Origin of the sequence: Rhodococcus spelaei, assembly GCF_006704125.1 — a bacterium.
In the GTDB taxonomy this organism is placed as follows: Bacteria; Actinomycetota; Actinomycetes; order Mycobacteriales; family Mycobacteriaceae; genus Rhodococcus_G; species Rhodococcus_G spelaei.
In genome coordinates this window covers 1-113,385 of sequence record NZ_VIGH01000011.1, presented here as the reverse complement: position 1 = coordinate 113,385, position 113,385 = coordinate 1, and the positions used below count along the sequence as shown (strand labels likewise).

Sequence of the window (113,385 nt, the reverse complement as noted above, 5' to 3'; positions counted from 1 at the left end):
ACGCGGGCAGCGTCAACTCCTTGGAGGTGGCACCCGCGTCGACCATGCTCGCGGCCCGCCAGGTCAGCAGCCGCGCGGACTCGATGGCGACCGCGGAATCGGCGAGCAGTTCCTGCACCAACTGCTTGCCCGCGATCGGACCGCGGAACTGGGTGCGCTGGGTGGAGTACTCGACCGCGGCATTCAAAGCGGCCTGCGCGACCCCGACGCTGCCCGCCGCCACGGAGATCCGGCCCTTGGCGAGCGCGGACATCGCGATGCCGAAGCCCTTGCCGACCTCGCCGAGCCGCGCCGCATCCGGGATCCGCACGTCCTGGAACGACAGCGCCGCGGTGGACTGGCCGCGGAGGCCGAGCTTGCCGTGGATGAGCTTGGCGTCGAAGCCGTCGCTCTCCGTCGGGACGAGGAACGCGGTGATGCCGCGCGCACCCTCGTCGGAGGTGCGGGCGAAGACCAGTGCCACGTCCGCCCAGGTGCCGTTCGTGATGAACATCTTCTCGCCGGAGAGCACCCAGTCGTCGCCGTCCCGGCTGGCCCGAGTCCGCAGCGAGCCGGCGTCGGAGCCGCTGTCCGGTTCCGTGAGCGCGAAGCAGCCCAGGGAGTGGCCGCTGGTCAGTCGCGGCAGCCACTGCTCCTTCTGCTCCTCCGTGCCGTACGCAGCGATGGTCTTGGTGACGAGCCCGAGGGAGACGGACACGATGCCGCGCACCGAGGAGTCGCCGCGGCCGAGTTCCTCGGTGACCAGCACGTAGGACAGCATGTCCACCTCCGTGCCGCCGTAGTGCTCGTCGATGGTCAGCCCGAGGAAGCCGAGCTCACCGAGCCTGGCCACGATGTCGAGGTCGACGGATTCGCGTCGGTCCCATTCCTGGATGTGCGGGACGATCTCGCGGTCGACGAACTCCGCGGCGAGCGCCCGGATGCTCTGCTGGGTCTCGGTCAACGTGAAATCCATGACTGCCTTCCTATCGTCCGTCGAACAGGTCAGCGGGTCGGGTTCCCCGGTCGCGCAACGACATTCCGAGCTCGGCCCGGGCCCGCAACCAGGTGCTGGCCCGGTAGCGCGGGTCGCCGGTGTAGTCGAGCAGGCCGTCGAGGATCCTCACCACCAGCGCTGCGCCGTGCAGGTCGCCGAGTTCGAGCGGACCCCGCGGATAGCCGAGCCCGAGCCGTGCGCCGAGGTCGATGTCCGCGGCGTCGCCGAGTCCCGTCTCGGCGATCGCGCTGCCCACGTTGACGATCGACGCGATCAGTCGCTGCGCGACCGGCGCCGGGCCGTCCGCGGTGACGGTGACCCGTCGGCCGGTGGCCGCCAGCACCCGCATCGCCGCCGCCCCGACCGTCGGGTCGAGCATCGCGGGCACCACCACAGTCAGTCGCGGGCCCGGGACCGACAGCGGGTCGACACCGATGGTGTGTGCCGGGTTCACGCCGGCCGCCAGTGCGGCCCGATAGGTCGGGGTGCCGACCGGCGAGACGATCGAGACCGCGTGATCGGTGGGCTCGGTGAGCACCCGAACACCGCTCGACCGCAACAGGTCCGCGAGGCGGGCGTCCTCCTGGACGTACACCACGATCGCGGCGGGATCGGCATCGATCGCGGTCTCGCCCGGGACCTGTTGGGTGCCGCCGTCGTACCGGTAGAAGCCCGCACCGGTCTTGCGGCCCAACATCTTCCCACTGAGCCTCGTGGCGGTGATCGGGGACGGGCGCAGCCGCGGGTCGCCGTAGAAGCCCGCGTAGACGGTCTCGAGGACCGGGTGCGAGACGTCGAGTCCGGTGAGATCCATCAGTTCGAACGGACCCATCTTCAGACCCACCGTGTCGCGGGCAATGCGATCGATGTCGACCGGCTCGGCGACCGTCTCGGAGAGCAGCTGCAGCGCCTCGGTCGGCAGCCCGCGGCCGAGGTGGTTGACCAGGAACCCCGGGGTGTCCTTCGCCAACACGCCGGTGTAGCCGAACCGGTCCACCAATTGCCGTGCGGCGGATACCGTCTCCGCGCCCGTACGCAGGCCCGGCACGATCTCGACGAGCTTCATCAGCGGCACCGGGTTGAAGAAGTGCAGGCCGACCAGACGCTCCGGGCGGTCCAGCACCGACGCGATCGCGGTGATCGAGAGCGAGCTGGTGTTGCTGGCCAACAACGCATTCGGCACCGTGGCCTCGAGGTCAGCGAAGATCGAGCGTTTGACCTCGAGGTTCTCCACCACAGCCTCGATCACCAGGTCGAGGTCGTCGCCCGGCGCAGTGGGGGCGCGGCCCGCGTGCAGTCGCGCGATCGCCGCCTCTGCCTCGGCCACGGTCCGCTGGCCCTTGTCCGAGGACCGGCGGATCATCGCGCAGACGAAGTCGATTCCCGCGCCGACCGCGGAGTCGACAGCGTCGGTGAGCTCCACCTCGATGCCGGCAGTCACTGCGACCTGGGCGATACCGCGCCCCATCGCCCCGGCGCCGATCACCCGCAGCCGGTTCACGGTGACACCGGCGCGCTTCTGGTTCATCCCCCCACGTTTGCACGACCCACGCGGCCCGTCCACCGAACTCAGATTCCGAACCGACGCGCCAGTTCCTCGCCGCCGACCGCCCGGATCAGCGCTGGGTCGCCGCAGACGACCAGTTGGTCCCGCGCCCGGGACAGTCCTACGTACAGCCGCTCGCGCGACCGTTCCTGCGCGGCCTGCTCGTTGAGCGCCAACACCACCGCGCGGCGTTCGAGTCCCTTGAAGCCGAGCACGTGCCCGTAGAACACCTGCTCGGTGTCCCAGAAGGTGTCCCAGTAGGCCTCGTTGCCCGCGAGTTGACGTTCGACCTGCTCCGGGTGGCGACTGCCGGTGGCCAGCAGTGCCACGTCCTCGGGCCGCCAGCCCTCGTCGAGGAGCGCGTCCACCTGGTCGTCGGCCACTGCCAGCGCGTCCGTCGCCGCGCACGGCACGAAGCGCACCTCCGGCCCCTCACCGCCGAGCAGGCGCATCCGCTGCCCGACCAACGGGGTGAACGAGCCCGCGATCTGCCGGGTGTTGCGCAGATTGTGGTCGAGGACCAACGGCACCAATGGAACCGGCGGCACGCCCTGGCGGTCGAACACCCGCTGGCCCTCGTCGCTGAAAACGTAGATGCCACTGGACTCCTCGTCGGTCAGCGCAGCGAGCACCGGCTCCCACCAGGCGTCGGCGAAGTCCTGGGCCTCGTCGATGACAACGGCGTCGAACCGCTGTCCGGGTGGCAGGGCGGCCGCCAGTAGGGACATCTGCCGGGGCAACTCGTGCTCCCAGAAGTCCTGGGTGCGTGGGGTGCGCAGGGTCTCGTCCGGGCCGTCGCCCGCCGCCCACCGGCGACCGAGAGTGTGGAACTCCCCCACGTACGCGGGTTTGTCCCGACGGGCCCAGTTCGCCGTCACCCGCCGCAGGTAGGAGGCGAGACCGTGCGAGTAACACAGGAGGGCAACCCGTTGTCCCGAGCGAGCCAGGCGACGCGCCTGCTCCACGGCGAGGAACGTCTTGCCACTGCCCGCCCCGCCCCGCACCTCGACCCGGTTGAGCAACCGGATCGCGCCGAGGATGGACAACTGCTGCGCCGACAGGGCATCGGCCGCGTCCTCGTTGGCCAGCGCCCTGGCGACCACGTCGCGTTGCGGCAGCCCGCGGCCGGCGAGCGCGGTCTCGAGCTGCTCGACTCCCTCGGCGGTCAGTCCCGGCCGCTCCATTTCCTGGCCGACGAGCACCTTCCAGATCCGCCCCGCGAGCTCGTCGAGTTCGCTGCGGTCGATCACCTTCCACCGCGGGCACTCCGGCAACGCATAGTCGTCGTCGATCTCGCAGTTCGGGAAGACCACCAGGTGATCCCACTTGAGCCGACCCTGCGTCCAGCGCGGGTCCGCCTCGACGTAGCTGCGCAGCGCGTAGCACCCTTCGCGGGCCTGGCGCACCGGGTCGATGGGGGTCGGCCCCTTTCGCCGGTCCTGCATCCAGGAGGCGCCGTCGTGCCAGATCAACCCACCCTTGACCTCGACGGTAACGATGCCCTGCCCCTCGACGGCGACCACGAAGTCGATCTCGTGGTCCTTGCGATGGTCGGTGACCCGCACATTGGCCGCCACCAGGTCGCCGTCACCGAGTTGACCGACCAGCGCTGTCCACACGGACTCCTCGGCGGCGTTGACCAGTCGCGGATGCTCGGGAATGCGGATAGCCATTGCGACAGCTTGGCACGGAACCGGACACCGTCCCACGGAAGGCGGCCGGCCGGTGCGGGAGTCACGGCGCAGTACCCACGAACTCGAGCCCGGCGGTGCTAACGTCCGGCGACTATGACCTACCTTGCGCTGGTCCGACACGGCGAGACCGAGTGGAACGCCGAGCGCCGACTGCAGGGCTCCTCGGACATCCCACTCAACGACACCGGGCGCTCGCAGGCACTTGCCGCCGCGCGCCGACTCGGCACCCGAACCTGGGACGTCCTGGTCAGCTCGCCGCTCTCGCGAGCGGGTGAGACCGCCGACATCATCGGCGCCCACCTCGGGATCGATCGGTCCGCGACCTACCCGGAACTGTCCGAACGCCATTTCGGGGAGGCCGAGGGCGCGACCGACTACGAGGTCTACGACCGGTGGCCGTACGGGGTGTATCCCGGCATGGAAGAGCACGCCTCGGTGACCGAGCGTGGGCTGCGGATTCTCGACGAGCTCGCCGTACGCCATCGCGGCTCGTCCATCGTCGCCGTCACGCACGGTGGGTTGATCCGGTCGGTCGTCGGCGCCCTCCACATCCACCGCGCACCACGCATTCCGAACGCTGCGATCAGCACCCTGCGCCACGACGGACACGGCTGGACCGTCCTCACCATCAACGGGTTCGACGTGTCGGATCGTGCGACACTCGGAAGGTGAACGACACCATTCGTGTAGTTTCGCACCCCAGCCGATCGCGACTGCTGCGCATCGGCACCCTCCTCGCCGCGGGCCTGCTGTGGCCCGCTCCCCTCGCCGCCGCAGCACCCGCGACCAGTCAGCCCGCCGGGTGCGTGCCGTTCGGGACCGCGCAGCTACCGCCAGGCGCGCCGTCCGCTGGGGGCCGAGCCGGACTGACCACCCTGCCACCGTTCACCGGCGCGGCCGCCCCAGCATCCGTCGAGATTCGCACACCGACCACGCAGTTCAACCGGTTCTGGGACTTCACGCTCGTCGGCCACGACCTCCTGACCCGGCCGCGGAATACCGGTGTCCCGACGACCGAACCGTGGCGCTACGTGCCGATGCCCGAGTGCCTGCGCGGACGTCTGGTCGGGATCTCGCTCGACGACGACGAACTCGTCGCGGTCGACGACAACGGCTGGATCTACACGATGGACAACGCCTCCCAGCATCCGCTGCTGTGGAACTGGACCTCCGCCTGGGGCGCTCCGCTGTGGATCGGCCCCGGTCGGCAACTGCCCGGGGACCGTCCGAACGGTTGGGCGTTGAGCGTGTCGTCGCCGTGGGACAACCAGACCTACACCGACATTGCGGGACGGATCCACTTCATCGGCTTCGGCAAGATGACGATGCTGCCCGCGTTGACCGGGGACGGCAGCCGCATCACCTACGCGGACCCGTGGCTGCCCAACGACGACAGCTACGAGATCGGCGGTCCGCTCGGCGGGAGGTTCCGCGCGGACTCGCTGTCGGCGGCGGGGTCGACCACCTTCGTGATGAACAATTACGGCGACATGTACACGCGCACCTTCGATTTCGACTCGTCCGGATCGGACTCGATCTTCTTCCGCTACAGCTGGGACGACCAGGCCGGTAAACCGACCGCACCCAACCTCGTCGTCGAGACGCTCGACCGGAGCACCGCCGCGATCCAGCTGCCCGCGCCGGACTGGGTGCACCAACCCAAGGTCCCCGGCGAGATCACCTCTGCCATCAGTGTGCACTCCCTCGGCCCCGGACCGAATCGGCGCGAGCTGCGCGTGGAGGGCCGGCGCGACGGCGAATCCGGTTTCTGGCACAAGGATCTCGTCGGTGGCACGTGGGAGTTCACCCCTACCGCTGCGGCCACCCTCGGGACACCGATCGACAATTCGCCGGCGGACCGCTCGAGCGACACCCTGGCCCCGCCGGCCCCCTGGCACCTGTCCACGACGCTGCCCGCCCGCGACGGGGCCGTCGACGGGCAGACCCTGATCGACATCGGGTTCCCGTACACCGTGGTGGACCCGCGACTGCTGGACGCGGTGGGCCAGCACGCGCAGCCGTCCGGCTACCGGCTGCAGGTGGACCACTTCGACCCGGCCGCCACCAGTCGCCCCGCGACCGTCCGCGCACCGGACGGCACGGACATTCCGGTGGTCCTGCACACCGCGGACGGGCTGCGGATGACGCCACGCGGGCCCGAACTCGACGACAACCCGCGTCACCTCGTCGGAGCGATCGAGATCCCCGCGGACATTCTTGCCTCGCGGGAGTCGACTCCCGCCCTGGACGCGTTCGTCCGGGACTGGATGCGCGGCAAGCACATTGCGGCAATCACGCTCAGCGCCACCGACCACGACCTGGTGGTGCGCTGATGAACACCACGGCATTGCGACTGGCCGCCGCGACGTTGGCCGCCCTCGCGCTCGCGGGGGCGGCGGCCTGTTCCGACCCGTCCGACGAGGACCTGGACCTGCCCACCAACGACGACATCGCGGCACTGTTCACCGAATGGAACGACGCCCTGGCCACCGGGAACCCCGAGACGGTCGCCGCGCTCTACGCCCCCGACGCGGTGCTCATCCCGACGGTCAGCAACGTCGTGCGCACCGATCACGCCGGAATCGTCGACTACTTCACCGGGTTCCTGCCGAGCAGGCCGAGCGCGGTGATCGAGCAGTCGACGATCAACGTCCTCGACGCCGACAACGCGATCGACACCGGCACATACCGATTCACCCTGCACCAGGCCCAGGGGCCGGAGACCGTCGATGCCCGCTTCACCTTCGTGTACCAGCGGCGAGACGACCAGTGGCTGATCGTGAACCACCACTCCTCGGAGATGCCCGAACCCTGACGGGACCGGTCGGTCGTCGACGCACGCGGCGCCGACGACCGACCGGAGCGGAGCCCGCGGAGCGACCCAGGCCCCGACCCCTCCGATCAGACCCCGGCGATCGCCTCGAGCGGCTTGGTCCGCGCGGCCCGGACCGCCGGCCACAGCGCGGCCAGCACCCCGACCACTCCGGAGCCCAGCAGCATTGCCACGACCTGGCCCCACGGCACCGCCACCATGTCCAGACCCTGGTCGGCGAGCGTGCTGACGAATCCCCATCCGAACGCGAGGCCGAGCAGCACCCCGACGGTCGCGCCGAACACCGCGATCAGGACCGACTCCAGATAGATGGTGCGGCGGACCTGCGGTCGCTGCATGCCGACGGCCCGCAGCATTCCGATCTCGCGGCGCCGCTCGACCACCGACAGTGCGAGGGTGTTGACGATGCCGAGAATCGCGATGACGACCGCCAGCGCGAGCAGTCCGTACAGCACCGCGAGCAGGGTGTCGATCTGCTGACTCTGCGTCCCCTTGAACTGCTCCCGGTCCTTGACCTGTACCACCAGGAAGCGGTCCGTGCCCTGCTCGAGGCTCGAGCGCAACGCGGCCACGTCGGTGCCGGGTGTCGCCTTCACCAGGACCGCCCAGTCCGCGCGCATCGCGGCGGGTGTCATCTGGTCGTACACCTGCTCGGGCACCAACCAGTCGCCGAGCAGTTGACTGTCGGCGAAGATCCCGGTCACCGTCGTGGTCACCGCGACGCCGTCCTTGTTCGTCATCACCACGGGTGTGCCGAGCTTCCAGTCCCGCTTGGCGGCATAGCTTTCCGACGCCAGCAGGTTGGTCCCGGACAGGTCCGCGCTGCCCTGCTCGAGGGTGTAGTCGAGGACGCCGTCGAGCTGGCCGCCGATGGCGGTCCCGGTCACCTTGTCGTCGCCGATCTTCGCCGTGACGCCGTGCATCGGGACCGCCGCGGCGACCCCGGGCACGTCCCGGATCGCGGCGGACGCGCCGACCGGAACGCCGATCTGGGGCGGACCGGTCAGGATGTAGTCGGCCTTGACCCCGATGTCCACCAACGAGTTCACGCTCGCCTTCGCCGACGAACCGAACACCCCGATGACCGTCACCAACATCAGCCCGAGCGTCAACGCGAACGCGGTCGCGGCGGTGCGGCGCGGGTTACGGACCGCGTTGGTCCGGGCCAGGCGGCCGATCGCGCCGAACGGTCGGGCGAGCACGACACCGAGCGCCCCGACCACCGGTCGGGAGAGTGCGGGGGCCGCGAGCAGCACCGCGATCACCAGCGCACCGGCGCCGCTCCCGACGGTCGCGGCCGCGCCTCCCCCGGTGCCACGCGAGCCGGCCACCAGCGCGGCGACTCCCACCACCGCGAAGACGCCACCGACGATGGTTCGCACCCGCAGCGAGTCGCCAGCGGACGAGAACTCCTCACGCATCGCGGCCACCGGCGGGATCTTCGCCGCGCGGCGGGCCGGGGCGTACGCACTGACGACGGTGACGAGGACCCCGACGACCAGCGCCACGATCACCGTCCGCGGCTCGAGCTGCAGCGAACCGCTCGGCAGCCCCACGTCGAAGGTGTTGAGCAGTGAGCGCAGTCCGTAAGCGAGCGCGACACCGGCGGCGATGCCGAGCACGCTCCCGAGTACCCCGACCACCAGCGCCTCGAGCACCACCGACCGGCCGACCTGCTTGCGGCTGGCCCCGATCGCGCGCAGCAGCGCCAGCTCGCGCAGGCGCTGCGCGACGATCATCGCGAAGGTGTTGTAGATGATGAACGTGCCGACCAGCAGCGCGATCGCGCCGAACGCGAGCAGGAAGTAGTTGATGAAGCTCAGCGCCGAGGTCACGTTCGTCTTGACCTCGTCGCGGACCTGGTCGCCGGTCTGCACCTTGAGGTCGGGCAGCGCGGCCGCGACCCGCTCACGCATCTGCTCCTGCGACGTACCGTCCCCCGCGACGTCGACGTAGTTGGCGTGCGCGCCGTCGGTGAACAGCTCCTTGGCCTGGGTGGCGTCGAAGAGCGCGCCGACGAATCCGCCGGTGTCGGTGGCGGGTTGGTAGATGCCGGACACCGTCACGTCGAGTACGCCGTGCGCGGGCACCAGCACCTGGGTGCTGTCCCCGACTGCGAGTCCGGCCTTGCCCGCGCCGCCCACGTTGAGCGCGATCTGCCCGGGCCCGCTGGGCGGGGCGCCCGCGACGAAGGGGCCCGGGTCGCCGAGGTGCTCGCTGTTCGGGGCGTAGGACTCGCCGATGCTGGGCGCTCCGCCGGTCTGCACCGGTTTCTTGTCGGCACCGAGCAGCACGATCTGCCCGTTGACGGCGGGCACCACGGCCCGGACTCCGTCCACCGCCTGAAGTGTCGGGAGAGTGGTGAGCGGGACGCCACTCGATCCGTCCTCGGGGCTGCTGACCCGGACGTCGACACCCTTCGCCGCGTCCTCGAACAGTCCGTTGAACGTCTTCTGCAGGGTGTCGGTGAAGACGAACGAGCCGGTCACGAACGCCGTGCCGAGCACCACCGACAGCACGGTGAGCGCGAGCCGCACCTTGTGCGCCGCGAGGTTGCGCAGCGACACCTTGCGCATGGGATTCCGATTGAGAGTGGCCACGGGTCAGCTCCGCACGCTCGACCGTGCGTCGAGCCCCTTCATCCGGTCCAACACCGTGTCGGCGGTCGGCTCCCGGAGCTCGTCGACGATCTGACCGTCCGCGAGGAACACCACCCGGTCCGCGTAGGCCGCGGCGCGGGGGTCGTGCGTGACGATAACCACGGTCTGCCCGAACTCGTCGACGGACGCCCGCAGGATCGACAGCACCTCGCCGGAGGAGTGCGAGTCCAGGTTGCCGGTCGGCTCGTCACCGAAGATGATCTCCGGCTGCCCCGCGAGGGCCCGTGCGCACGCCACACGCTGCTGCTGGCCGCCGGACAGCTCGCTCGGCCGGTGCTCCAACCGGTCGGTCAGTCCCAGCCGGGTCAGCACCGAGTTCAGCCACAGCTGGTCGGCCGCACGGCCCGCGATGTCGAGAGGCAAGGTGATGTTCTCGAGCGCGGTGAGAGTCGGAACCAGGTTGAACGCCTGGAACACGAACCCGATCCGGTCACGACGCAGGGCCGTCATCTGCTTGTCGGACAGCCCGGTCAGGTCGGTGTCACCGATCAGCACAGAGCCGGAGGTCGCCGTGTCCAGGCCGGCGAGGCAGTGCATGAGCGTGGACTTGCCCGAGCCGGACGGTCCCATGATCGCGGTGAACTCACCACGGGCGAGGTCCACGCTCACGCCGCCGAGCGCAGTGACCGCGGTCTCGCCGGAGCCGTACATCTTGGTCAGGTTCACCGCCCTGGCTGCGACGGCCTCGCTCGGGGATGTCGGGTCGGGTGCGGCGTGCGCGCTCATGACGGCCTTTCCTGCGGATCCGAATAGCCGGACCGGGCGGTCCGACCCGTCCATGATTACCGGCAGTGCCGCGGGCCGCTATCAGGGACCACCCTGATCTTGGGCCTCAGGAGCCGACCGACCCGATGTTCGACCCGCCGACAGTAGGCTGGCCCCCATGCGCATCGGAGCTCACGTACGCCAGGACGACGACCCGATCGGCGCCGGGGAGGCACTCGGCGCCGAGGTCGTGCAGCTGTTCCTCACCGACCCGCAGAAGTGGAACAAGCTGACCCCGCACCCCAAGGCCGAGCAGATCCGCGACAGCCCGATCGACGTGGTGGTGCACTCCTCGTACGTCATCAACGTGGCGTCGTTGAACAACCGGATCCGGATCCCGTCCCGCAAGTCCGTGACCGAGCAGGCCAAGGCCGCCGCGGACATCGGGGCGATCGGTCTGGTCGTGCACGGCGGTCACGTCCGCGACGGCGAGGACCAGGCCGAGGGATTCGCCAACTGGCGCAAGCTGTTCGAGCGCGAGGCCGACAAGGGCGGCTTCGCGGTGCCGATCCTGATCGAGAACACCGCGGGCGGGGACGCGGCGATGGCCCGACGCTTCGACGACATCGCCCGTCTCTGGGACGAGGTCGGCGACTTCGGCGCCGGGTTCTGCCTGGACACCTGCCACGCGTGGGCCGGCGGCGAGGACCTGGTCGGCGTCGTCGAGCGGGTCAAGGCGATCACCGGCCGGATCGACCTGGTGCACCTGAACAACTCCAGGGACGAGTTCAACTCGGCGCGGGACCGGCACGCGAACCTGGCCGACGGCACCATCGACGCGGCCGTGCTCGCCGAGGTGGTGCGGACGGCGCAGGCCCCCGTGATCCTCGAGACTCCCCCCGAGGGCCTCGCCGACGACCTCGCGTACCTGCGCGAGGCGCTGTAGGCAGCTCCGCGCCTGTGAGTCCTTCTGGTCCCCAGCCGGACCAGAAGGACTCACAGGCAGCGGAGCTGCCTACAAGTTCTCGGCGATGTGCTTGATCCGGTCGAGTCGGGCGTCCCACTGCGCGCCGATGGCCTCGAGCCGGCGACCGACGGCGCTGAGTGTCGAGCCGAGCGCCCGGAACCGGACCTCGCGGCCGACCCGGATCCGTTCGACCAGGCCGGCCGCTTCGAGGGCGGCGAGGTGCTTGGCGATCGCCTGCCTGCTCACCGGCAGTCGATCGGCCAGCGCCGATGCGGACAGGTCCTCGCTGCCGAGCAGTTCCAGGATGCCCCATCGGGTGTCATCGGCAAGCATCGCGAACACCGCTGTCGGTGACACGGACGGCGGCGCGGTCATGCCGATACCGCCTCCAGGTAGTCGACGAGCTCGTCGAGTTCGCCGTTCCAGCCGCCCCGGTTGCTCTCGAGCTGACCACGCCGGGCCTCCTCGTCGTCGCTGATCCGGTCGAAGCCGGTCTCGACGACGGTGAGCACCGTCGCGTCGCCCTCCTCCACGAGGGTGAACCGGACCTCGGTGGCACGGTCGAAGTCGAATTCGCCGCCCTGGGTGTTCCATCGGTAGGCGAAGTGCGTCGGCTCGTCGACCTCGGTGATCTCCATCGTGAACTCGTCGTGGCCGGGCCAGCCGAGGCCTCCGCGCGCCCCGACCTCGAGCGCGTCGATACGGGCGGTCTGGCCGAACCACTTCGCGATGTGTTCGGGGTCGGTGAGCGCGCGCCAGACGGCTGCGCGCGACGCGTTCACAACGACGGTGCGGCTGACGGTGTACCGGTCGGTGTTGATGACTGCTGCCTGAGTGTTCGTCATTCCGAAGGCTCCTGCCGGGAGGTGGTCGTCCATTTACTGCAACCCAATGGTTGCATCAATCTCCCCAACCTGCAACCAGCACATTGCATATGTGCCGCGCAAACATGTCGCTACCCGAAACCATGTTGATCAATTGCTAAGGTCGGCAAGTGGATTCGCTGGTTGATGCCCTCAGCACGCAGGCCGCGCCATGGTGGGCGGTGCCGCTGTCGATGATCGTCGGCGTGCTGCTCGGCGTCTTCGCGGTACGACGTGGCCGCGTCGCACCGGCCGCCGCCGGCGCAGCCCCCGCCGACCCGCAGGTGCGCTCGATCTACGTCCGCTTCCTCGCCGCGACGGACACCGCACACAACAGCATCGTCGCGGTCGACAGCCAGGTCCTCGCTGACGCCGACCTCGAGCAGGCACTCGAATCGGCGGACCCGAACCTGCGCTCGCTCGCGCGGGCCATCGTCGACCTGGACGGCATGGTCAACGAACTGCGCATCCTCGCCCCGGCCCCCGTGGTGGACTCGGCGGTCGAGTTCTTCGGATTCGTCACCGACTCGACGATGGACGGTGTGCACGACTGCGACGACTTCCGCGCCCGCTACACCGCCCGCAAGTCCGCTTTCGTCGATGCCGTACGAGACGCACACGGAGAACGCCGGCTCAGCTCCCGCTGAACCGGCGCCCCGTGTTCCTCCGCAGCCGTCACGCCTTCGGTCCCGTCACCGCCTTCGGCTCATCCGACGTGGTGGGGACAACCTCATCGGCATGCATCTCCGACACCTCGGACTTGAGGATTCGCATCGACCGACCCAGACCACGCGCCGCGTCCGGCAGCTTCTTCGAACCGAACAGCACCAGCAGCACCACCGCCACGATCGCCCAGTGCGCCGGACTCATCGCCCCCATCAGCCCGCCACCTTGTCGGCCGGGTACACCGCGTCGACCTCCACCTCGACGAGCCACCCGGCCACCGGCAGGCTGCCTACCTCGAGGGCGAACCGGGTGGGCCGAGCCTCGTTGCGTTCGAGCGGCGCCGCAGGTTCGGCGCTGCCGAGCGGCACCAGTTCGGTGTCACCGGTGTCGAGATTGGTGTTCGCGAAGAACTGGCGGTAGGCACGGTTCCAGCCTGCGTAGTCCGCGCGGTCGGTGCCGGGCGCGTTGTCGAGAAACACCCGCATCGTCGTGACATCCGCAAGGGTCAGTCCCCGCGCCCCGAGGTTCGTGCGAATGTTCTTCAGGACGTTGAGGCCCTGCGCTTCGGTAACCGTGACACCGGGAGGCAGGACTCCCCCGGTGAACTGGCCGTCGATGTAGGACTCCGGGCTTCCTTGCGGCGCAGCCTTGTTCGACGCGGTCGGGCCGAGTCCGCTGGACTTGTACACGGTGGCGCCGGAACTGATGGTGACGCCCTGCGCGATCATCGGGTTCGCCTGTCCTGTCTCGAGGACGGGGGTGGCGACCGCGGCGGGTTCGCCCGGAGCGGCCGTGTCGTCACTGTCGGAGGAGCATGCCGTGAGCACGATCGCGGTGGCGGCGAGCGCGGCGACGGTCGTGACGGAGCGGGAGGTGAGCTTCATGAGTTGTCCTTGGGTGAGGTGATCGACGGATCAGGCTGCGGAGACCCGCTGATGCAGTGCGGTGACGACATCGCGGGCAGAGGTGAACGCACCGTGTTGCCAGGCAATCGCGTTCGACAGGTGATCGCCCGCGAAGTAGATCCGCTCGACCGGCTTCAACAGCAATTCGTACTCCGGGGTCGCAGCGCCGCCGTGCGAATCGCCTGCACCCTGCCAGCTCATCCACGCGCCCTCGGAGTACTTCATCCGCCGCCAACTGCCCGAGAACGACGACGCGATGTCCCGCCCATACTTGTCGCCGTGCACCGCAATGCCTTCGGCCACCGCCTTCGCCAGACGTTGTTTGTGCGTGAGGGATTCGAACCCGAGGTGCCGCTTTCCGGTGCTGTAGTAGCCGACGACGACGCCACGGTCGGACCCGTAGTGGTCGTACGGGAACATGATCTGCGAGATGTCCTTGTCGGTGTTCGACGCGCCGCCGTAGATGTGATCCTCGGTCTCCCACCAGCGGCGTGTGTATTCGATGCCGAGCTTGCCGGACGACACCGGGATCGCCGCTGTCAGAGCGGTCCGCACGTCGCTCGGCAGGTTGTTCTCGAAGCGGCCCACCAGGTTCGGCGGGACGGTGCAGATGCAGTAGTCGGCCGTGATCGACTTCTTCGACCCGTCCTGGGTGTAGGCGACGGTGACGCCGTCGGAGACGTTCGTCATCGACGTCACCTCGGCACCGAACTTGATCTTGTCGGTTCCGATCTTGTCCCGGAAGGCGTAGTAGATCCGGTCCATTCCGCCGACCGGGGTCATCATCATCATCGCCTGGTCGTACCCGAACTCGAAGCTGAAGTTGCGCCCGAGCCCGCTGCGGATCACGTCCGACATCGCGAACGGCTGGGTCTCGGTGCCGAAGTTCAGGCCCGCACCGGGTTCCGCGGAGTACCCGCGACGGGAGGACCCGACGTAACGACCGTCGCTGGACAGGTCACCGAAGTCGCTCAGGAACGACGACAACGCCTCCTTGTCGTCCGAGGACAACACCGTGTCGAGGGCACCCATCGACGTGGCTTTCTGCAGCAACTCCGACATGTAGCCGAAGGTGTCGGCCTTCGCGGCCCGGTACTGGACCGACTGGCCCGAGACAAGCGTGTTGCTGTTGTAGTTGACGAGTGTATTCGCGTTCTGGTTGCCGAAGGCCTGGATCTCCACACCGAGCTCGCGGCAGTAGTCGAGGGTGATGTGGCTCTGCGGAATTCGGGTCGCGCCGAGGTTGTAGAAGTGCCCCTGCGCGAACGTGCACGTCTGGGTCTCCCCGCCGATCTCCGTCTCGGAGGTGCCGCCGCGAACCGAGTACACCCGCCCGCCCGGGCGGGCGCGGGCCTCGAGCACCGTGACCTTGTACCCGGCCTTGCCGAGCTCGTAGGCCGCGCACAGGCCGGCAGGCCCGCCGCCGAGCACGACCACCGAGCGGTTGCCGGGCGCCTTGCCGATCAAGTCACCCATCGCCGGAGCCTGGAATCGGGCCGCGGAGGTCGAAGCACCGGCCGCGGGAGCCAGCCCGAGCGTGGACATCGCGCCGTAGGCCAGGCCGACTCCACCGGTCGCACCCAAACCACGCATGAAAGATCTTCTGGTGACATTCATTTCAGGACTCCCATCGCACTCGCGCCTCGTCGGCGTCGTCGTTCGGTGGTAATCCTGGAACCGGGGTGCTTCGCGACGGATACGGCGTGGAAACGGTTCTGCAGCGCCGAGTGAGAACCGCACGACGGCGCTCTCTCATTCGCCGCGACTGTCGCCGACCCATATCCGAAACGCCCTCGAAACACGTCCTGGATACGGTCGGCGCGGTCGGCCTCCTGGTCTCGACCGCCTTCTGGCCCCGATCGCTGTGGGAGGTGCCGTGACCGCGATGGAGTCGTCCGCGCTGGCGGATGCGATTACGCGTTCGTTCGAGCAGAACGAGCCCGACCGGCCTGCAATGTCGCCATTGAGAGCGCTCGGGCGACGACAGCTTTCCGGGTTCGAGGTTCTCGCACAGTCGGTCGCGACAACGGCGCCGGCCGCGTCGATGGTGCTGCTGCCGGTAACCCTGCTCGCGCACGGCATGCCACTCGCCGGGCTGGTGACGATCGTGGCCGCCACCGTATTCGTCACGCTGATCGCCTGGTGCACAGCACAGTTCACCCGGCGCATGGTTGCCTCCGGCGGCCTGTACGCGTTCGTCTTCCAGGGGCTCGGGGCACGCGCAGCTCTGACCACCGGCGTCGCGATGGCAGCGAAGTACGTGGGCAGCGGAGCGTTGACGCTCTACCACGGCGGGCAGGCGGTCATCGCGATCGCCGCGGAGTGCGGCCTCGACATCCGCGGCCCCGCCGCGGCGCTGGTGTACCTGGCGATCGCGGCGGCGATCCTGACGACGCTGCTGCGCGGCGTGCGCTTCGCGGCACTCGCGATCCTGGTGGTCGAGGTGTGTTCGCTCGTGTTCATCGTGGGTCTGATGCTGGTGCCCGGGTCGTCGGCTCAGCTCGCACCGGTCCCGCCCGCGTCCGGGTCCGCGCTGCTCCCCGTGATGCTCTCCGTCCTGTTCGCGCTCGCCGGCTTCGAGAGCGCCACGTTCATCGGGCCCGAAGCGCGCAGGCCGATGGTGACCGTCACCCGGACCGTGCTCGCCACCCCCGTGATCTGCGGCGTCCTGTTCGTCTTCGCCGGCTGGGCGGCGTGGACCGGGCACGCCGACACCCTCGTCGGCGCCTATCTGCACGGCGCATCGACCGGGGTGAGTCCCCTGATCGTGGCGCTGGTACACCTCGGCATGTGCTGCTCGTGGCTGGCATCGGCGATGGCATCGTCAAATGCGGCGTCCCGGCTGCTGTATTCGATGGGCGTCGAGGGGGTACTGCCGAGGGCCTTCGCCAGGACGCACCGTGGACTGCGCACACCCTGGGTGGCGTTGACCGCAGCGGCGGCAGCCGTCGGCGCCGGTGCACTGGCGTTCTCGATGGCCGGCAGCGTGCCCGGCGAGGCCCGAGTGGGCTTGCGGATCGCGTTGCTGATCGCCTACGTCCTCGTGGCCGCGGGCGCCATCGCGTTCCTCCACCGTATCCACGAGGTCACCGGGCCGCTCGCCTGGACGGGCCGTCTCGCCGTGGCAATCGGCCTCGTCGCGATCGGATACGTCGCCTTCGGGCACGCACTCGACGGCGAGTTCGGCGGGTTGCTGACCGTTGCTGCGGTGCCGTCGGTCGCGGCCGTCTGGTATCGGTACCTGCGGCGCACGAGACCCGACAGCCTCGCGGCCGTCGGGGTCTTCGACAGTCCCGAGTCTGCAGACGTCCTGCCCGGCGCGGGCGCGTTCGCGGTCAACTCCCGCGGCAGCATGGCGTTGGTCGGCGCCGACCACCCGGACGCGGTGCGGCAATGAGCGGCGGTGAACCCGGCGGCCACGAACCGCGCGCCGTACAGCGAGCACTCGCCCTGCTCGAGGCGGTCGCGACTCTCGGCTCGGGAGCCTCGGCGCGCGACATCGCCGCCCTGACCAGGGTTCCGCCCGCCACGGCATACCGGCTGCTCAACATCTTGGTCGCGGACGGCTACCTGGTGCGAGTGGAGGACCTGTCCGGATTCGCGCTCGGGCTGCGGACCCGCGAATTGGCCGGGGCGACACCAGCACCCGAGCCGGCCGTCGATCCGGCGCCTGTGCTCGAGAAGTTGCGCGGCCAACTGCGGCACGGCATCTACCTCGCCTCCTACAGCGGCGGCCGGGTCCGACTGGTCGACCGCGACCCGGACCACGAACTGTCCGGCGAATCGACCTGGACCACGCACCTGCACGCCTCCGCGATCGGCAAGCTCCTGCTGGTGCAACGCCCCGACCTGATCACGCCCGGACCGCTCCGTCAGATCACCACCCGCACCAAGACCGAACCGGCCGAGATCGCAGCCGAACTGCGTCAGGTCCGCGACATCGATGCCGCCTGCGAGATCGACGAGAGCCGCATCGGACGCACCGCGCTTGCGGTCCCGGTGCGCTCCCCCGATGGGCAGCTCACCGGCGCCCTCACCGCCATCGGGCGAACCGGACGGCTCCGTGAAAGCGACGTCGACGTATGGGATCTGCTGAGGTCGTACGCCGCGCTGCTGACGGGGCCGCCGCCGACAGTGCGCTCCGCGCACTGTGCGCGCCGTTCACCCCAGCCGGGGTGAACGGCGCGCACGGGCGGCGCAGCCGCGCGATCGATGTCACGCTGGAGTCCATGACCACCACCGACGAACGCGACCTCCTCCTCGGCGTGCTGGCACGCCAACGCGCGGCCCTGCGCGGCGCCCTCTCGGGGCTCACCGAGGAGCAGGCCCGGAGTGTGCCCAGTGCCAGCTCGATGAGCCTGGCCGCATTGCTCAAACACGTTGTCCGCGGCGAGGAACAGGCCCTCGCACTGCTCACCGGCGATCCCGGCGACGCCGACCCGGACCCGGTCGCGGGCTGGTTGTCCGGCTGGCAGGTGTCCGGGGACGAAACCGTCGCGACCCTGCTCGCCCGCCAACACGCGGTGGCCGAGCGGATGGCGGCGCAGATCCGCGTCGAGAGCGACCTGACCCGGCAGCCGGTCATCCCGGCCGCGGTCGCGCAGTGGTTCGACGAGGGCGTCCACGACGTGCGCTGGGTGCTGCTGCACCAGATCGAGGAGCAGGCCCGACATGCCGGGCACGCGGACGTGATTCGCGAGTCGATCGACGGCGCGCAGGCGGCACAGCTCACGGGAAGCTAAGTCTCGCCGAGCATGCCGCCATCCGGTACGTTCTTGCCCGGAACGCACCGACACACCGAGGAGCATGAGTGAACGCCACCACCCTGGCACGCCGGACCGCTGCAGCAGTCGCAATCGGAGCGGTGGCCTGTCTGACGTTCACCGGCACCGCGGCCGCGGATCCGCTGTCCGACGGGATCGCGCACCTGCGCGAGGTCGCCGGCGCCAACAAGTCGGAGAAGGCCGCGGTGAACCTGCTGTCGCGCTCACCGCTCGTCGTCAAGCCCATCGCGGACGGCGTCGACGTCGCCACCGGCTTCGGCACGTTCGCCTACGCCTCGCCGACCATCGGCTGCGGCCCCAACCTGCCGATCACCCTCACCGCCGCGTCCACCAGCAGCGGACCCGCGGTCGCCCTGGCCGACGGCGAACTCCGGTTCCAGGCCTCACCGCGCTACTCGGGTGTCGCCGTCGGGTCCGGCCTGACCGCGGTGTGGCTCAACACGACCACCGGGGCGAGCGGCATCGCCCCGATCGACGGCGTCACCGAGTTCGGTACCCCGTCGCTGTCGAAGGTCGTCGCAACGGGCCCCGGCCAGGTCGCGGCAACCCTGTTCGGCACCGTGAACTACCCCGACGCCACCTGCATCGTGCTGCCGACGGTCGGGCTGTTCACGGTGCAGCCGCCCGCGGCGCCCGCACCGCAGCAGTAACCCTCACGAACGCACGAACGCCCGGCCACCTGGTGGCCGGGCGTTCGTGCGTTCAACGGGTGTGGAGTCAGTAGCGGTCGCGCTTGGGCTTGCGGTCGAACTTGCCCTTGCCGAACTGGCCGTCGTCGCGGGACGCCCGCTGCTGTCCGGGCGGGCCCTGGTCGGGGGTCAGCTGGATCAGCACACCGGAGATCCGGGTGCTGCGCAACGCCTCGAGCGTCTCGCGGCTCAGCTCGGCGGGCAGCTCGACCAGGCTGTGGTCGGGCCGGATACTGATGTGCCCGAAGTCGCTTCGGCGCAGGCCGCCCTCGTTCGCGATGGCGCCGACGATGGCACCGGGTGCGACCTTGTGCCGCTTGCCCACCGCGATCCGGTACGTCGCCAGCTCCTGCCCGCCCTTGCCGACCTTCGGCCCGTCGTCGAAACGTCGTGCCGGACGCTCGGCGCGCGGCGCGCGCTCACGCGGCGGCGGCGGGGGCGGCTCGGGCGACATCAGGAACGCCTCGCCGTCCCGGGACTGCACGGCCAGCGCGGCGGCGATGTCCGCCAGCGGGACGTCGTGCTCACGCTCGTAGTCCTCGATCAGCCGCCGGAACAGCGCGAGGCTGTCCGAGTTCAGGCTCTCGGTGATCGAGTCGCCGAACTTCGCGACGCGCTGGGCGTTGACGTCCTCGACAGTCGGCAGCTGCATCTCCGTCAGCGGCTGCCGGGTCGCCTTCTCGATGGCCTTGAGCAGATGACGCTCGCGCGGCGCGACGAACAGCAGCGCGTCGCCGGAGCGGCCGGCCCGGCCGGTGCGGCCGATGCGGTGCACGTACGACTCGGTGTCGTGCGGAATGTCGTAGTTGACGACGTGCGAGATCCGGTCCACGTCGAGACCGCGGGCGGCGACGTCGGTGGCCACCAGGATGTCGAGGTTGCCGTTCTTGAGCTGGCCGATGGTCCGCTCGCGCTGCGCCTGCACGATGTCGCCGTTGATCGCGGCGGCCGAGAAGCCGCGCGCGCGAAGGCGTTCGGCCAGATCCTCGGTGGCCTGCTTGGTGCGAACGAAGATGATCATCGCCTCGAAGTCCTCGACCTCGAGGACCCGGGTGAGCGCGTCGAGCTTGCGCTGGTGCGCCACCTGCACCCAACGCTGGGTGATGTTCGTGGCGGTCGACGTCTTGCCCTTGACCGTGATCTCGACCGGATCGTGCAGGTACTGCTTGGAGATCTTGCGGATCGCCGGGGGCATGGTCGCCGAGAACAGCGCGACCTGCTTGTACTCGGGCGTCTCCGCCAGGATCTTCTCGACGTCCTCCTGGAAGCCCATCTTGAGCATCTCGTCGGCCTCGTCGAGCACCAGGTAGTCCAGGTGGGAGAGGTCGAGCGTGCCCTTCTCCAGATGGTCGATCACGCGACCCGGGGTGCCGACGATGACCTGCGCGCCGCGCCGCAGCCCGGACAGCTGCACGCCGTAGGCCTGACCGCCGTAGATCGGCAGCACGCTCAGGCCCGGGATGTGCGCGGAGTACTTGCCGAACGCCTCGGCGACCTGCAGCGCCAGCTCACGGGTCGGTGCCAGCACCAGCGCCTGCGGCCGCTTCTGGTCGGTGTCGATCCGCGACAGGATCGGGACCGCGAACGCGGCGGTCTTTCCGGTGCCCGTCTGCGCGAGGCCGACCACGTCGCTGCCCGCCATCAACGGCGGAATGGTCGCGGCCTGGATCGGCGACGGGGACTCGTATCCGACGTCGGAGAGTGCCCGCAGCACCCGCTCCTCGATGCCGAGATCGGCAAAGGTCGTGGTGTCGGTTTCCGGCTCGGGGTGCTGCTCGGTGTCACTCATTTCACCAGGAGTTTAGTCGATGCGGGCACCTCCGGCCGACCCGCACGCCGCAAGTCGCCGTCGGACGAGCACACCCGCGGTCGGCGCGAATCGTCGGTAAGGCGACAATTCGGTACCCGAACTCACGACAGGAGCGCCCGTGCCCGAGCAGACGCCCATCCCCACCCACTGGTACAACATCGCCGCAGACCTGCCGGTGCCCCCGCCGCCGCACCTGCATCCCGGCACCCGGGAGCCGGTCACGCCCGCCGACCTGGAGGCGCTGTTCGCGTCCGGCCTGATCGAGCAGGAGGCCTCCACCGAGCAGTACATCGAGATCCCCGAAGCGGTCCGTGAGGTCTACAAGACCTGGCGACCCGCGCCGCTGATCCGGGCCCGCGAGTTCGAGAAGGCCCTGGGCACCCCCGCCCGCATCTACGTCAAGTACGAGGGCGTCAGCCCGGTCGGCAGCCACAAGACCAATACCGCGGTCGCGCAGGCCTACTACAACGCACAGGACGGCGTCACCAAGATCACCACCGAGACCGGCGCCGGCCAGTGGGGCAGCGCGCTGTCGTTCGCGTGCGCGAAGTTCGGCATCGACCTCGAGGTGTGGCAGGTGCGGGCGTCGTACGAGTCGAAGCCGTACCGCCGCTTCCTGATGGAGACCTACGGCGGCACCGTGCATCCGAGCCCGTCGACGCTGACCGAGTCCGGCCGCAAGATGCTCGCCGACGACCCCGAAACCCCGGGCAGCCTCGGCATGGCCGTCAGCGAGGCCGTCGAGGTCGCCGCGAGCGACCCGAACGCGCGGTACGCACTCGGCAGCGTCCTCAACCACGTGGTGCTGCACCAGACGGTCATCGGCCTCGAGGCCGTCGAGCAGCTGCGCGCGGCAGGTGAGGAGAACGCCGACGTCGTGTTCGGTTGCGCCGGAGGCGGTTCCAACCTCGCCGGCCTGGCGTTCCCGTTCATCCGCGAGGTCCTGCACGGCCGGGCGAACACCCGGGTCATGGCCGTCGAGCCGGCGGCCTGCCCGTCGATCACCAAGGGCGAGTACCGCTACGACCACGGCGACGTCGCCGGACTGACGCCGTTGCTGAAGATGCACACCCTCGGGCAGGACTTCGTGCCGGACCCGATCCACGCCGGCGGGCTGCGCTACCACGGCATGGCGCCGCTGCTCAGCCACACCGTCGACCTCGGCTACGTCACCGGCCAGGCGGTCGACCAGACCGAGTCGTTCGCCGCGGGCGTGCTCTTCGCGCGCGCCGAGGGCATCGTCCCGGCGCCCGAGTCGTCTCACGCGATCGCCGCGTGTGCCGAGTACGCGCGCGGCCTGACCGAGCCGGAGGTGCTGGTCATCGGCCTGTCCGGGCACGGCATGCTCGACCTGCCCGCGTACCACGAGTTCATGCAGGGCAACCTGGTCTCGACTCTCTAGTCAGCCTCGCGGGCGGCGGGCGCGTACGAGCGACCGCGGCCCGCGGGTCGGCCACACCCTGGACGCGACGGTGCCGGTGGAGAACAGTCGCGCACTGCATGCCGCCGTCCCGGACAGCGTGTATGCCGAGATCGACGGCGGCCACGTCGCGTTCTTCGAGCGGCCCGACGAATTCGTCACGCTGGTCCGCGACTTCGTGCTCGCGAAGTGACGGTCGCCCTCGGTGGGGCTGCTGCGGAATACTCGGCGTCATGGTCGAGATCGCCGTAGCCCAGTTTTCCGCCGGTCAGGACAAGCGGGAGAACCACCTGACACTGCGCAACCTGGTCGGCGAGGCCGCCGCCAGGGGCGCGCGGGTGGTCGTCGCGCCGGAGTACGCGATGTTCGCCGCGCCGCGCATCGACGAACGGCTCGTCGAGTCCGCCGAGCCGCTCGACGGCCCGTTCGTCTCCGGACTGCTCGAGATCGCGGCCGAGTTCGGCGTGCACCTGGTCGCGGGCGTCAACGAGGCGCTGGCCGACGACGATCGGGTCTCGAACACCCTGGTCGCGGCGTCACCCGACGCGGCGATCGCCGCCGTCTACCGCAAGCTGCACCTCTACGACGCGTTCGGCTACAAGGAGTCCGACGTGATCCGGCCCGGCGCCATCGAGGCCCCCGCCACGTTCGCCGTCGACGGGCTGACGTTCGGCATGCAGACCTGTTACGACCTGCGCTTCCCGGAAGTCACGCGGCGAATCGTCGACGCCGGCGCGGACGTGCTGGCGCTGCCCGCGCAGTGGGTGCCCGGACCGCTCAAGGAGGACCACTGGACCACCCTGGTGCGGGCGCGGGCCATCGAGAACACCGTCTACATCGCGGCCGCGGACCAGAGTGCCCGCACCGGGTCCGGCAACTCGATGATCGTCGACCCGATGGGCGTCGTGCTCGCCTCGCTCGGCGACCAGGTCGGCACGGCCCGCGCGACTGCCGGCGCCGAGCGGATCGCGGAGGTCCGAGAGAAGAACCCGGCACTGGCGCTGCGGCGGTTCACCGTCACCGAGCGGTAGCCCGCGCAGCGGGCTCAGAGCACTCGATTCGGCGTAGGTTCGAATCAGGATGCTGTACGCCACTCGCGCCATCGCCGGTCGCGCGCTGGCCACGTCGCTCGAGCACCTGCGCGACACGAAACCCCTGGTGCTCGGGCTTCCGCGCGGCGGGGTCCCGGTCGCGGCGGAGGTCGCGGCCGCGCTCGGTGGCGACCTCGACGTGATCGTCGTCCGCAAACTCGGCGTCCCGTGGCAGCAGGAGTTGGCGATGGGTGCGCTCGGCGAGGACAACGTGCGGGTCCTCAACGACGACGTGATCGCCCAGGCGGGCATCACTCCCCTCGCGCTGGCGGCCGTGGAGTCGAAGGAACACCGGGAACTGAACCGGCGGGTGCGACTGCTGCGCGGCGAGCGCCCCCGGACCCCGGTGACCGGTCGGGTGGTCGTGATCGTCGACGACGGGATGGCCACCGGTGCGACCGCCGCGGTCGCGTGCCGGGTGGCGCGGGCATCGGGCGCGGCGAAGGTGGTGGTGGCGGTCCCGGTGTCCTCGGAGGAGGCGGTCGAGCGGGTACGGGACGAGGCTGACGAGGTGGTCTGCCCCCTGGTCCCGCACTGGCTCGGGGGTGTCGGCGGGGCGTACCGCGACTTCCACCAGCTCTCCGACCAGGAGGTGACGACGCTGCTCGAAACGTGACGTTCGCCTCATCCCGCCCCTGCGGCGACAGCGAACACGCAGTTCACGAGACTCGGAGTTACAGACAATTCGGCCGCGCCTGCAGCAATTCGGTCATTGCGGACATCCAGAGGGAGTGCATCCGGGCGTCGGATGTGATCCAATGCACACTCGTAATGTCAGCAGTTCCTGGAGGGATCCAAGTGCGAGAGTTCGAAGTTCCGGCATCGTTTTCCATCCCGGAAGACGTCTCGATGGCCGACACGGTATTCCGCTTCGAGAAGGAATGCCCGCAGCACGTGCCGTTCAAGAAGCTGGTCGACGGCTCGTGGGTCAACGTGACCGCTGCCGAGTTCGCAAACCAGGTCAAGGCCGTCGCGAAGGGCCTGATGGCCTCCGGCATCGAACTCGGCGACCGCGTCGCGATCCTCTCCGCCACCCGGTTCGAGTGGGTCGTGCTCGACTACGCCATCTGGACCGCCGGCGGCTGCACCGTGGCGATCTACGAAACCTCGTCCGCGGACCAGGCGAAGTGGATCCTCGAGGACTCCGCCACCTCCGTACTGGTGGTCGAGACCGCCAAGCACGCCGCGACCGTCAAGGACGTCGCCGAGGCCGCCCCCGCCCTGCGGGAGATGCTGCAGATCGAGGCCGGCGCGCTCGACGAACTCACCGCCCGCGGCGCCGCGATCACCGACGAGCAGCTGCACGAGCGTCGCGGCCAGGTGGGCGCAGCGTCGCCGGCCACCCTCATCTACACGTCCGGTACCACCGGTCGCCCGAAGGGCGTCCAGCTGACCCACTCCAACTTCAACGCGGAGTCACAGGCCGTCAAGATCGCCCTGGCCGACGCGATGCACGAGGGCCGCAGCACCCTGATGTTCCTGCCGCTGGCGCACGTGTTCGCCCGCGCGATCTCCTTCGGCGCCTTCGACAACAAGGTCACCGTCGGGCACACGTCGGACATCAGTACGCTGGTCGATCAGTTCGCGGTGTTCAAGCCGAACTTCATCCTGTCGGTCCCCCGCGTGTTCGAGAAGGTCTACAACTCGGCCAAGCAGAAGGCCGAGGACGGCGGCAAGGGCAAGATCTTCGGCAAGGCCACCGAGACCGCGATCGCGTACAGCGAGGCCCTGGAGGCCGGCGGTCCGGGCCTGGGACTCAAACTCAAGCACGCCCTCTTCGACAAGCTCGTGTACGGCAAGCTGCGCGCCGCGCTCGGCGGCGAGTGCGACCGCGCGGTGTCCGGCGGGGCCGCGCTCGGCGCCCGCCTCGGCCACTTCTTCCGCGGCATCGGCGTGCCGGTGTACGAGGGCTACGGGCTCACCGAGACCAGCGCCGCGATTACCGTCAACACCACCGACGCGCAGAAGGTCGGGACCGTCGGCAAGCCGATCAACGGCCATGCCGCCAAGATCGCAGACGACGGCGAGCTGCTGGTCAAGGGCCCGGTCGTGTTCTCCGGCTACTGGCACAACGACGCGGCGACCGCGGACTCGATCCGCGACGGCTGGTTCCACACCGGCGACCTCGGCTCCATCGACTCCGAGGGCTTCGTCTCGATCACCGGCCGCAAGAAGGAAATCATCGTCACCGCCGGCGGCAAGAACGTCGCCCCCGCGGTGCTCGAGGACGCCCTGCGCGCGCACGCCCTGATCAGCCAGTGCCTGGTGGTCGGCGACGCGAAGCCGTTCATCGGCGCCCTGATCACCATCGACCCGGAAGCGCTGCCCGGCTGGAAGGAGCGCAACGGGGTCGCGGCCGACGTGCCGGTGTCCGAGGTGGTCAAGCACCCGGACCTGGTCGCCGAGATCGACGCCGCGGTCGCCGACGGCAACAAGAAGGTCTCGAACCCGGAGCAGATCAAGAAGTACCGGATCCTGGACGTGGACTTCACCGTGGAGACCGGCGAGCTGACCCCGACGCTCAAGCTCAAGCGCAACGTCATCCACGAGTCGTTCGGCACCGCGATCGAGGCGATCTACTCCTGAGCGGGCCACCGATGTGAGTGAATGGGGGCGTTCTCCCGACCTGGTCGGGGGAACGCCCCCATTCATTTTCGCAGTGCGAGAAGGAGACCCGATGTCGGTGTACGACCCGACCGTCACGTTCGGCGAACCAGGTCGCGATCGTGCTCGGCTCGAGTGACCTGGTGGTCCAGATCTAGTCAGGCGGGCTCGGCCAGCTCCGCGCGCAGTTCCGACGCGAAGTCGGCGACCGACAGCGGACGAATCTCGACCGCGGACTCGGTCCGCACGAGATACCTGCCGTCGCCCTCGACGTCGATCCAGCCGAAACTCCGCGACGACGACTCGGGACGGTCGAGTCCGGCGCAGACGGTGACCTCACCGGTTCCCGTGCGGGGCAATGCCAACAGGCTCCGGGCACGGGCGATCGCGGTCGCCGAACGCACCGGCACCATCAGCGCAGACCGGCTCTCGCCCCGCACCTCGGCGAGCGGGGCCGCCACCGCCTCCCGAGTCCCGGCCTCAGACGCGGGGAACATGTCGACGATCCGATGTGCGAACGTGTCCACCCCGGCCAGGCACATCGCCAGGTCGCCGCCCACGTCCGAACTGGGTCCCGGACGCTGCGCCACCACGACGGCGGTGCGGCCGCTCGCGCATCCGAGCACCCGAATCTGCGCGGCGTGGCGACCCTCGATGCCGAAGACCTCCACCCGGACAGCCGGTTTCGCGAGAACAGCCAGTGCCGCGGCGAGCTCGTCGTCCCGGTAGCACGCGTACCAGTCCGACAGCGCGCGCACCTGCGCGACGCGCTCGTCGACGGTCCGAGCGGTGGGGCGCACCCGCAGCGGGTACGGGTACCGGTCGAGCCCGGTCTCGCGCCAGGCATGGTCGAACTCGTCCGGGGTCAACGTCCACCGCACCGCGCTCACGCCCCCAGCACGGGCGGCGCGACCCTCGGCAGGTCGCCGATCAGCTCGTTGCCGTTGTCGACGTTGACCAGGTAGCCGGGTGTGCGATGTTCCTCGTCGTCCTCCCCCGCCGCGCGGGTGCCTGCGTGGCCCATCCCGCCCATACCCGCGGCCCCCGGTCCGGCTCCCCGGGCCCCGGTGCCGGCAACCGGACTCGTCCCGGGCGTCACTGGGGGTCCACCGACCACGGGTCGCTGTCCCTCCGTACCTGCGCCTGCGTCCGAGCCTGTACCGGCGGTCCCGCCGAGGCCACGCGCCCCCGAGCTCGCACTACGGTCTGCGCCGCTCCGGGAGCCCGATCCCGTTGCGGCACTGCCGGTTCCCCCGATTCCGGCCGGTGCGGTGCCGAGCCCGGCGGGGCCGGCGCCGCTGCCCGTTCCCGTGGCCGACGTACCCGCGCCCGATCCCGGTCCGGCACCGGTGCCCGTGTCGTTCTGGACGACCGGACGCGATCGGTCGGCACCCGACGGCCCCGTCTCTGCGGCCGCGGACTCGGTGCGTGTCGCATCGCTCGTGTCGCCGTCGAGTGCGGGGTCGGCGGCAAGTCCGCGCTCGCGTCCCGAGTCGGTTTCCCCACCGCCGCCGGAGTCCGTGCCCCTGCCCGCGTCGCCGTCACCGAGGCCGCCGCTGGTCGGGTCGTGCGCCGCAGCGAAGGCAGGGACCCCTTCTCCCGCAGTTTGATACGTCGGAACGTAGGCGCCGTTCATCACCCGCACGGCCTCGAGCCTGGCCTCCTCGCGGGCCGCCTCGGCTGCCTTGCCCGCGCCGGGCACGAACAGGTCCACCCCCGGGACGGCCGGCACCGGAGGTGGCATCCGGGACACCACCTCGGCAGAGCCGAACTCGACCGCGCGCAGCCGCAGGTGGACGGCGTTCATCACCTGGCCGACATTGCTCGCCGAGGACAGGAAGGTGCCGACCCCTGCGGTCGCGTTGTCCGCCGCGGCGCCGCGCCAACCGCCGCCGATGGCGTTGCCGAGCGAGGCGTTGAACTTGGCGAACGCCATGCTGACCGCGTTCGTTTCGTTGCCCCAACTTGCCGCGAGCTGTCCGATGTCGGCAGGCCTGATCGTGTTGGCCTTCGCGTACATCTCCTCGTGGGTCATCGAGTCGAAGAACTCCATCGAGGTGATGTACGAAGGATCGGCGCCCTCCCCGACGCCGCTCTCGCGGGCGGACTGCGTGTCCTGGATTCGCTGCCGATTCTCCTGCTGGACCCGGACGTCACCACTCTGGCCGATGCCCGGGTACAGCGCGCCGATGTCGTCGCTCACGGTTCAGTTCTCCTCGGGGATGAGTGGTTCGACCTTCTGGGAGAGTTCGAGCAGTCCGTCGCACTTGTCCATGCCACGCTTGCGGGCCTCGGAGCGGAGCGAACTCTTGGTCCAGACCACGCCCTCGCGTGTGTGCATGACGATGTCGCACGTTTCCACTTCATCACGCAGCATGATCGCTTCCCGCCCATTCACATTGATCGGCTCGGCGACCGCGCCGAACCGGTCGCGGTACTCCTGCAGCGTGATGTTCGAGGACGAGATCCGCACGATATTCAGATCCGACTGGAACGTGCAGGACAGAAACGCGTAAGTCGAAAAGACGGAGTCGTCCCGCTTACGGGTTGTCGGATCGACCCCCAACCCACGAATCGTGTCATCGCCCAGATCCAGACACGGATCGAACGTGACATCCGGGCGGCCGGTGTCGTTGATCTGCGTCGGTGCCACAAGTTTCGACGGAACTGTACTGACCGAGACGCCGTCGGGACCTGATGACACCGCGTCCCCAGGCACGCTCGTCGCACAGCCGCTGACTACCCCCACTGCCGCCACTGCCGCCCAGACCGGCCGCCTCATTCCACCGCTCCTGCATTCCTCAGCTGCTGCGTATGTGCGTCCGAGGCGGCGGCGTAGGACCTGTCCGCGGCCAGGAACATTTCCCGCATCCGCTCTGCCACGACCCGGTACCCGACCAGTTGCTCGCGCGCCTCCACAGCTTTCCTGGCAAACCCGGATTCGAGTTGCTGCGCCGACAGAAAGTCCCCGAACCCGCCCTTCGTGCCAAGCGCACTCATCGCCTCCGCCCGGACATCCAGCTCGTCGATCAGCTCCTGGCAGTGTGCCGCGCACGCCTGCCCGACCCCGTCGTCCAACCACAGCTCACCGGCAACCGCGGCCTCGTACATCGCCGCGACATCCGCCCCGCTCGGCTCATCCATGCGCGCTCCTCCCCGAGTACGACCCGACGCGCACACAGCGCGTGCTACCCATTGGACGCGACCGCGGCCACACTGGTTCCACCGGTCCGGCCGCCCGCCGGACCCTCGGCATCGGGCGGGCACGCATGGGCTCCAGCATCGAAGCACCTCCCGGCACCGGGCGCCACCCGGCCGCCCGCGCGCTGGCCGGACTGCTCGCGGCCGCCGTCGTACTCGCGGTCGGGGAACTGGTGTCGGTGCCGATCGCCGCGGAGTCCTCACCGTTCTACGCGGTCGGCTCGGCGGTCGTGGACGTCACTCCGCAGGGCATCCGGGAGTGGGCGATCTCGACCTTCTCCACCTCGGACAAGACCGCACTGTTCGCGGGTATCGCCGTGGTGATCGCACTGGTCGCCGCGGCCGCGGGGATCGTCGAGAGCCGAAGCAGGCCCGCCGGCAGCGTTCTGCTGGTCGCGCTCGGGATCGTCGGGGCGGCTGCCGCGCTCACCCGGCCCGGCTCCGACTGGACGTGGGCGCTGCCCACTGTCGTCGGCGTCGCCGCGGGGGTGTTCACCCTGCGTCGCCTCACCAGCGCACTGGACCCGATCGAGGCCGGCGCCGCCGCCGGTATCCCCCGGCGCCGCTTCCTCGCCCTGGCGCTGACTGCCGCCGCGGTGGCAGCCGTGGCCGGGGTCGTCGGCCGGATGCTCGCGGAAGGTCGCCGCGTCGTCGCGGAGAACCGCGCCGCGGTCCGGGTACCGACCCCGACCTCGCCGGCTCCGCCACTGCCCGCCGGCGCCGACCTGCCGGTCCCGGGGATCACGTCGCTGGTGACCCCGAACCACTCGTTCTACCGCGTCGACACCGCGCTCCGGGTGCCCTCGCTGACCACCGACGACTGGCGGCTGCGCATCCACGGGATGGTGGATCGCGAGGTCACCCTCGACTACGCCGCGCTGACCGCCCGCGCGCCGATCGAGCGCATGGTGACCCTGACCTGCGTGTCGAATCCGGTCGGCGGAGACCTGGCCGGGAACGCGATGTGGATCGGCTATCGACTCGCGGACCTGCTCACCGAGGCCGGGGTACACCCGGACGCCGACATGCTGCTGTCCACCAGCGTGGACGGATTCACCGCGGGCAGCCCGACCGCCGCGCTGACCGACGGCCGCGACGCAATGCTCGCGGTCGCGATGAACGGCGAACCGCTACCGCTCGAACACGGCTATCCGGCGCGACTGGTGGTCCCGGGCCTCTACGGCTACGTCTCGGCGACCAAATGGGTGGTCGACCTCGAACTGACCCGATTCGACCGCGCCGAGGCCTACTGGACCCGGCGCGGCTGGTCGGCGCACGGTCCGATCAAGACCGCCTCCCGCATCGACGTCCCCCGGGACCGGGCGAGCGTGCCTGCCGGACGAACGACGGTGGCGGGTGTCGCGTGGGCCCAGCATCGCGGCATCTCGGAGGTGCAAGTGCAGGTCGACGACGGCGGCTGGTCGTCGGCTGCGTTGTCCAGCGAGTACACGAACGACTGTTGGCGGCAATGGGTCTGGGACTGGGAGGCGCCCACTGGCGAGCACACGCTGCGCGTGCGCGCGGTCGACGGTAGCGGGACGGTGCAAACCGGTGAGGTCGCCGACCCGGTCCCGGACGGGGCGACCGGATGGGACAGCGTCCGGGTCAGCGTCGGCTAGTCAGATTCGGGCGGCGTCGACGAGGTGCTGCGCGACCGACACGTCACCGAACATCTCGAGGGCGGCCAACGGCCTGCGGCGCCACATCGTCAGGAGCAACTCCTCCGCGGTGCCTCGCACCGCGACGTCCCCCTTCGCGTGCCCGGCCTCGACCTGCACACCCTCCGGCGTGCACCGCAACAACCACTCGGCGTCCGGGGTGTCGGTGCCGTGGAGGTGAACGGTCCTGCCGTGCAATACCTCGGGCACCGACGGCAGCGCGCGGGCGAGCATCAGCCTGGCCCACTCGTCGACGCCGTCGGCGGCACCCGCGGGGTCGACCGGCTCCGGCGCGACCCCACCGGCCGCGTGCACGGCGTCGGCAGCGTCCACCCGGTGCACGGCCACCTCGTGCGCCTGCCGACGCATCCAGAACCGAATCGTGCCGGGCCCGGCGAAGGTCGGCGCCGCGCGGTCGACGTCGTGGGCGACCAACTCGGCGAGCAACGCGTCCAGTGCGTCCCGGTATGCAGGTAGGCAGTCGCGACCGTGCGGCAGGGACTCGAGCCCGGCGGCCCCGTCGAGCTGTGCGTCAGGGCCCGCTGCCAGGGTGGCGCGCACCCACCGGTGAACCTTGCCGGTGTGCCGGACCACCCGCTCGAGCGTCCAGCCGGGCACGGTCGGCACCGGTGCGCCGAGAGCATCCGCGGGCATCGCGGCGAGCCGCAGCCCCTCTGTCCGCAACAGGTCCAGGTGCTGGTCCGGAGTCATCCCGCAACGCTAGTACGAACGACGAACTCGGCGACGTCGTCGACGACCCTCCGCTGGACCGGTTCGTGCAGCAAATCGTGTCCGGCGTCGGGATACTCGTGCAGCTGCGCGCCGGAGACACGGTCAACGAACTCGCGCGCGCCGTCCACCGGAGCCCGCCTGTCGTCGACGCCGTGCACCGCGAGAATCGGCACCCGCACCTCGTCGAGCGCACCCGGGTCGTCCGCAGTCTGGCGCGGGATCCCGCACAGCACGGCTGCCACGAACCTGTTCGGGTCCGCGGTCAGCGCGGCAACGGTCGCCGCCGCGCCGAGCGAGTGGCCCATCACCACCAGGTCGAGTCCGGGACTGTCCGCGGCCGCGATGTCAGCAAGGCGGAGCGCGTTCTCGCCGAGGTCACCGAGCGGTCCGTACTCGCCGAGCTCACCCTCGCTGAGTCCGTGCCCCACATGGTCGAGCGCCCACAGCTCGACACGTCGCTCGGCGAGCATCCGCGCGAACCGGTGATAGTGGCCGCTGTGCTGGCCCAGTCCGTGCAGGAACACCATGCCGACCACGGGGTCGGAGCACGGCCAGTGACGGTAGTGGACCTGTCCGGAGGCCCCTTCGAAGAACGGCACCGGCAGAGTATGGACCAATGTCCAGGTCGAGCCGACCGAAATCGATCATTCGCCGATCGGAACCTGTCAGGCGCATGGCGTAGCCGCCGCCGGCACCGGCAGCGCGTGCGCCGCGGTGGCCCGCCGGGAATGGGTCACCGCGGCCGTCAGTTCGGTCCGCTCCGGGTTGATCGCGACGATCGTCGGCGACCCATCACCCGCTGTGCGGAACGGGCGGCGCCCCACAGCACGGGGTCGGGTTCAATGGTGGTCATGCCGATGACTGTGCCCGCGTACGGCGACATGTTCCCCAAGCTGCTGCTGGTCGATCCCTCGCGGACCGCCGAGCCGCGACTGCTGCGCGCGCTGCACCTGGCTGGGATCGCGACGGCCCCCGTCGGCGGAGACATCACGGGTCTGAAGCTGTTCGGCGCCTGTGTCGTCGCCGATCCGGCCGAGGAGTGGGACCAGCTGCGGCCGTGGGTGCGGGCGGTCCTCGCGTTCGGCGCCGATGCGTGGAACTCGACACTGGCCGTTCTGTCCGTCGACGGACCCCGTTTCGCACCCGGTGCATCCGTGACGAGTACCGGGGACCGCACGATCACTGTGCTCGGGTGCACCGACCTTCGCGACGATGCGCCGACCGACTCGATGCTCGCCGACGCACTGTCGTCGGCGCAGGATGCGGCCGGGCTGTCCTGGGGTTGTGGCGGCAGCTCCGCTGCGCGTTTCCGGTAGTCCCCACCACAAGAAGCGCGCCCAGGCGCCTTCCGTCAGATCCGCGCCGCGTCCGGCATCGGCCGCGCCCACTCGTCGACCCGCCGGCCGTCGGGTGTCATGGCCGCACGCTGCCGAGGATGAAGGCCGCGACGTCGGACGTGACCCGGCGGTGCACCGGTTCGTGCAGCAGATCGTGCCCCGCGTCCTCGTACTCACGGAGGTCGGCGGCCGGCACCCCGGCCGTCCAGGACCGGGCACCGTCGATCGGGGCGAGGCGGTCGTCGACGCCGTGGACGACGAGGATCGGCGCCCGAACGCCTTCGACAGCACCGGGATTCGCGGCAGCGGCACGCGGCAGCCCGCACAGGACGACGGCGGCGAAGCGATCCGGTTGCATCGCGAGGGCCGCGATCGTCGTGGCCGCACCCAGCGAGTGGCCCATGATCGCCAGTGGCAGGCCGGGACGCTCGCTTTCGGCGATGGCGGCGAGCTGCAGGGCGTTGGCGGCAAGATCGGCGACGGGCCCTGGATCCCCGGGCCCGCCCTCGCTGAGTCCGTGCCCGACGTGGTCGAGCGCCCACATCTCGATGCCCCCGGCGCCGAGAGCCCGAGCGAACCGGTGATAGTGCCCGGCGTGCTGCCCCATGCCGTGCAGGAACACCAGTCCCGCAACGGGATCGGGACACGACCAGTGCCGGTAGTGCACCTGCCCGGATGCGCCGGCGAAGAACCCCGTCACCGGCCGACCGACTTCCGGCTGCGTCCCTCGAGGCTCACGTCGCCACGTCGTTCACCACGTCGTGCTCTCCTCTTGTCCCGTCCGTGTCACCAGTCACCGTAACTGTCGGGGGCGTCTGTCATAGTCGCTGCGTGTTCCTCCTCGACGACGTACTGATCTACAGCGCCAGCGATCTGTCCCAGGCCGCGGAGTGCGAGTACGCGCTGCTGCGCAGGCTCGACGCGAAGCTCGGCCTGGTCGAGTCGGCAGGGGACGACGAGCCGGACCCGATGCTCGACCGGACGTCCGCGCTCGGCGACGACCACGAGCGCCTGCACCTGCAGCGTTTCCGGGATCGGTTCGGTGACGGTGTCGTGCAGATCGAGCGGCCGCGGCACGACTGGGAGGAACTCACCCGGGCGAACCGCGCGACCGTGGCCGCCGCCCGGTCCGGAGCCGACGCCATCTTCCAGGGCACCTTCTTCGACGGCCGGTTCCTCGGCTTCTGCGACTTCCTGGTCCGCGAGGACGGCCGCTACTCGGTGTACGACACCAAGCTCTCCCGCCACGCCAAGGTCACTGCACTGCTGCAACTGGCCGCCTACGCCGACGCCTTGACCGCCGACGGGATCGCGGCCGCACCGCTTGCGCATCTGATCCTCGGCGACCACAGCGAGGTCTCGTACCCGCTCGAGGACATCGCGCCGGTGTACCGCCAGCGCCGCACCGAGTTGCTGCGGGTACTCGACGAACACCGGGACGAGGCGATCCCCGCGCAGTGGGGCGATCCCCGCTACCGAGCCTGCGGCCGGTGCGGGCACTGCGGCCCGGAGGTCGAGCGCACCCGCGACCTGCTGCTGGTCGCCGGGATGCGAACTTCGCAGCGGGAGAAGCTGATCCGCGGCGGGATCGCGGACCTGGATGCCCTCGCCGACTCGCAGGCACCGGTCGACGGGATGAGCAAGGCCACCTTCGCGGGGCTGCGGGCCCAGGCCGCGGCCCAGGTCCGGCAGGAGCGCGGCGGCACACCGGTATTCGAGGTGATCGACGACGCCGGGGCGCTCGCCGCGATCCCCACGCCCGACGCGGGCGACATCTTCTTCGACTTCGAGGGCGATCCCTTGTGGGCGGAGGACGGCTCCTCCGACTGGGGCCTCGAGTACCTCTTCGGCGTCGTCGAGGCGGACACCGGAGAGTTCCGGCCGTTCTGGGCGCACGACCGCGCGCAGGAGCGCCGGGCCCTGATCGACTTCCTCGACTACGTCGCCGAGCGCCGGAAGTTGTTCCCCGGCATGCACGTCTACCACTACGCGGCCTACGAGAAGACCGCGCTGCTCCGCTTGGCCGGCCGATACGGGGTCGGCGAGGACGCGGTCGACACGCTGCTGCGCGAGAGCGTACTCGTCGACCTCTACCCGGTCGTCCGCGCGGCCATCCGGGTCGGGGCCCGGTCGTACTCGATCAAGAAGCTCGAACCGCTGTACATGGGCGAGCAATTACGCGGCGGCGACGTCACCGACGCCGCGGCGTCGATCGTCGCGTACGCGGACTACTGCGGGCTGCGCGACGCGGGCAAGGTCGAACAGGCGCAGGAGTTGCTGGACGGCATCGCCGACTACAACGAGTACGACTGTGTGTCCACGCATCGGCTGCGGGACTGGCTGCTGGGCCTCGCCGGCGAGCGCGGGGTGAGCCCGCACCCGGTCCAGCCGGTGCTGGTGTCGGTCACCGAGGACCCCGACCCGGCCGAGCTGGCGTTGCGGGGCTACGTAGGCGACACGCTGCCCGTGGATCGGTCCGCCGACCGGCAGGCCGCAGCCCTGATGGCTGCCGCGGTCGGCTACCACCGGCGGGAGCGGAAGCCGTTCTGGTGGGCGCACTTCGACCGCCTCGTGCAACCCGAGGACGAATGGGCTGATGCCGCCGACGTGCTGGTGGCCGAGAGGGTCGAGGTGATCGAGGACTGGCACCGCAAGACCGCGCGCCAGAACCTGCGGCGTCGACTGCGGATCAGCGGCCGTTGGGGCACCGGGTCCACTCCTCGCGAGGGCGACGTCCACATCCTGTACGACAAGGGAGCCGGGGTCGGCACCGAGGATCCGGCGACCCGAGGTGCGGTGGGCGCCAAGGTGATCGAGCTCGCGGAGGAGGTCGCACCCGGGGGCGAGATGCGCGACGTGGTGATCGTCGAGGAGGTGCTGCGCCGCGGCGCCGAGGAGCACGTGTGCCTGCCGATGGCCGTGGCACCCGGCCCGCCGATCCGCACCAACCGGATCGAAGCTGCGATCGCAGCACAGGCCGCCGAGATGGCTGCCACCCTGCCCGCGATGCCCTCGACCGCCGCCGTCGACATCCTGCGCCGGGTGCCGCCCCGAACCCGGTCCGGCAGCCCGCTTCCGATCGCCGATCCGGAGAACCGGGCCGCCGCGATCACCGCCGCACTGCTCGACCTCGACAACTCGTACCTCGCGGTGCAGGGACCGCCCGGGACCGGCAAGACGCACACCGGTGCCGCCGTGGTCGCGGATCTGGTGGTCCGGCACGGCTGGCGGGTCGGCGTTGTCGCCCAGTCGCATTCGGTGGTCGAGAACATGCTCGACGGGATCGTGCGGGCCGGGGTCCCCGGCGAACGGGTCGCGAAGAAACCCGGCTCGGGTCTGGCCGAGCACCCGGCCTGGACGAAGATCGAGGCGGACGGCCTCGCCGGATTCCTCGCCGACCACGAGCAGTCGGGCTGCGTGATCGGCGGCACCGCATGGGATCTCGCACACACCGACCGGGTACCAGCGGCCAGTCTGGACCTGCTCGTGGTCGACGAGGCCGGCCAGTTCGCGCTCGCGAACACCGTGGCGGTCGGGATCTCGGCTCGAAACCTGCTGCTGCTGGGCGATCCCCAGCAGCTACCCCAGGTCAGCCAGGGCACCCACCCGGAGCCTGTGGACACCTCGGCGCTCGGCTGGCTCGCCGAAGGGCACGGCGCGTTGCCCGCCGAACTCGGGTACTTCCTCGACCGGACCTGGCGAATGCATCCGGCGGTGTGCGAAGCGGTCTCGACGCTCTCCTACGACGGACAGCTCAAGTCCCAGGAGTCCGTCACGACGGCGCGCGCCCTGACGGGTGTCGAACCGGGCGTCACGGCGTTGTACGTCGAGCACGACGGCAACTCCACCGAATCCGCGCAGGAGGCGAGCGCGATCCTCGCCGAGGTGCAGGCGCTACTCGGCCGCGACTGGACCGACCCGCAGGCCTTCGACGGCACCCGGCCGCTCGGGCAGCCGGACATCCTGGTCGTGGCGCCGTACAACGCACAGGTGGGCCTGCTGCGCCGGACCCTCGCCGACGCGGGCCTCGGCGAGGTCCTCGTCGGCACGGTCGACAAGTTCCAGGGGCGCGAGGCCGCGGTGGTACTGATGTCGATGACGGCATCCTCGATCGACGACGTGCCGCGCGGGATGGGTTTCCTGCTGTCCCGGAACCGACTGAATGTCGCCGTCTCCCGCGGGAAGTGGCGGGCGGTGATCGTGCGCGCCCCGATGCTGACGCACTACCTCCCCAGCACACCCGCCGGGCTGGCCGAACTCGGCGCCTTCATGCGCATGCACGGCTAGCTGTACTCAGTGGGGTGTTGGTGTGGGTCATCGGGTCACCGGGCCCGCACTGGGTGCGATGACTCGCAGCAGCGGCAGGGCGGCCACCAGCGCGACCGCGACCAGGAGGCTGCTGGCCCACACGGGACCTAGGTCACCAGCAACGGCACCGAGAGTCGCTGCGGCAACAACAGGTCCGCCTGCCGCCCCGATGTTGAGCGCAGCGGTTGCGTACGACCCACCCATGGTGGGGGCGCCCTCGGCCTCATAGAGCACCCTCGCAATCAGGGTGCTGCCCAGCGCAAAGGACAGTGCACCCTGCGTGAACACCAGGAACAGAAGCGCCGCCGGGTGCGCAGCCAGGGTCGCCAATGCGACCCAGCCAAGCAACAGCAGCGGGCCGCAGACCGCGATCGTGATGGCGGGACGCCGATCCGAGAACCGTCCCGCGACAGTGACGCCGACGAAAGACCCAACACCGAAAAGCGTCAGCACAACAGGAACCCAGAGCTCTTCCAGGCCGGCGGTATCGGTCACGATCGGCGCCAGGAAGGTGAATGTAGCGAAAGTGGCGGCGTTGACCAGGGCGCTGAGCAGAACGACCCCGATCAGTCCGGGCCTCGCTAGTTGGGCGATCTCGTTCCGAAGAGGCAGCGACGCCGAAGCACCCGCGGTGGTCGCTCCGGCGTCAGCCGGGATGCCCTTGGCGATACCGAACGCAGCGGGAACGCAGAGTAGCGCGATCGCCCAAAAGGTTGCCCGATAGCCGAGCAGTGTGCCGAGCAACGCGCCGCCTGGAGCTCCGGCGATGGTTGCCATCGTCGTGCCTGAGAGCAGGACTGCCAGCGCGCGTCCCTTCTGATCGGCTGCGACGAGGGTGGCCGCGGTACTCAATGCGACGGCAAGGAATCCTGCGTTGGCCAGTGCGGCGATCACCCGGGTGACCAGCAGCACCGCGAAACTTGTCGTGAGGGCGCCCACGACGTGCGTCAGTGCGAAGGCCAGCACGAAGAGCAGCAGAGTTGTCCGGGCGGGCCATCGGCGTGCCAGCGCCGCCATCAGAGGCGCCCCGGCGATCATGCCGACCGCGAATGCCGAGGTGAGCAGGCCGGCTGCCCCGATCGACACATCAAGACTATCGGCAATGTCCGGCACCAGGCCGGCAAGCATGAACTCAGAGGTACCCATGGCGAAGACCGCCACGGCGAGCATGTAGAGAGGGAGGAACATCGAAACTCCGAAGTGAGAGAACGAACAAGGAACGTCTCGTCACCGCGGCCAGCGCCCGGAAGGTACACACAATTGCCCGCGCAGCCAGGCTGCTGGGATGCGAACTGAGAACTCAGGGATTCAGGGGGCTGACGGCGTGACCGAAAGCCCCCATCCGGTCTGACTCAGGGCTCGACATAGTCGCCACAGTAGCTCAACGACACCATTGGCGATGAACTGCACCAACAGTGACGCAACCACGCGTCGTCGTTTCCCGCCCCGCAACAGCCAGCCGGTTGCGGGATCTCCCAGCAGTGGGGGTGCCGTACCCGGGCGACGTCACTCAGCCGAAGCACTGCCCTTCACCGCGATAGGTGGGCACGGTGGTGCGGGTGCCGTCGGCGTCGACGAGGTGCAGTTCGGTGAACCGCTCGCACAGCTCGCCCGCCTTCGCGTGTCGGAACCAGACGCGGTCGCCGATCCGCAGCGCGCCCGCCGCCAGTCCGGCGACCGGCGTCTGCACCTCGCCCGCACCCTCGTTGCGCAGCAACTTCAGACCCGCGGGCCAGACCGGGGTCGGCACCCGGGAGGCACCCGTGGGTCCGGATGCGATGTAGCCGCCGGAGAACAGGGTCGCGATCTTCGGGGTCGGCCTGCGCACGGCCGGCAGCGCGAAGAACATCGCCGGACGCGGTGTGAACGCACGGTACTTGTCGAAGAGGGTCGGCACGAACAGCCCTGAGCCCGCGGTGACCTCGGTGACGGCACTGTCGGCCGAGCTGACCTCCAGCGACCCGGTGCCCCCGCTGTTGACGATCTCGAGTGTGCCCGCGACCGCGGTCACCGCGTCGACCACCAGTCCACGGCGCGTGGACAATTCGGCCGCGGAGGCTCGTTTGACGAGCCGGATCGCGGCGCTGCTGTCGGGCAGGCCGGCGATCTGCGCCTCGTAGAACATGACGCCGACAACCGCGAAGCCGCGGCGCTTCGCAGCGCGGGCGACCGCGGCGGCGGCCTCGGGGGTGCGCAGCGGAGAGCGCCGCACACCGAGGTGGACGGGACCGATCCGAAGCGAGGCGTCGACGTCGAGGCAGACGCGGGCGGGCACCGCCGAACTGCCCGCCGCGGAGTGCACCACGTCCAGATGGTCGGGACTGTCGATCATCAGGGTGATCGACTCGAGCAGCAGCGGGTCGGCGGCCAACTCGGCGAGGGCGCCACGGTCGGTGGTCGGGTAACCCATCAACACGTCGCGGGCGCCGGCTCGGACCAGCCAGATCGCCTCGCGCAGCGAGAACGACATGATGCCGCGGAATCCGCCGTGGGCGGTCAGTCCGGCACCGAGCGCTTCCTCGAGCACTGCGCGACTGCGCACCGACTTGCTGGCGACGCGAATCGGGGTACCACCCGCACGGCGGGCGAGGTCGGCGATGTTCGCACGCAGCGAGGGCAGGTCGACCGCGGCCAGCGGCGGGTCGAGCGGGCGCGTCGCCGCGTCGAGACGCTCGTGGGTCGTTGAGTCGCTGGGCACGGCATCCAGTCGCTGCGAGGTGGCGGTCACGGAAGACGAGTCAACCACCGGACTGGACGACTGTCCATGATCAGGAGGCGACGGGCTTCGCCTCGACCGCCTTCATCGCGATCATCTGCACCGCGTCGTCGAGCTGCGCGATCACCGCTTCGCCGTTGCGATCGACGAGCCAGCGCAGCACGATGCCGTCGATGACGGCGAGGCAGAAACGGGCGATGTCCGCCACCGGCTCGGTCCAGGTGGTTCCCGTGTAGCGCGCGGTCTCCGCGAGGAACGCCGTGGCTTCGTCGTCCATCGTGTGATACTGCTTCGCTGCGATGGCGCCGGCCAGCTCCGCCCCCGCAGCCTGCTGACGCAGTCCGTACGCGGTGATCTCGTAGGTCAGCAGCTGGCGGTCCGGGGTGGCCTCGATGATCGGCCACATGTTGGACAGGCCGCTGTGCAGCACCTCCCGCAGGCCGCGAAGTCCACTCTGGTCGCCTTCCCCCTGGGCCGAGCCGAATGCGTACCGGAGCGCGGCGCTGAGCTGGAGCACGATCGCCTCGCCCATCGCGGCGACCAGTGCCTCCTTACTGTCGAAGCAGTAATGGACCACCCCGAGGGAGACCCCCGCATCCTCGGCGACGGCACGGATGGTGACGGAGCTGATGCCGCCCCGTTCCGCGATACCCATCGCCGACTCCACGAGTTGCGCGCGACGTTCGTCCGCCGGAAGCCGATTCAGCATTCGACGATCCTAGAACGCCGGAGCCGGACTTGCGCACAGGTGTTGACCTGGACGGTCGTCCATGTGAATAGTGGGCGCATGGATTCGAAGACCTGGCACAACTGGGCGCGCAGCGCCAGCGCCAGCCCCCGTCGCTTCGCTACGCCCGCGACCGTTGCCGAGCTCAGTGCCGAGATCGCCCGTGCCGCCGCGGATGGCCTGCACGTCAAGTGCGTCGGCGCCGGACATTCGTTCACGCCGGCCGCCGCCACCGACGGGGTGATGATCAGCCTCGACAACCTGACGGGCATCGAATCCGTGGTTCCGCGCGAGCCGTCCGGCGCGCTCGTCACCGTCTTCGCGGGTACCCGACTGCACGAACTCAATCCCAAGCTGTGGGATCTGGGTCTCGCGATGACCAACCTCGGCGACATCGACGCCCAGTCGCTCGCCGGCGCGATCTCCACCGGCACGCACGGCACCGGCGCGAAGTTCGGCGGGCTGGCGACTCAGCTGCGCGCGCTCGAGGTGGTCCTCGCCGACGGCACCGTGACGAACTGCTCCGCCGACGAGAACCCCGAACTCTTCAATGCAGCCCGCCTCGGACTCGGCGCGATCGGCGTCATCTCCAAGCTCACCCTGCACTGCGAGTCCGCCTACAACCTGCGGGCAGCCGAGGCCCCAGCGCTGCTCGGCGAGACCATGGCGGCGATCGAGGAGAACGCCCACGGCGTAGACCACTTCGAGTTCTACTGGTTCCCGCACACCGACCGCGTGCTGACCAAGCGCAACACCCGACTGCCTGCCGACACCCCGGTCGAGCCGGTCGGCAAGGTCCGCGGCTACGTCGACGACGAACTGCTCTCCAACACCATGTTCGAGGGCATCAACCGCGTCGCGACCCGCTTCCCCGGTGCCATTCCGCAGATCAACAACTTCTCCTCGCGGGTGCTCTCGGCCCGCGACTTCACCGACCGCAGCTACCGGGTGTTCGCATCGTCGCGCCGGGTGAAGTTCCGCGAGATGGAGTACGCGGTCCCCGCCGAGACCCTGCCTGACGTGCTGCGCGAGCTCGAATCCTGGTTCACACGTTCGGAAGTCCGGGTCGCCTTCCCCGTCGAGGTCCGTTTCGCCGCCGCCGATGACGTGTGGCTGTCGACGGCGAACGGTCGCGACACCGCGTACGTCGCCGTGCACCAGTACCACCGGCGCGACCACCGCCAGTACTTCGACGCGGTCGAGGCCATCGCGCGTGCGGTCGACGGCCGGCCGCACTGGGGCAAGATGCACTCGCGCACCGCCGCGGACCTGCGGCCCACGTACACACATTTCGACGAGTTCTGTGCGGTCCGGGACAAGTACGACCCGCAGCGGGTGTTCGACAACGATTACCTGCGCCAGGTGCTGGGATAGGCCGGCGCGTGCGGCGAGTCACCGGCATCGTCCACGCCGCGCCACCTAGCCTGGCGTGATGGTCGATCTGAGTCGTCGAGGCTTCCTCGCGGTAGGCGCGGCGGGCGCCGCCCTGCTCGCTGGGTGTGGCGACGTGTCCGACCCCGGCGTCCCGCCACTGCCAGGCGGCGGGACCACCGCGACCGCCTCCCCCGTGCGCCGGGCGACGTGGCGCGTGCAGGGCGAGCCACTGGTTCCCGCGACGGGTTCCGGCGCCCTGGACGGCACGACGGTGGCCGTGACCGATCTGTTCGCGGTCGCGGGCCAGAAAATCGGGGCGGGCAATCCACAGTGGCTGGCCGAGGCCGCAACGGAGCCGAACAACGCCGAGGCGGTGGCCCGACTGCTCGGCGCCGGCGCGTCCGTCGCCGGGCTCGCGCAGACCGACGACCTCGGGTACGGCCACTCCGGGGTCAACGACCACTACGGGACGCCGCCGAACAACGCTGCCGCACAGCGGATCCCCGGCGGTTCGACGTCCGGGGCCGCGAGCGCGGTCGCCGGCGGTGAGGCATCGATCGGACTGGGCGCCGACACCGGCGGATCGGTCCGGATTCCCGCCGCCTACCAGGGACTGTTCGGCTTCGTCGCGACCAGGGGCGCCGTCCCCACCGCGGGACTGCTGCCGTTGAGCCCGACGCTCGACACCGTCGGCTGGCTCGCCGCGGACGTCGCCGCGCTCGAGAAGGCGGTGACCGCCTCGGTCGCCCGGGCGCCGACACGGCAACTGGCGCGCGCCGTCACCGCCCCCGGCATCAACGCGATCGCGACCGGCGCGGTGCTCGCCGCCACCACCACCGCCTTGACCGCGTGGCGCAAGTCCGACCTGCCGCCGCTGACCGACCGCGACTTCGACATCGCGGCGATGCCGGACTGGTACGACGCCGTCTCCACCGTCGTCGCGTTCGAGGCGTGGAAACAGCACAGCCCCTTCGTGTCCGGCGCAATGTCCGCCCTCGGCGGCGAGGCAAGGGAGAACCTCGCCACCGCGAGCCGCACCTCGGAGGAGGCGTACCGGCGGGCGCTCACCCAGCTCGACATCGCGACCGCTGCGATCCGCGGCTACCTCGGCGACACCGTGCTGGTGCTGCCGACCACCGCCTCGCCTGCCCCCGAGAGGTCGGGCGGCGACATCAGCGGCGAGACCTACGCGAACACCATGCGCAGTACCGGAATGCTGCTCTCGATCGCGACGATCGCCGGGCTGCCGGCCGCCACGGTGCCACTGAAGTCGGCAGACAAGGTTCCGGTCGGACTGTGTCTGGTCGGCCCCGCCGGGCGCGACCTCGACCTGCTCGCCCTCGCCCGCCGGGTGCAGGGCAGCGGGTTCGTACGCTGACCCGGCCGACTACCCGCCGAGCAGTTCGGCCTTGCGCTCGGCGCTCGCGAACGACGCGCGGATCGAGTTGCGCGCCAGCGTCTCCCGCTCCGCGTCGGTCAGACCGAGCTCGGCCTGCAGGCGCGCGAAGTTGTCGTCGACATAGCCGCCGAAGTACGCAGGGTCGTCCGAGTTGACGGTCACCAGCAGTCCCGCCTCGAGCATGCGGCGCAACGGATGCTCGGCGAGGGTGTCGACCACCCGCAGCCGGACGTTGGACAGCGGGCACACCGTCAACGGCACCTGCTCCTCGACCAGTCGGGCGACCAGCGCTTCGTCCTCGAGGCAGCGCACCCCGTGGTCGATGCGCTCGACCCGCAGCAGGTCGAGGGCCTGCCGGATGTAGTCCGGCGGACCCTCCTCCCCCGCGTGCGCCACCGTCCGCAATCCGTTGGAGCGGGCCCGGTCGAACACGTCCACGAACAACGACGGCGGGTAGCCCACCTCCGCGGAGTCCAGTCCCAACCCGAGCACCGGGACATCCAGGCGCAGCACCTCGTCGAGCATCGCCTCCGCCTCGGGAACCGGGCGGTCCCGCAGTACCGCGGCGATCAGGTCGCTGGACACTCCGAACTCGGCTTCACTCGACCCGACGGCGTCCGCGAGTCCCTCGAGCACCGCGGGCAGCGGCACCCCGCGAGCGGTGTGTGCCTGGGGGTTGAAGAAAATCTCGGCGTGCCGGACCCCGCCCGCGGCGGCCCGGGCGAGGTACGCGCGGGCCAGGTCCGCGAAGTCCTGCGCGGTCCGCAGCACCGTCATGTTCGCGAAGTACAGGTCCAGGAACGACTGCAGGTCGGTGAACTCGTAGCGCGAGCGCAGGTCGTCGAGGTCGCGGTACGGCAGGTCCACCTTGTTGCGTTGCGCGAGTTCGAAGATCAGCTCGGGTTCGAGGGAGCCCTCGATGTGCATGTGCAGCTCGGCCAGCGGGGTCGACATGGACTAACGACCCTTCCAGACCGGGGCGCGCTTCTCCGCGAAGGCCCGCGAGCCCTCCTGCGCGTCCTCGGAGGCGAACACCGGGCCCATCAGCTCGAGCTGTCTGGTGAAGGCCTCCTCGTCGGACCAGCCCGCGGACCTGACGATGACCTCCTTGGTGGCGGCGACCGCGAGCGGTCCGTTGGCGGTGATCCGCTCCGCGAGTTCGAGGGCGCCGTCGAGTGCCTTGCCCGGCTCGGTCAGCCGGTTGACGAAGCCGTAGCCGTGCGCCTCCTCGGCGGTGAAGGCGTCGCCGGTCAGCGCGAGCTCGAGCGCCTTCTGGTACGGGATCCGCTTGGGCAGTCGGAGCAGCCCGCCGCCGGCGGCGATCAGTCCGCGTTTGACCTCCGGGATGCCGAACTTGGCATCGGACGCGGCGACCACCAGGTCGGTGGCGAGCACCAGTTCGGTGCCGCCGGCCAGCGCGTAGCCCTCGACGGCGGAGATGATCGGCTTGCGCGGCGGCGCCTCGGTGAAGCCGAGCCCCTTGCCCGGCACCACCACGTTCTCGCCCGCCACGAAGGCCTTGAGATCCATGCCCGCGCAGAAGTTGCCGCCGGCGCCGGTCAGGACGGCCAGCGACAGGTCCGCGTCGGCGTCGAGTTCGTCGACCGCGGCGGCGAGCGCGTGGCTGACCGCGGAGTTGATCGCATTGCGCGCGTCGGGGCGGTTGATGGTGATGACCAGGATGCGGCCACGTCGTTCGAGCAGCACTTCGTCAGACATGACGCCTACCCTAAACCTCCGGGTCGTTCCGCAGACTCCACTCCTGCGCCGTCAGTGGCCCGTGTAGGTGGCCTTCCCCGGTCCGACCTCGAGGAAGCTGCGCACCGCGCCACGGAGGTCGTCGGTCCCGAACAGGGCGCCCGACACCTCGGGAGTGATCGAATCCGCGTGCGCGACACCGCCGGAGCGCCAGGCCTCGATGATCCGCTTGGTGGCGTGGTGTGCGCGGGTGGGACCGTCGGCCAGTCGCTGTGTGAGCGCGCGGGCGGCGGTGTCGACGTCCGCGTGGACGGCGTTGACGACGCCCCAGTCGGCCATCGTGGTGGCGTCGTAGAGGTCACCGGTCATGACGAGCTCACGGGCCCGGCCGGACCCGGCCCGCTCGGCGAGGCGCTGCGGCCCACCCATCGACGGGGTCAGCCCGACCACCGTCTCGACCAGCCCGAACTTCGCCTTCGGCGCGGCGAGGATGATGTCGCAGGCCAGCGCGATCTCGAAGGCGGCGGTCAAGGTCAGCCCGTGCGCGGCGTACACGACCGGGCAGGGCAGCGCCTCGATCTGGTGGACAAATTCCGCGAACAGGGTGCGCCAGAGTTCCGCGCCCTGGTCGACGGACAGCCCGTCGAACACGTGGACGTCCACCCCACCCGAGACCACCTTGCCCTCGGCGCGCAGCAGCACCGCGCGCGGCGGGTCGGCCGTGAGGGCGTCCACGTCGGCGGCGATCGCGTCGAACATGGCCTGGTCGAACAGGTTCAGCGGTCCGTGCGCGAAGGTGAGGACGGCAATCTGCGCGCCCGCCTCGGTGGTGCTGCGTTCGAGCCTGGTCGGCCTCCCGGGTTCGGTCATGGCGTCAGCCTGCCACAACCGAACCCGTGCGAGCCTCAGGCCTCGACCGACTCCGGCGTCGCGTCGGCCCGGGACGGCTCACCGGCCCGCACCGGCCGCGAGAAGCACAGCGAGGCAACGAAACCGACCAGCAGGACGCCCGCGGGCAGCAGCACGGCCTGGGCCATGGAGGTGCTGAATCCGTCGACGATGAAGCTGGGCAGCGCACCGCCCTCGTCGGGTCCACCGCCGGAGGGGACGCCGTTGGCGGCCAGCCGCGAGGTGATCAGGGCACCGACGCCTGCGCTACCGAGGACCGCGCCGACCTGGCGGGTGGTGTTGTACACGCCGGATCCCGCGCCCGCCGCGTTCATCGGCAGGTTGCGGGTGGCGGTCGCCGCCAGCGGCGACCAGATGAAGGCGTTCGCGACGCCCATCAGACCGATCGGCAGCAGTAGCTCCCAGATCGCGACGTCCGGCTTCATCACCAGCGCGAGCCAGCCGAGCGAGACCGAGAGCATCAGGAAGCCGGGCGCCGCGATGTAGCGGGGGTGCACCCGGTCCACCAGCTTGCCGACATTCGGCGCGAGCACGCCGGTGAGCACGGCCATCGGCACCATCAGCAACGCCGAGCCAGTCGGCGAGAGCCCGCGGACCGCCTGTGCGTAGAACATCAGCGGCAGCACCATCGCGGTGATCGCGAAGCCCATCGAGGTGATCGCGATGTTGGCCAGCGAGAAGTTGCGGTCCTTGAACAACCCCAGCGGCAGCAGGGGCTCGTTCTTGTTCCACGACTGGTACCAGACGAAGACGATCAGCATCACCACGCCGGCCGCGATGAACAGCCACACCCGCGCCGACCAGTTGTAGGTGTTGCCTTCCTGCAGTCCGAACACGAGGAAGAACATGCCGAGCGCGCTGAGGACGACGCCGGGGATGTCGAAGCGGTGCGAATGCGTCTCGAGCGTCGGGACGTACCGCATCGCGGCGAGGAAGGCGATCACGCCGACCGGGACGTTGACGATGAAGATCCACTGCCAGCCGAGCCCGTCGACGAGGACGCCACCCGCCAGCGGGCCGACCAGGGTGGCGACACCGGCGACCGCACCCCACAGGCCCATCGCGGTTCCGCGCTTGTCCGGCGGGAAGATTCGGGTGATCACGGCCATCGTCTGCGGGGTCATCAACGCCGCACCGAAGCCCTGGAACACCCGCGCGACGATGAGCATCTCGACGTTGCCCGACAGGCCGCACCACAGCGAGGCCAGGGTGAACAGCGTCAGGCCGATCAGGTACAGCTTCTTGGGGCCGAACCGGTCACCGAGCCGGCCGGTGACCAGCAGCGGCACCGCGTAGGCGAGCAGATACGCACTGGTCACCCAGACGACGCTGTTGATGTCGGTGTGCAGCGACTCCATGATCGCCGGGTTCGCCACCGCGACGATGGTGGAGTCGACGAGGATCATGAAGAACCCCAGACACAGCGCCCACAGCGCTGGCCATTGTTTGATGTCGGCGTTCTGGTTTGTCTCGGTCACGTTCAGCCCTTCGCCGTTTCGGGGTGGTGCTCTTTGCTCAGCGCGGGTGCGTGCCAGGGCAGCGCCCCGCTCTCGATCTCGTCGATCAGCCCGCGCAGCCATTCGGCCTCGGTGACCGCGAGCGCTCGCAGGTACTCGAAACCGAACCAGAACACTCGCGGGCTCTCTCGGGCCTCGGCGGCCTCACGCAACGCGTCGAGGTCGTCGATGTCCTTCTGCACCAGGTCGATCCGCTCGGCCAGTGACGTGCACACGGTGTCCGGGTGGAGGTTGTGCGCCTCGGCGAGCGCCAGCGGAAACGCCGGGTACTCGCGAATCGGGGTGGAGAGGGCGGACCCGATCCACTCGGTCAGCGCCGCGCGCCCGGCTGCGGTCGCGCGGTAGGTGGTGCGCTCCGGGCGGTTGCCCGCTCGCTCCGTACCGACGACCGCGACGAGTTCCTGGCGTTCCAGCCGCTCCACGGTGTGGTAGAGCGAACCCGGCCGGATCTTGACGAGCCGTTCGTCGCGACGCTGGACGTGCAGTTGGTACATCTCGTACGGGTGCATGTCGCGCTCGTTGAGCAGTGCCAGCACCGTGATTGCAAGGGGGGTCAACCGAGCCGCCATGCACTCACCCCCGATATAGCCCGAGCCAATTAGTCCAGACGGAATATACGATACGGAGCAGGGTGCGACAAGTGCCGTGCGCGACCGATACCGTCGCACTGTGGACTCGCACCAACTCGACATCGTCGCCCTCGCCTGGTCCCGGGAACTCGGCCTGCCGGACGACGCACTTCGCCGCACCGGTACCCGGACGCTAGCGCCGGCCACCGACACGGTCCGATTCGTCCGGCTCGGTGGGGCCAGCGCGCTGGTCGGCCCCGACTGGCTACTCGAGAACGCCGCCGACGTCGACGACGACGCACTCTCGACGCGCACGACGCTCGTCGAGATGACCAAGGAGCAGGGTGGCCGGTGCACCGGTCCGCGACTGCTGGCGTACGCGGCCGAGGTGGGTGACGACATCGGCGCGGAGAACCCGCTGATCTCCCACGTCCTGCCGCACGTGCTGGCACTGCAGTCGCTGTGCCCGCCCGACGACGTCGCCGAGGCCGACCTGACCGGCCGGCGCAACTGGTTCACCGTGCTCGACGAGGACGAGACTCCCCTCGCCGGTGCCGGGTACACGGAATGGCAGGGCATCGTCGCCCGCGTCGGCGTGCTGACCGCCCCGGGTGTACGGCGCCAAGGGCATGGCTCCGCCGTCGGGCGCCTGTGCACGAACGACGCCATCGACGAGGGCCTGATCCCGCAGTGGAGCCCGCACCCCGACAACACCGCGGCGCGTCGGCTCGCGGCGCGACTCGGCTACGAGGAACTCGGTTCCGTCATCGAGGTGGCACTGCGCGCGTGAGAGCGCGCGAGAAGGGTGCGCGGCACTACCGTGAACCCGTGACCGAAGAGAACAGCACCACGGGCGCGTATGTCGAGGCGGGCAAGGAGTTCACCCGCGACACCCACTACATCGAGACCCGGATCACCGCGGACGGCCGGGACGGCTACCCGGTCGAGCCGGGCCGGTACCGACTGATCGTCGCCCGGGCCTGCCCGTGGGCCAACCGCGCGATCATCGTCCGCCGGCTGCTCGGCCTCGAAGACGTTCTGTCCATGGGGATGTGCGGCCCGACCCATGACAAGCGGAGCTGGACCTTCGACCTCGACCCCGACGGCCTCGACCCGGTGCTGAAGATCCCGCGTCTGCAGGACGCGTACTTCGCCCGCTTCCCGGAGTATCCGCGCGGCATCACGGTGCCCGCCATCGTCGACGTCCCGACCGGACAGGTGGTGACCAACAACTACCCGCAGATCACCCTCGACCTGTCGACGCAATGGTCGCAGTACCACCGCGAGGGCGCCCCCCAGCTGTACCCGGAGCACCTGCGCACGGAGATCGACGAGGTGGCCGACCTGATCTTCCGCGACGTGAACAACGGGGTGTACCGCTGCGGTTTCGCAGGCTCGCAGGAGGCCTACGATGCCGCGTACGAGCGCCTGTTCGCGCGGCTGGACTGGCTGACCGACCGGCTGTCGGGGCAGCGATACCTGGTGGGCGACACCATCACCGAGGCCGACGTGCGATTGTTCACCACCCTCGTCCGTTTCGATCCGGTCTACCACGGGCATTTCAAGTGCAACCGCAGCAAGCTCAGCGAGATGCCGGTGCTGTGGGCGTACGCCCGCGACCTGTTCCAGACTCCCGGATTCGGCGACACCGTCGACTTCGCGCAGATCAAGCGCCACTACTACGTGGTGCACACCGACATCAACCCGACGCAGATCGTGCCCGCCGGCCCGGACCTCGCGAACTGGCTGACCCCGCACGGCCGGGAATCATTGGGCGGCAGGCCGTTCGGCGACGGCACCCCGCCGCTACCACCGAAGCCCGGCGAGGTGGTGCCGGCCCGGGACTGGGTGCCCGTTCACTCCCCGGCGTAGGTGCCGAAGCTCCAGTACACGCCCTGCGGGTCGCGAACCGTGAATCCCCGCGAGCCGTAGTCCTCGTCGGTGAGGCCCTTGACGACGACGGCCCCCGCCGCGACCGACCGCCGGTACAGCTCGTCGGGGTCGTCGACGACGATGTACACCGAGCCGGTGCCCACGGGGTGATCGGCGAGCACCGAGTCGGCGCGATGACTGCCGAGCATGACGCCACCGCCTGCCGGCCAGTCGAGCTGCGCGTTGTCGACCCGGTCTCCCTCGCCGTAGACGGCGACCTCGACGAACCCGAAGGCCTCGACGAGGAACGCGATCGCGGCTCGGGCGTCGGAGTAGATCAGGGTTGGCCAGATGACGGTCTTCGCGGGTGTGGTCATGACCTCGACAATGCTCCTTGCGGCAGTGATCCGCATCGCATCCGGCGAACATGGTCGTGGCGGCCGGAACAAAGCGCGGACACTCGGCCGTTGGTAGGGAGTTCGGCCGCAGTCGGTGCCGGTCGCGACGAAGGAGAGGGTCGATGGCAGACAAGCTGGGACGCGTCGAGCAGGTCATCGTGTCGTTGCTCGACAACGGCGCCAAACTGCAGGGACCGGCGGTGCACAAGTACGTCGAGCGGGTCCGTCGGGCGCACCCGGACAAGAGCCCGCAGCAGATCGTCGAGCGGATGGAACGCATGTTCCTGACCGCAGTGACGGGCAGCGGCGGCGCGGTCGGGGCGGCAGCCGCCGTTCCGGGCATCGGCACGGTCGGCTCGATCGCGGCGGTCGGCGCCGAATCCGTGTTCTTCCTGGAGGCCTCCGCACTGTTGACCTTGGCGATCGCCTCGGTGCACGGCATCCCGGTCGACCAGCACGAGCAGCGCCGCGCCCTGGTACTCGCGGTCGCGCTCGGCGCCTCGGGCATGGAGATCGTCGAGAAGGCGGTGGGCGCGACCACCAAGAACTGGGGCTCACTCATCACCAACCGGATCCCGGCGTCGACGATGACGGGGATGAACCAGACCCTGCTGCGCAAGTTCGTCACCAAGTACGCCGCCCGGCGCAGCGCGCTCGTTCTCGGCAAGCTCGTGCCCGCCGGGATCGGCGCGGCCATCGGTGGGGTCGGCAACCGAACGATCGGCAAGGGTGTGGTGGCCAACGCCCGGGACGCCTTCGGTCCCGCGCCCGCGCACTGGCAGCGCACCCTCACCTCCTGACCCCCCGGGGGTATGGTTGGGGACATGCACCGCCGCCCGACCACCGCCCGATCCGGACTGTCCCGCGCAGTCCTGACGGTCGCGCTGGTTCTCGGGGTACTGGCGATGCACCACGTCGCGACCTCCGCGATGCGGGTCGCGTCCGCGACGACGGCGGCGCACGCAGCCGACATGGCGCCCGCTGCGGACATGGCGCCCGCTGCGGACATGTCCGCCGGCACCGCCGTCCTCCCGTCGAGTGACCATCCGCCGGCGGGTCACGCCGGCGAGCACCACATGCTCAACGCATGCCTCGCGATCCTGCTCGCCGGAACGCTTCTGCTGCTCGTACTGGTGCTCCTCGGCCTCGCGCCCGGCGCCGCGTCGAGCGCGGGTCGCCGACGGGCGGGCGGGACGGGCTCCGGCCGCGGGCCACCGTTCGTCGCGGCCACCTCGAACCGCCTTGCGCTCCTGTGCATTCTGCGGGTGTGACGGGTCCACTGCGTGTCCACGCAGTCCGACCGACCACTCAGACGCAGCGAAAGAGCAAGGAACGACAATGAACACACGAACCAAGACCGCCGGACTGATTGCCGCGGCGGCGGCCGCGGCCGCGCTCGTCGCGGGCTGCTCGACCGACGACTCGGGCACGGGCCACTCGATGGACTCCATGTCCATGCCCATGTCTGCGAGCGCACCGGCCGCCTCCGCCAGCCACAACGCGGCAGATACCGCGTGGGTGCAGATGATGATCCCGCACCACCAGCAGGCGGTGCAGATGGCGGCGCTCGCGGACGGTCGCACGCAGAACGCGCAACTGCTCGCGCTGGCCGGCCAGATCAAGGCCGCCCAGGATCCGGAGATCGAGCAGATGTCCGGTTGGCTGACCGAGTGGGGTGTGCCGCCGATGGCGGCCGGCATGGATCACTCGTCCCACGGCATGAGCGGCGACATGGGCGGGATGATGTCCGCCGACCAGATGTCGCAGCTGGAGAAGGCGACCGGGGCGGACTTCGACCGCGCCTGGCTGGAGATGATGATCGAGCACCACCAGGGCGCGATCGACTCGTCGAAGCAGATCCAGGCCGACGGCCAGAGCGAGCAGGTTCGCGAGCTCGCCGGGAAGATCATCGCCGGTCAGCAGGCCGAGATCGAGCAGATGAACGCGATGCTCGGCAAGTAGTCCGAGGGCCACGGCCGCCGAACGGAGAGTTCGGCGGCCGCGGCCACCCGACCCGGGTCAGGCCGAAGTCCGCACCGGTTGTGGACTCGACCGCAGCAGCGGAATCATGAACACAACCCCGAGCGCGAGCACCCCCGCCCCCACTGCCAGCGCCGACGTGTAACCCCGACCCAGTAGCGGCGCGACCGTCAAGGGCCCGACCACCTGTCCGAGTCCGTACACCGCCGTGCCGATCGCCGCCGCCCGCGGCCCCACGAGCACCGCCCCCTCGCCGAGCGCCAGCATCACGATCCCCATGAACGTCCCGCCGAAGCACAGCGCGCCGATCAATTGCACGGCCGCGGAGTCCGACACCGCCGAGACGGCCACCGCGACCGCCTGCACCGCCAGCGCGACCGTCATCATCGCCACCCGGGAGTGCCTGCGCGAGAGCCTGATCCACACCACGCACGACGGCAGCGCCGCCACTCCGACCGCGATCCACACCGCGCCGCCGAGCCACCGCTCGGTGCCGATCGAGGCGACCGCCGCAACCAGGAACGTCGCAGACACGATGTACCCGACGCCCTCGCAGAAGTATGCGGCCATCAGCCAACCGAACCTCCGTCTGGCCCCGGGTGTGGGCGTGGGTGTGGGTGCGGGAGTCGACGAGTCACCCGCCGCCGCGGGCGCACTCGCCCGGCCGGCGGGCAGCGTCCAGGCCGCCACCGTCAACACCGCGGCCAGTCCCGCCGCGACCAGCCAGCCCACCCGCCAGTCCGCCGAGGGGCCGAGCGCGAGAATCGCCAACCCCGACAGTGCGATTCCGCCTCCGACACCGCCGAAGACCCAGCCGACGCCGTCGCCGCCGGACCCGACCTCCTGGTGCGCGACCCGCGCGGTGAACACGAAGACCGCTGCACTGGCGACGCCCGCGACGAACCTGAGCACCATCCAGCAGGCGACCGACTCCGTCGCCGGCATCAGCGCGAGCGTGGCGACGAGAACCACCAGCGACAGTCGCAGTGACAGGCGGCTGCCCGTCAAGCGGTGGCCGAAGATCGCGGCGACCGCCCCGGCCAGGTACCCGAGGTAGTTCGCGGTCGCCAGTGTGGCCGCGGACGCCGAACTCAAGTCCGCCTGGGACTCCATCAGCGGGAGGATCGGCGTGTAGGCGAAACGGCCGAGCCCCATCGCGACGGCGAGTGCGAGGCTGGCCCGCAGCACCAGGAATCGACGACTGTCCACGGGCGGCACCATGATCGGCAGGCTACGGCCGCACCGAAAGGGGCAGAACAGCTGCCGGAATGAATCCCGGTGGGCGACGGTTGCCTGGGTCACACCGACGCGATGTCACCCCGACCCGAGGAGCGCCCATGACCGTCATCGAACAGACCCCCGAACTCGGACGAATCGGTGTGTGGCGGCACGCATACGGACTGACCCCCGACTACCTGCGCGCGGTGGAGCGCCTCGGCTACGGCACCCTCTGGCTCGGCGGCTCCCCGCCGGCGGACCTGCGCATCGCCGAGGAGGCGCTCGACGCGACCAGCACGCTCACCATCGCCACCGGCATCACCAACATCTGGTCGGCTCCGGCCGCCGAGGTCGCCGAGTCCTTCCACCGGATCGAGGCCGGGCATCCGGGGCGGTTCCTGCTCGGCGTCGGCGCCGGTCATCGGGAGGCGAACGGTTCGGTGTACGCGAAGCCCTACGAGGCCGTGGTGTCGTATCTCGACGAGCTCGACACCGCGGGTGTCCCCGCGAGCCGACGCGTCCTCGCGGCGTTGGGCCCGAAGATGCTGCGACTGGCCGCCGAACGGTCCGCCGGAGCACACCCGTACCTGACCCCACCCGAACACACCCGCGAGGCGCGTGAACTGCTCGGTACCGGAACACTTCTCGCACCCGAGCACAAGGTCGTGGTGAGTTCGGACGCCGCGGCCGCCCGGACGGTCGGCCGCGCGGCCGTGGAGAATCCCTACCTGCACCTGAGCAACTACGTCGCCAATCTGGTCCGCCTCGGCTTCACCGACGAGGAACTCGCCGACGGCGGCAGCGACCGCGTGATCGACGCGCTGGTCGCGCACGGTGACGCCGGATCCGTCGCCGCTCGGCTGACCGAGCACCTCGACGCCGGCGCCGATCACGTGGCGGTCCAGGTGCTTCCCGCCGACGGCGACGCGCTCCCCGCCCTGACCGCGCTGGCCGCGGCACTGGGACTGTCGTCGTAGCCGCCCCGGCCGGACCTGCCCGATAGGGTGATCGCACCGCAGGTCCGGCAGGGAGGCACACCGATGAGCGCAGGCACGTCGTGAACACCACGAGTGCGGGTCCGGCCATCGAGGCGATCGGCCTGAGCAAGCAGTTCAACACCGTTCACGCGGTCTCGGATCTGAGTTTCACCGTGCCGACCGGCTCGATCACCGGATTCATCGGCCCGAACGGCTCCGGCAAGACCACCACCCTGCGCATGCTGCTCGGGTTGATCGCTCCGACGTCCGGGAGTTCGACCGTCGCCGGGGTCCCGTTCGCCGCGCTGCCCCAGCCCGCGCGGACCGTCGGCGCGGTGCTCGACTCCCTGAGCCTGCACCCGAACCGGACCGCACTCGGCCACCTGCTGGTGTACTCGGCCGCGATCGGCGTCACCGACGAGCGGGCCCGACACGTCCTCGCACTGGTCGGCCTCGAACAGGCCGCCCGGCAACGGGCGGGCACCTTCTCCCTCGGCATGCGGCAACGCCTCGCGCTCGCCACCGCACTACTCGGCGACCCGCGGATCCTGGTCCTCGACGAACCCGCGAACGGCCTCGACCCCGAGGGCATCGCCTGGCTGCGAGACTTCCTGCGCGCCTTCGCCGAGTCCGGTCGCACGGTGCTCGTGTCGAGTCACATCCTGCGCGAGGTCGAACAGATCGTGGACCGGCTGGTCATCGTCAACCGCGGCAGCCTCGTCTACCAGGGCGGCATCGAAGACCTGCGGCGCTCGCACAGTGCCCGGGTCCTGGTCGCGGCGTCCGACCCCGCCCGGCTCGCCCTGGCCCTCGGCGCCGAGGGCCTCACGGATGCGCAGGTGCTGCCAGACGGCAGGCTCGCGGTCCGCGGCGCCGCCGAACAGACGGTCGCCGGGATCGCCGCAGCCGCGGACGTGAAGATCTTCGGATCCACCATCGAGCAGGTCGATCTCGAGCAGGTGTTCCTGTCCATGACGGCCGGTCAGTACGCGGCCCAGCACTACGGTCCCCCGCTCTCCCAGCAGTACGGGACCGATCCATTCGGAGGTCCGCGATGACAGCGCTCCTGACCAGTGAACTGCGCAAGGTCACCACCCTCCGGTTCTGGTGGGCGCTCGCGCTGGCCCCACTCGCCGTCGCGCTGTTCGCCGGATCCATCTATGCCGCGATGGCGGACGGGATCGGCTCGCTCGGGTCCGACCTGTCCAGTGGTGCCGCGTCGGTCGGGCTGTTCGTGTCGATCGCCGCGGTGCTGCTGTTCGCCGGACTGTTCGGTGCGCTCAACGCCGGCACCGAGTTTCGGCACAGCACACTGACACCCACCTTCCTCACCGCCGCCGGCCGCGACGGCGTCATCGCCGCGAAGCTGATCGTGACGGCGGGTTTCGGAGCGGGGTACACACTGCTGGTCGAGATCGTCGCCCTCGCCTGCATGACGGTGTTCGGCGGCGACGGGTTCACGCTGACCGCAAGTGTGTTCGCGATGCTGGCCGCGGGCCTGCTCGCCGGTGTGGCCTGGTCGCTGATCGGTGCCGGTGTGGGCCTGGCGCTGCGCTCCTCGATCGGCGGTGCCGTCGCCCTCGTCGTGTGGTACCCGATGGGCGAGCTGATCGTGACGGCAATCCTCTACGGGCTCGGCGCACAGTCGCTGCCGCAGTGGCTGCCCGGCGCGGTCACCTGGTCCACGATCGCCGCGACGTCGACCCGCGGGATCGACGGCTTCGCGCCGTGGCCGTGGGCCGCGACGGTGCTGGTCGGCTGGACCGCCCTGGCTGTCGGTCTCGGTTGGTGGAGCGCCCGCAGCCGCGACGTCACCTAGTCCCCCGCCACCGACCCGACCCGCCGCAGTCGGCGGGTCGGGTTAACGTGGATTGCGATGCCCACCACCACGAGTCACCCCGGCTGGATCCGGCGCCTGGCCGCCGAGTGCATGACTCACCGGTCCGTCGCCGTCGGCGCGCTCGCGGTGACCGTGATCGCCGCGATCATCGACATCACCTTCCCGTTGCTGACCCGCATCGCGGTCGACGACGCGAGCACCGGCGCCACCGAGGTGATCGCGATCGTCGCGGCCGCCATTGCGGCGCTGGCGGTGGTGCGGTTCGGATGTCAGTTCGGCCGCCGGATGCTCGCCGGGCGACTGTCCCTCGACGTCCAGCACGACCTGCGGCTCGGCCTGCTCGGCTCGCTGCAACGCCTCGACGGCGTCGGCCAGGACCAGATCCGTACCGGACAGGTGGTCTCGCGGTCGATCACCGACCTGCAGCTCGTCCAGGGCCTGCTCGCGATGGTGCCCCTGTCGGCGGGCGCGCTGATCCAGTTCCTGCTCGCCATCGTGGTGATGGCCTGGCTCTCCCCCCTCCTCACGGTGGTCGCGCTGCTCGTCGTCCCCGCGGTGACGCTGGTGGTGTGGCGGATCCGCCCGACCCTGTTCGCCGCCACCTGGTCCGCGCAGCAGTGCGCCGCCGACCTCGCCCAGCACGTCGAGGAGACCGTCACCGGGGTTCGGGTGGTCAAGGGGTTCGGTCAGGAGGCCAGGGCCGTCGAGCGTCTCGAGGACCTGGGCCGGACCCTGTACGCGCAGCGGTTGCGGGCGGCCCGCATCAACGCCCGGTTCGCCCCGACGATGGCCGCGCTGCCGCAACTCGGCCTGGTCGCGGTGATCGCGCTCGGCGGTGTCCTCACGCTGAACGGCGCCATCACCGTCGGCACCTTCCTGGCCTTCGCCACCTACGTCGCGACCATGTCGAACGTGGCCCGGCTGCTGTCCTCGGTGGTCATCATGGCGCAGCTGTCGCGGGCAGCAGTCGAGCGCGTCTACGAGGTCATCGACACCGAGCCCAGCGTCGCCGACCCTCCGCACCCGGTCGCGCTGCCCGCCGGTCCGGTCGGGGTGCGGCTGCGCGGGGTCACGTTCGGGTTCGAGCCGGGCCGCGACGTGCTGCGCGGACTGGACCTCGACCTCGCGCCCGGCGAGACGGTGGCCGTGGTGGGCCGCGCCGGCTCCGGCAAGACAGCCCTGTCGTTGCTGCTCCCCCGCTTCTACACGCCCAGTGCCGGCACCATCCACCTCACCGTGGACGGTGCCGCGTTCGACGTCGCCGCTCTGCGCGGCGACCAGCTGCGCGAGGCGGTCGGCCTCGCCTTCGACGAGCCGTTCCTGTTCTCCGACACCGTCTCCGCGAACATCGCCCTCGGCCGACCCGACGCCAGTGCCGAGGAGATTCGGGCCGCGGCGCAGGTGGCGCAGGCCGACGAGTTCATCGAGGGGCTGTCCGAGGGGTACGACACCGTCGTCGGTGAACGCGGGCTCACGCTGTCCGGCGGTCAACGCCAGCGGGTCGCGCTCGCCCGCGCGCTGCTGGTGGACCCGCGGCTGCTCATCCTCGACGACGCGACCTCCGCAGTGGACGCCGCCACCGAGGCCGCGATCTTCGACACCCTGCGGTGCCGACGCGACCGGACCACGCTGATCCTCGCGCACCGCCGCTCGACGCTGACCCTCGCCGACCGGGTCGCCGTCCTCGACGACGGCAAGGTCATCGACACCGGGACCGTCGCCGAACTCGACGAGCGCTGCCCACTCTTCCGCGAGTTGCTCGCCGATCCCGACCCGGACAGCGACGATATCGACCCCGGCGAGGCGATGCCGCCGCCCGACCGACCCGAGCCGCCCGAGACCCGACTGTGGCCGGACACCGTGCCGGGTTCCGCGTTCGAGGCCACGGTCTCCGATGCCGTGCCGACGGGCAGCTCCGCCCGCGCCGGCGGGGCACCCGGCGGTGGACACGGGGGCGGCGGTCCGGTGGCAGGTGCGCTCGGAGACGTCGCCGCCACCCCGGAACTGCGGGCCGCGGTCGACGCGCTGCCGCCCGCCACCGACCAGCCCAGCATGGACGACGCGGACCTGATCAGGCCCGATCCGGGCTTCCGGCTCGCGACCCTGCTGCGGCCGGTCCGGTGGATCCTGGCCGCGGTGGTGGCGTGCCTGGCCCTGGATTCGCTGGCCGGCGTGCTGTTCCCGTCGATCGTGCGGTTCGCGCTCGACCACGGCGTCGCGCCCGACCAACCGTCCATGCTGTGGTGGGCGACCGCGGTGGGGGTGCTGCTGGTCGCGGCCGACTGGCTGGTGGTCGCGGTGATGACGGTGATCACGGCGCGGGCCGGCGAGAAGGTCCTGTACGGGCTGCGGGTGCGTAGCTACGCGCACCTGCAGCGACTCGGCCTCGACTACTACGAACGCGAATTGTCCGGCCGGATCATGACGCGGATGACGACCGACGTCGACGCGCTGTCCTCGTTCCTGCAGACCGGACTGTCCACCGCGGTGGTCAGTGTGCTGACGGTGATCGGCATCTCGGTCGCACTGCTGCTCACCGACACGGTGCTCGCGCTGGTCGCGCTGGCCGCGGTGCCACCGCTGCTGGTGGCCACTTTGATCTTCCGCAAGGTGTCGTCGGTCGCGTACTCGGTCTCGCGCGAACGGATCTCGATAGTCAACGCCGACTTCCAGGAGAACATCGCCGGACTGCGGGCGGCGCAGGCCTACCGGCGCGAGGGCTTCGCCGCCGAACGCTTCGCCGAACGCGCGGACAGCTACCGGCGCAGCCGGATGCGGTCACAGCGCGCCATCTCCATCTTCTTCCCGTTCATCACGCTGCTCTCGGACCTGGCACTGGCCGCGGTGGTCCTCGTCGGCGCCACCCGCGTGGCCCACGGCGAGACGACCTCCGGCGTCCTGGTCGCGTTCGTCCTCTACCTCGGCCTGCTGTTCGGCCCGATCCAGCAGCTCTCGCAGGTCTTCGACGGCTACCAGCAGGCCAACGTCGGCCTGCGGCGTATCGGCGACCTCCTGCGCACACCGAGCTCGATCGAGACGGCGACGCAGTCCGACACCGTGCCCGTGACCGGCCACCTGCGCGGCGACGTCGCGTTCGACACCGTGACTTTCCGCTACCGCGGCGCCGACTCGGATGCGCTGCGCGGGGTCGACCTGCGCATCCCAGCGGGCACGACGGTCGCGCTCGTCGGCCGGACCGGCGCCGGCAAGTCCACGGTCGTCAAACTGCTCGCCCGGTTCTACGACCCGACCGACGGCTCGGTCCGGGTGGACGGGGTCGACCTCCGTGGCTACCCGCTGCACCAGTACCGGGCCCGGCTCGGCGTCGTGCCCCAGGAGGCGCATCTGTTCTCCGGTGACGTGGCGAGCAACATCGCGTACGGCAGGCCCGACGCGACCCGGGCCGAGATCGTCGCGGCGGCGCGGGCGGTGGGCGCGCTCGACATGATCGCCGATCTCCGCGGCGGCATGTTCGCGCCGATCGGTGAGCGCGGGCAGGGCCTGTCGGCCGGGCAGCGACAACTCATCGCGTTGGCCCGGGCCGAGTTGGTCGACCCGGACCTGCTGCTGCTCGACGAGGCAACGGCCACGCTGGACCCGGCGACGGAGCGAACCGTGCTCGAGGCGAGCCGACTGCTCGCCCGCACCCGCACCGCGGTGGTGGTGGCGCATCGCCTCGCCACCGCGGCACGATCCGACCTCGTCGTGGTGGTCGACGAGGGGCGTGTCGTCGAGTGCGGCGCGCATGCCGAACTGCGCCACGCGGGCGGCCCCTACGAGCGGTTATGGGACGCCGCGAGGAGCCAGTCGGGGAATAAATTGGCCTCACAGACCGTCTTGGACGGAGTGAAGCCGACGACCCGGGGTGACGCACCTCACTCGTCGGGCGGCCGGTGCGCGTCCGTCACGTGGGGGGACTAGCCTCGGGTGTACAAGCGCCGATCGGGGACCAAGAGAGAAACGAGGCGAACACCTGCCGTGAGCAGCAGTTCTACGTCACAATTCGGACAGAACCAGTGGCTTGTCGACGAGATGTACCAGCGCTTCCAGGATGATCCCTCATCCGTGGATGCGAGCTGGCACGAGTTCCTCACCGATTACAAGCCGGACGCGCCGGGCACGAACGGGCAGATCCCCGTGACCGCTCCCGCGACTGCCCCCACGAACGGCACCGCCGTCGTGAACACCACGCCCACCGCCGCTCCGGCGGCACCGCCTCGTCCCGCCCCGGCACCGCCGGTCGCACCGGCGCCGAGCACGCCGCCGGCCGCAGCCGCGACGCCCGCTCCCGCCGCACCGGCACCGGCCAGCGCCCCCGCGGCCAAGCCTGCGGCAGCCGCGAAGCCGGCACCGGCCGCGACCGAGACCGAGTCCAAGGTGCTCCGCGGCGCGTCCGCGGCGGTCGCCAGGAACATGTCCGCCTCGCTCGCGATCCCGACCGCGACCAGCGTCCGGGCGATCCCCGCGAAGTTGATGTTCGACAACAGGATCGTCGTCAACAACCATCTCGCGCGGACCCGCGGCGGCAAGGTCTCCTTCACCCACCTGCTCGGCTACGCCATCGTGCAGGCGGTCAATGCCTTCCCGAACATGAACCGGCACTTCGCCGAGATCGACGGCAAGCCGAACGTGGTCACGCCCGCGCAGACCAACCTCGGTCTGGCGATCGACCTGCCCGGCAAGGACGGCAGCCGATCGCTGGTCGTCGCTGCCATCAAGGGCACCGAGTCGATGAACTTCGTGCAGTTCTACTCGGCCTACGAGGACATCGTCCGCCGCGCCCGCGACGGCAAGCTCACCGGCGAGGACATGACCGGTGTCACCATCTCGCTGACCAACCCGGGCGGCATCGGCACCGTGCACTCGGTGCCGCGGCTGATGCAGGGCCAGGGCGCGATCATCGGTGCGGGCGCGATGGAGTACCCGGCCGAGTTCCAGGGCTCGAGCGACGAGAAGATCGCCGAGATGGGCGTCGGCAAGCTGATGACCCTGACCTCCACCTACGATCACCGGATCATCCAGGGCGCCGAGTCCGGCGACTTCCTGCGCACGATCCACAACCTGCTGATCAGCGACGAGTTCTACGACGAGATCTTCCACGCGCTGCACATCCCCTACGAGCCGGTCCGCTGGCGCAAGGACGTGCCGGAGGGCGCGGTCGACAAGAGCACCCGGGTGCTCGAGCTGATCGCCGCCTACCGCAACCGCGGCCACCTGATGGCGGACACCGATCCATTGCAGTTCGTCAAGGACAAGTTCCGCAGCCACCCGGACCTCGACGTCACCACGCACGACCTGACGCTGTGGGACCTCGACCGCGAGTTCAACGTCGGCGGGTTCAACGGCAAGGCGCGGATGAAGCTGCGCGACGTGCTGTCGATCCTGCGCGACGCGTACTGCCGGCACGTCGGCGTCGAGTACACCCACATCCTCGATCCCGAGCAGATGCGGTGGCTCCAGGACCGGGTCGAGGCCAAGCACGTCAAGCCCACGGTCGCGCAGCAGAAGTACATCCTGAGCAAGCTCAACGCCGCGGAGGCCTTCGAGACCTTCCTGCAGACCAAGTACGTCGGCCAGAAGCGGTTCTCGCTCGAGGGCGCCGAGTCGGTCATCCCGATGATGGACGCGGTCATCGACCAGTCCGCCGAGCACGGCCTCGACGAGGTCGTCATCGGCATGCCGCACCGCGGCCGGCTCAACGTGCTCGCGAACATCGTCGGCAAGCCGTACTCGAAGATCTTCACCGAGTTCGAGGGCAACATGAACCCGGCGGCCGCGCACGGCTCCGGCGACGTGAAGTACCACCTCGGCGCCGAGGGCAACTACATCCAGATGTTCGGCGACAACGACATCAAGGTCTCGCTCACCGCGAACCCCTCGCACCTCGAGGCGGTCGACCCGGTGCTCGAGGGCCTGGTCCGCGCCAAGCAGGACATCCTCGACAAGGGCCAGGACGGCTTCACCGTGCTCCCCCTGATGCTGCACGGCGACGCGGCCTTCGCGGGCCAGGGCGTAGTGGCGGAGACGCTCAACCTGTCGCTGCTGCGCGGCTACCGCACCGGCGGCACCGTGCACATCGTGGTCAACAACCAGGTCGGCTTCACCACCGCCCCGGAGCACTCGCGTTCGTCCGAGTACTGCACCGACGTCGCGAAGATGATTGCCGCGCCGGTCTTCCACGTCAACGGTGACGACCCCGAGGCGTGTGTCTGGGTCGCGCAGCTGGCCGTGGACTACCGCGAGAAGTTCGGCAAGGACGTCGTCATCGACATGATCTGCTACCGCCGTCGCGGTCACAACGAGGGCGACGACCCGTCGATGACGCAGCCGGCGATGTACGACCTGATCGACACCAAGCGCAGCGTCCGCAAGAGCTACACCGAGGCCCTGATCGGCCGCGGCGACATCTCGCTCAAGGAAGCCGAAGACGCCCTGCGTGACTACCAGGGTCAGCTGGAGCGGGTGTTCAACGAGGTCCGCGAGCTCGAGAAGTTCAAGCCGGAGCCGTCCGAGTCGGTCGAGTTGGACCAGACCCCGCCGGCCCGTCTGCAGACCTCGGTCGACAAGGAGACGCTCGCCCGCATCGGCGACGCCTTCCTCAACGTGCCCGAGGGATTCACGGTGCACCCGCGCGTCAAGCCGGTCATCGAGAAGCGCCACGAGATGTCTCGCGACGGCAAGATCGACTGGGCGTACGCGGAGCTGCTTGCCTTCGGTTCGCTGGTCGAGCAGGGTGCCCTGGTGCGCCTCGCCGGGCAGGACTCGCGCCGCGGCACGTTCACCCAGCGGCACTCGGTGCTGATCGACCGCAAGACGGGCGACGAGTACAACCCGATCGCCAAGATCGCCGCGGACGCGGACAACGGCGGCAAGTACATGGTCTACGACTCCGCCCTGACCGAGTACGCGGGCCTCGGCTTCGAGTACGGCTACTCGGTGGGCAACCCCGACGCGCTGGTGCTGTGGGAGGCGCAGTTCGGTGACTTCGTCAACGGTGCGCAGACCATCATCGACGAGTTCATCTCGTCCGGTGAGGCCAAGTGGGGCCAGCTCTCCGACGTCGTGCTGCTGCTGCCGCACGGTCACGAGGGTCAGGGGCCGGACCACACCTCCGGCCGCATCGAGCGGTTCCTGCAGCTGTGTGCGGAGGGCTCGATGACGGTGGCGGTTCCGTCCACCCCGGCGTCGTACTTCCACCTGCTGCGTCGCCATCACCTCGACGGCATCCGGCGTCCGCTGGTCGTCTTCACCCCGAAGTCGATGCTGCGCAACAAGGCCGCGGTCAGCGAGCTCGAGGACTTCACCACCGGCAAGTTCCGCTCGGTGTTCGAGGAGCCGACGTACGAGACCGGTGACGGCGTGCGTGACACGGTCAAGCGCGTCCTGCTGGTCAGCGGCAAGCTGTACTGGGAGCTGTTGGCCCGCAAGCAGAAGGAGGGCCGCGACGACGTCGCGATCGTGCGGATCGAGCAGCTGTACCCGCTGCCGAGCCGGCGGCTGCGCGAGACCCTCGACCGCTACCCGAACGCCACCGAGTTCCGCTGGGTCCAGGAGGAGCCGGCGAACCAGGGTGCATGGCCGCTGTTCGGTCTGGCACTGCCGGAACTGATCCCGGACAAGCTGTCGGGCATCAAGCGGATCTCGCGTCGCGCGATGTCGGCCCCGTCCTCGGGTTCGAGCAAGGTGCACGCGGTCGAGCAGCAGGAGATCATCGACGAGGCGTTCAAGTGATCGGCTAGGTCACTGAACCACCCTCTCGCCCTGAGCCGGGTCGAGTTCACTCCACGGAGTGGATTCGACCCGGCTTCGTGGTATCTCCAGGTCCCGGTGATCGCCGAACTGTGCCGGGACGGGATCGACTTCACCAACCCCGTGACGGTGATCGTCGGCGAGAACGGGGTCGGCAAGTCCACCCTCGTCGAGGCGATCGCCGGCGCCTGGCAGTCCGGTTTCCGCGGCGCCCAGGACCGACTGTGGTCGGCGGGCGGCAGCACCGAGGACACCGACCTGCCTCGGCATCTGAGTTGCGTTGGCGCGCAGCCGAAGCCGTACGGCGGCTGCTTCCTGCGGGCCGAGTCGATGCACTCGCTGTTCGACAGGGCCGACACCGACCGCGTCCGCGACGCCGACCAGGGCCTCAACGAACTCTCGCACGGTCAGTCGTTCCTGCGCTACGTCGCGGACCGACCTGTCGGAGTGGGCCTGTGGATCCTGGACGAGCCCGAGGCCGCGCTCTCGTTCCAGTCCTGTCTGGCGCTGCTCGGCGTGATCAAAGACCTTGCGGCCGAAGGCTCACAGGTGGTCATGGCCACCCACTCCCCCGTGCTCGCGGCCTGCCCCGGTGCCGAGATCTGGGAACTCACGGAGGACGGCACCGAGTACCCGGACTGGTCGGAGCTCGAACTGGTCCGCAGTTGGCGGTCGTTCCTCGACGGCCCGGAGCGGTTCCTGCGGCACCTGTGACGCGCCGCACCGGAATCGATGCGGCGCGCCCGTCCCGCTAACGACGTCGCCAGTGCGGAGGAGCGGAAACACCGGCGGGCAGACGGGTGTCGGCGTTCCCCTTGGCAGCGTTGACCTGAGGCTGGGTGAGGTACAACGCGGCCGAGAGATCGGCGCCCGCCAACCTGGCATCACGCAGATCCGCCCCGAGCAGGTCCACCGCGGTCAAGTCGCTTCCCCGCAGATCCGCGGCGATCAGACAGGAGCCGCGCAGATCGGCCCCGCACAGACTGCGCGCCCGCAGATGCGCCCCGGCGAGGTCCGCCCCGGCGCCGAGGCTCGGGTCGAGATGGCCGACTTCGGCGAAGTACGACGCCCGAACCTCCTCGCTGACCTCGATGAGAATTGCTCTGACCGCGGTGTGCAGGGCGTCGACGTCTACCGAGAACAGTTCGGCCAGGCTGTCGCGAGTCAGCGCGGTAATGACGGATGCGAGTTCGCGGGCGTCCTGTGCAGCGTCCGGGTCATAGGTACGGACCTGCGCTTCGGACAGATACCACAGCATCTCGTGCAGCTGCTTCATGATCTTGAAAGCCGAGAACATGGGCTGCTGCGTATCAGGACGCTCGCGCCAGCTGTGGCCGGAGAACAGTCGCTGCGATACAACCTGTCCGGCGCCGAAGCAGTCGAAGACCGTACAGCCACGGAAACCCCGGGAGCGGAGTCCCTCGTGCACAGTGCAGGAGAACTCCGACCCGAGGTGTCGGCATGGCGAGCCGGCCGGTTTGTCCTCGGCGAAATCGACTGATCGCGAGAATCCGAAGGCGGTACAGCACAGGGCGAAACAACTTCCGCAGTCGGCGCGCAAGTCCTGGCGTCGCAGGGGCGCCGACTCGGCGGTCGGGCGTGACATGGACGGGTATGACGATGACATGATCAGCTGAGCTCCCAGTAGAGATTCCGGTGCAGGGCGGGAGGCGGGAACCCGACATCGGGTTCCCTCTCGGGGCACACGGAATCACCACCGCGCGAAGGCGCGGAGCACGATCATCGCGAAGGGTCTGGGTCACAGACGAATTGTGTTGAGCACTGCGCACAAAGTACCAGCTCGGCACGACGACCCCGTAGCGGTCGAGACCTGACGCTCGGCCGACTCACGGGCGTGAGCATCGCCGCCGAGGCGCAACTAGTGCGCTGCTCGAGTTTCGACAGGAAGCGCACCGGGCCGGCCGTCGGCGACCCGCGCGCGCGAGCGGACGGCGACGACGCCGAGCACTGTGGCCGCCGTCAGCCCGACCGCGGCGACCACGGTGAGCGGATCCGGGTCGGTCAGCGGCTGTCCACGCAGCGCCTGCCAGGTCAGCAGCGCCAGCAGACCCGCGTAGCCGGCCGCGAGCACGCCCATCACCGCTGCCCGTGTGGACTCGTCGCGAAGCCAGGTGACGCGCGGAGCGAGCCCCGCCAGGACCACCGCCGCCAGCAGCAGGACCTGCAGCGCGTGCAGTCCGACGAAGTGCGGGATGCGCAGATCCCCACCCTCGGTGCTCCAGTGGGTGATCGGCATGCCGGGACGATCATCGGTTGCGCCGACGGTGTGCCGGGCGCCGAGCTCGACCATGTGTCCGTCGGCGTCGCGCGCCGACTGACCGCCCTGGAACCCGACCAGGTAGGCGATCGCCATCCCCGCCAGCGCCAGCCAGAGCCCGGACTTGACGGCCAGCGAGATCGGCCGATCGATCAACCGCTGGCGCAGCAGGATGACGGCAATCAGCAGATTGGCCGCGAACAGGCCCAGCACGCCGTACATGAAGATCGTCTGCCCGACCGAGTTGACCATGTCGTCGGACTTGTTGAAATGGCTGAAGGTGCCGCGCGCCGCCTGAATCGCGATGAAGGCGACGTCGGTGAGTCCGAAGACGGCGAAGGCGGCAGCCAGTACCCGCGTCCATCGACTTCCCTTGTGCGGCAAGCTCAGCATCCACGCCAAGGTCGCACCGTAGAGAGCGAAGGCGATCGCGAACTTGAACGGTTTGACCCAGACCGACACCCCCAGCAAGGTGCGGTCGTCGACGATCATGCCGACCCCGGAGGCGAGCGCCAGCAGCACCATCGCGGCGACCATCACCATGAGCGGCCGTTGGCGGGCCAGGACGGGGCGGACCTGTGACCGGAGGATGTCCATGCGATCGACGCTAGGGACACCCGCCCTTGCCGCGTCCCTCCGCAGAGCCAGATCGGCTCTGATACCTGGGTATGACCCGGGCGCCTCCGCGGCTACTTCGCGGTGCCCAGCAGTGCGGCGGCCGAGGCTGCGCTCATCGCGACCGCGGGCAGCGCCGTGACGATGAGGTCGATCAGCTCCTCACGGGTGATGTGCGGGTCCCGCAGCCAACTGATGGTGGCCTCCTCGACGAACGCGATCCAGCCGCGGACCGCGAGCTCGATCCGGTGATCGGGTTCGATGCCGATGCTGGGCAGCCGCGTCACGATGCGGGACGCCATGGTCGCGCGGGTCCGCTCGAACTCCTCGCGCATCTCGGGGTCGCCACTGGCGGTCCCGCGCAGCAGCGAGACGTAGCTGTCCCGGTTCTCCGAGACGTAATCGACGTAGGACTCGATCGCGGTATGCAGGATCTCGAGGGGTTCGCGGGACGGGTCCGGCTCGGTACGCTCGAGCATCTCGGCGCTCACGTGCCGAACGATCGCGAGGTGGAAGTCGCGCTTGGAAGCGAAGTAGTGGAACAGCAGCCCACGGGACACCCCGGCCTGGTCGGCGATCTCCTCGACCGAGATCTGCTCGAGCGGGCGATCGGCGAGCATCCGGGCGCCCAGGTCGATCAGCTGGGCGCGACGCTCCTCCGGGCTCAACCGGGTGCGCTTGACTACCACCATGGATCGACAGCTTACTGAACGCGAGTCAATTGGCTATTGACTGGGACTCAGTAAGGCCATACTCTTCGATACATGAGTCTTCCAGTTACAGATACTGCCGCGAAGCCCGGAGCCGCTCCGCGCGAGGTCGACACTCTGATCATCGGCAGCGGTTTCGCCGGGCTCGGCGCCGCTATCAAGCTGGTCCAGGAGGGCAAGACGAACTTCGTCGTCCTCGAGCGCGGATCCGACGTCGGCGGAACCTGGCGCGACAACACCTACCCCGGTGCCGCCTGCGACGTCCCTTCGCACCTGTACTCGTACTCGTTCGCGCTGAACCCGGACTGGACGCGCTCGTTCTCCACCCAGCCGGAGATCCAGCGCTACATCTCCTCGGTCTCGCGCAAGTACAACGTGCTCGACAAGCACGTCTTCAACTGCGACGTCCAGTACGCGCAGTGGAACAACGCGACCGCTCGTTGGGAGGTGCAGACCTCGCAGGGCGCATTCGTCGCCAAGATCGTCGTCTCCGCCGTCGGCGCGCTGTGCGAGCCGTCGCTGCCGGCCATCAAGGGCATCGAGGGATTCAAGGGCGAGATCTTCCACTCCGCCCGGTGGAACCACGACGCTGATCTCACCGGCAAGCGCGTCGCCGTGATCGGCACCGGCGCCTCAGCAATCCAGATCGTCCCTCAGCTCGCCGCGAAGGTGTCCCAGCTCGACGTCTACCAGCGCACCGCACCGTGGATCCTGCCCCGCGCGGACCGCGAGTACACCAAGGCCGAGCACCTCGCGTTCAAGTACATCCCCGGCTTCCAGAAGCTCTCCCGCCTCGGCATCTACCTCATGCGCGAGACCCAGGTCGTCGGCCTGGCCAAGGCCCCGGTCTTCATGAAGCCGCTGCAGGCAGCCGCCCAGGTCCACCTGCGCCGCCAGATCAAGGACAAGGGCCTGCGCAAGAAGGTCACACCGAACTTCCAGATCGGCTGCAAGCGAATGCTGATCTCGAACAACTACTACCCGGCTCTCGCGCAGCCGAACACCGAGCTGGTCACCGACGGCATCGCCGAGGTCACCGCCAATGCCGTCGTCGACAAGTCCGGCAAGGCCCGCGAGGTCGACGCCATCGTGGTCGCCACCGGCTTCCACGTCACCGACTCCCCCACCTTCGCCGGCATCATCGGCAAGGACGGGCGCAGCGCCGCACAGGTTTTCGACGACAGCGGCCAGCAGGGCTACAAGGGGTCGGCGATCGCGAACTTCCCCAACATGTTCTTCCTCGTCGGCCCGAACACGGGCCTCGGTCACACCTCGATGGTGTTCATGATCGAGTCCCAGCTCAACTACGTGGTCGACGCGATCAACACCGTCGAACGCCACGACATCGGGACCATCGAGGTCCGCCAGGACGCGCAGGACCGGTACAACAGGGAGCTGCAGGACAAGCTGTCGCACAGCGTCTGGAACAACGGCGGCTGCGCCAGCTGGTACCTCGACAAGCACGGCAACAACACCACCCTGTGGCCGGGATTCACCTTCGAATTCCGGAGCATAACCCGCAAGTTCGATCTCGCGGCGTACGACAGCGTGGCCACCACAGACCTGCCCACCGTCACCGGCGACCGGATCGTCGCGACTGAAATCATGGTCGGCACAGCCGACGCCGAACAGAACATCGACGACGAGAAGGTTGCAGCCGAATGAGCGAGTTCACCGGCAAGGTAGTGGTCATCACGGGCGCGGGATCGGGCATCGGTCGTGCCCTCGCCCTCAATCTCGCCGGACAGGGCGCAAAGCTGGCCCTGTCCGACCTGGACACTGTCGGGCTCGCCGAGGCCGTCCGACAGGTGAAGGCACTGGGCGCCGAGGTCAAGTCCGACCACCTCGACGTCACCCAGCGTGAAGCCGTGTTCGAGTACGCCGCCGCGGTGGTCGAATACTTCGGCAAGGTCAACCAGGTCTACAACAACGCGGGCATCGCGTACCACGGCGAGTTCGAGAAGTCCGAGTTCAAGGACTTCGAGCGGGTCATGGATGTCGACTTCTGGGGAGTCGTCAACGGCACCAAGGCATTCCTGCCGCACCTGATCGCGTCCGGCGACGGCCATCTGATCAACATCTCGAGCCTGTTCGGCCTGCTGTCGATGCCGGGCCAGTCCGCCTACAACTCGGCGAAGTTCGCGGTCCGCGGCTTCACCGAGTCGGTGCGCCAGGAGATGCTGATCGCCAAGCACCCGGTCAAGGTGACCTGTGTGCATCCCGGCGGCATCAAGACCGCGATCGCCCGCAATGCGACGGCGGGACCCGGCGAGGACCTCGACACCTTCGCGGAGTTCTTCGACAAGAAGCTTGCCCGGACCACCCCCGAGGACGCGGCCAAGACCATCGTGGGCGGCGTCCGCAAGAGCAAGCCCCGCGTGCTGATCGGCCTCGACGCCAAGTTCCTCGACGCCTGGGTGCGCCTGGTCGGCTCCAGCTACCAGCGCGTGGTCGCCGAGATCGCCGGCCGGGTCCTGCCGAAGCCGAAAGCGAAGTAGCCCGGTGCCGTACCTGCCGCGGCCGCTGGTGGCCGCCGCGCTCGGACCGTTCTACCGGCTCGCGCTGCACGCCTCGCTCCCGGCGCCGGTGGCACGGCGCGTCATCGATGCCGGCTCGGCGCTGCAGACGCTGCCTGCGGGCACGGTCGTTCGTCCGACGACGCTGGCCGGCCGCCGGGTCGAGCGCGTGACGGTGGGTGCCACCGAGCGCCCGACCGCCGTGCTGTACCTGCACGGCGGCGGGTACACGCTCGGGTCGCCCGCGACCCACCGGTCGCTGGCCGCGCACCTGGCCCGCGCGAGCGAGGCCGCGGTGTACGTGCTCGACTACCGCTTGGCGCCGGAGAATCCGTACCCCGCGGCGCTCGACGACGCCATCGACGCCTACCTGGAACTACTCGTCGAGCGTGGGTACAGCGCCGATCAGGTTGCCATCGCGGGTGATTCGGCGGGCGGCGGACTGTCCCTGGCCGCGGCGCGGGCCCTGATCGATCGGCACGGAGTGCGACCGGCTGCCCTCGGGCTGATCGCGCCGTGGGTGAATCCCGGTTCCCGGGACGCCCCGTTCGAGCGCGATCTGGTGATCAACACCAGGTGGTCGTTCGATGCGGCGGACGCGTACCTCGGCGGCGGCGACCGCACCGACCCGGGATACGCGCCGCTGCTGGGCGACATGGCGGGACTGCCGCCGACCATCGTGCACATCGGCACGAGCGAGGTGCTCTACCCGCAGGTGGTCGAACTGGTCGACAAGCTGCGCGCGGCAGCGGTTCCGGTGGAGTACACCGAGTACCCCGAACTGTGGCACGTGGCGCACCTGCAGGCGTCGCTGCTCCGCGAGGCCGACGCGGCCGTGCGCGAGCTCGGCGGGTTCCTGCGCGGCGCGCTGGCGTCGACCCCGGTCTGACGGCGCACGGGCGGCTGTCGAGCGAACGTCGGGAGACGGTCACGACAACCGCCCGTGCGGGCGTCTACCGCGCGCCGAGCCAGTCCGCGGCGGCCTGGTCCGCTGTGCGGTCACCGCGGCGCACCGCCTCACCCATCTGGGCGAGTTCGGCCGAAGTCAGTTCGCCGGCAACGACATTGAGCGCCTTGACCTGCGCCTCCGTCAGCACCCCGGTACGCATGAGCGGCACCACGTTCTGCGCCGGCTCACCGCTGCCGTCCGTGCCTGCCTCGCCGCTACCCGGTTCCTCGGCCATTCCGTAGTCGGAGACCGACAGCCCGGTCGGCAGCGACCGGTTCAGTTCCTCGAAGACCGCGTCCGGTTTCGTCTCGGTGGCACCGGGATGCAGGCGCTCGAGCAGGCGCCCCGTGTACTCGGGCACCAGGGTCACCGCGCCCGAGTCCAGTTCCGTGAGGTCCTCCCCCTGAGCCAGACCGAGCCGCGTGTCGACGGGGGACCCCGTGCCGCGCAGCACCTTCGCGTAGATCTCCGCCAACACCTGACTCTCCGCGGACTGCCCCGACCCGACGGTGATCGCGGGCAGCGCGGGCGCACCGGCCAGGCTCGAGTCATCCGACGAACAGCCCGACAGCAGCAAGGCGACCACGGCCACCCCGCAGGCCCACAGCCGTGATTTCATCGCGCGCCACGCTCCCTCGCTCACCGTGCAAATGTCGTACCCATCGTTACACTGAGCGCCAGCACCATCTCGAGCGGCCGAGAGATCCGGCTTGACGACGCCGCAGCAACCAGCCCCCAGCGCGGGCGGGTGCTAACGCCGGAACCGATGGAAGGATGCGCATGACGTTCTCGCCCCGCCTCTCGATCGCCACTGCCGTGGCAGCCCTGGCACTGACCGCCGTGGCGGGCTGCGGAAACTCCGACCCGCTGAGCAGTGGCGGCACCGCCAGCTCCGACCCGAACACGATCGTGGTGGGTTCGGCGAACTTCCCCGAGTCCGAGACGGTCGCGAACATCTACGCGGACGCCTTGAAGGCCAACGGCTTCGACGTCAGCACCAAGTTGAACATCGGCAGTCGCGAGGCCTACGTGCCCGCCGTCAAAGCCGGGTCGATCGACGTGATCCCGGACTACACCGGCAACCTGCTGCAATTCCTGGACAAGAACGCCACCGCGACCACGGCCGCCGACGTGAACGCCGCCCTGACCGCCGCGCTCGGCTCCGACCTGGCGATCGCCACGCCCGCGCCCGGCGAGAACAAGGATGCCGTGGTGGTCACCCGGGGCACCGCCGACCAGTGGCAGCTGACCTCCATCGCAGATCTGGCCCCGCACTCGGCGGACGTGAAGTTCGGTGCGCCCGCCGAGTTCCAGGAACGCCCGGTCGGCCTGCCCGGCCTCAAGGAGCACTACGGACTCGACATCAGCGCGGGCAACTTCGTGCCGATCGCGGACGGCGGCGGACCGGCGACCGTGAGGGCACTCGCCGACGGGAAGGTCACCGCGGCGAACATCTTCACCACCTCGCCCGCCATCGCGGCGAACAACTTCGTCGTCCTCGCCGACCCGAAGAACAACTTCCCGGCCCAGAACGTGGTGCCCCTGCTGCGGGCAAGTAAGAAGTCGGACAAGCTCGCCGCCGTCCTGGACGCGGTCTCCGCGAAGCTCACCACCGAACAGCTTGTCGCCCTCAATGATTCGGTGTCGGGGAGCTCGAAGACCGAACCCTCGGCCGCGGCGGCGCAATGGGTCGCCGCGCAGGGCCTCGACAAGCCGGTGTCCTAGGCGTTCGCGTTGATCAGCTTCGAGTCGGTCACCAAGCGCTACCCCGACGGCACCGTCGCCGTCGACGACCTCGACCTGGCCATCGACGCCGAGTCGTTCACCGTCTTCGTCGGACCGTCCGGGTGCGGCAAGACCACGTCGATGCGCATGATCAACCGGATGATCACCCCGACCGCCGGCACGGTGACGGTGAACGGTCGGGACATCGCGCACACCGACGTGGTCCAGCTGCGCCTCGGCATCGGCTACGTCATCCAGGGCGCCGGACTGCTCCCGCACCGCACGGTGGTCGACAACGTCGCGACCGTCCCGGTGCTGCGGGGCGATTCGCGCCGCGCCGCCCGCAAGGCCGCACTCGAGGTACTCGAACGGGTCGGACTCGACCCCGCGCTGGCCGGCCGCTACCCGGCCCAACTGTCCGGCGGTCAGCAGCAGCGGGTGGGCGTCGCGCGCGCCCTGGCCGCGGACCCACCGATCCTGCTGATGGACGAGCCGTTCAGCGCGGTCGACCCGGTCGTCCGCGAGGACCTGCAGGCCGAGATGCGCCGATTGCAGGCGGACCTGCGCAAGACCATCGTGTTCGTCACCCACGACATCGACGAAGCGGTCAAACTCGGCGACCGCGTCGCGGTGTTCGGCCCGCAGGGACGACTGCAGCAGTACGCGCCGCCGCAGACCGTGCTCGCCTCCCCCGCAACGGACTTCGTGGCGGCGTTCGTCGGCCGCGACCGCGGCTACCGTGGGCTGTCGTTCCGGGCCGCCGACCAGGTGCCGCTGCACGAGATCCGCACCGCGACCGAAGCGGAACTGTCCACGCTGCGACTCGACCAGGGCGAGTGGGTGCTCGTGGTCGCCGACGCCGGCACGCCGCTGGGGTGGATCGACGTCACCGGAGTCGAGGGCATCCGCGCCGGGAACTCCCTGTCCGACAGCACCGCGGCCGGCGGCTCGCTGTTCACCCGCGGCGGCGACCTGCGCCAGGCCCTGGACGCTGCCATCTCCTCGCCCTCGGGAATCGGTGTCGCCGTGGACGACTCGGGCGCGGTGGTCGGCGGCATCCACGGGTCAGAGGTGATTCGGAAGCTGGCCGAGCAGCGTCAGGCCGAGGACCGGGAACGGGGCAGGCACTTCTTCGACGGCGAAACGGTCGGCTGATGCGCTGGCTGATCGACAACTTCTCTTATGTCGTCGACCTGACCGAGACCCACCTGTACCTCGCGCTGCTGCCGCTGCTGATCGGACTGGTCGTGGCGGTTCCGCTGGGCACCGCGGTCCGCAACGTCTCGTGGCTGCGCAAGACCACGACGACCGTCGCGTCCGTCGCGTTCACCATTCCGTCGCTGGCGCTGTTCGTCACCGTCCCCGCCGTTTTCGGACTCGACGTTCTCGACAAGAACAACGTCGTGATCGCACTGGCGATCTACTCGAGCGCGCTGCTGGTCCGGGCCGTGCCCGAAGCCCTCGACTCGGTGCCTGCGGAGGTGATCGACTCGGCGACGGCGATGGGCTTCACCCCGCTGCGGCGCGCACTGACCGTCGAACTGCCACTGGCACTTCCGGTGCTGATCTCCAACATTCGCGTCGTCGCGGTCACGAACATCTCGCTGGTCTCGGTGGGGTCGGTGATCGGCATCGGTGGCCTCGGAGAGTTGTTCACCAAGGGCTACCAGCGCGACTACCCCGACCAGATCCTGGCCGGCATCATCGCCATCGTGTTCCTGGCGCTGGTGTTCGACGCACTGCTGTACCTCGTCGGCCGCGTCCTGACGCCGTGGACCCGAACGGGCAAGGGCCGCAAGGCCACCGATCCGGTCAACGTCCTGCGTGACGTGGAGGGTCCGGCGTGAACATCTTCGGCTCCGCGTTCGAGTACATCGCCGACCCCGCGAACTGGTCCGGCCCGACAGGCATCGGCACGCGCATCGTCGAGCACCTCTGGTACAGCCTGCTCGCGCTGGTCGTGTCGGCCGCCGTGGCGATCCCGCTCGGCCTGCTGATCGGCCACTTCCGGCGCGGCGAGGCGGTGCTGGTCGGACTGGTCAACTCGCTGCGCTCGCTGCCCACCCTCGGCGTGTTGACGTTCCTGGTGCTGCTGCTCGGACTCGGCCTCGTCCCGCCGATCATCGCGCTGGTGCTGCTCGGGGTCCCGCCGATCCTGGCCGGCACCTACGCCGGCGTCGCCAACGTGGACGCAGTCGTGGTGGACGCGGCCCGAGCGATGGGCATGACCGAGCGGCAGGTGCTCGGCCGGGTCGAGGTCCCCAACGCCCTGCCGCTGATCGTCGGCGGGCTGCGCAACGCGACGCTGCAGATCATCGCGACCGCGACGATCGCCGCCTACGTCAACCTCGGCGGACTCGGCCGGTACATCTTCGACGGGCTCGCGCTCCGCGACTACCCGCGAGTGGTCGTGGGCGCCGTCCTGGTCGCGGCGCTCGCCCTGATCGTGGACGGCGTGCTCGCGCTCGCGGTCTGGGCGTCCGTCCCCGGCACCGGTCGGCTGCGCCGCGCCCCCGCCCACTGACCCCGCCCACTGACCCCGCCCCTGCACACTGCACACTGCACACTGCCCCCACAAACGGGTGATGGGAACCTTCACCCGGCCTGACCGGCTGAAGGTTCCCATCACCAAGGGGGGTGCGGAGTGCTAGCCGGCGACACCCTCGGCGCGCGCGGCGGCCGCGACGGCCTCGGCGACCGCGGGGGCGACCCGCGGGTCCAGCGGGCTCGGCACGATCTTGTCCACGGCCAGCTCGTCGGCAACCACCGACAGGATCGCCTCGGCGGCGGCGAGCTTCATGCCCTCGGTGATCCGGCGCGCGCCCGCGTCCAGAGCGCCCTTGAACACGCCGGGGAAGGCGAGCACGTTGTTGATCTGGTTCGGGAAGTCGCTGCGGCCGGTCGCGACGATCGCGGCGTGCTTGGCCGCGATGTCGGGGTGGATCTCCGGGTCCGGGTTGGACATCGCGAAGATGATCGCCTCGGGCGCCATCGTGGCGATGATCTCCTCGGGCACGGTGCCCGCCGAGACACCGAGGAACACGTCGGCGCCGTCGAGCGCCTCGACGATGCCGCCGGTGCGTCCCGCCGGGTTGGTCCGCGCCGCCAGGTCGGCCTTGATCTCGTTGAGATCGCCGCGGTCGCTGGAGACGATGCCCTTGGAGTCGAGGACGGTGATGTCCGCGATGCCGGCCGCGAGCAGGATGTTCGCGCAGGCCACGCCCGCCGCACCGGCACCGGAGATGACCACGCGCAGCGCGGTGATGTCACGGTCCTGGACCTTGACCGCACCCTTGAGCGCAGCGAGGGCGACAATCGCGGTGCCGTGCTGGTCGTCGTGCATGACGGGGCAGTCGAGGGCCTCGATGACCCGCTTCTCGATCTCGAAGCAACGCGGCGCCGAGATGTCCTCGAGGTTGACGGCGCCGAAGCTCGGGCGCAGCCGGATCAGGGTCTCGACGATCTCGTCGGGGTCCTTGGTGTCGAGCACCAGCGGGATCGAGTTCAGGCCGGCGAAGTTCTTGAACAGCGCGGACTTGCCCTCCATGACCGGCAGCGACGCGCGCGGGCCGATGTCACCGAGGCCGAGGACCGCGGAGCCGTCGCTGACCACCACGACGAGGCGACTGGTCCACGTGTAGCGATCGGCGAGCGTCTCGTCGGCGTGGATGGCGCGGGAGACCTGCGCGACGCCGGGGGTGTACGCGATCGACAGGGCACGCTGGCTGTCCAGGGGGGTCGTCGTCTCGACCGAGAGCTTGCCGCCGATGTGGCCCGCGAAGATCTCCTCGTCGGTCAGCTCAACCTTGTGCGGTGTGGTTGCTTCAGTCACGGGAGACACGATTTCACTCCTACTCATGCCGCCCGAACTCGGGGGCTGGTTACTGGTAAGTAGCAGCGCCGAAGGCATTTTCGACGCAGCCGCAGGTTCTTGGTCGAGATGGGGGTGAGGCTAACCGAGGGTGCACGATCTGATCCCGTTTGGTCTACGGGCACAGCACTCACTTCGGAAGCGCGAACGCGCCGGGCGGGGTGGGCCCAGGCACTGAATCTGCCGCTGGTGAATCCGACTCTCACTTCATTACCGGGGGGTAGCACCGGCTTGGAGTGCAGCAAGTGTGCCACCGATGCCTCACCGAGGGCAAATCTCACCGGTGAGCACCGAATCCGGTGAGCTAGCCCCACCACTGGGTCCAGAGCAACACTATTGTGACCAAGAACACCGCAACCGACCCGGCAACCGCGGCAGCACCGCGCCGGTGATCCGCGAAACGCTGCGCGACCACGACCGCCACGGCTGCCGCGATGTGGGCGCCGACCGACATCGCGCCGGGGCCCGGAAACCCACGTCGCCCGCCGAGGTAGGCGGTACCGATGACCACCAGTGCGAGCACCACGACACCCGCCGCTACCGCGCCGCTGAACGCCTGCAGGCCGCGGGCGACGCCGCTCCGTCGCCGGCCGCGACCTGGTCCGGTCCCGGGCTCGGTGTACTCCTCGTACTCGTCGATCGACACTCGCCTACCCACCTGCGATGAATCCGCGGACCGAGTCCGCATCGAGCTGGACCGCGATCGCGGCCAGCAGGAGCCCGGCGATCTGCGCGAGCGGCGTGATGCCGCCCCCGCCGGGCAGCTTGATCGGCGCCGTGGAGAACCGGAGCACCGAGAACAGGATGAGCCGAATCGTCGGAATCGCCAACCCCGCGGCCGGACACGAGTCCGCGGAGTCCGGGCGGGCGGTCCGGTCCGGCGCCTCACGATCCGTGCGGCCGCCGCGCGCGTGGAACATGGGAACCGCACCGACCACGCTCATCCCACGACCACCGGAACCCCGGTCGCAGACGCCACGATCCGGTCGAATTGATCTGGTGCAGTGAGGAACTCACCGATCACCACTGACTTGTTGACGCCGTGGTAGTCCGAGGAGCCGGTGACGATCAGGTCGAGGCGGTGGGCGATGTCGGCCAGCAGCCGCGTGTCCTCCTCGCGATGATCGTGATGTTCGATCTCCAGCCCGGACAGCCCGTCCGCGACCAACTCGCCGATCTGCTCCATCGCCATCATCCGGCCCCGGCTCGACGCCCGCGGATGCGCCAGGACGCTCACCCCGCCCGCCTGGGAGACCATCCGCACCGCATCGGGCAGCGGTGTGTCCTCCTTGTGCACGTAATACCGTCCACCGATTCGCAGCAGGTCGGTGAACGCCTCGTTCACCGAGCCCACCACCCCCGCCTCGACCAGCGCTCGCGCCAGGTGCGGCCGCCCGACCGCCGGTCCGGCGGCCGCCATCACCGCCTCGGGGTCGATCGGCAGTCCGTCGGCCGCCATCCGCCGGGCCATCGCCTGCAGGCGGGAGGTGCGCTCGGAGCGCAGCCGCTCCCGCTCCCGAGCGAAAGCCACGTTCTCGGGGTCGAACAGGTAGGCCAGCAGGTGCACCGCGACGGGCCTGCCGTCCTCCCCGCGCCCCTCACACGACATCTCCATGCCCCGGACCAGGCTCAGCCCCGGTAGCAGCGCCGCGACCGCCTCGGCCCAGCCCGCGGTGGTGTCGTGGTCGGTGAGCGCGACCACGTCCAGACCCGCCGCCGCAGCGGACCGCATCACCTCTGCCGGGCTCTCGGTGCCGTCCGAGGCCGTGGAATGGGTGTGAAGGTCGATACGCACTCGGCCATTGTCGCAGGCCCGGGCGCGCCGAGCCGCACGACGACGCGCCGCCCGTGACACGACCCGAGGCTCCACCCGAGAGGGCACCGTGACGAGCGGCGATACGATTGCCGCGGATCGTCCCCCGACCTGACGAGGAAGTGACCGCCCGTGCCGTCCATCCCGCCGCTGCCGTCGCTGCGCTCCGTTCGAAAGCCGGTCCCCACACGGAAAGCCGTTCCGATCCCCGCGGCCCGGGCGATCGTCGACTGCGCGGTGTACGTCGACGGGATGCGCCTGCCGGGGCGGTTCACCCATTCGGCCGCGCTCGCGGAAGTCCGTTCCCGCGGCGAGGGTTTCGCCTGGGTCGGCCTGCACGCGCCTGACGAGGACCAGATGAACAGCGTGGCAAAGGTTTTCGGACTGCACGAGCTGATGGTCGAGGACGCCGTACACGCTCACCAACGTCCCAAACTCGAGATCTACGACGACGTGCTGTTCCTGGTACTGCGCACCGTGAACTACGTCGAGCACGAGTCGATCACCACCGCGAACGAGATCGTCGAGACCGGCGAGATCATGATCTTCGTCGGTGCGGACTTCGTCGTGACCGTCCGGCACGGCGAGCACTCCGGACTCGCCGGCGTCCGCGCCGACATGGACGCGCACCCCCAGCGTCTCGCGCTCGGACCGACCGCGGTCCTGCACGCCGTCGCGGATCACGTCGTGGACAGCTACCTCGCCGTCACCGAATCCGTGGAGCGGGACGTCGACCTGATGGAGGAGGACGTGTTCAGCCCCCGCAGCCAGGTCGCGATCGAGCAGATCTACCTGTTCAAACGGGAGATCGTGGAACTGCGCAAGTCGGTGAACCCACTGGCCAGTCCGCTGCAGCGACTCGGGCAGGACGCCGGTATCGGGGTCCCGAAGGAGGTCCGGCGGTACCTGCGCGACGTGCACGACCACCACACGATCGTGGCCGAGCGCATCGCGGAGTTCGACGAGGTGCTCAGCACGCTGGTCGAGGCCGCGCTCGCGAAGGTCGCGGTGCAGGAGAACACCGACATGCGCAAGATCTCGGCGTGGGTCGCGATCGCCGCGGTGCCGACCATGGTCGCGGGCATCTACGGGATGAACTTCGAGCAGATGCCCGAGCTGCAGTGGAGCTTCGGTTACCCGGCCGTGCTGTGCGTCATCGCGACGATCTGCATCGGGCTGTTCGTCACGTTCCGCCGCAACAACTGGCTGTGAGCGACGCGCCGACGACTCCTCGTCGGCCCGTCAGAGCGACGCGGCGCCCCGCGCCGGGTCCTGCACGTCGATACCGGCCTCCGTCCACGCCTCGCGCAGCGCGCCCGCGCCCCGCAACCGCACCCACGCGGCCTCCGTTCCAGTGATCGGGACCGCCTGGAGGAACCGCACCGGGTCTGCCGGCTCGGGGAGTTCGAGGTCGTCGATGTCGCTGTCCCCCAACAGCATCGCGGTGAACGGCGCGCCCTTCCACAGCGGCTCACCGAGATCGAGCAGTCCGTCGACGGTGAGCACGACGCCCTCCACCGCGGGCGCCGCCGCCAGCACCGCGAGGGTGCGGTGCACGCCCGAGGCGACCCCCGCGCCGCCGCGCAACGACAGCACCAACTCCGCGCGCGGGCCCCGCACCGGGTCGGCGATCAGATCACTCGGATCGCCCATCGGGCGACGCGAGCAGCCGAGCGAGGCGTAGCGCACCAGGTCACCGTCGACCGGACCGAAGCGCAGCACCTCGAGGGGCTCGAGGCCGAGGAAAGTCACCGATGCCGAGGAGGGCGCGGGCCCACCGATCCGGTCGATCAGGTGTGCACGGACGGAATCGATGACACTGTCACTCACACGTTCATCTAACACCGGGTCCGATGTGTCCGGTTCGGCGAGCCTGGGTCACCGCTGCTCACCCCACCGCGGCGAAACGGACGTCGTGGGTGTCGGCCCCGGGATGCGCGAACGCCAGTAGCCGCAGCGCCTCCGACTCCAGCGCCGCGCAGTCGCGGGCCGTCGGTCGCGTGAAGGTCGTGATCTCCACCGAAGCCGAGCCCTGCTTCGCCGCGACGGTGACGAAACCCGCTACCGTCCCACCGAGCAGGACGGTCGGCTTGATGATGCCGTTCACGGTGAACACCAGCTTGCGATGGTCGTCGGTGATGATCCGAGACCTGTCGGCGTGGCCGAGCAGGGCACTGTCGAACGGCGCCAGGATGCGCGTGGGCGCAGGCGTCGCGGGGTCGGGCCGTGGCGCGTCGGCCAGGTCGTACAGCTCGGCGCCGTCCTCGCCGACGAACCGCCGCAGTCGCGGTGCCAGCGCCTCGAAGACCTCCGACAGTCGGGTCAGCCCGGACCAGGCCTGGGCGTCCGCCACCGACGCCGGACCGAACGCGGCGAGGTACCGGAGCACCAGCACCTCCGGTGTCGCCGTGCGGCCGAGCGGCGCACCCAGCCACGATTCGAGCGTGGTGCACACCGGCTGACCCGATCGTCCCCACAGCCCGCGAGGCGGAATCTGCACCAGCGGCAGCAGGTCCCGCACGGCATGCGCCAACGCGGCCGGGTCGCGGTCCGGCCAGCGCTCGGCCAGGTGCGGTCGCAGCGCGACCATTGTCATCGGCGTGCGCTCGAGCACCTCACGGGCGAAGCGCTCCACAGTCGGGACGTCGACCTCGGCGATCTCCTTGCGATGCTGCGCATTCGTCCGCAGGTCGGCGGTCATGAGCGGTTGCACCCACTGCCGCAGCGCCGCGGCGTCCTCGGAGCTGACCGCGTGCACGGTGCCGCGCATGAGTGCCATCCGCACCACCTCGCGACCCTCGAGCAACGCACCGAAGTCGTCGGGCTCGAATCGTTCGAGCCGCGCCCACAACGCGTAGTACGGGGCAAGCGGTGCCTGCGCCTGGAGCCCGAACAGGTGCTCGACCATCTCGCGGGCGGTCCCCGGGGAGCGCGAGAGCAGGTGCTGGCGCGCGAGGGTGGCCCGGCCGAGCGCACATCGGGACAATCGCTCCGCCGACATCGACCGCCCTCCCCGATACACCGAATCGAACTCGTGAAACACAGGTTAGGGCAGGCCACCGACACCGGCTCCACATTCACAGCGGGCTCGGAGCCATGGCTGCGGACCGCCGTCGCCGATCCGGGCCGGCGGCACCGCACACCAGCCACCGAAACACGCCCCCAGCAGCGAAAAAGCTTGCTGTAGCACAGGTTACGCGACGCCGCCGGTACGTCCTGGCACGCTGCTGTGAATAGCCGTTCGACCCTTTCGGAGCGACTGTTGGGTGCCTAGCGTGGATTTCGGATCGAGGGTCCCGAAGCACTGGTCACCCCGGTTCACCCACCGACGAAAGGACACACCCCATGCCCGCAACGAACCAGCCGAAGCGTGCCCGCCGGATCGTTCGACGCCTCGCGGTGACCGGCGCCCTGGTCGGTCTGCCGCTGATGGCGGTCACCGGGACCGCGCTCGCCGATCCGGTACACAACGACCAGGACCGTAACCAGTCGCAGAACCAGAACCGGGACGGCGACTGGAACCACGACCAGAACCAGGACCGGGACGGAAACCACGACCAGGACCGAGGCGACGGCGGCCAGAACCGGGGCGACTGGAATCCCGGCAACTGGCAGGCACCGGACCCGGAGCAGTTCCCGCAGTTCCCGCAGTTCCCGCCCGCTCCCCAGCTGCCGCCGGCCCCCGGTGGACTGTCCTTCGGGAGCTGATCCCGCGTTCGGCCACGGTCCGCCGCCCCGCACCCTCCCCGATCGCGGGCGGCGGACCGGTCAGATCGCGAGCTTGGCGAGCAGGTCGCGGGCCCGCTCCGCCGTCTTCGGTTCGCACAGCACGTCGTAGCGGCCGGCGACCAACTGCATGGTGGAGGCGAAGTCGCGGGTGCCGCGAGTCGCCGCGTACGGGATCGTCGTCGAGATCACGCCGAAGACGATGCCGCCGATGATGCCTGCGACCAGCGGCCCGAGGAAGCTGTCGGTGAACAGCCCGAGCAGCAGACCGAGGAACACACCCAACCACGCACCCGAAACAACACCGCCGCCAATGACTTTCGCCCACGTCAACCGGCCGAGAACCCGTTCGACCTGCATCAGGTCGACTCCGACGATCGTGACGTCCTCCACCGAGAACTCCTGGTCGGACAGGTAGTCGACCGCCCGCTGCGCCTCTGCGTACGTGGGGTACGAACCGATCGGCCACCCCGTGGGCGGGGTCGGAAGTGCGCCTCGGCCGGTCCGATTCGGCTGTCCAAGTGGATTGGTCATCGTCGACGCTCCCTGCTGAACGGTGCTGCTGCTGTGCGCGGTGGGCGTCGCTGCGCCCCTACCGTGTCCAGTTTACGGAGATTCGGGGTCTGTCACACTTCCCGAGGCTTCGCCCGAGGAGTCCACACTTCCCGAGGCTTCGCCCGAGGAGTCCACACTTCCCGAGGCTTCGCCCGAGGAGTCCACACTTCCCGAGGCTTCGCCCGAGGAGCCCACACTTCCCGAGGCTTCGCCCGAGGAGCCCACACTTCCCGAGGCTTCGCCCGAGGAGCCCACACTTCCCGAGGCTTCGCCCGAGTCGAACCGCATCGTGCGCGACATTCCGGCCGCACGACCCTTGGCGGCGATCACCTGAGCCATCTTCGCGCTGGCCTCGTCGATCATCTCGTCGCCGAGCATCGCCGCGCCGCGCGCACCACCGGCCGCGGAGGTGTGGAACTCGTACGCCTCGAGGATCATCTCGGCTCGGTCGTAGTCGGACTGCCTGGGGCTGAACGCCTCGTTGGCCGCGTCGATCTGGGTGGGATGCAGGACCCATTTGCCGTCGAACCCGAGCGCGGCGGTCCGACCCGCCGCGCGGCGGAAGGCGTCGACGTCCCGGATCTGCAGGTACGGCCCGTCGATCGCCTCGAGCCCGTGGGCGCGCGCCGCCAGCAGGATCGTCATCAGGATGTGGTGGTACGCGTCGCCGGTGTCGTAGCCCTCGGGTTGCTCACCCACCACCAGCGTGCGCATGTTGATGCTCGCCATGAAGTCCGCGGGCCCGAACACCAGCGTCTGCACGCGGGGACTGGCCGTGGCGATCGCGTCGATGTTGGTGAGCCCGATCGCGTTCTCGATCTGGGCCTCGATGCCGATCCGACCGACCTCGAGCCCATTGGCCTTCTCGACCTGGGTCAGCAGAAGGTCCAGTGCCAGAACGTGACTGGCGTCGACCACCTTCGGAAGCAGAATGGCGTCGAGGTTGGCTCCGGCACCGGACACCACCTCGACGACGTCAGCGTAGGTCCACTCCGTGGTCCAGTCGTTGACGCGCACGACCTTGATCTGGCGACCCCAGCCGTCCGAATTGAGCGCGTCCACGATCTCGGTGCGCGCCTGCGCCTTTGCGATCGGCGCGACGGCGTCCTCGAGGTCGAGGAAGACCTCGTCCGCGGGCAGGCCCTTGGCCTTCTCGATCATCTTGCGACTACTGCCGGGAACGGCCAGCACCGAACGACGAGGGCGCGGCTGCACCATCAGGACCTCCACCCAGGGCGCCGCGCCGAAGCCGTGTTCGAGCACACACGTTCCGCGTCGCGACGGATCGACAATTAGCCTTGCCATCATGGCAGCAGTGAGCAAGGTCTTCGCAGCCAGGCTCGCGGGTCTGGTGGTGCTCGGACCGGACGGCGAATCGATCGGCAGAGTTCGCGATGTCGTCATCACCATCCGCGTCGGACGGCAGCGCCCCCGGGTGCTGGGCCTGGTGGTCGAACTCGTCACCCGACGCCGGATCTTCGTGCCGATGCTGCGTGTCACCGCAATCGAACCCGGGTCGGTGACCCTGACGGGAAGCGTGAGCCTGCGCCGGTTCACCCAGAAGCCCGGCGAGGTGCTGGCCCTCGCCCAGGTGGTGGACACCACGGTGCGCGTCGACGACCCCGAACTCGAGGAGCTTGCCGGCATCGACGTGCTGGTGGTGGATCTCGGCATCGAACTGACCCGAACACGGGACTGGGTGGTCTCGCGGGTGGCCGTGCGGCGGCCGCGGGCCCGTCTCGCCCGCCGCGCTGCCGTGCACGTCGTCGAATGGCCGCACGTCGAGGGCCTGACACATTCACAGCTGGCCATGCCGGGACAGGGCGTCTCGCAGCTGCTGGCCCAGTTCGAGGGAATGCGCCCCGCCGACGTCGCGAACGCGATCCGCGAACTCCCCGACAAGCGACGGCACGAAGTGGCCGTCGCCTTGGACGACGAGCGACTGGCCGACGTGCTGCAGGAACTGCCGACCGACGACCAGACCGACCTGCTGACCCATCTCGAAGTCGAACGCGCCGCCGACGTGCTCGAGGCGATGGACCCCGACGACGCGGCCGACCTGCTCGGCGAGCTGCCCGAGACCGAGGCGGAGTCGCTGCTGCAGCTGATGGACCCGGAGGACTCCGAGCCGGTTCGCCGGTTGCTCGAACACTCCCCCGACACGGCCGGCGGCCTGATGACCCCCGAGCCGGTCATCCTCACCCCCGCGACGACGGTCGCCGAGGCGCTGGCCCGGGCGCGCAACCCCGACCTGACCCCCGCCCTGGCCAGCATGGCGTTCGTGGTCCGGCCGCCCATCTCGACGCCCACCGGACGCTATCTCGGCTGCGTACACCTGCAGCAACTGCTGCGCGAGCCGCCCGCCTCACTCGTCGGCGGCATCCTCGACACCGACCTGATCCGGCTCGGCCCCGAGGACCCGCTGGCGGCAGTGACCCGGTACTTCGCGCGGTACAACCTGGTATGCGGACCGGTAGTCGACGACGAGGGTCACCTGCTCGGCGCGGTCGCCGTCGACGACGTGCTCGACCATCTACTGCCGGAGGACTGGCGCGAAGAGGAGACGCCCGATGAGTGACAAGCGTCCGTCCGCAGCGCAGACTGCCCGCGCCAGACTCGACACGCCCGGCAGCCGGTGGCGCGGATTCAACATCGACGTCGAGGCAGTCGGCCGGGTCAGCGAGTCCATCGCCCGCTTCCTCGGGACCGGCAAGTACCTGGTCATCCAGACGGTCATCGTGCTCGTGTGGATCGCCCTCAACGTCGCCGCGGTCGGCCTGCAGTGGGACCCGTACCCCTTCATCCTGCTGAACCTCGCCTTCTCCACCCAGGCCGCGTACGCCGCCCCGTTGATCCTGCTGGCGCAGAACCGGCAGGAGAACCGCGACCGGGTGTCGCTCGAGGAGGACCGGGCGCGCGCCGAGCAGACCAAGGCGGACACGGAGTTCCTCGCCCGCGAGCTCGCCTCCCTGCGACTGGCGGTCGGCGAGGTGGCCACCCGCGACTACCTGCGCCGCGAACTAGAGGAGATCAAGACTCTCCTCGCCGAGCGGGACGAGCCGGAGACCCAGCCCGCCCGCAAGTAGCGGCCCCCGACTGCACGTCTGCGGCCCGAGGAGTCACGTAACGACCCCCGAGAAGTGCCCGATCTGTAATCTGGGTCACATTCCGGGTGGGGGCTCGTCGAGGAGGGGTGCGGATGCGGATCCGTGGGATGTTGGCTGTCGCGGGGGTCGCACTGGTGGGATCGGTCACGGCGGCACTGTCGATCGGCACGCCACCGCCGCCCGCGCTGGCCGAATCGTCGACTCCCCTTGCCGCCTCGTCCGACGATCCGGCGACCGGGACGGTGGGACTGGTGGCGCCCGCAGCCCGGCCCTCGCGCGGCCCGCACGCGTACACCCCGCCCGCCCCCGTGACGTTCGAGCCGCCGCCCGCGGTGGCCGAGAAACTCTCCCCGATGCCGGTCTCGCTCAGCGCACTCGGCATCCCGGAACTCGTCCTGAGCGCCTACCGGGCCGCCGAGTCGACCCTCGCCGTCGAGCAGCCGGGCTGCGGGGTCACCTGGCACCTGCTCGCCGGGATCGGCCGCATCGAGTCCGGTCATGCGGGTGGCGGTCGCACCGATGCGGCCGGAACCACCCTGACCCCGATTCTCGGGCCGGTCCTCAACGGCTCGCTCGCGGGCAACAACGTCGTTTCCGACACCGACGGCGGCAAACTGGACGGCGATCCCAAGTTCGACCGTGCGGTCGGGCCGATGCAGTTCCTGCCCGGAACGTGGGCTCATTACGCCGCGGACGGCAACGGCGACGGGGTGTCCGACCCCAACAACGTCTTCGACGCCTCGCTCGCCGCGGCCCGCTACCTGTGTTCGGGCGGGCTGAACCTGCGAGACAGCGCCCAGGAGGTCCGGGCCGTGCTTCGCTACAACAATTCGATGGCGTACGCCGCAAACGTGCTCGCGTGGTCCGCCGCCTACGCCGGTGGCGGCACCCCGACGCCGGGCTCGATTCCGGAGGTCGCCCCGGAACCCGGCAAGCCGGCCGAGCCGACCCCGACCCCGGGCAAGCCCGCCCCGGCTGTGCTCGCCGACGCGGCGACACCCGCGCCCGTCGCACCCACTCCGCCCCCGCTGATCCCCGGCCTACCCGCCCTTCCGTGCCTGATCTTCTGCCCGCCGGCGCCGGCCGTACCCGCAGCACCCGTGGTCGGCATCGCACCCGGCCCGGGCCCTGCCGCGCCACCCGCGCCTGCGCCCCAGAGCCCCGCACCGCCCACCCCCGTTCGGTAACGCTTCCGATACCTGCCGGGGCCCTCGCGAGACACTGTCGAGATATTTCTCAATTTCACCTTTACCTGCACTGATGCTGCAGAAAATGGGCTTTCTGATCACGGTTGAATAACGGAAATGTCTCGAATCGGGTAGCTTCGACTGCGGTCTGGAGAAACATCAAGCCCCGTCCGGGGCCGCAGGAGGTATCTCGGTGGGTCGTCACAGCAAGCCAACGAACTCGAAGCTTCGACGTAATTCGGTCATTGCCCTGACTGGCCTCGTCCCCGGCGGACTCCTGTCCGTGGCCGCCACTTCGGGCGCATCGCCCGTACCGTTCCTCGCCGCGAAGTCGGCGCCGATCGCGGAGGAAGCGACCCCCAAGCCCGTCGCCGTGCCCGTGCCGGCGATCACGTCGACGACCCCTGCCCCGGCCCCCGCGCCGGAGACGCCCGCACCGGCTCCCGCGCCCGCCCCTGCGCCCGCACCGCTGCCGCAGGGACCGCTGGGCATCCCCGCAATCAACTTCGCCGCCTACCAGGCCGGCGCGAGGATCATGGCCGAGCGCAATCCCGGCTGCGGCATCACCTGGGAGCAGATCGCGGGCATCGGCATGGTCGAGTCCACCCACGCCAACAACGGCGCTGCCGACGCCGACGGCAACCTGCTCGTGCCGATCTACGGACCGCGCCTCGACGGCAGCCTGTCCGGCAACAACGTCGTCACGGACACGGACGGCGGCGCCCTCGACGGCGACCCCGTCTACGACCGCGCGGTCGGGCCCACGCAGTTCCTGCCCGAGACCTGGAAGCGCTACGGCATCGACGGCAACGGCGACGGGAAGGCAGACCCGCAGAACCTCTTCGACGCGGCGGCCTCCACCGGCAACTACCTCTGCGACGGCGGCACCAACATGCGCGACATCGCGTCGGCCACCAGGGCGATCCTGCGCTACAACAATTCGATGGCCTACGTGGCGAACGTGACGGCATGGTCGCTCGCGTACTCGACGGGCATCAATCCCAGCCCGGCCGACCTGCCGCGAATCCACTGACCGCACGACACCTACCATTGGTGGCATGTCAGCAGTGACCGAGTCCGACGTTCGCAGTGCCCTCGCCAAGGTGCTCGACCCGGAGATCCGTAAGCCCATCACCGACCTGGGCATGGTCAAGAGCATCGACCTTGCCGACGACGCCAGCGTCGACATCGTCGTCTACCTGACCACGTCGAGCTGCCCGATGCGCACCGAGATCGTCGACCGGGTGACCAAGGCGGTCGCGGACGTCGCGGGCATCGGCGCGATCCGCGTCGAGCTCGACGTGATGAACGACGAGCAGCGCACCGAGCTGCGCCGGTCGCTGCGCGGCGATTCCGCGGAGCCGGTCATCCCGTTCGCGCAGCCCGGTTCGCTGACCCGGGTCTACGCGGTCGCGTCCGGCAAGGGCGGCGTCGGAAAGTCTTCGGTCACAGTCAATCTCGCGGCCGCCATGGCCGCACGCGGGCTCTCGGTCGGCGTGCTCGACGCCGACATCTACGGCCACTCGGTCCCCCGCATGCTCGGCACCGACGCCAAGCCGACGCAGGTCGAGCGGATGATCATGCCGCCGCAGTCGCACGACGTGAAGCTGATCTCCATCGCCCAGTTCACCCAGGGCAACACCCCGGTGGTCTGGCGCGGTCCGATGCTGCACCGCGCGCTGCAGCAGTTCCTCGCCGACGTGTTCTGGGGCGACCTCGACGTGCTCCTGCTGGACCTGCCGCCCGGCACCGGCGACGTGGCGATCTCCGTGGCGCAGCTCATCCCCAACGCGGAAATCCTGGTGGTGACCACCCCGCAGCAGGCCGCCGCCGAGGTGGCCGAGCGGGCCGGTGCGATCGCACTGCAGACCCGCCAGCGGATCGCGGGCGTGGTGGAGAACATGTCCTGGATGGAACTGCCGGACGGCACCCGAATGGAGGTGTTCGGTTCGGGCGGCGGTCAAGCGGTGGCCGACCGCCTGACCAAGGCGGTGGGCGCGAAGGTCCCGCTGCTCGGCCAGATCCCGCTCGAGCAGGCAGTCCGCGAGGGCGGCGACGAGGGCCTGCCGATCGTGCTCGGCGACCCCGATTCCCCGGCGGGGACCGCCCTCCGCGAGATCGCGGAGAAGTTGTCGGTCCGGTCCCGGGGCCTGGCCGGCATGTCGCTCGGGATCGACACCACTCGACACCTGTAACCCGCAGACACCGACAAATCGCCCGATTCACCCACGGAGATTCGTCCGCGATTGTTACCTTCGCAGGCGAATCACCCAATGACGCTGCGGGAGCGCGGCGTCCGACGACAGGGATCGGGAATGAAGAGTGCTCTCCTGCGCACGGCCATCGTCACCGCGGCGGCCGCGCCACTGCTCGTGCTCGCCCCGGCAATCGCCTCCGCCACGGCGATCGAGTCGACCGCCGACGTCATCGAGAACGACGTGACGGCGTCGGTGAAGAACGTTCCGCTCGGCACGCTGTGCGGGGCGACCCTGCTCGACCAGGCCACCGGCACGGTGGTCGACGACATCGCTCCCACCTCACCGGGCGACGACGGTTGGCAGGGCTACTCGTGGGGCGCGGTCGCCGACGGCGTCTACCAGGTCCGTCACCAGTGCACGGTCGACGGTGCCGTCGTCTTCGAGGTCACCTACCGGGACCTGGTCGCCCCGGCCGGGATCCGGCCGCTGTTCGGCTCCATCGGCGCCGTCGGCGAGCCCGGCCTGATCGAGAACCTCTTCGGGTCGTAGACCTCCGCACCCCCGGAATACCGTCGAGCCCCGCCGCGGAACTTCGCGGCGGGGCTCGATGCGTCCATGCGACCGAAGGTCAGGTGGCGTCGGCGTCGAACGGCGGACGCTCGCCGGACTCGAGCGGTTTGGGCTCGGGTCGGGTCGCCGCCAGGCCGGTGGCGCCGCTGCCGTTGCCGTTGATCGACTTGGTGACGTCCAGGTCCTTGAACAGCGAGTCGTCGCCGTCGAGCAGATGCTTGGTGATCACCGTGCGCGGCGTCATCCCCCGCAACTGTTGCAGGTCGGACAGCGGCTTGCGCAGGTCCTCGAACTCGGGACCCAACTCGTCCTTGAGTTGCGCGGTGGCGCCGCTCGCGTAGTCGCGCACCTGCCGCAGGGACTTGGTGACCCACGTGACGGCGCCGGGAAGCCGCTCGGGTCCGAGGATCACGAGCGCCGCGACGAGTAGGACCATGAACTCGCCCCAGCCAATATTGCCAAACACCTGACCAGACTACGTGCCCGCGGCCCGCCACGCTGCGACGACTGCGGAATTCGGGGCGACTTCACAGCCGATTCCCGGCATTCAGTCCGAAACCGGCGTCACCTGCACCTCGACCTCGCGGCCCGAACGGATCAACTGGACCGGCACCGACTGCCCGACCGACTGCTGGTGCACCGCGACGACCAACTCGTCGGCATTGGCGACGGTCCGGTCCCCGACCTTGACGATGACGTCGCCCTCGACGATGCCCGCCTGCTGCGCCGGCCCGCCTGCCTGCACGTTCGCCACCTGCGCACCCGTGGTCTGATCGTTGGTCACCGAGCGCGCGTTGACGCCGATCTCCGAATGGTGCATCGCGCCGGTACGGATCAGTTCCTGGGCGACCCGTGTGACGTCGTCGACGGGTATCGCGAATCCGAGGCCGACCGAACCGCCGCTCTCGCTGCGGATGGCCGAGTTGATACCGATGACACGGCCCTGGTCGTCGACCAGCGGTCCACCCGAGTTGCCGGGGTTGATGGCCGCGTCGGTCTGGACCGCGTCGATCACGGCGTCGGTGTCGGTGCCCTCGCCGCTGAGCCGCACCGGCCGATGCAGTGCGCTGACGATGCCGCTGGTGACGGTCTTGCTGAGTCCGAGGGGTGAGCCGACCGCGACCACGTCCTCGCCGACCTGCAGGTCGGCAGACTTGCCCAGTTGTGCGACCGTCAGGTTTCCGACGTCGACCTTGACCACCGCGAGGTCGGTCTTGGTGTCGCGGCCGACGATCCGGGCCGGCGCGTGGGTGCCGTCCGAGAAGACGGCCCGCAGCGTCGACTTGGCGGGATCGGTGGCGGCCAGGGAGACGACGTGGTTGTTGGTGACGATGTACCCGGCCCCGTCGATGACCACGCCGGATCCGGTTCCGGTCTGGTCGCCGAGCGCAACCTGGATCGAGACCACGGACGGCAGCACCGCCTGCGCCACCTTGGCGACCTGGCCCACCTCGCGGTCACCACCGCCGGACTGCGTCAGTTCGACCTTCTTACTGGTCAGCGCCCCGACGTTCTCGGCAGTGATCCGGCCGACGATGCCGCCGACCAGTCCGACCGCGAGCGCGGCGCCCACGAGCACGGCCACAGCGCGCGGGGCGATGCGCTGGCCGAACAGCACGTCGCGCACACCGAGTTTCGCGGCGGGGGGCAGTGCGGCGGCCGGCGGAGCCTGCACCGCCGCGGCGCCGAGCCGCACCGGTGCGGCTGGATCGCGCCACGGGTCTGCGACGGTTTCCGCCCCGGGTTCCTCGGCCGCGGCGGCATCCGGGTCGCGCCCGATGGTGTCGGTCTCGCCCTCGGGGCGGCCGAACGCCTCGGCCAGCACCGGGTCCGGCGGCCGGACGGACAGTGCCGGGTCAGGCTCCGACGGGCCGCGTCCCGCACCCGGTGCGAAGGGGTCGGCGACCCCCGCCGGGCGTGAGAAGGCCGCGGCCGACGCGGGATCGACGGTCGGGCGGTACAGCGGTCGCGGCGCCAGTCGCTCCGGTGCGGCGTCGTCGGGCGCGGTCGGCAGGGCGGAGTCCGAGTTCACGCGGCCGAGTACCGCTCGTAGTCGTCAGTCACGCGACCCAGTATCGCCGACGCGGGAACACCCGGGGCGCACCACGGCGCAACTAACGCCGTCGGCGCCACGTGGCGAAGGAGTAGGAGGTGACCATCGACGAGATCGACGCCCGGCGCCTGCCGAACTGCGCGTCGCGACCGGTCGTCTTGGCCGGGTCGTCGCCGTCGTCGCCGGACGACGTGCAGGTCGGGATCTGGCTGAGCAGACCCAGCAGTGAGGTGGGCATGCTGATCTCCGACGCCCGACGCAACGCCCCGCGGACGTGCTGCTGGGCGTCGACGGAGGCCGCACACTCGGGGCACAACGACAAGTGCTGCGCGGCGCGCAGGTACGCGTTCATCTGCAGCTCGCCGTCGACGTACGCTGCCACCGCCTCGCTGGCCAAGTGCTCGGTCGAGCTGAACTGGCGCGGTTTGCGGGCCTGCGTCATCCATCCCTCCTGCACTGTCACGCGACTGTCAACTTTCCGGTTCCCGACTGCCCGGCCTGCTGCGCCGCGGTCAGGTGCTCTCGCAGGGCCTGCCTGCCGCGGTGAATGCGGCTGCGGACCGTACCGAGCTTGACTCCCAGTGTGGCACCGATCTCTTCGTACGACAGACCTTCGACGTCACACAGTACGACCGCGGCGCGGAACTCCGGCGCGAGGGCGTCCAGCGCGGACTGCAGGTCCGGGTCGAGGCGGGCGTCGTGGTAGATCTGCTCGGGGTCGGGGCCCTCGGCGGGTACGCGCTCGTAGTCCTCGGGCAGCGCTTCCATCTTGATCCGGTTCCGGCGGCGCACCATGTCGAGGAACAAGTTGGTGGTGATCCGGTGCAGCCAGCCCTCGAAGGTTCCGGCCTGGTAGTTCGACAGCGAACGGAACACCCGGATGAAGGTGTCCTGGGTGAGGTCCTCGGCGTCCTGGGCGTTGCCCGACAGCCGGTAGGCCAGTCGGTAGACGCGGTCGCCGTGCTCGCGGACGAGTTCGTCCCAGGAGGGCATGGTCGACTGGTCGCCGCTCGCGTCGAAGGCGGCCGTGCCGCTCAACTCGGCCGACTCTGCGACCTCGGTGTTCGTGACTGACTGGGCGTTGACCATCGAGATTGGTGAAACCTCCTGCTCGGGACAGCTGGTGGCAAGTGCGCGGACTTGCGTGCGCGTGTCGGGTACAACTCCCGGGTTGTCCGGATTGTTCCCTGACCGCGGTCGCCCGCGCCTCCCTCCGGTGCAGTCTGCGGATCTCGTGATGGCACCACCCTGTCGCACGCGAATGTGCGCCGAGTGTGAGCAACCTGAACATCGCCTGAGAATGTCGGTCGCACGAGCGCCTGAGCGACCGCGACAGAGCGCGCCTGGAGGCGGGCGGACCGCGACGGCGATAACCTCGTGGTCGTGCAGACCAATGGCGACCAGATGCTGGCCCACACCGAGGACTCCGTCCTGGAGGACGAGGTCCTTGTTTCCGCACGTGAGCGGGCCGAAGACCTGGGCGCCGACCCGGTGCCGCCGTCCGTCGGCGCGCTGTTGAGCCTGTTCACCCAGATGCTCGACGCCAAGACGGTCGTCGAGATCGGCACCGGCGCGGGCGTGAGTGGCCTGTGGCTGCTCGACGGCATGCGCGGCGACGGCGTGCTCACCACCATCGACCACGAGCCCGAGCACCAGCGCGCGGCCAAGGATGCCTTCCGAGCGGGTGCGATCGCACCGGGCCGGACCCGCCTGATCAACGGCTGGGGGCTCGACGTGCTGCCGCGGCTCGCGGACAGCGCCTACGACCTGGTCTTCATCGACACCTCGCCCGACGATCACCCGCACTACGTCGAGCAGGGCGTACGACTGCTGCGCCCCGGCGGGGTGATCGTGCTGCACAACGCCCTCCTCGGTGGCCGGGTCGCCGATCCGGCGGCGCGTGACGCCACCACCCTCGCAGTCCGGGCCGCAGCCCGTGCGATCGCCGAGGACGAGCGCCTGACCAAAGTGCTGCTGCCGGTCGGCGACGGACTGCTCTGCGCCTCCCGCTGCCAGTAGCGGCTTCGCCGCCCGCGCACAGTCGCGGGATGCTTTGACGACTTCTTGACGGGCCGAACCCTTGCCAGCGAGCTGAACGCCTGTTTAATGTATTGAACATGCGTTCAGCCATGGCCGATCGACAGGGGCCCGACCGGGACCTGACCACCCGCGCCCGCATCCGCGACGCCGCAATCGACGTCTTCGGCGACCAGGGGTTCGGGGCCGGGGTGCGCGCCGTGGCCGCAGCCGCGGGCGTCTCGCCGGGACTGGTCAATCACCACTTCGGCTCCAAGGACGGCCTACGAGAGGAATGCGACGCCCACGTCCTCGAGATCATCCGGGTCGCGAAGTCCGAGTCACTGACCCGGCCGAGTGCGGCCGGACTGCTGCAGCAGCTCGCCGACGTCGAGGAGTACGCACCGCTGATCGCCTACGTCGTCCGTAGCTACCAAGCCGGCGGCGAGTTGGCCCGGTCCATGTTCGACCACATCGTCGCCACCACCGAGCAGTACCTCGCGGACGGCGTGACCGCGGGAACCCTTCGGCCCAGCCGGAATCCGGCGGCACGAGCCCGCTACCTAACGATGCAGTCCCTGGGCAGCACACTGCTCTTCCTCCAGATGCGCGGCGAGCAGGGCGGACCCGTCGACTGGGGGCGCGCGATCCGCGAGCTCACCGACGAGATCATGCTCCCCGCCCTCGAGCTCTACACCAAAGGACTGTTCACCGACTCCACCTTCCTGGACGCGGTGGTCGACCAGCACGCCGAAACCCTCAGCGACACAGCCCCCTAGGAGAATCGATGGCTGGAATCATCGACGTCCGCGACCTGCACAAGCATTTCGGGCACGTGCGCGCACTCGACGGCCTGGACCTCGAGGTCGGCGAGGGTGAGGTGCACGGCTTCCTCGGCCCGAACGGCGCCGGCAAGTCCACCACCATCCGGGTGCTGCTCGGCAGCCTGCGCTCGACGTCGGGCACCGCGACCGTCTTCGGCCGCGACCCGTGGCGCGACGCCGTCGACCTCCACCGGGGCATCGCGTACGTACCGGGCGATGTCACCCTCTGGCCGTCGTTGTCCGGCGGCGAGACCATCGACCTGCTGGCCCGGATGCGCGGGGGCATCGACGAGACGCGCCGAGCCGAACTGGTCGAGCGATTCGACCTGGACCCCCGCAAGAAGGCCCGCACCTACTCGAAGGGCAACCGACAGAAGGTCTCTCTGATCTCGGCGCTGTCGTCGAATGCCCGACTGCTACTGCTCGACGAACCGACGTCCGGACTGGACCCGTTGATGGAGCAGGTCTTTCGCGAGTGCGTCACCGAGGCGGCCGAACGGGGCGTCACCGTGCTGCTCTCGAGCCACATCCTGTCCGAGGTGGAGGCACTGTGCGAGCGGGTGACCATCATCCGCGCCGGCAAGACCGTCGAGAGCGGCACGCTCGCCTCCATGCGCCATCTGAGCCGAACGTCCATCACCGCCGAATTGCTCCGCGATCCCGGCGATCTCAGCCGCATCGCGGGTGTCGAGGACATCTCGCTCGACAACCACACGCTGCACTGTCAGGTCGACGGCGAACACCTCGGCGACCTCATCCGCGTCCTCGGCGACACCGGTGTCCGCAGCCTGGTCAGCACACCGCCGACGCTGGAAGAGTTGTTCCTCCGGCACTACCAGATCGACGGACCGGAGCCCTCCGGAGAGAAGGTCTCGGCATGAGCACCGCCACCGTCGCCGGTGGGTGGAATCCGGCCACGACGACCGCCACGCATGGCAACTCGAACTTCACCGGCACGTTCCGATTGCTTCGCCTGTACCTGCGTCGGGACCGGATCGTACTTCCGCTGTGGGTGCTCCTGCTCTCCCTGCCGCTGGCATCTGTGTACGTGGGCAGCATCGCGAGTCTCTACCCCTCCGAGGCGGATCGCGCCGCCTTCGCGGCCACCATCATGGGAAGCCCCGCCCAGCGGGCCATGTACGGCAACGTCTACAACGACAGCCTGGGCGCGGTCGGCATCTGGAAAGCCGGCATGTTCTACACCCTCATCGCAGTCGCGGTGATCCTCACCGTCATCCGGCACACCCGCGCGGAGGAGGAGTCGGGACGAGCGGAGCTGCTCGACGCCACCTCGATCGGCCGCCACGCGGGCCTGACCGCTGCCCTGACGATCGCCTTCGGCGGATCGGTTCTGACCGGACTGATCGGCGCCGCCGGACTGTTCACCACCGAGGTGCCGCGGTCCGGTTCGCTGGCCTTCGGACTCGCCCTCGCCGGATCCGGGCTCGTGTTCACCGCCGTCGCCGCAGTCGCCGCCCAACTCAGCGCCAGCGCGCGAGTGGCCCGAGGTATCGCGTTCGCCGTCCTCGGGGCCGCCTTCGCGCTCCGCGCCGTCGGCGACGCCGGCTCGGGCGCGGTGTCCTGGCTGTCGCCGCTCGGCTGGTCGCTGCAGGTGCGCCCGTACGCCGGCGACCGCTGGTGGGTGCTGCTGCTCCACCTCACCGCGACGATCGCACTCACCGCCGTGGCCTACGCCCTGCTGCGCCGGCGTGACGTGGGTGCGGGGTTGATCGCGGAGCGGCCCGGACCATCCGCCGCCGGGCCTTGGCTCGGGAGTCCGCTCGGCCTGGCCTGGCGACTGCAGCGCGGGGTACTGATCGCGTCGACGTTCGGAATCGGCCTGTACGCCCTGCTGATCGGCAGCGTCGTGCACGGGATCGGTGACGAGATCGGCGGCAGCCAGGCCGTGCTGGACATCGTCAACCGCATGGGCGGGTCGCAGGCGCTGGAGGACTCGTTCATCACCATCGCATTCACCATGCTCGCGGTCGGCGCTGCGGCGCTGACGATCTCGTCCACGCTCCGGCTGCACAACGAGGAGAGCGCCGGTCGCAGTGAACTGGTCCTCTCCGGCGCCGTCGGCCGGACACGGTGGGCCGCAAGCCATGTCGCGCTCGCGATCCTGGGACCGGCCGTGGCGATGTCGGTAGCGGGGCTCGTCGCCGGGATCACCTACGGGATCGCCGCGTCCGACGTCGGGGGCACGCTGCCCGGTGTGCTCGCGGCCGCGCTCGTGCAGTTGCCCGCGATCTGGATGCTCACCGCCGTCGCGGTCCTGCTGTTCGGGCTGGTGCCCCGATTCGCGCCGGTCGCGTGGGGGGTGCTCGTGGCCTTCATGGCACTGTTCCTGCTCGGATCGATCTCCGGAATGCCGCAGTGGGTGCTCGATCTCGAACCGTTCGCCCACACCCCTCGGGTCCCGGGCGCCGGATTCCAGGCCGCGCCCGTCGTGTGGCTGCTGGTGATCGACCTGGCCCTGCTGGCCATCGGGTTCGCAGCCTTCCGACGGCGAGACCTCCGCTAGATCCACAACCCCGAGGCTTCGCCCGAGAGCTACCACAACCCCGAGGCTTCGCCCGAGAGCCGCCACAACCCCGAGGCTTCGCCCGAGAGCCGCCACAACCCCGAGGCTTCGCCCGAGAGCCGCTAGATCCACACACCCTTGCCGATGGCGACGACGCCCCCGGAACTGACCGCGAATCGCTGGCGATCGCGCTCGAGGTCGACGCCGATGATCTCGCCCTCGCCGACCACCACGTTCTTGTCGAGGATGGCCCGCCGCACCACCGCGCCCTTCCCGATCCGGACGCCCGGCATGAGCACGCTGCCCTCGACGGTGGCGCCGTCGTCGACCATCACATTGGAGCTGAGCACCGAGTTGCGCACCGTCGCTGCCGAGAGGATGCAGCCCGCCCCGACCACCGACTCCTGCGCGAGCCCGCCCTGCACGAACTTCGCGGGCGCCAGATTCTCGGCCGCTCCACGGATCGGCCAGCGCCGGTTGTAGAGGTTGAACACCGGGTGCACGGACACCAGGTCCATGTGCGCCTCGTAGAAGGCGTCGAGAGTCCCGACGTCCCGCCAGTAGCCGCGGTCCCGGTCGGTCGCGCCGGGGACCACGTTGTCCTTGAAGTCGTACACCGAGGCCTCTCCGGCGGCGACCAGTGCGGGGATGATGTCGCCGCCCATGTCGTGATCGGAATCGGAGTTCTCGGAGTCCGCCCGAATTGCGTCCACGAGCACCTTGGTGGTGAACACGTAGTTGCCCATCGACGCGAACGTCACGTTCGGGTCGTCGGGGGTGCCGGGCGGATGCGCCGGCTTCTCCAGGAACTGGATGATCCGACCCGACTCGTCGCTGTCAATGCAGCCGAACGCGAAGGCCTCGCTGCGCGGCACCCGGATCCCCGCGACGGTGACGCCCGCACCGGAATCGATGTGGTGCTGGACCATCTGCTCGGGATCCATCCGGTACACGTGGTCCGCACCGAACACCACGATGTACTCGGGATCCTCGTCGTAGACGAGGTTGAGCGACTGGAAGATCGCGTCGGCGCTGCCGGTGTACCAGCGCGGGCCGAGCCGCTGCTGGGCCGGCACAGGGGTGATGTACTCCCCCGCGAACCCGGACAGCCGCCACGTCTGCGAGATGTGCCGGTCGAGGGAATGCGACTTGTACTGGGTCAGCACACAGATTCGGAGGTAGCCGGCATTGACCAGGTTGCTGAGCACGAAGTCGATCAGTCGGTAGGCGCCGCCGAAGGGGACGGCAGGCTTGGCCCGGTCCGCGGTCAGGGGGTACAGACGTTTCCCCTCGCCGCCGGCGAGCACGATTCCAAGCACATGCGGCTGGCTCCTCACCCTGCCAACCTATCGGCCGCGCCCTACCCCCGCCACCGAGACATGAACGAGCCCGACGGGCCCGAGGCGCCGTCCGCGCGCGAGCGGTGGCTCGAACCCCGTCGGGCGACTACCTTTATCGCGTGCGCGTGGCAATGATGACCAGGGAGTACCCGCCGGAGATCTACGGCGGCGCCGGCGTCCACGTCACCGAACTCGTCGCGCAGCTGACCAGGCTCTGCGAGGTCGACGTGCACTGCATGGGGGTGCCCCGCGAGGGCGCCCTCGTCCACCAACCCGACCCCGCCCTGGCCTCGACGAACCCGGCCCTCGCGACGTTGTCCGCCGAACTGAGGATGGCCGCCGCGGCCGGTGGTGTCGACGTGGTCCACTCGCACACCTGGTACACCGGCCTCGCCGGACATCTCGCCGGCGAACTGCACGGTGTCCCCCACGTGCTCACGGCGCACTCGCTCGAACCGCGTCGGCCGTGGAAGGCCGAACAACTCGGTGCGGGATACCGGATCTCGTCGTGGTCCGAGGCGAACGCCGTGCGCCACGCCGACGCGATCGTCGCGGTGAGCGCCGGCATGCGGGCCGACCTGCTCGACGCCTACCCGTTCGCCGATCCCGGCCGAGTGCACGTGGTACGCAACGGCATCGACACCGACGTCTGGTACCCGGCCGAGTTGCCGGGTACCGCGCTGACGGAACTCGGTGTCGACGTCGACGCCCCGATCGCGGTGTTCGTCGGCCGCATCACCCGGCAGAAGGGCGTCGCGCACCTGATCGCCGCCGCCCACGACTTCGACCCGGACGTGCAGCTGGTGCTGTGCGCGGGCGCCCCCGACACTCCCGAGATCGCCGCGGAGACCGAGCGGGCCGTCGCCGCGCTGTCCTCCGCGCGCGGCAACGTGTTCTGGGTCCGTGAGATGCTGCCCACCGCGCGCCTGCGCGAAATCCTCACCGCCGCAACCGCGTTCGTGTGCCCGTCGGTGTACGAGCCCCTGGGCATCGTCAACCTCGAAGCGATGGCGACCGAGACCGCGGTGGTGGCCTCCGACGTCGGCGGCATCCCCGAGGTCGTCGAGGACGGCGTCACCGGACGGCTCGTGCACTACAACTCCTACGAGCCGGCCGCCTTCGAACACGCACTGGCCACCGCAGTCAACGAGGTGTGCGCGGATCGCGCGGCGGCACGGGCAATGGGCAGGGCCGGACGCGTCCGCGCGATCGCCGAGTTCTCCTGGTCCCAGATCGCCCGACAGACGATGGACGTCTACGAGGCCGCCGTCGCCGGGTACAGGGGCCGGTAGCGCGAGATCGTGACGGAGGCAGTCACGGTGGAGGTCTCGGTCAGCTCGGCGATACGCGATGCCCTCGCCTGCTCTCCGAGGTGACGCGCGGACGGACCCATCGCGACCAGGCTGTCGACATCGCTGTGCGACAGGGACATCGGGTACTCGACACCGACGCGATCGATCCGCTCGAAATGCCCCGCCATCGCCGCCCCGAGTCGCGCCGTCTTGTTCTCGTCCACCCGCACCAGCCCGAGCAGGTCGACCAACTCTCGCAGGTGACGGTCGGTGGGTGTGAGGACGACGAGGGTGCCGTCCGGCCGCAGCACGCGGCGCAGTTCGGCCGCGTTCCTCGGCGCGAAGATCGACAGCACGTGGCTCGTCGCGTGCTCCCGCACCGGCAGCTGCGTCCAGATGTCCGCGACCACCGAGGCCGCGCGCGGATGACTGCGGGCGAGCCTGCGCGCCGCGGCCTTCGACACGTCGACGCCGATCCCCCGGGCGCCAGGCAGGGCATCGAGGACCGCGGCGAGGTAGTGGCCGGTGCCCGCGCCCACCTCGAGCACGGCGGACCGGTCTGGTGACTCGGCGACGCACGCGCGCGCGACCGCCTCCATCAGCGGATCGAAGTGGCCACCGTCGAGGAATCGCACTCGCGCCGCGATCATCTCGGCGCTGTCGCCGGTGATCTTCGACGCCCCGGACAGCAGACTCACGTAGCCCTGCTTCGCTACGTCGAAACTGTGCCCTTGCCCGCACAACAGGGTGCGGTCGGACACGTCGAGTTCGGCGCCGCAGTGCGGGCACGCGAGCAGGTCTACGACCTCGTCGAGCACAGTCGCCACACCTCCCCCGAACCAGTCCCACCGCGGTGTACCCACAACAAGACCCCGCCTGCCGTCACGGCGAGCGGGGCCCTGTGCACGTCGGTGAACTCACCGACCGCGAGGAAGCTAACTGGTAACGCCCTTCAGCTCTTCCCCCAGCGCGGCGGCTTCGTCCGGGGTCAGCTCGACCACGAGCCGACCACCGCCCTCGAGCGGAACCCGCATGACGATTCCCCGTCCTTCTTTGGTTGCTTCGAGGGGACCGTCCCCGGTCCGGGGCTTCATGGCCGCCATTGCCTGCTCCCTCCAGATCTGCGCCGCCGTGCTCTGCGCCTAGGCTTACCGTCAGTCCCGGCTGCTTGTACCGGGTCCACAGGTGTCATTCTTCCCTATCGCAACTAGTGCCGGGTACCTGAGTCACCCCAAGCGCCCGTTCGAGGCCCTCATCACCGTCTCGTCAGCGTTCGCGCACCCAGCAGTCCGCCAGGTGATCGTCGACCATTCCGGTCGCCTGCATCAGCGCATATGCCGTGGTGGGGCCCACGAACCGGAAGCCTCGACGCTTGAGTTCCCGTGCCATCGCGGTGGACTCGTCGGTAATCGCGGGCACCTCCTCGACGGTGCGGGCGCGCCGCACCCGGGCGGGCGGGGCGAACGACCAGAGCAGCGTGTCGAGATCGGTGTCCGCTAGCGCGAGCACCGCACGGGCGTTGGCGATCGACGCCTCGATCTTGGCCCGGTTCCGGATGATGGCCGGCTCGGCCATCATCCGCTCGACGTCCTCGGGACCGAAGGCCGCAACCGCCTCCACGTCGAAGCCGGCGAACGCCGCCCGGAAGGCCTCCCGCTTGCGGAGCACGGTGATCCACGACAGTCCCGACTGGAACGCCTCGAGGCACACCCGCTCGAACAGCTCGTCCCGGCCGTGCAGCGGAGTCCCCCACTCCTGGTCGTGGTAGTCGCGGTAGAGCGTGCTGCCGTCCGTGTCCACGGCCCAGGGGCAGCGGATCCTGCCGTCGTCGAGCGCGGCCGTCACTGCTCCTCCACCGGTCGGGGCTCGGCGGACTGCACCGCTCGCAACTGCGTCACCTCCGCGCGCAGGGCGTCGATCTCGGCACCGAGCCGATCCAGCGCCCAGTCCACCTCGCCGGCCTTGTACCCGCGCAGCGTCTGCTGGAACCGCAACCCCTGCACGTCGGCGCCGGTGACGTCGCGCGCGGGCAGGGCGGTCGCGGTGGTGCCGGGCGGCAGCGGCGCCATCTCCTCACCCCGCCCGAAGACCATGGACGCCACCAGGAACAGCAGCCCGCCGACGAGGGCCATGATCAGCAGGTAGAGCAGCACCGTGAACATGACCCGATCCTGTCACGAGCCACCGACGCCGCGGTCAGGGACGCAGCGTGTTCATCGGCGGCCGGTCGGCCAGCGACACCTCGGTGGTCATCGGCAGGAAAGAGTCGCCGTCCGCGCGGAACTGCGTCAACCCGGCGCCCGAGTCCTCGATCCCGCAGCGGCCGAGCATGGTGCCGATGATCTGCCTGCTCATCACGCCGAGCTCGACGAGCGGTCGGTTGCGATGCTTGCGGACACCCAGGTTCACCTGACCGATCGCGCTCAGACCGAGGCGGTCGTAGGTGTCGAGCAGCAGCCCGATCTCCACCCCGTAGCCGGGCGCGAACGGAACCGCCGACAGCAGCTCCCTGGTGCCCGCGTACTCGCCGCCGAGCGGCTGCAGCACCGACGTCAGTTCCGGCCGCATCGCCGCCAGAAGCGGCCGCGCGACGAGTTCGGTCACCCGGCCACCGCCGGTCGCGTCCTCGGTGCCACCGACCCGCAACGGTCGCCGGTAGTAGCCCTTCACCAGGTGGATGCCGTCCACGGTGAGCAGCGGCCCGAGCAGTTTCGGCACGAACGCCGGGTCCGGGTTGATCAGGTCGGAGTCCACGAACGCGATGAGGTCGCCGGTGCTCGCGGCGATCGAACGCCACAGCACCTCCCCCTTGCCCGGCACCGGGGTCAGCTCGGGGACGGCCTTCTCACGACTGATCACCGTCGCACCCGCCGCCCTGGCCCGCTCGGCAGTCTCGTCGGTCGACCCGGAGTCGAGCACGATCAGCTCGTCGACCAGCCCACCGAGCAGGGGGTGGATGGTGTCCACGACCGCGGAGACCGTCTTCTCCTCGTTCAGTGCGGGCAACACCACCGACACCGTGCGCCCGGCCTTGGCCGCGACCAGTTCGTCGACGGTCCAGTCCGGGTGGTCCCAGCTGTTCGCATCGGACCAACTGTTCGACTCGGACCGCACCCGCACACCACTCGCGTTGAGTGCACTCATGCCAACCCCCGTACCGTGCGGACCGGTGCCCTGGTCCCGACGATCGAGGCGACCATGTCGACCACTCGCCGGGTGGACGCGACCTCGTGGACGCGGAACACGCGGGCACCCTGAGCCGCCGCCAATGCTGTCGCTGCCAATGTGCCCTCCAACCGCTCGTCGAGTTCCACCCCTAGAGTCTCCCCGACAAAGTCCTTGTTGCTCAGCGCCATCAGCACTGGCCATCCGGTCTTGACGAGATCGTCCACTCGCCGCAACAACTCGAGACCGTGGAAGGTGTTCTTGCCGAAATCGTGGGTGGGATCGATCAGGATGGCATCCTCGGCCACCCCCAATGCGCGGGCCCGCTCGGCCGCGGCGACGACCTCGTCGACCACGTCACGGACGACGTCCGCGTAACGGACCCGGTGCGGCCGGGTCCGGGGCACTGCCCCGCCGGTGTGCGAGCAGACGTAGCCGGCCCCGAGTTCCGCGGCCACCGCGACCAGTTCCGGATCCGCGCCCGCCCAGGTGTCGTTGACCAGGTCCGCCCCGGCCGCGCAGGCGAGCCGTGCGACCTCCCCCCGCCAGGTGTCCACCGAGATCACCAGCTCCGGGTACCGCCCGCGGATCGCCTCGACGAACGGCACCACCCGGCGGATCTCCTCGGCGGAGTCGACCTCGTCGCCCGGTCCGGCCTTGACCCCGCCGACGTCGACCAGGTCGGCACCCTCGGACACCGCGCGGTCGACGGCCGCCATCGCGGCCTGGTCGGTGAAGGTCGCGCCGCGGTCGTAGAAGGAGTCCGGCGTGCGGTTGACGATGGCCATCACCAGCGCGCGGTCGGTCGCCACGGGTCGACCGCACAGGGTCGGCGAGGGCACCCGCGAGGCTGATCTGTCCGCGGGCTCCGCTCCGGTCGTCACGGTCATAGCCCTATCGTGGCATGCAGGCGTCGAGCGCAGCGCCGACGTCCGCGGTCACCACCAGCGCATCGAGCGCCCGCTGCTGCACGAAGCCGCCGTCGCGCAGTCCGTCGAGCCAGTGCAGCAGTCCGGTGTAGTGGCCGACCGGGTCGAGCAGCACCATCGGCTTGTCGTGCATGCCGAGGTATCCCGCGGTCCACGTCTCGAACAGTTCCTCGAGCGTGCCGATCCCGCCGGGCAGCGCGATGAAGGCGTCGGCCCGGTCCTCCATGATCTGCTTGCGCTGACGCATGGTGTCGGTGACGATCAGCTCGTCGGCATCGGTGTCCGCAACCTCCTTGTGCACCAACGCCTTCGGAATCACGCCGATGGTCCAGGCGCCGGCCTCACGCGCCGCGGTGGCCACCGCACCCATCATCGAGACGTTGCCGCCGCCGGAGACGAGTTGCATTCCGCGGATGCCGATCTCGGCGCCGACACGCGCCGCGAGCGCGAGGTAGGAGTCGTCGACCGGACCCGAGGCGCAGTACACGCAGACCGCGACCGGTCGCTCGGTCACCACTCCTCCTCGGTGCCCATCAGCGCCGCCGCGTCGACGCCGTGCTGGGACTCGACGACGATCCGCACGGCCTCGTCGACGCTGTCGGTGACGTGCAGCAACTCCACGTCGGCCTCCGAGATCTTGCCGCTCTCGACCAGCGTGGTCGTGATCCAGTCGAGCAGCCCCGACCAGTACTCCGTCCCGAACAGCACGATCGGGAACCGGGTGACCTTTCGGGTCTGCACCAGGGTGAGCGCCTCGAACAGCTCGTCGAGCGTGCCGAATCCGCCGGGTAGGCAGATGAATGCCTGGGAGTACTTGACGAACATCGTCTTGCGCGCGAAGAAGTAGCGGAAGTTGATCCCGAGGTCGACCCACTCGTTGAGGCCCTGCTCGAACGGCAACTCGATGCCGAGACCGATGGAGTAGCCACCCGATTCGCTGGCGCCGCGATTGGCGGCTTCCATCACGCCGGGGCCGCCGCCGGTGATCACGGCATAGCCGGCCTCGGCCAGGGCAGCACCGAGCGCGCGGCCGGAGGCGTACTCGGGATGGTCCTCCGCGGTGCGCGCGGAGCCGAACACGGTAACCGCACGGGGCACCTCCGCGAGCGCGCCGAAACCCTCGACGAACTCACTCTGGATGCGCAGCACCCGCCACGGATCGGTGTGCACCCAGTCGGTCGGGCCACGCTGGTCGAGCAACCGCTGGTCGGTGGTGCTGGTGTCCGCCTTGCGGTCGCGACGCAGCAGGATCGGGCCGCGATGTTTGACCGAGGCGCTGCCCCGCTTGGCGGTGCTGCGCTTCGCGGGCCGTCCGGGCGTCTTGTCGGGTGCCATGGCGGCAAGGCTAGCTGGTCGCCGGGGACACTTCGCCCACACCGCGACCTCGCCGTGCGGCAGTGTCGACCACCCGACCCGTCGGTGATGTTCATCACCTGATAAAGCCAATGGTTAGCAATTGCAAATGAATTTAGCCTTCACTAACTTGTCATCCGTGCGGCCGGGTGCCGCACTATTCTCGGCGGCCGAGGTCGTCGAACCGAAGACGTGTGAGGGGTTCCCATGACCAAGAAGAGCGTGTTCGACCGTCGGCGCATCGCCCGTGCCGCGGGCGTCGGCGCCGCAGCCGCCGTGGCGATCGGCCTGATGTCCACCGGCGCGGCCAACGCCGACACCTTCGTCCCGCTGCCCGATGGCCAGAAGTCGGCGCCGGGCGCCGTCGTCACCCGTACCGGCGAGAGCGCGCTCATCTCCCCGTCGCTGGCCGCAAACGGTGCGGGCCGCACCGCCTGGGTGTCGGGCACCGTCACCGCCGAGGTCACCGGCATCGCGAAGGAGACCGAGGCCGGACCGACCAACGGCGCGGCGAACGCCCCCGGCACCAACAACTCCTCGACCCACGGTGTCTCCCGCATCAACACCGGCTACATCATCGGCTGCCAGGTCGACATCACCGGCCTCGGCGGATCGCTCGGCGCGAGCATGGACCTGAACGGTCCGTCGCTGTCCGGATCGCTGTCGGTCCCGGTCTCCGCCGGCCAGGTCAAGTTCGTCAGCGTCACCGGCAAGGACATCAAGAAGAACGGCACGTACTCGGTCCAGTACCAGGACACCCAGCTCGAGATCCAGAACTGCGGCGGCTACGCCCAGGCCCGGTCCTACACCGTGGTGGAGATCGTCGGCGACAACTACTCCAAGACCACCCTCTACGGCCAGCCCTTCAGCATCGGCTGACGCGCCTCCGGCGCCCGTGCGCGCGATTCACCCCCACCGGGGTGAACGGCGCGCACAGTCCCACACCGATCCTGAAACCTGATCCCCTGAAAGGGAATTCATGAACGCCAGCAAGACCGGCCTCCGTCGCGGGCTGCAGATCGCCGCCTCCGGCGCGGCCGCCGCCGTCGCACTCGGCTTCCTCTCCGTCGGTGCCGCCAACGCCGACACCCTCGTCCCGCTGCCGGACGGCTCCATCACCAAGACCCTGGTCGATGGCACCGTCGTCACGATCACCCGCACCGGCGAATCCGCACTCGTCTCGCCGTCGATGGGCGCGACGCCGCTGCACCGCAACGTGTGGGTCTCGGGCAAGGTGGCTGCCGAGGTCACCGGACCGAACGCCAAGGGCGGCGCCATCACCGCCGGCTACGTGGTGGCGTGCCAACTGACCCTCGGCGGCAAGGCCGGCGCCGATTCGGGCATCGCAACGAACTGGGACGGCACTGACGCCAAGACCCCGGCGAGCGCCAAGTCCAGCGGCACCGTCTCCATCGGCCCCGGCCAGGCCAGAAGCGTCCGACTCCTCGATCTCGAGAAGGCCGACGCCTTCGGCGCCGAGTCGCATTCGGGCGCCAACTCGTTCAAGGGCAAGAGCGGATCGGTCACGTACGCCGACTCCACCATCGGCGTCGAGGGCTGCGCGGGCTACGCCCAGGCGCGCTCGTACGCGACCGTCTCGGTGAGCACCGACAACGTCACCAGCAGCACCACCCTGTGGGGTCAGCCCTTCAGCATCGGCTGAGTCCCGACAACAGGTTTCGGCCCCGCTCGGTCATCCGGGCGGGGCCGAAACCCGTTCAGGCGCTGAGGTAGCCGCGCAGGACGGCGGTCACGTCGGTGATCTGCGCGACGGGGACACGCTCGTCGCGCTTGTGCGCGAGGTTCGGATCGCCCGGACCGTAGTTGACTGCCGGGATACCCAGCGCGGAGAACCGGGACACGTCGGTCCAGCCGTACTTCGCCCGGAACTGCCCACCCGCGGCCTCGATCAGCGCCGCGGCGGCGGGCGCCGACAGTCCCGGTAGCGCACCGGCGGAACTGTCCGTGACCTCGAAACCCAGGCCCAGCCCGTCGACCACCCCACGCACGTGCTCGATCGCCTGCTCGACGCTGCGATCCGGCGCGAACCGGAAGTTGACGTCGACCTCGGCGGCGTCGGGCACCACATTGCCCGCCACTCCCCCGGAGATCCGGACCGCGGACAGGCCCTCTCGGTAGACGCAGCCGTCGATGTCCACCGAGCGAGCCTGGTAGTCGGACAGTCGCTGCAGCAGCGGAGCGAACTTGTGAATGGCGTTGTCCCCCAGCCAGGACCGCGCAGAGTGCGCGCGAACCCCGTTGGCGGTCAACCGGACCCGCAGCGTGCCCTGGCAGCCCGCCTCGATGAAGCCACCGGACGGCTCCCCGAGGACCGCGACGTCCGCCTGCAGCCAGTCCGGCAGTTCGCGTTCGATCCGACCGAGGCCGTTGTACTGCGCCGCGATCTCCTCGCAGTCGTAGAACACCAGCGTCAGGTCGTGTGCGAGGTCTTCGATCGTCGCAGCCAGGTGCAGGAACACCGCATCGCCCGACTTCATGTCGACGGTCCCACAGCCGTGCAGCACGTCCCCCTCAGCGGAGTCACGCTCGCGCCGGCTGGGCACGTTGTCGGCGATCGGGACGGTGTCGAGGTGCCCGGCCAGCATCACCCGACTCGGCAGGCCCCGGTTCGTGCGGGCCAGCACCGAGTTGCCGCTGCGGATGATCTCGAAGCCGGTGGTCTGCTCGCGCAGTGCCGCCTCCACGACGTCGGCGATCAGCGCCTCGTCCTGGGAGACGCTCGGGATGTCGACGAGCGCGGCAGTCAGGTCGATGGGGTCGGCGTGCAGGTCCAGTCGCGGCAGAGAGGTCACCCGGCCAGGGTAGGCGGCTCCGCCGCCCGTGAGTCCTTTTGGTCCTCTACGGGGCCAGAAGGACTCACGGGCGCGTAGCGCCTAGATCTCGTAGACCGAGCCGTCGAACCCGGCCCGGAAGAGTCGTCCCGCGGAGAACCCGGACGTCCCGGCTCCGTAGGTGAGCACGCTCGAGACCGGCAGCCCGCTCGCCAGCACGCAGAACTGGTTCGGTCCGTCCACCCGCAGGATCTGCCCGGAGATGTCGGTGGGCACGATCGGCCTGCCGTGCGCGTCGAGCACCAGACCGTCCGGCGCCGCGAACACGTCGCCGCCGCCGAACGTCACCAGCGACTCCGGCGCCCCCGGATTCGCGGTCGGGATGCGGCTGACCCCGGGGTTCGTGAACGTGCGCGAGACGTAGAGGTAGCGGTCGTCGGCACTGAGCGCGGCGCCGTTGGCGCTGGGCAGCACCGCCCAGTCGGGCTGGACCACGCCGTTCGGCAGCACCCGACCGACCAGGGACGCGAAGTCGTTGGTCGCGTACACGGTGCCGTCGCGGGCCACCGCGAGTCCGTTCGCCGCCGACAGGCCGACCGCGAAGGGATGCACAGCACCACTGGTGACGTCGACCTTGACGATCCCCGCCGATCGCGCCAGGTCCCCGACGACGACGCGGGCGTCGCCGTATCCGACCAGCAGCCCGCCGTCCGGCGCCCAGGCGAGTCCCCCGCTCATCGCGGCGGGCACGGTCGCAATCGGTACCGCAGTCGCACCGGGGTGATCCATGCGCAGGACCCGGCCACTGCTCAGATCAGTCAGGTAGAGCCGGCCGAGGCCGTCCACGATGGCGCCCTCGATCACCGCGCCGGGCGCGCGGCCGACCAGTACCGGAGCCTGACCTGCTCCGGGGCACACCGGTGCCGCCGCCGCGGTCGGTGATCCGAGGGCGACCGCGGCCGCGACGAACACCGCACCTGCCGCCGCGATCCGAGTCGAGCGTACGAACCTGATCCCACGCATGTCTCCACGTCCTTCCGGCACGCCTCCACCACCCCCGTCACAGCCTTCCACGAGTGCGCTCGCGTGAAGGTTCAATCGGGGCTGCCGGTAATCTGACTGTCCGTGAGCATTCAGGGAGCATCCGCAGTCGGTATCGCCAACGTGACCACGGCCGGGGTCGTCCTCGACACCTGGTACCCCGAGCCCGCGCTCGGCAACTTCGCCGACGCAGGCACCGTCGTCCTCGACGGCGCGGATGTCCCGGCCGAGCTGGCCGCCCTGACCGGTTCCGACGAGGCCCGCGGGGTCACGCAGGTCGCCGTCCGCACCACCATCGCCGACCTGGCCGCCGCGCCGATCGACGCCCACGACGCCTACCTGCGCCTGCACCTGATCTCGCACCGCCTCGTCCAGCCGCACGGCCTGAACCTCGACGGCGTCTTCGGCCTGCTCGCGAACGTCGTATGGACCAACTTCGGACCGTGCGCGGTCGAGGGCTTCGAACTGGTGCGCGCCCAGCTGCGTGCCCGCGGCCAGGTCACCGTCTACGGCGTCGACAAGTTCCCCCGGATGGTGGACTACGTGGTCCCGTCCGGCGTCCGGATCGGCGACGCGGACCGTGTCCGACTCGGCGCGCACCTGGCCGCCGGCACCACCGTCATGCACGAAGGCTTCGTCAACTTCAACGCAGGCACCCTCGGCAACTCGATGGTCGAGGGCCGCATCTCCGGCGGGGTCGTCGTCGACGACGGCTCGGACGTCGGCGGCGGCGCGTCGATCATGGGCACCCTCTCCGGTGGCGGCAAGGAGGTCATCTCGGTGGGCAAGCGCTGCCTGCTCGGCGCGAACTCCGGCCTGGGCATCTCCCTCGGCGACGACTGCGTCATCGAGGCCGGCCTGTACGTCACCGCAGGCACCAAGGTCACCGGCCCGGACGGCACCGTCGTCAAGGCGAAGGACCTCAGCGGCCAGTCCAACCTGCTCTTCCGCCGCAACTCGGTCACCGGTGGCGTCGAGGTGGTCGCGAAGGCGGGCACCGGCGTCGAGCTCAACGCTGCACTGCACGCGAACGACTGACCGATGTCCGACGCAGTGCCGAAGACCACCGCCAGCACCGACGGGGGCGACACGTCGCATCTCGGGCACGGGCTGAAAGTCCGTCATCTCACGATGATGGGCCTCGGCTCGGCGATCGGTGCGGGTCTGTTCCTCGGCACCGGCGTCGGCATCGCCAAGGCAGGGCCGGCCGTGCTGATCTCGTACATGATCGCCGGTCTGATCGTCATCTTCGTGATGCGGATGCTCGGCGAGATGGGCGCGGCGATCCCGGCGAGCGGATCGTTCAGCCACTACGCCCGGATCGGCATCGGCGAGTGGGCCGGATTCGTGATGGGGTGGCTGTATTGGTTCATGCTGATCATGGTCCTCGGCGCCGAGATCACCGGCGCCTCGGCGATCGTGCACGGCTGGCTGCCGGGCATGCCGCAGTGGGTGATCGCGCTGGTGTTCGTCACCTTCTTCGCCGTGGTGAACCTCGCCAAGGTCAGCAATTTCGGCGAGTTCGAATTCTGGTTCGCCGCACTGAAAGTCGCCGTGATCGTCGCGTTCCTGGTGATCGGTGTGCTGGTGGTGTTCGGACTGCTTCCGGACACCGACCCGGTCGGATTCACCAACCTGCTCGGTCAGGGCGGCTTCATGCCCAACGGCTTCGCGGGCATCTCGGCCGGACTGCTGGTGGTGGCGTTCGCCTTCGGCGGGATCGAAATCGTGACGATCGCGGCGGCCGAGTCGCACGATCCCGAGCATTCGATCGCCACTGCGGTGCGCAGCGTGGTGTGGCGGATCAGCGTCTTCTACATCGGCTCGATCGCGATCATGGTGCTTGTGCTGCCGTGGAATTCGGCGCAGCTGCAGAGCGGTCCCTTCGTCGCAGTGCTGAACCAGGCACACATCCCGTACGTCGCGGGACTGATGGAACTGGTCGTGGTGGTGGCGTTGCTGTCCGCGTTCAACGCGAACGTCTACGGCACCTCGCGGATGGCGTACTCGCTCGCGCGCCGCGGCGACGGTCCCGCGCTGCTGTCCAAGCTGTCCTCGACCGGGGTGCCGACCAACGCGGTGATCCTGTCGGTGTTCTTCGGCTTCGTATCCGTGCTGCTGAACTGGCTGCTGCCCGACTCACTGCTGTCGATCCTGCTCAACGCGGTCGGCGCGGCGCTGCTGGTGATCTGGATCTTCATCGTGGTCTCGCAAATTCGCTTGCGCCCGCAACTCGAGGCCCAGGGCAAACTGAGCGTGCGGATGTGGGGGTTCCCGTACCTGAGCTGGCTGACGCTGGCCGCGCTGGGCGCCCTGATCCTGCTGATGCTGACAGACACCGATGCGCGTAATCAGCTGATCTCGACGGCAGTGCTGTTCCTGGTGATCACCGGGCTGTCGTTGCTCAATGCTCGGCGGCGGCGCAGGGTGGCGAACTAGCGTCCGTCAGCACCCCAGGCCGGCAGGGCGTCAGCTAGGCGAGGGACGCGACCATCTCGTCGCCGGCACGGTCGGCCGGTTCGATACTCCGCCGCTTGACGAGAAGAATGATCGCCAGGATCGGGTAGGCCAGCAGCGGCGCGAAAGTACCCAGGTACGCCTGCTGGTCCAGCAGGATGGCGGCCCCGGTGAGCAGCGAGAAGTCGAAAAGTCCGTGCATGACCGAATTGAGCGCGTTGCTGCCCGAGACACGGCGCGTGAGGTAGAAGAAGTACCCCGCGAGGCTGACGATGACCGCCTGGGCGATCGCGCCGGCGCCGCCGCCTGTGAAGGCGTTCGACAGGTGCACAACTCCGAAGACGAGGCTGGACCACAGGGCGACCTGCCCTTCGCGGAGGCCGTGTTGGCGCAGCACCGTCACACCGATGCCGCGGAACATGCCCTCTTCGCCCCAGCCGACGAACTGGGTGGCGATGAGGAGGCAGAGGATGAACAGCCAGCCCTTCTCCGACAGTGCGCTGTAGTTGATGCCCAGCAGGATCGCGCCGAGGAGGATCGCCGGCACGACCCAAACCCATCTGCTGACCGGACGGTCGTCCTTCATCACCGGCCGCCACCACCCCAGCGCGGCGATGACACCGTAGGTGAAAAGCACGGAAAGCCCGAGCGGGATCAGCATGGTGAAGACCACCCCTCGGGTGGTCAGGATGTCGTCTTCATCGGCCCAACCGCCGATCAACATTCCACTGATCTTGATGATCGCGAGGTACGCGACGACGATCACGGCGAAAGCCAGGTAGGAGAGGCGGCGACCGGTGATTCCGAGCGGTGGCGCCTCGTGCTTCGGCGTATTCACTGCGCAAGATTAAGCAGACAATTGGCTCAATCGCGAGATTGAAACGCGGTGTCGCGGGCGTGAGTCGAAGCTTCCTCGTCGACCCGCAGCGAGTATCAGTGCGGCCGGCGTTCGAACACTCCTCGGCTTGACAACACACAGACATCTCAGTTTGCTCGGGCGCGAGTGGGGGTCCAACGACTGCTGATGCGGTCGTCACGTTCGCCATACCGCGGTGAACTCGTACCACGGTCCGCCAATGTGAGTTGACGAGAAGTCGTCGAAGCCCGCGGGCTTTCCGTTCGGTGAGTACGCCCATCCAATGCTGGTGCTGCTCGCAAAGTAGGGAGCATCGACGAAGTAGACGGCCCCATTGTCGTCCTTCGACGCATAAATGATGTCGAACGGACCGATCTCCAAATTCGCGCGAGTGCGTTCAGGGCTAGCTGTACTGCCCAGGCAGGTTGGTTGAGAGATTGCGACGACACGCTGTAGCTGGTCGTTGAACAGCGAAGGTCTCCTGTCGTGAAGTGGAGCTGCTTAGACACCCACTACACCGACAGGAGACCT

109 protein-coding genes, 1 pseudogene and 1 riboswitch (1 of these 111 only partly in view) are annotated in these 113,385 nt (G+C 69.7%); of the genes and pseudogenes, 54 read left to right on the top strand and 56 right to left on the bottom strand.

All coding sequences use genetic code 11. The annotated features are described in order from the left end of the window. The 3 genes in view from FK531_RS21205 to FK531_RS21195 are tightly spaced (at most 41 nt apart) and all read right to left on the bottom strand, a layout consistent with a single transcriptional unit that may run on beyond the window. Positions 1 to 955, bottom strand: the 5' portion of a protein-coding gene (locus tag FK531_RS21205) for an acyl-CoA dehydrogenase family protein (protein ID WP_142103011.1). It extends 203 nt beyond the left edge of the window; the window shows 955 of its 1,158 coding nt (coding positions 1-955); its start codon is at positions 953 to 955; its stop codon lies beyond the left edge, outside the window. 10 nt (positions 956 to 965) lie between these two features. Next, positions 966 to 2,504: a 3-hydroxyacyl-CoA dehydrogenase gene (locus FK531_RS21200; protein WP_142103009.1), complete on the bottom strand. Its 1,539-nt coding sequence runs from the start codon at positions 2,502 to 2,504 to the stop codon at positions 966 to 968. 41 nt (positions 2,505 to 2,545) lie between these two features. Continuing rightward, positions 2,546 to 4,195: an NERD domain-containing protein gene (locus FK531_RS21195; RefSeq protein ID WP_142103007.1), complete on the bottom strand. Its 1,650-nt coding sequence runs from the start codon at positions 4,193 to 4,195 to the stop codon at positions 2,546 to 2,548. A 114-nt stretch (positions 4,196 to 4,309) separates the two neighbouring features. Between FK531_RS21195 and FK531_RS21190 the strand changes: the two genes are divergently transcribed. From FK531_RS21190 to FK531_RS21180, 3 genes are read left to right on the top strand one after another with little or no spacing between them, the layout of a single operon-like run. After that, entirely contained in the window at positions 4,310 to 4,888 is a 579-nt protein-coding gene (locus tag FK531_RS21190; protein ID WP_142103005.1) for a histidine phosphatase family protein, read from the top strand. Beyond that, on the top strand, positions 4,885 to 6,549 hold the full coding sequence (locus tag FK531_RS21185) for a hypothetical protein (RefSeq protein ID WP_246098306.1): 1,665 nt from the start codon (positions 4,885 to 4,887) through the stop codon (positions 6,547 to 6,549). The genes FK531_RS21190 and FK531_RS21185 overlap by 4 nt, the downstream gene beginning before the upstream one ends. Next, entirely contained in the window at positions 6,549 to 7,031 is a 483-nt protein-coding gene (locus FK531_RS21180) for an SgcJ/EcaC family oxidoreductase (RefSeq protein WP_142103003.1), read from the top strand. Before FK531_RS21185 ends, FK531_RS21180 begins: the two co-directional genes overlap by 1 nt. A gap of 86 nt (positions 7,032 to 7,117) precedes the next feature. On the opposite strand, the gene FK531_RS21175 is transcribed toward FK531_RS21180, so the two are convergent. Beyond that, complete coding sequence (locus tag FK531_RS21175; protein WP_142103047.1) at positions 7,118 to 9,625, bottom strand: ABC transporter permease; 2,508 nt, start codon at positions 9,623 to 9,625, stop codon at positions 7,118 to 7,120. A 27-nt stretch (positions 9,626 to 9,652) separates the two neighbouring features. Then, positions 9,653 to 10,435, bottom strand: a complete 783-nt coding sequence (locus tag FK531_RS21170) for an ABC transporter ATP-binding protein (protein WP_142103001.1) — start codon at positions 10,433 to 10,435, stop codon at positions 9,653 to 9,655. A gap of 157 nt (positions 10,436 to 10,592) precedes the next feature. On the opposite strand from FK531_RS21170, the gene FK531_RS21165 reads away from it, so the two are divergent. Then, on the top strand, positions 10,593 to 11,360 hold the full coding sequence (locus FK531_RS21165; RefSeq protein WP_142102999.1) for a deoxyribonuclease IV: 768 nt from the start codon (positions 10,593 to 10,595) through the stop codon (positions 11,358 to 11,360). 69 nt (positions 11,361 to 11,429) lie between these two features. Here FK531_RS21165 and FK531_RS21160 read toward each other — a convergent pair whose 3' ends face one another. Beyond that, on the bottom strand, positions 11,430 to 11,756 hold the full coding sequence (locus FK531_RS21160) for an ArsR/SmtB family transcription factor (RefSeq protein ID WP_142102997.1): 327 nt from the start codon (positions 11,754 to 11,756) through the stop codon (positions 11,430 to 11,432). After that, positions 11,753 to 12,226: an SRPBCC domain-containing protein gene (locus FK531_RS21155; RefSeq protein WP_181763060.1), complete on the bottom strand. Its 474-nt coding sequence runs from the start codon at positions 12,224 to 12,226 to the stop codon at positions 11,753 to 11,755. Before FK531_RS21155 ends, FK531_RS21160 begins: the two co-directional genes overlap by 4 nt. A gap of 149 nt (positions 12,227 to 12,375) precedes the next feature. Between FK531_RS21155 and FK531_RS21150 the strand changes: the two genes are divergently transcribed. Next, on the top strand, positions 12,376 to 12,891 hold the full coding sequence (locus FK531_RS21150; RefSeq protein WP_142102993.1) for a hypothetical protein: 516 nt from the start codon (positions 12,376 to 12,378) through the stop codon (positions 12,889 to 12,891). Positions 12,892 to 12,919: 28 nt separating this feature from the next. Here the strand turns inward: FK531_RS21150 and tatA are convergent, their stop codons facing one another. Genes tatA through FK531_RS21135 form a run of 3 tightly spaced genes read right to left on the bottom strand, consistent with a single transcriptional unit; the run spans position 12,920 to position 15,408 of the window. Then, positions 12,920 to 13,123 (bottom strand): Sec-independent protein translocase subunit TatA, encoded by a 204-nt coding sequence (tatA, locus tag FK531_RS21145; protein ID WP_142102991.1) that lies wholly within the window; start codon positions 13,121 to 13,123, stop codon positions 12,920 to 12,922. Further along, the gene (locus FK531_RS21140) at positions 13,123 to 13,794 is read right to left on the bottom strand and encodes a Rid family hydrolase (RefSeq protein ID WP_142102989.1); all 672 of its coding nucleotides are present in this window, start codon (positions 13,792 to 13,794) and stop codon (positions 13,123 to 13,125) included. The genes tatA and FK531_RS21140 overlap by 1 nt, the downstream gene beginning before the upstream one ends. Positions 13,795 to 13,824: 30 nt before the next feature. Continuing rightward, positions 13,825 to 15,408: a flavin monoamine oxidase family protein gene (locus FK531_RS21135; RefSeq protein ID WP_142102988.1), complete on the bottom strand. Its 1,584-nt coding sequence runs from the start codon at positions 15,406 to 15,408 to the stop codon at positions 13,825 to 13,827. Positions 15,409 to 15,700: 292 nt separating this feature from the next. Here FK531_RS21135 and FK531_RS21130 point away from each other — a divergent pair, with 292 nt between their 5' ends. The 4 genes from FK531_RS21130 (at position 15,701) to FK531_RS21115 (ending at position 19,249) form a co-directional block, all read left to right on the top strand. Then, entirely contained in the window at positions 15,701 to 17,212 is a 1,512-nt protein-coding gene (locus FK531_RS21130) for an APC family permease (protein WP_142103045.1), read from the top strand. After that, entirely contained in the window at positions 17,209 to 17,994 is a 786-nt protein-coding gene (locus tag FK531_RS21125; RefSeq protein ID WP_142102986.1) for an IclR family transcriptional regulator, read from the top strand. Before FK531_RS21130 ends, FK531_RS21125 begins: the two co-directional genes overlap by 4 nt. Positions 17,995 to 18,044: 50 nt before the next feature. Beyond that, complete coding sequence (locus tag FK531_RS21120; protein ID WP_142102984.1) at positions 18,045 to 18,557, top strand: mycothiol transferase; 513 nt, start codon at positions 18,045 to 18,047, stop codon at positions 18,555 to 18,557. A gap of 68 nt (positions 18,558 to 18,625) precedes the next feature. Next, the gene (locus tag FK531_RS21115; protein WP_142102982.1) at positions 18,626 to 19,249 is read left to right on the top strand and encodes a hypothetical protein; all 624 of its coding nucleotides are present in this window, start codon (positions 18,626 to 18,628) and stop codon (positions 19,247 to 19,249) included. A gap of 67 nt (positions 19,250 to 19,316) precedes the next feature. Here FK531_RS21115 and FK531_RS21110 read toward each other — a convergent pair whose 3' ends face one another. Continuing rightward, positions 19,317 to 21,077, bottom strand: a complete 1,761-nt coding sequence (locus tag FK531_RS21110; protein ID WP_142102981.1) for a DEAD/DEAH box helicase — start codon at positions 21,075 to 21,077, stop codon at positions 19,317 to 19,319. A 139-nt stretch (positions 21,078 to 21,216) separates the two neighbouring features. On the opposite strand from FK531_RS21110, the gene FK531_RS21105 reads away from it, so the two are divergent. The 5 genes from FK531_RS21105 (at position 21,217) to FK531_RS21085 (ending at position 26,195) form a co-directional block, all read left to right on the top strand. After that, positions 21,217 to 22,500 carry a TrpB-like pyridoxal phosphate-dependent enzyme gene (locus FK531_RS21105; RefSeq protein ID WP_142102979.1) on the top strand — a complete coding sequence of 428 codons (1,284 nt, stop codon included), beginning with the start codon at positions 21,217 to 21,219 and terminating at the stop codon, positions 22,498 to 22,500. Positions 22,501 to 22,576: 76 nt separating this feature from the next. Then, entirely contained in the window at positions 22,577 to 22,711 is a 135-nt protein-coding gene (locus FK531_RS22915; RefSeq protein WP_290367643.1) for an alpha/beta fold hydrolase, read from the top strand. A gap of 40 nt (positions 22,712 to 22,751) precedes the next feature. Next, entirely contained in the window at positions 22,752 to 23,549 is a 798-nt protein-coding gene (locus tag FK531_RS21095; RefSeq protein WP_142102977.1) for a carbon-nitrogen hydrolase family protein, read from the top strand. 49 nt (positions 23,550 to 23,598) lie between these two features. Further along, positions 23,599 to 24,225: a phosphoribosyltransferase gene (locus FK531_RS21090; protein ID WP_142102975.1), complete on the top strand. Its 627-nt coding sequence runs from the start codon at positions 23,599 to 23,601 to the stop codon at positions 24,223 to 24,225. Positions 24,226 to 24,407: 182 nt separating this feature from the next. Then, positions 24,408 to 26,195 carry an AMP-dependent synthetase/ligase gene (locus FK531_RS21085; RefSeq protein WP_142102973.1) on the top strand — a complete coding sequence of 596 codons (1,788 nt, stop codon included), beginning with the start codon at positions 24,408 to 24,410 and terminating at the stop codon, positions 26,193 to 26,195. Positions 26,196 to 26,371: 176 nt separating this feature from the next. Here the strand turns inward: FK531_RS21085 and FK531_RS21080 are convergent, their stop codons facing one another. From FK531_RS21080 to FK531_RS21065, 4 genes are read right to left on the bottom strand one after another with little or no spacing between them, the layout of a single operon-like run. Continuing rightward, positions 26,372 to 27,103: an ESX secretion-associated protein EspG gene (locus tag FK531_RS21080; protein WP_142102971.1), complete on the bottom strand. Its 732-nt coding sequence runs from the start codon at positions 27,101 to 27,103 to the stop codon at positions 26,372 to 26,374. Further along, on the bottom strand, positions 27,100 to 28,416 hold the full coding sequence (locus FK531_RS21075; protein ID WP_142102969.1) for a hypothetical protein: 1,317 nt from the start codon (positions 28,414 to 28,416) through the stop codon (positions 27,100 to 27,102). The genes FK531_RS21080 and FK531_RS21075 overlap by 4 nt, the downstream gene beginning before the upstream one ends. 3 nt (positions 28,417 to 28,419) lie before the next feature. Beyond that, positions 28,420 to 28,995 carry a DUF3558 domain-containing protein gene (locus FK531_RS21070; protein ID WP_142102967.1) on the bottom strand — a complete coding sequence of 192 codons (576 nt, stop codon included), beginning with the start codon at positions 28,993 to 28,995 and terminating at the stop codon, positions 28,420 to 28,422. Next, positions 28,992 to 29,357 (bottom strand): hypothetical protein, encoded by a 366-nt coding sequence (locus FK531_RS21065; protein WP_142102965.1) that lies wholly within the window; start codon positions 29,355 to 29,357, stop codon positions 28,992 to 28,994. Before FK531_RS21065 ends, FK531_RS21070 begins: the two co-directional genes overlap by 4 nt. A gap of 125 nt (positions 29,358 to 29,482) precedes the next feature. Here FK531_RS21065 and FK531_RS21060 point away from each other — a divergent pair, with 125 nt between their 5' ends. After that, positions 29,483 to 31,033: a molybdopterin-dependent oxidoreductase gene (locus FK531_RS21060; RefSeq protein ID WP_142102963.1), complete on the top strand. Its 1,551-nt coding sequence runs from the start codon at positions 29,483 to 29,485 to the stop codon at positions 31,031 to 31,033. On the opposite strand, the gene FK531_RS21055 is transcribed toward FK531_RS21060, so the two are convergent. Beyond that, entirely contained in the window at positions 31,034 to 31,783 is a 750-nt protein-coding gene (locus FK531_RS21055; RefSeq protein WP_142102961.1) for a maleylpyruvate isomerase N-terminal domain-containing protein, read from the bottom strand. Continuing rightward, a complete protein-coding gene (locus FK531_RS21050; RefSeq protein WP_142102959.1) occupies positions 31,780 to 32,403 on the bottom strand; it encodes an alpha/beta hydrolase in 624 nt (207 codons plus the stop codon). Before FK531_RS21050 ends, FK531_RS21055 begins: the two co-directional genes overlap by 4 nt. Before the next feature lie 258 nt (positions 32,404 to 32,661). Here FK531_RS21050 and FK531_RS21045 point away from each other — a divergent pair, with 258 nt between their 5' ends. Continuing rightward, positions 32,662 to 33,120 (top strand): uracil-DNA glycosylase family protein, encoded by a 459-nt coding sequence (locus tag FK531_RS21045; protein WP_142102958.1) that lies wholly within the window; start codon positions 32,662 to 32,664, stop codon positions 33,118 to 33,120. Positions 33,121 to 33,217: 97 nt separating this feature from the next. Here the strand turns inward: FK531_RS21045 and FK531_RS21040 are convergent, their stop codons facing one another. Further along, positions 33,218 to 33,841 carry an alpha/beta hydrolase gene (locus FK531_RS21040; RefSeq protein ID WP_246098305.1) on the bottom strand — a complete coding sequence of 208 codons (624 nt, stop codon included), beginning with the start codon at positions 33,839 to 33,841 and terminating at the stop codon, positions 33,218 to 33,220. Between the two features lie 131 nt (positions 33,842 to 33,972). Between FK531_RS21040 and FK531_RS21035 the strand changes: the two genes are divergently transcribed. Continuing rightward, positions 33,973 to 37,428, top strand: a complete 3,456-nt coding sequence (locus FK531_RS21035; protein ID WP_142102956.1) for a TM0106 family RecB-like putative nuclease — start codon at positions 33,973 to 33,975, stop codon at positions 37,426 to 37,428. 27 nt (positions 37,429 to 37,455) lie between these two features. Here the strand turns inward: FK531_RS21035 and FK531_RS21030 are convergent, their stop codons facing one another. The 3 genes from FK531_RS21030 to FK531_RS21020 all read right to left on the bottom strand — a co-directional run bounded on the left by FK531_RS21030 (position 37,456) and on the right by FK531_RS21020 (position 40,874). Beyond that, positions 37,456 to 38,637: a Cmx/CmrA family chloramphenicol efflux MFS transporter gene (locus FK531_RS21030; protein ID WP_142102954.1), complete on the bottom strand. Its 1,182-nt coding sequence runs from the start codon at positions 38,635 to 38,637 to the stop codon at positions 37,456 to 37,458. Positions 38,638 to 38,959: 322 nt separating this feature from the next. Continuing rightward, positions 38,960 to 40,177: an amino acid deaminase/aldolase gene (locus tag FK531_RS21025; protein WP_246098304.1), complete on the bottom strand. Its 1,218-nt coding sequence runs from the start codon at positions 40,175 to 40,177 to the stop codon at positions 38,960 to 38,962. A gap of 40 nt (positions 40,178 to 40,217) precedes the next feature. After that, positions 40,218 to 40,874, bottom strand: a complete 657-nt coding sequence (locus FK531_RS21020) for a TetR/AcrR family transcriptional regulator (protein WP_142102952.1) — start codon at positions 40,872 to 40,874, stop codon at positions 40,218 to 40,220. 78 nt (positions 40,875 to 40,952) lie between these two features. Between FK531_RS21020 and FK531_RS21015 the strand changes: the two genes are divergently transcribed. Both FK531_RS21015 and FK531_RS21010 read left to right on the top strand, forming a co-directional pair. After that, entirely contained in the window at positions 40,953 to 42,266 is a 1,314-nt protein-coding gene (locus tag FK531_RS21015) for a D-arabinono-1,4-lactone oxidase (RefSeq protein WP_142102950.1), read from the top strand. Between the two features lie 58 nt (positions 42,267 to 42,324). Continuing rightward, positions 42,325 to 43,644 carry an amidase family protein gene (locus tag FK531_RS21010; RefSeq protein ID WP_142102948.1) on the top strand — a complete coding sequence of 440 codons (1,320 nt, stop codon included), beginning with the start codon at positions 42,325 to 42,327 and terminating at the stop codon, positions 43,642 to 43,644. A 9-nt stretch (positions 43,645 to 43,653) separates the two neighbouring features. On the opposite strand, the gene FK531_RS21005 is transcribed toward FK531_RS21010, so the two are convergent. From FK531_RS21005 to FK531_RS20985, 5 genes are all read right to left on the bottom strand, one after another. Continuing rightward, a complete protein-coding gene (locus tag FK531_RS21005) occupies positions 43,654 to 44,619 on the bottom strand; it encodes an adenosine deaminase (protein ID WP_142102946.1) in 966 nt (321 codons plus the stop codon). A 3-nt stretch (positions 44,620 to 44,622) separates the two neighbouring features. Beyond that, positions 44,623 to 45,384 (bottom strand): crotonase/enoyl-CoA hydratase family protein, encoded by a 762-nt coding sequence (locus FK531_RS21000; protein WP_142102944.1) that lies wholly within the window; start codon positions 45,382 to 45,384, stop codon positions 44,623 to 44,625. 51 nt (positions 45,385 to 45,435) lie between these two features. After that, positions 45,436 to 46,233 carry an enoyl-CoA hydratase/isomerase family protein gene (locus tag FK531_RS20995; RefSeq protein ID WP_142102942.1) on the bottom strand — a complete coding sequence of 266 codons (798 nt, stop codon included), beginning with the start codon at positions 46,231 to 46,233 and terminating at the stop codon, positions 45,436 to 45,438. A gap of 35 nt (positions 46,234 to 46,268) precedes the next feature. Further along, entirely contained in the window at positions 46,269 to 47,678 is a 1,410-nt protein-coding gene (locus FK531_RS20990; protein WP_246098308.1) for an MFS transporter, read from the bottom strand. Positions 47,679 to 47,752: 74 nt separating this feature from the next. Further along, positions 47,753 to 48,346, bottom strand: a complete 594-nt coding sequence (locus tag FK531_RS20985; protein ID WP_354003520.1) for a PadR family transcriptional regulator — start codon at positions 48,344 to 48,346, stop codon at positions 47,753 to 47,755. 112 nt (positions 48,347 to 48,458) lie between these two features. On the opposite strand from FK531_RS20985, the gene FK531_RS20980 reads away from it, so the two are divergent. Further along, the gene (locus tag FK531_RS20980; RefSeq protein WP_142102936.1) at positions 48,459 to 49,148 is read left to right on the top strand and encodes a GNAT family N-acetyltransferase; all 690 of its coding nucleotides are present in this window, start codon (positions 48,459 to 48,461) and stop codon (positions 49,146 to 49,148) included. A gap of 38 nt (positions 49,149 to 49,186) precedes the next feature. Beyond that, positions 49,187 to 50,230: a glutathione S-transferase family protein gene (locus FK531_RS20975; protein ID WP_142102934.1), complete on the top strand. Its 1,044-nt coding sequence runs from the start codon at positions 49,187 to 49,189 to the stop codon at positions 50,228 to 50,230. Here FK531_RS20975 and FK531_RS20970 read toward each other — a convergent pair. After that, positions 50,215 to 50,607: a VOC family protein gene (locus FK531_RS20970; protein WP_142102932.1), complete on the bottom strand. Its 393-nt coding sequence runs from the start codon at positions 50,605 to 50,607 to the stop codon at positions 50,215 to 50,217. The genes FK531_RS20975 and FK531_RS20970 overlap by 16 nt on opposite strands. Before the next feature lie 143 nt (positions 50,608 to 50,750). On the opposite strand from FK531_RS20970, the gene FK531_RS20965 reads away from it, so the two are divergent. From FK531_RS20965 to FK531_RS20955, 3 genes are all read left to right on the top strand, one after another. Beyond that, the gene (locus FK531_RS20965; protein ID WP_142102930.1) at positions 50,751 to 51,428 is read left to right on the top strand and encodes a hypothetical protein; all 678 of its coding nucleotides are present in this window, start codon (positions 50,751 to 50,753) and stop codon (positions 51,426 to 51,428) included. 24 nt (positions 51,429 to 51,452) lie between these two features. Further along, positions 51,453 to 51,899, top strand: a complete 447-nt coding sequence (locus tag FK531_RS20960; RefSeq protein ID WP_142102928.1) for a DUF6153 family protein — start codon at positions 51,453 to 51,455, stop codon at positions 51,897 to 51,899. 67 nt (positions 51,900 to 51,966) lie between these two features. Next, positions 51,967 to 52,590, top strand: a complete 624-nt coding sequence (locus FK531_RS20955; protein ID WP_142102926.1) for a DUF305 domain-containing protein — start codon at positions 51,967 to 51,969, stop codon at positions 52,588 to 52,590. 57 nt (positions 52,591 to 52,647) lie between these two features. On the opposite strand, the gene FK531_RS20950 is transcribed toward FK531_RS20955, so the two are convergent. Further along, positions 52,648 to 53,829 carry a YbfB/YjiJ family MFS transporter gene (locus tag FK531_RS20950; protein WP_142102924.1) on the bottom strand — a complete coding sequence of 394 codons (1,182 nt, stop codon included), beginning with the start codon at positions 53,827 to 53,829 and terminating at the stop codon, positions 52,648 to 52,650. Positions 53,830 to 53,945: 116 nt separating this feature from the next. Here FK531_RS20950 and FK531_RS20945 point away from each other — a divergent pair, with 116 nt between their 5' ends. The 6 genes from FK531_RS20945 to FK531_RS20920 all read left to right on the top strand — a co-directional run bounded on the left by FK531_RS20945 (position 53,946) and on the right by FK531_RS20920 (position 65,106). Beyond that, positions 53,946 to 54,803, top strand: coding sequence for an LLM class F420-dependent oxidoreductase (locus tag FK531_RS20945; protein ID WP_142102922.1), 858 nt, complete (start codon positions 53,946 to 53,948; stop codon positions 54,801 to 54,803). 80 nt (positions 54,804 to 54,883) lie between these two features. Further along, entirely contained in the window at positions 54,884 to 55,861 is a 978-nt protein-coding gene (locus tag FK531_RS20940; protein WP_142102920.1) for an ABC transporter ATP-binding protein, read from the top strand. Further along, positions 55,858 to 56,622, top strand: a complete 765-nt coding sequence (locus FK531_RS20935; RefSeq protein WP_142102918.1) for an ABC transporter permease — start codon at positions 55,858 to 55,860, stop codon at positions 56,620 to 56,622. The genes FK531_RS20940 and FK531_RS20935 overlap by 4 nt, the downstream gene beginning before the upstream one ends. 57 nt (positions 56,623 to 56,679) lie before the next feature. Next, the gene (locus FK531_RS20930) at positions 56,680 to 60,564 is read left to right on the top strand and encodes an ABC transporter ATP-binding protein (RefSeq protein ID WP_142102917.1); all 3,885 of its coding nucleotides are present in this window, start codon (positions 56,680 to 56,682) and stop codon (positions 60,562 to 60,564) included. A gap of 57 nt (positions 60,565 to 60,621) precedes the next feature. Continuing rightward, a complete protein-coding gene (locus FK531_RS20925) occupies positions 60,622 to 64,374 on the top strand; it encodes a multifunctional oxoglutarate decarboxylase/oxoglutarate dehydrogenase thiamine pyrophosphate-binding subunit/dihydrolipoyllysine-residue succinyltransferase subunit (protein ID WP_142102915.1) in 3,753 nt (1,250 codons plus the stop codon). 30 nt (positions 64,375 to 64,404) lie between these two features. After that, complete coding sequence (locus tag FK531_RS20920) at positions 64,405 to 65,106, top strand: AAA family ATPase (RefSeq protein WP_142102913.1); 702 nt, start codon at positions 64,405 to 64,407, stop codon at positions 65,104 to 65,106. Positions 65,107 to 65,143: 37 nt separating this feature from the next. On the opposite strand, the gene FK531_RS20915 is transcribed toward FK531_RS20920, so the two are convergent. The 3 genes from FK531_RS20915 to FK531_RS20905 form a co-directional block, all read right to left on the bottom strand. Then, positions 65,144 to 65,821, bottom strand: a complete 678-nt coding sequence (locus FK531_RS20915) for a pentapeptide repeat-containing protein (protein ID WP_246098303.1) — start codon at positions 65,819 to 65,821, stop codon at positions 65,144 to 65,146. 450 nt (positions 65,822 to 66,271) lie between these two features. Further along, positions 66,272 to 67,267, bottom strand: a complete 996-nt coding sequence (locus FK531_RS20910) for an MFS transporter (RefSeq protein ID WP_142102910.1) — start codon at positions 67,265 to 67,267, stop codon at positions 66,272 to 66,274. Between the two features lie 92 nt (positions 67,268 to 67,359). Beyond that, on the bottom strand, positions 67,360 to 67,977 hold the full coding sequence (locus tag FK531_RS20905; RefSeq protein WP_142102908.1) for a TetR/AcrR family transcriptional regulator: 618 nt from the start codon (positions 67,975 to 67,977) through the stop codon (positions 67,360 to 67,362). 72 nt (positions 67,978 to 68,049) lie between these two features. Between FK531_RS20905 and FK531_RS20900 the strand changes: the two genes are divergently transcribed. Genes FK531_RS20900 through FK531_RS20890 form a run of 3 tightly spaced genes read left to right on the top strand, consistent with a single transcriptional unit; the run spans position 68,050 to position 71,400 of the window. Further along, positions 68,050 to 69,660 (top strand): flavin-containing monooxygenase, encoded by a 1,611-nt coding sequence (locus tag FK531_RS20900; protein WP_142102906.1) that lies wholly within the window; start codon positions 68,050 to 68,052, stop codon positions 69,658 to 69,660. Continuing rightward, positions 69,657 to 70,493, top strand: coding sequence for an SDR family NAD(P)-dependent oxidoreductase (locus FK531_RS20895; protein ID WP_142102905.1), 837 nt, complete (start codon positions 69,657 to 69,659; stop codon positions 70,491 to 70,493). The genes FK531_RS20900 and FK531_RS20895 overlap by 4 nt, the downstream gene beginning before the upstream one ends. 4 nt (positions 70,494 to 70,497) lie before the next feature. Further along, positions 70,498 to 71,400, top strand: coding sequence for an alpha/beta hydrolase (locus FK531_RS20890; protein ID WP_142102903.1), 903 nt, complete (start codon positions 70,498 to 70,500; stop codon positions 71,398 to 71,400). A gap of 64 nt (positions 71,401 to 71,464) precedes the next feature. Here the strand turns inward: FK531_RS20890 and FK531_RS20885 are convergent, their stop codons facing one another. After that, positions 71,465 to 72,103, bottom strand: coding sequence for a glycine betaine ABC transporter substrate-binding protein (locus FK531_RS20885; RefSeq protein ID WP_142102901.1), 639 nt, complete (start codon positions 72,101 to 72,103; stop codon positions 71,465 to 71,467). Positions 72,104 to 72,140: 37 nt separating this feature from the next. After that, positions 72,141 to 72,233, top strand: a riboswitch (SAM riboswitch). A gap of 7 nt (positions 72,234 to 72,240) precedes the next feature. On the opposite strand from FK531_RS20885, the gene FK531_RS20880 reads away from it, so the two are divergent. From FK531_RS20880 to FK531_RS20865, 4 genes are read left to right on the top strand one after another with little or no spacing between them, the layout of a single operon-like run. Next, positions 72,241 to 73,185: an ABC transporter substrate-binding protein gene (locus FK531_RS20880; RefSeq protein ID WP_435531084.1), complete on the top strand. Its 945-nt coding sequence runs from the start codon at positions 72,241 to 72,243 to the stop codon at positions 73,183 to 73,185. Between the two features lie 9 nt (positions 73,186 to 73,194). Then, positions 73,195 to 74,340 (top strand): ABC transporter ATP-binding protein, encoded by a 1,146-nt coding sequence (locus tag FK531_RS20875; protein WP_142102897.1) that lies wholly within the window; start codon positions 73,195 to 73,197, stop codon positions 74,338 to 74,340. Then, entirely contained in the window at positions 74,340 to 75,032 is a 693-nt protein-coding gene (locus FK531_RS20870) for an ABC transporter permease (RefSeq protein ID WP_142102895.1), read from the top strand. Before FK531_RS20875 ends, FK531_RS20870 begins: the two co-directional genes overlap by 1 nt. Continuing rightward, a complete protein-coding gene (locus FK531_RS20865) occupies positions 75,029 to 75,709 on the top strand; it encodes an ABC transporter permease (protein WP_142102894.1) in 681 nt (226 codons plus the stop codon). The genes FK531_RS20870 and FK531_RS20865 overlap by 4 nt, the downstream gene beginning before the upstream one ends. A gap of 123 nt (positions 75,710 to 75,832) precedes the next feature. On the opposite strand, the gene FK531_RS20860 is transcribed toward FK531_RS20865, so the two are convergent. From FK531_RS20860 to FK531_RS20845, 4 genes are all read right to left on the bottom strand, one after another. Next, on the bottom strand, positions 75,833 to 77,026 hold the full coding sequence (locus FK531_RS20860) for an NAD(P)-dependent malic enzyme (protein ID WP_142102892.1): 1,194 nt from the start codon (positions 77,024 to 77,026) through the stop codon (positions 75,833 to 75,835). 334 nt (positions 77,027 to 77,360) lie between these two features. After that, the gene (locus tag FK531_RS20855) at positions 77,361 to 77,702 is read right to left on the bottom strand and encodes a hypothetical protein (RefSeq protein WP_246098302.1); all 342 of its coding nucleotides are present in this window, start codon (positions 77,700 to 77,702) and stop codon (positions 77,361 to 77,363) included. 4 nt (positions 77,703 to 77,706) lie between these two features. Next, positions 77,707 to 78,000, bottom strand: coding sequence for a sulfite exporter TauE/SafE family protein (locus FK531_RS23085; protein WP_435531083.1), 294 nt, complete (start codon positions 77,998 to 78,000; stop codon positions 77,707 to 77,709). Then, complete coding sequence (locus FK531_RS20845) at positions 77,997 to 78,851, bottom strand: PHP domain-containing protein (protein ID WP_142102891.1); 855 nt, start codon at positions 78,849 to 78,851, stop codon at positions 77,997 to 77,999. Before FK531_RS20845 ends, FK531_RS23085 begins: the two co-directional genes overlap by 4 nt. A 150-nt stretch (positions 78,852 to 79,001) precedes the next feature. Between FK531_RS20845 and FK531_RS20840 the strand changes: the two genes are divergently transcribed. Continuing rightward, a complete protein-coding gene (locus FK531_RS20840) occupies positions 79,002 to 80,081 on the top strand; it encodes a magnesium and cobalt transport protein CorA (RefSeq protein WP_435531082.1) in 1,080 nt (359 codons plus the stop codon). Positions 80,082 to 80,111: 30 nt separating this feature from the next. On the opposite strand, the gene FK531_RS20835 is transcribed toward FK531_RS20840, so the two are convergent. Further along, entirely contained in the window at positions 80,112 to 80,699 is a 588-nt protein-coding gene (locus FK531_RS20835) for a suppressor of fused domain protein (RefSeq protein WP_142102889.1), read from the bottom strand. Positions 80,700 to 80,757: 58 nt separating this feature from the next. After that, entirely contained in the window at positions 80,758 to 81,870 is a 1,113-nt protein-coding gene (locus tag FK531_RS20830) for a winged helix DNA-binding domain-containing protein (protein WP_142102887.1), read from the bottom strand. A 344-nt stretch (positions 81,871 to 82,214) separates the two neighbouring features. On the opposite strand from FK531_RS20830, the gene FK531_RS20825 reads away from it, so the two are divergent. Continuing rightward, entirely contained in the window at positions 82,215 to 82,577 is a 363-nt protein-coding gene (locus tag FK531_RS20825) for a hypothetical protein (RefSeq protein WP_142102885.1), read from the top strand. A gap of 60 nt (positions 82,578 to 82,637) precedes the next feature. Here the strand turns inward: FK531_RS20825 and FK531_RS20820 are convergent, their stop codons facing one another. Together FK531_RS20820 and FK531_RS20810 are read right to left on the bottom strand one after the other, a co-directional pair. Further along, positions 82,638 to 83,129 (bottom strand): YflT domain-containing protein, encoded by a 492-nt coding sequence (locus FK531_RS20820; protein WP_142102883.1) that lies wholly within the window; start codon positions 83,127 to 83,129, stop codon positions 82,638 to 82,640. Between the two features lie 300 nt (positions 83,130 to 83,429). Further along, positions 83,430 to 84,368: pseudogene (locus tag FK531_RS20810) on the bottom strand (HpcH/HpaI aldolase/citrate lyase family protein); the annotation flags it as partial. An 88-nt stretch (positions 84,369 to 84,456) separates the two neighbouring features. Between FK531_RS20810 and FK531_RS20805 the strand changes: the two are divergent. From FK531_RS20805 to FK531_RS20780, 6 genes are all read left to right on the top strand, one after another. Next, positions 84,457 to 85,728, top strand: coding sequence for a magnesium transporter MgtE N-terminal domain-containing protein (locus tag FK531_RS20805; protein WP_142102882.1), 1,272 nt, complete (start codon positions 84,457 to 84,459; stop codon positions 85,726 to 85,728). Further along, positions 85,721 to 86,236, top strand: coding sequence for a DUF1003 domain-containing protein (locus FK531_RS20800; RefSeq protein WP_142102880.1), 516 nt, complete (start codon positions 85,721 to 85,723; stop codon positions 86,234 to 86,236). Before FK531_RS20805 ends, FK531_RS20800 begins: the two co-directional genes overlap by 8 nt. Before the next feature lie 113 nt (positions 86,237 to 86,349). Then, complete coding sequence (locus tag FK531_RS20795) at positions 86,350 to 87,444, top strand: lytic transglycosylase domain-containing protein (RefSeq protein WP_142102878.1); 1,095 nt, start codon at positions 86,350 to 86,352, stop codon at positions 87,442 to 87,444. Positions 87,445 to 87,637: 193 nt separating this feature from the next. Next, on the top strand, positions 87,638 to 88,477 hold the full coding sequence (locus FK531_RS20790) for a lytic transglycosylase domain-containing protein (RefSeq protein WP_142102876.1): 840 nt from the start codon (positions 87,638 to 87,640) through the stop codon (positions 88,475 to 88,477). A 25-nt stretch (positions 88,478 to 88,502) separates the two neighbouring features. Further along, positions 88,503 to 89,639: an Mrp/NBP35 family ATP-binding protein gene (locus tag FK531_RS20785; RefSeq protein ID WP_142102874.1), complete on the top strand. Its 1,137-nt coding sequence runs from the start codon at positions 88,503 to 88,505 to the stop codon at positions 89,637 to 89,639. Positions 89,640 to 89,759: 120 nt separating this feature from the next. Continuing rightward, on the top strand, positions 89,760 to 90,191 hold the full coding sequence (locus tag FK531_RS20780) for a hypothetical protein (RefSeq protein ID WP_142102872.1): 432 nt from the start codon (positions 89,760 to 89,762) through the stop codon (positions 90,189 to 90,191). 79 nt (positions 90,192 to 90,270) lie between these two features. On the opposite strand, the gene tatB is transcribed toward FK531_RS20780, so the two are convergent. The 4 genes from tatB to sigE form a co-directional block, all read right to left on the bottom strand. After that, positions 90,271 to 90,678: a Sec-independent protein translocase protein TatB gene (tatB, locus tag FK531_RS20775; RefSeq protein WP_142102870.1), complete on the bottom strand. Its 408-nt coding sequence runs from the start codon at positions 90,676 to 90,678 to the stop codon at positions 90,271 to 90,273. Between the two features lie 81 nt (positions 90,679 to 90,759). Further along, positions 90,760 to 92,244 carry a S1C family serine protease gene (locus FK531_RS20770; RefSeq protein WP_142102868.1) on the bottom strand — a complete coding sequence of 495 codons (1,485 nt, stop codon included), beginning with the start codon at positions 92,242 to 92,244 and terminating at the stop codon, positions 90,760 to 90,762. Between the two features lie 82 nt (positions 92,245 to 92,326). Further along, positions 92,327 to 92,707 (bottom strand): RNA polymerase subunit sigma-70, encoded by a 381-nt coding sequence (locus FK531_RS20765; RefSeq protein ID WP_142103035.1) that lies wholly within the window; start codon positions 92,705 to 92,707, stop codon positions 92,327 to 92,329. 17 nt (positions 92,708 to 92,724) lie between these two features. Continuing rightward, a complete protein-coding gene (gene sigE, locus FK531_RS20760; RefSeq protein WP_142102866.1) occupies positions 92,725 to 93,354 on the bottom strand; it encodes an RNA polymerase sigma factor SigE in 630 nt (209 codons plus the stop codon). 288 nt (positions 93,355 to 93,642) lie between these two features. On the opposite strand from sigE, the gene FK531_RS20755 reads away from it, so the two are divergent. The 4 genes from FK531_RS20755 (at position 93,643) to FK531_RS20740 (ending at position 97,629) form a co-directional block, all read left to right on the top strand. Next, positions 93,643 to 94,284 (top strand): O-methyltransferase, encoded by a 642-nt coding sequence (locus FK531_RS20755; RefSeq protein ID WP_290367642.1) that lies wholly within the window; start codon positions 93,643 to 93,645, stop codon positions 94,282 to 94,284. Positions 94,285 to 94,382: 98 nt separating this feature from the next. Then, a complete protein-coding gene (locus tag FK531_RS20750; protein ID WP_181763059.1) occupies positions 94,383 to 95,060 on the top strand; it encodes a TetR/AcrR family transcriptional regulator in 678 nt (225 codons plus the stop codon). Between the two features lie 8 nt (positions 95,061 to 95,068). Beyond that, positions 95,069 to 95,986, top strand: coding sequence for an ABC transporter ATP-binding protein (locus FK531_RS20745; RefSeq protein WP_142102864.1), 918 nt, complete (start codon positions 95,069 to 95,071; stop codon positions 95,984 to 95,986). Then, a complete protein-coding gene (locus FK531_RS20740) occupies positions 95,983 to 97,629 on the top strand; it encodes an ABC transporter permease (protein WP_142102863.1) in 1,647 nt (548 codons plus the stop codon). The genes FK531_RS20745 and FK531_RS20740 overlap by 4 nt, the downstream gene beginning before the upstream one ends. A gap of 122 nt (positions 97,630 to 97,751) precedes the next feature. On the opposite strand, the gene glgC is transcribed toward FK531_RS20740, so the two are convergent. Then, positions 97,752 to 98,966: a glucose-1-phosphate adenylyltransferase gene (glgC, locus tag FK531_RS20735; RefSeq protein ID WP_142102861.1), complete on the bottom strand. Its 1,215-nt coding sequence runs from the start codon at positions 98,964 to 98,966 to the stop codon at positions 97,752 to 97,754. Between the two features lie 122 nt (positions 98,967 to 99,088). Here glgC and glgA point away from each other — a divergent pair, with 122 nt between their 5' ends. Further along, positions 99,089 to 100,261, top strand: a complete 1,173-nt coding sequence (gene glgA / locus FK531_RS20730; protein WP_142102860.1) for a glycogen synthase — start codon at positions 99,089 to 99,091, stop codon at positions 100,259 to 100,261. Here the strand turns inward: glgA and FK531_RS20725 are convergent. The 8 genes from FK531_RS20725 to FK531_RS20690 form a co-directional block, all read right to left on the bottom strand. Then, complete coding sequence (locus tag FK531_RS20725; RefSeq protein ID WP_142103029.1) at positions 100,225 to 101,079, bottom strand: putative RNA methyltransferase; 855 nt, start codon at positions 101,077 to 101,079, stop codon at positions 100,225 to 100,227. The genes glgA and FK531_RS20725 overlap by 37 nt on opposite strands. Before the next feature lie 117 nt (positions 101,080 to 101,196). Further along, the gene (locus tag FK531_RS20720; RefSeq protein ID WP_083047717.1) at positions 101,197 to 101,364 is read right to left on the bottom strand and encodes a DUF3117 domain-containing protein; all 168 of its coding nucleotides are present in this window, start codon (positions 101,362 to 101,364) and stop codon (positions 101,197 to 101,199) included. A 163-nt stretch (positions 101,365 to 101,527) separates the two neighbouring features. Further along, a complete protein-coding gene (locus FK531_RS20715; protein WP_246098301.1) occupies positions 101,528 to 102,106 on the bottom strand; it encodes a DNA-3-methyladenine glycosylase I in 579 nt (192 codons plus the stop codon). Further along, positions 102,103 to 102,423 carry a DivIVA domain-containing protein gene (locus tag FK531_RS20710; protein WP_142102858.1) on the bottom strand — a complete coding sequence of 107 codons (321 nt, stop codon included), beginning with the start codon at positions 102,421 to 102,423 and terminating at the stop codon, positions 102,103 to 102,105. The genes FK531_RS20715 and FK531_RS20710 overlap by 4 nt, the downstream gene beginning before the upstream one ends. Before the next feature lie 34 nt (positions 102,424 to 102,457). Next, a complete protein-coding gene (locus tag FK531_RS20705) occupies positions 102,458 to 103,405 on the bottom strand; it encodes a glucosyl-3-phosphoglycerate synthase (RefSeq protein ID WP_142102856.1) in 948 nt (315 codons plus the stop codon). Beyond that, positions 103,402 to 104,316, bottom strand: coding sequence for a dihydropteroate synthase (gene folP / locus FK531_RS20700; protein ID WP_142102854.1), 915 nt, complete (start codon positions 104,314 to 104,316; stop codon positions 103,402 to 103,404). Before folP ends, FK531_RS20705 begins: the two co-directional genes overlap by 4 nt. Positions 104,317 to 104,320: 4 nt before the next feature. Further along, positions 104,321 to 104,872, bottom strand: a complete 552-nt coding sequence (locus tag FK531_RS20695; protein ID WP_142102852.1) for an LOG family protein — start codon at positions 104,870 to 104,872, stop codon at positions 104,321 to 104,323. Beyond that, positions 104,866 to 105,690 (bottom strand): LOG family protein, encoded by an 825-nt coding sequence (locus tag FK531_RS20690; RefSeq protein WP_142102850.1) that lies wholly within the window; start codon positions 105,688 to 105,690, stop codon positions 104,866 to 104,868. Before FK531_RS20690 ends, FK531_RS20695 begins: the two co-directional genes overlap by 7 nt. Before the next feature lie 225 nt (positions 105,691 to 105,915). On the opposite strand from FK531_RS20690, the gene FK531_RS20685 reads away from it, so the two are divergent. Together FK531_RS20685 and FK531_RS20680 are read left to right on the top strand one after the other, a co-directional pair. Beyond that, on the top strand, positions 105,916 to 106,587 hold the full coding sequence (locus FK531_RS20685) for an MspA family porin (RefSeq protein WP_142102848.1): 672 nt from the start codon (positions 105,916 to 105,918) through the stop codon (positions 106,585 to 106,587). Positions 106,588 to 106,687: 100 nt separating this feature from the next. Further along, a complete protein-coding gene (locus FK531_RS20680; protein ID WP_142102846.1) occupies positions 106,688 to 107,371 on the top strand; it encodes an MspA family porin in 684 nt (227 codons plus the stop codon). A gap of 55 nt (positions 107,372 to 107,426) precedes the next feature. Here the strand turns inward: FK531_RS20680 and dapE are convergent, their stop codons facing one another. Together dapE and FK531_RS20670 are read right to left on the bottom strand one after the other, a co-directional pair. Next, positions 107,427 to 108,512 (bottom strand): succinyl-diaminopimelate desuccinylase, encoded by a 1,086-nt coding sequence (dapE, locus tag FK531_RS20675; protein ID WP_142103025.1) that lies wholly within the window; start codon positions 108,510 to 108,512, stop codon positions 107,427 to 107,429. A gap of 90 nt (positions 108,513 to 108,602) precedes the next feature. After that, the gene (locus FK531_RS20670) at positions 108,603 to 109,523 is read right to left on the bottom strand and encodes an SMP-30/gluconolactonase/LRE family protein (RefSeq protein WP_142102844.1); all 921 of its coding nucleotides are present in this window, start codon (positions 109,521 to 109,523) and stop codon (positions 108,603 to 108,605) included. Positions 109,524 to 109,625: 102 nt separating this feature from the next. Between FK531_RS20670 and dapD the strand changes: the two genes are divergently transcribed. Both dapD and FK531_RS20660 read left to right on the top strand, forming a co-directional pair. Next, a complete protein-coding gene (dapD, locus tag FK531_RS20665; protein ID WP_142102842.1) occupies positions 109,626 to 110,579 on the top strand; it encodes a 2,3,4,5-tetrahydropyridine-2,6-dicarboxylate N-succinyltransferase in 954 nt (317 codons plus the stop codon). Between the two features lie 3 nt (positions 110,580 to 110,582). Beyond that, entirely contained in the window at positions 110,583 to 111,980 is a 1,398-nt protein-coding gene (locus FK531_RS20660; RefSeq protein ID WP_142102840.1) for an amino acid permease, read from the top strand. A gap of 34 nt (positions 111,981 to 112,014) precedes the next feature. On the opposite strand, the gene FK531_RS20655 is transcribed toward FK531_RS20660, so the two are convergent. After that, complete coding sequence (locus tag FK531_RS20655) at positions 112,015 to 112,836, bottom strand: CPBP family intramembrane glutamic endopeptidase (RefSeq protein ID WP_142102838.1); 822 nt, start codon at positions 112,834 to 112,836, stop codon at positions 112,015 to 112,017. Between the last annotated feature and the right edge of the window lie 549 nt (positions 112,837 to 113,385).

What these genes read in the sequence shown, in the direction of transcription:
- FK531_RS20970 (WP_142102932.1), bottom strand. Translation starts at nt 50,607, where the DNA reads ATGACCACACCCGCGAAGACCGTCATCTGGCCAACCCTGATCTACTCC.
- FK531_RS21030 (WP_142102954.1), bottom strand. Translation starts at nt 38,637, where the DNA reads ATGTTCCTCCCTCTCTACATGCTCGCCGTGGCGGTCTTCGCCATGGGT.
- FK531_RS21135 (WP_142102988.1), bottom strand. Translation starts at nt 15,408, where the DNA reads ATGCGTGGTTTGGGTGCGACCGGTGGAGTCGGCCTGGCCTACGGCGCG.
- FK531_RS20820 (WP_142102883.1), bottom strand. Translation starts at nt 83,129, where the DNA reads ATGACCAATCCACTTGGACAGCCGAATCGGACCGGCCGAGGCGCACTT.
- FK531_RS20960 (WP_142102928.1), top strand. Translation starts at nt 51,453, where the DNA reads ATGCACCGCCGCCCGACCACCGCCCGATCCGGACTGTCCCGCGCAGTC.
- FK531_RS21045 (WP_142102958.1), top strand. Translation starts at nt 32,662, where the DNA reads ATGACTGTGCCCGCGTACGGCGACATGTTCCCCAAGCTGCTGCTGGTC.
- FK531_RS20910 (WP_142102910.1), bottom strand. Translation starts at nt 67,267, where the DNA reads ATGGACATCCTCCGGTCACAGGTCCGCCCCGTCCTGGCCCGCCAACGG.
- FK531_RS20965 (WP_142102930.1), top strand. Translation starts at nt 50,751, where the DNA reads ATGGCAGACAAGCTGGGACGCGTCGAGCAGGTCATCGTGTCGTTGCTC.
- FK531_RS21095 (WP_142102977.1), top strand. Translation starts at nt 22,752, where the DNA reads ATGGTCGAGATCGCCGTAGCCCAGTTTTCCGCCGGTCAGGACAAGCGG.
- FK531_RS21175 (WP_142103047.1), bottom strand. Translation starts at nt 9,625, where the DNA reads ATGCGCAAGGTGTCGCTGCGCAACCTCGCGGCGCACAAGGTGCGGCTC.
- FK531_RS21065 (WP_142102965.1), bottom strand. Translation starts at nt 29,357, where the DNA reads ATGGATGAGCCGAGCGGGGCGGATGTCGCGGCGATGTACGAGGCCGCG.
- FK531_RS21140 (WP_142102989.1), bottom strand. Translation starts at nt 13,794, where the DNA reads ATGAAGCTCACCTCCCGCTCCGTCACGACCGTCGCCGCGCTCGCCGCC.
- FK531_RS21090 (WP_142102975.1), top strand. Translation starts at nt 23,599, where the DNA reads ATGCTGTACGCCACTCGCGCCATCGCCGGTCGCGCGCTGGCCACGTCG.
- FK531_RS20720 (WP_083047717.1), bottom strand. Translation starts at nt 101,364, where the DNA reads ATGGCGGCCATGAAGCCCCGGACCGGGGACGGTCCCCTCGAAGCAACC.
- FK531_RS20995 (WP_142102942.1), bottom strand. Translation starts at nt 46,233, where the DNA reads ATGACCGAACCCGGGAGGCCGACCAGGCTCGAACGCAGCACCACCGAG.
- FK531_RS20780 (WP_142102872.1), top strand. Translation starts at nt 89,760, where the DNA reads ATGAAGAGTGCTCTCCTGCGCACGGCCATCGTCACCGCGGCGGCCGCG.
- FK531_RS21155 (WP_181763060.1), bottom strand. Translation starts at nt 12,226, where the DNA reads ATGACGAACACTCAGGCAGCAGTCATCAACACCGACCGGTACACCGTC.
- FK531_RS20710 (WP_142102858.1), bottom strand. Translation starts at nt 102,423, where the DNA reads ATGTTCACGGTGCTGCTCTACCTGCTGATCATGGCCCTCGTCGGCGGG.
- FK531_RS21180 (WP_142103003.1), top strand. Translation starts at nt 6,549, where the DNA reads ATGAACACCACGGCATTGCGACTGGCCGCCGCGACGTTGGCCGCCCTC.
- FK531_RS20670 (WP_142102844.1), bottom strand. Translation starts at nt 109,523, where the DNA reads ATGCGTGGGATCAGGTTCGTACGCTCGACTCGGATCGCGGCGGCAGGT.
- FK531_RS21130 (WP_142103045.1), top strand. Translation starts at nt 15,701, where the DNA reads ATGGAGTCGTCCGCGCTGGCGGATGCGATTACGCGTTCGTTCGAGCAG.
- FK531_RS20900 (WP_142102906.1), top strand. Translation starts at nt 68,050, where the DNA reads ATGAGTCTTCCAGTTACAGATACTGCCGCGAAGCCCGGAGCCGCTCCG.
- FK531_RS21125 (WP_142102986.1), top strand. Translation starts at nt 17,209, where the DNA reads ATGAGCGGCGGTGAACCCGGCGGCCACGAACCGCGCGCCGTACAGCGA.
- FK531_RS20830 (WP_142102887.1), bottom strand. Translation starts at nt 81,870, where the DNA reads ATGTCGGCGGAGCGATTGTCCCGATGTGCGCTCGGCCGGGCCACCCTC.
- FK531_RS20685 (WP_142102848.1), top strand. Translation starts at nt 105,916, where the DNA reads ATGACCAAGAAGAGCGTGTTCGACCGTCGGCGCATCGCCCGTGCCGCG.
- FK531_RS21070 (WP_142102967.1), bottom strand. Translation starts at nt 28,995, where the DNA reads ATGAGGCGGCCGGTCTGGGCGGCAGTGGCGGCAGTGGGGGTAGTCAGC.
- sigE (WP_142102866.1), bottom strand. Translation starts at nt 93,354, where the DNA reads ATGGTCAACGCCCAGTCAGTCACGAACACCGAGGTCGCAGAGTCGGCC.
- FK531_RS21060 (WP_142102963.1), top strand. Translation starts at nt 29,483, where the DNA reads ATGGGCTCCAGCATCGAAGCACCTCCCGGCACCGGGCGCCACCCGGCC.
- FK531_RS21190 (WP_142103005.1), top strand. Translation starts at nt 4,310, where the DNA reads ATGACCTACCTTGCGCTGGTCCGACACGGCGAGACCGAGTGGAACGCC.
- FK531_RS20950 (WP_142102924.1), bottom strand. Translation starts at nt 53,829, where the DNA reads ATGGTGCCGCCCGTGGACAGTCGTCGATTCCTGGTGCTGCGGGCCAGC.
- FK531_RS20930 (WP_142102917.1), top strand. Translation starts at nt 56,680, where the DNA reads ATGCCCACCACCACGAGTCACCCCGGCTGGATCCGGCGCCTGGCCGCC.
- FK531_RS21020 (WP_142102952.1), bottom strand. Translation starts at nt 40,874, where the DNA reads ATGCTGAATCGGCTTCCGGCGGACGAACGTCGCGCGCAACTCGTGGAG.
- FK531_RS20740 (WP_142102863.1), top strand. Translation starts at nt 95,983, where the DNA reads ATGAGCACCGCCACCGTCGCCGGTGGGTGGAATCCGGCCACGACGACC.
- FK531_RS20745 (WP_142102864.1), top strand. Translation starts at nt 95,069, where the DNA reads ATGGCTGGAATCATCGACGTCCGCGACCTGCACAAGCATTTCGGGCAC.
- FK531_RS21000 (WP_142102944.1), bottom strand. Translation starts at nt 45,384, where the DNA reads ATGTCTGACGAAGTGCTGCTCGAACGACGTGGCCGCATCCTGGTCATC.
- FK531_RS20880 (WP_435531084.1), top strand. Translation starts at nt 72,241, where the DNA reads ATGACGTTCTCGCCCCGCCTCTCGATCGCCACTGCCGTGGCAGCCCTG.
- FK531_RS20825 (WP_142102885.1), top strand. Translation starts at nt 82,215, where the DNA reads ATGCCCGCAACGAACCAGCCGAAGCGTGCCCGCCGGATCGTTCGACGC.
- FK531_RS20800 (WP_142102880.1), top strand. Translation starts at nt 85,721, where the DNA reads ATGAGTGACAAGCGTCCGTCCGCAGCGCAGACTGCCCGCGCCAGACTC.
- FK531_RS21055 (WP_142102961.1), bottom strand. Translation starts at nt 31,783, where the DNA reads ATGACTCCGGACCAGCACCTGGACCTGTTGCGGACAGAGGGGCTGCGG.
- FK531_RS20805 (WP_142102882.1), top strand. Translation starts at nt 84,457, where the DNA reads ATGGCAGCAGTGAGCAAGGTCTTCGCAGCCAGGCTCGCGGGTCTGGTG.
- FK531_RS21160 (WP_142102997.1), bottom strand. Translation starts at nt 11,756, where the DNA reads ATGACCGCGCCGCCGTCCGTGTCACCGACAGCGGTGTTCGCGATGCTT.
- FK531_RS21010 (WP_142102948.1), top strand. Translation starts at nt 42,325, where the DNA reads ATGGTCGATCTGAGTCGTCGAGGCTTCCTCGCGGTAGGCGCGGCGGGC.
- FK531_RS21005 (WP_142102946.1), bottom strand. Translation starts at nt 44,619, where the DNA reads ATGTCGACCCCGCTGGCCGAGCTGCACATGCACATCGAGGGCTCCCTC.
- FK531_RS20870 (WP_142102895.1), top strand. Translation starts at nt 74,340, where the DNA reads ATGCGCTGGCTGATCGACAACTTCTCTTATGTCGTCGACCTGACCGAG.
- FK531_RS20945 (WP_142102922.1), top strand. Translation starts at nt 53,946, where the DNA reads ATGACCGTCATCGAACAGACCCCCGAACTCGGACGAATCGGTGTGTGG.
- FK531_RS21200 (WP_142103009.1), bottom strand. Translation starts at nt 2,504, where the DNA reads ATGAACCAGAAGCGCGCCGGTGTCACCGTGAACCGGCTGCGGGTGATC.
- FK531_RS20705 (WP_142102856.1), bottom strand. Translation starts at nt 103,405, where the DNA reads ATGAGTGCACTCAACGCGAGTGGTGTGCGGGTGCGGTCCGAGTCGAAC.
- FK531_RS20660 (WP_142102840.1), top strand. Translation starts at nt 110,583, where the DNA reads ATGTCCGACGCAGTGCCGAAGACCACCGCCAGCACCGACGGGGGCGAC.
- FK531_RS21120 (WP_142102984.1), top strand. Translation starts at nt 18,045, where the DNA reads ATGACCACCACCGACGAACGCGACCTCCTCCTCGGCGTGCTGGCACGC.
- FK531_RS20905 (WP_142102908.1), bottom strand. Translation starts at nt 67,977, where the DNA reads ATGGTGGTAGTCAAGCGCACCCGGTTGAGCCCGGAGGAGCGTCGCGCC.
- FK531_RS23085 (WP_435531083.1), bottom strand. Translation starts at nt 78,000, where the DNA reads ATGAGCGTGGTCGGTGCGGTTCCCATGTTCCACGCGCGCGGCGGCCGC.
- FK531_RS20765 (WP_142103035.1), bottom strand. Translation starts at nt 92,707, where the DNA reads ATGACGCAGGCCCGCAAACCGCGCCAGTTCAGCTCGACCGAGCACTTG.
- FK531_RS21170 (WP_142103001.1), bottom strand. Translation starts at nt 10,435, where the DNA reads ATGAGCGCGCACGCCGCACCCGACCCGACATCCCCGAGCGAGGCCGTC.
- FK531_RS21110 (WP_142102981.1), bottom strand. Translation starts at nt 21,077, where the DNA reads ATGAGTGACACCGAGCAGCACCCCGAGCCGGAAACCGACACCACGACC.
- FK531_RS21015 (WP_142102950.1), top strand. Translation starts at nt 40,953, where the DNA reads ATGGATTCGAAGACCTGGCACAACTGGGCGCGCAGCGCCAGCGCCAGC.
- tatA (WP_142102991.1), bottom strand. Translation starts at nt 13,123, where the DNA reads ATGGGGGCGATGAGTCCGGCGCACTGGGCGATCGTGGCGGTGGTGCTG.
- FK531_RS20785 (WP_142102874.1), top strand. Translation starts at nt 88,503, where the DNA reads ATGTCAGCAGTGACCGAGTCCGACGTTCGCAGTGCCCTCGCCAAGGTG.
- FK531_RS20690 (WP_142102850.1), bottom strand. Translation starts at nt 105,690, where the DNA reads ATGGCACCCGACAAGACGCCCGGACGGCCCGCGAAGCGCAGCACCGCC.
- FK531_RS20955 (WP_142102926.1), top strand. Translation starts at nt 51,967, where the DNA reads ATGAACACACGAACCAAGACCGCCGGACTGATTGCCGCGGCGGCGGCC.
- FK531_RS20750 (WP_181763059.1), top strand. Translation starts at nt 94,383, where the DNA reads ATGCGTTCAGCCATGGCCGATCGACAGGGGCCCGACCGGGACCTGACC.
- folP (WP_142102854.1), bottom strand. Translation starts at nt 104,316, where the DNA reads ATGACCGTGACGACCGGAGCGGAGCCCGCGGACAGATCAGCCTCGCGG.
- FK531_RS20795 (WP_142102878.1), top strand. Translation starts at nt 86,350, where the DNA reads ATGCGGATCCGTGGGATGTTGGCTGTCGCGGGGGTCGCACTGGTGGGA.
- FK531_RS20990 (WP_246098308.1), bottom strand. Translation starts at nt 47,678, where the DNA reads ATGATCCTCGTCGACTCCACCATCGTCGCGGTGGCGAACCCGGCGATC.
- FK531_RS21165 (WP_142102999.1), top strand. Translation starts at nt 10,593, where the DNA reads ATGCGCATCGGAGCTCACGTACGCCAGGACGACGACCCGATCGGCGCC.
- FK531_RS20680 (WP_142102846.1), top strand. Translation starts at nt 106,688, where the DNA reads ATGAACGCCAGCAAGACCGGCCTCCGTCGCGGGCTGCAGATCGCCGCC.
- FK531_RS21195 (WP_142103007.1), bottom strand. Translation starts at nt 4,195, where the DNA reads ATGGCTATCCGCATTCCCGAGCATCCGCGACTGGTCAACGCCGCCGAG.
- FK531_RS20935 (WP_142102918.1), top strand. Translation starts at nt 55,858, where the DNA reads ATGACAGCGCTCCTGACCAGTGAACTGCGCAAGGTCACCACCCTCCGG.
- FK531_RS20895 (WP_142102905.1), top strand. Translation starts at nt 69,657, where the DNA reads ATGAGCGAGTTCACCGGCAAGGTAGTGGTCATCACGGGCGCGGGATCG.